Source organism: Promicromonospora sp. CA-289599 (assembly GCF_050936155.1).
Lineage (GTDB): Bacteria > Actinomycetota > Actinomycetes > Actinomycetales > Cellulomonadaceae > Promicromonospora.
On the sequence record NZ_JBNJNI010000001.1, the window covers coordinates 3305391 to 3418719 of the forward strand.

Annotated in this window: 99 protein-coding genes, 4 tRNA genes and 1 riboswitch (2 of these 104 only partly in view); of the genes, 60 read left to right on the forward strand and 43 right to left on the reverse strand. The window is 70.9% G+C overall.

What is annotated here, in order from left to right; translation table 11 throughout:
- The 10 genes in view from nuoF to ACQEVI_RS14695 are tightly spaced (at most 49 nt apart) and all read left to right on the forward strand, a layout consistent with a single transcriptional unit that may run on beyond the window.
- Positions 1-385: the 3' portion of an NADH-quinone oxidoreductase subunit NuoF gene (gene nuoF / locus ACQEVI_RS14650; protein WP_432905948.1), read on the forward strand. The gene continues 965 nt to the left of window position 1, outside the view; only the last 385 of its 1350 coding nucleotides appear in the window; its start codon lies off the left edge, out of view; it ends in the stop codon at positions 383-385.
- Positions 382-3009, forward strand: a complete 2628-nt coding sequence (locus tag ACQEVI_RS14655) for an NADH-quinone oxidoreductase subunit G (RefSeq protein WP_432900108.1) — start codon at positions 382-384, stop codon at positions 3007-3009. Before nuoF ends, ACQEVI_RS14655 begins: the two co-directional genes overlap by 4 nt.
- Positions 3006-4310: an NADH-quinone oxidoreductase subunit NuoH gene (gene nuoH, locus ACQEVI_RS14660; protein ID WP_432900110.1), complete on the forward strand. Its 1305-nt coding sequence runs from the start codon at positions 3006-3008 to the stop codon at positions 4308-4310. The genes ACQEVI_RS14655 and nuoH overlap by 4 nt, the downstream gene beginning before the upstream one ends.
- Positions 4311-4359: 49 nt before the next feature.
- Positions 4360-5103, forward strand: a complete 744-nt coding sequence (gene nuoI / locus ACQEVI_RS14665) for an NADH-quinone oxidoreductase subunit NuoI (protein ID WP_432905950.1) — start codon at positions 4360-4362, stop codon at positions 5101-5103.
- Positions 5100-5864, forward strand: a complete 765-nt coding sequence (locus ACQEVI_RS14670; RefSeq protein ID WP_432900113.1) for an NADH-quinone oxidoreductase subunit J — start codon at positions 5100-5102, stop codon at positions 5862-5864. Before nuoI ends, ACQEVI_RS14670 begins: the two co-directional genes overlap by 4 nt.
- Positions 5864-6163, forward strand: a complete 300-nt coding sequence (gene nuoK / locus ACQEVI_RS14675; RefSeq protein WP_377135668.1) for an NADH-quinone oxidoreductase subunit NuoK — start codon at positions 5864-5866, stop codon at positions 6161-6163. The genes ACQEVI_RS14670 and nuoK overlap by 1 nt, the downstream gene beginning before the upstream one ends.
- Before the next feature lie 20 nt (positions 6164-6183).
- The gene (gene nuoL / locus ACQEVI_RS14680) at positions 6184-8130 is read left to right on the forward strand and encodes an NADH-quinone oxidoreductase subunit L (RefSeq protein ID WP_432905953.1); all 1947 of its coding nucleotides are present in this window, start codon (positions 6184-6186) and stop codon (positions 8128-8130) included.
- An 11-nt stretch (positions 8131-8141) separates the two neighbouring features.
- Positions 8142-9725, forward strand: a complete 1584-nt coding sequence (locus tag ACQEVI_RS14685) for an NADH-quinone oxidoreductase subunit M (RefSeq protein WP_432900117.1) — start codon at positions 8142-8144, stop codon at positions 9723-9725.
- On the forward strand, positions 9722-11509 hold the full coding sequence (gene nuoN, locus ACQEVI_RS14690) for an NADH-quinone oxidoreductase subunit NuoN (protein ID WP_432900119.1): 1788 nt from the start codon (positions 9722-9724) through the stop codon (positions 11507-11509). Before ACQEVI_RS14685 ends, nuoN begins: the two co-directional genes overlap by 4 nt.
- Positions 11506-12594, forward strand: coding sequence for a polyprenyl synthetase family protein (locus ACQEVI_RS14695; protein WP_432900120.1), 1089 nt, complete (start codon positions 11506-11508; stop codon positions 12592-12594). The genes nuoN and ACQEVI_RS14695 overlap by 4 nt, the downstream gene beginning before the upstream one ends.
- A gap of 18 nt (positions 12595-12612) precedes the next feature.
- Here ACQEVI_RS14695 and ACQEVI_RS14700 read toward each other — a convergent pair whose 3' ends face one another.
- The 3 genes from ACQEVI_RS14700 to ACQEVI_RS14710 form a co-directional block, all read right to left on the reverse strand.
- Positions 12613-12882: a HepT-like ribonuclease domain-containing protein gene (locus ACQEVI_RS14700; protein ID WP_432900122.1), complete on the reverse strand. Its 270-nt coding sequence runs from the start codon at positions 12880-12882 to the stop codon at positions 12613-12615.
- A gap of 203 nt (positions 12883-13085) precedes the next feature.
- On the reverse strand, positions 13086-13544 hold the full coding sequence (locus tag ACQEVI_RS14705; protein WP_432900124.1) for a nucleotidyltransferase domain-containing protein: 459 nt from the start codon (positions 13542-13544) through the stop codon (positions 13086-13088).
- Positions 13545-13595: 51 nt separating this feature from the next.
- The gene (locus ACQEVI_RS14710; protein ID WP_432905956.1) at positions 13596-14615 is read right to left on the reverse strand and encodes a thiamine ABC transporter substrate-binding protein; all 1020 of its coding nucleotides are present in this window, start codon (positions 14613-14615) and stop codon (positions 13596-13598) included.
- Between the two features lie 164 nt (positions 14616-14779).
- Here ACQEVI_RS14710 and ACQEVI_RS14715 point away from each other — a divergent pair, with 164 nt between their 5' ends.
- Positions 14780-17269, forward strand: coding sequence for a hypothetical protein (locus tag ACQEVI_RS14715; protein ID WP_432900126.1), 2490 nt, complete (start codon positions 14780-14782; stop codon positions 17267-17269).
- A gap of 74 nt (positions 17270-17343) precedes the next feature.
- On the opposite strand, the gene ACQEVI_RS14720 is transcribed toward ACQEVI_RS14715, so the two are convergent.
- From ACQEVI_RS14720 to ACQEVI_RS14775, 12 genes are all read right to left on the reverse strand, one after another.
- A complete protein-coding gene (locus ACQEVI_RS14720) occupies positions 17344-18195 on the reverse strand; it encodes a pilus assembly protein TadG-related protein (protein WP_432900128.1) in 852 nt (283 codons plus the stop codon).
- Positions 18196-18254: 59 nt separating this feature from the next.
- Complete coding sequence (locus tag ACQEVI_RS14725; RefSeq protein ID WP_432900130.1) at positions 18255-19790, reverse strand: OmpA family protein; 1536 nt, start codon at positions 19788-19790, stop codon at positions 18255-18257.
- Positions 19791-19819: 29 nt separating this feature from the next.
- Positions 19820-20059 (reverse strand): Flp family type IVb pilin, encoded by a 240-nt coding sequence (locus tag ACQEVI_RS14730; RefSeq protein ID WP_432900132.1) that lies wholly within the window; start codon positions 20057-20059, stop codon positions 19820-19822.
- 64 nt (positions 20060-20123) lie between these two features.
- Positions 20124-20813 carry a response regulator transcription factor gene (locus tag ACQEVI_RS14735; protein ID WP_432900134.1) on the reverse strand — a complete coding sequence of 230 codons (690 nt, stop codon included), beginning with the start codon at positions 20811-20813 and terminating at the stop codon, positions 20124-20126.
- Positions 20813-22018 (reverse strand): sensor histidine kinase, encoded by a 1206-nt coding sequence (locus ACQEVI_RS14740; RefSeq protein WP_432900135.1) that lies wholly within the window; start codon positions 22016-22018, stop codon positions 20813-20815. The genes ACQEVI_RS14735 and ACQEVI_RS14740 overlap by 1 nt, the downstream gene beginning before the upstream one ends.
- Before the next feature lie 31 nt (positions 22019-22049).
- Positions 22050-22931: a type II secretion system F family protein gene (locus ACQEVI_RS14745; protein WP_432900137.1), complete on the reverse strand. Its 882-nt coding sequence runs from the start codon at positions 22929-22931 to the stop codon at positions 22050-22052.
- Position 22932: 1 nt separating this feature from the next.
- A complete protein-coding gene (locus tag ACQEVI_RS14750) occupies positions 22933-23856 on the reverse strand; it encodes a type II secretion system F family protein (protein ID WP_432900138.1) in 924 nt (307 codons plus the stop codon).
- Positions 23853-25211, reverse strand: a complete 1359-nt coding sequence (locus ACQEVI_RS14755) for a CpaF family protein (protein WP_432900139.1) — start codon at positions 25209-25211, stop codon at positions 23853-23855. Before ACQEVI_RS14755 ends, ACQEVI_RS14750 begins: the two co-directional genes overlap by 4 nt.
- Position 25212: 1 nt before the next feature.
- A complete protein-coding gene (locus ACQEVI_RS14760; RefSeq protein ID WP_432900140.1) occupies positions 25213-25590 on the reverse strand; it encodes a TadE/TadG family type IV pilus assembly protein in 378 nt (125 codons plus the stop codon).
- 1 nt (position 25591) lies between these two features.
- Positions 25592-27235, reverse strand: a complete 1644-nt coding sequence (locus ACQEVI_RS14765; protein ID WP_432900142.1) for a hypothetical protein — start codon at positions 27233-27235, stop codon at positions 25592-25594.
- Between the two features lie 2 nt (positions 27236-27237).
- Positions 27238-27933 (reverse strand): Flp pilus assembly protein CpaB, encoded by a 696-nt coding sequence (gene cpaB / locus ACQEVI_RS14770; RefSeq protein ID WP_432900144.1) that lies wholly within the window; start codon positions 27931-27933, stop codon positions 27238-27240.
- 20 nt (positions 27934-27953) lie between these two features.
- Complete coding sequence (locus tag ACQEVI_RS14775) at positions 27954-28760, reverse strand: hypothetical protein (protein WP_432900146.1); 807 nt, start codon at positions 28758-28760, stop codon at positions 27954-27956.
- Between the two features lie 279 nt (positions 28761-29039).
- Between ACQEVI_RS14775 and ACQEVI_RS14780 the strand changes: the two genes are divergently transcribed.
- The 17 genes from ACQEVI_RS14780 to htpX all read left to right on the forward strand — a co-directional run bounded on the left by ACQEVI_RS14780 (position 29040) and on the right by htpX (position 57475).
- The gene (locus ACQEVI_RS14780) at positions 29040-29399 is read left to right on the forward strand and encodes a DUF192 domain-containing protein (RefSeq protein WP_432900148.1); all 360 of its coding nucleotides are present in this window, start codon (positions 29040-29042) and stop codon (positions 29397-29399) included.
- 156 nt (positions 29400-29555) lie between these two features.
- Positions 29556-35582: an Ig-like domain-containing protein gene (locus tag ACQEVI_RS14785; protein ID WP_432900150.1), complete on the forward strand. Its 6027-nt coding sequence runs from the start codon at positions 29556-29558 to the stop codon at positions 35580-35582.
- A 115-nt stretch (positions 35583-35697) separates the two neighbouring features.
- The gene (locus ACQEVI_RS14790) at positions 35698-36672 is read left to right on the forward strand and encodes an AAA family ATPase (protein ID WP_432900152.1); all 975 of its coding nucleotides are present in this window, start codon (positions 35698-35700) and stop codon (positions 36670-36672) included.
- Positions 36669-37991 (forward strand): DUF58 domain-containing protein, encoded by a 1323-nt coding sequence (locus tag ACQEVI_RS14795; protein ID WP_432900154.1) that lies wholly within the window; start codon positions 36669-36671, stop codon positions 37989-37991. Before ACQEVI_RS14790 ends, ACQEVI_RS14795 begins: the two co-directional genes overlap by 4 nt.
- Positions 37988-40444, forward strand: coding sequence for a transglutaminaseTgpA domain-containing protein (locus tag ACQEVI_RS14800; protein ID WP_432900156.1), 2457 nt, complete (start codon positions 37988-37990; stop codon positions 40442-40444). The genes ACQEVI_RS14795 and ACQEVI_RS14800 overlap by 4 nt, the downstream gene beginning before the upstream one ends.
- Positions 40444-42183 carry an RDD family protein gene (locus tag ACQEVI_RS14805; RefSeq protein ID WP_432900158.1) on the forward strand — a complete coding sequence of 580 codons (1740 nt, stop codon included), beginning with the start codon at positions 40444-40446 and terminating at the stop codon, positions 42181-42183. The genes ACQEVI_RS14800 and ACQEVI_RS14805 overlap by 1 nt, the downstream gene beginning before the upstream one ends.
- Entirely contained in the window at positions 42180-43019 is an 840-nt protein-coding gene (locus ACQEVI_RS14810) for a PP2C family protein-serine/threonine phosphatase (protein WP_432900160.1), read from the forward strand. The genes ACQEVI_RS14805 and ACQEVI_RS14810 overlap by 4 nt, the downstream gene beginning before the upstream one ends.
- 1 nt (position 43020) lies before the next feature.
- The gene (locus ACQEVI_RS14815; RefSeq protein ID WP_432900161.1) at positions 43021-44703 is read left to right on the forward strand and encodes an FHA domain-containing protein; all 1683 of its coding nucleotides are present in this window, start codon (positions 43021-43023) and stop codon (positions 44701-44703) included.
- A gap of 70 nt (positions 44704-44773) precedes the next feature.
- Complete coding sequence (locus ACQEVI_RS14820; protein WP_432900163.1) at positions 44774-46411, forward strand: serine/threonine protein kinase; 1638 nt, start codon at positions 44774-44776, stop codon at positions 46409-46411.
- Between the two features lie 60 nt (positions 46412-46471).
- Positions 46472-47170 carry a hypothetical protein gene (locus ACQEVI_RS14825; protein WP_116673533.1) on the forward strand — a complete coding sequence of 233 codons (699 nt, stop codon included), beginning with the start codon at positions 46472-46474 and terminating at the stop codon, positions 47168-47170.
- Position 47171: 1 nt separating this feature from the next.
- Entirely contained in the window at positions 47172-51647 is a 4476-nt protein-coding gene (locus tag ACQEVI_RS14830) for an FtsK/SpoIIIE domain-containing protein (RefSeq protein WP_432900165.1), read from the forward strand.
- Positions 51648-51761: 114 nt separating this feature from the next.
- Positions 51762-52046 carry a WXG100 family type VII secretion target gene (locus ACQEVI_RS14835; RefSeq protein WP_432900167.1) on the forward strand — a complete coding sequence of 95 codons (285 nt, stop codon included), beginning with the start codon at positions 51762-51764 and terminating at the stop codon, positions 52044-52046.
- Positions 52047-52219: 173 nt separating this feature from the next.
- Complete coding sequence (locus tag ACQEVI_RS14840; RefSeq protein ID WP_432900169.1) at positions 52220-53299, forward strand: hypothetical protein; 1080 nt, start codon at positions 52220-52222, stop codon at positions 53297-53299.
- Complete coding sequence (locus ACQEVI_RS14845) at positions 53296-54084, forward strand: hypothetical protein (RefSeq protein WP_432900170.1); 789 nt, start codon at positions 53296-53298, stop codon at positions 54082-54084. Before ACQEVI_RS14840 ends, ACQEVI_RS14845 begins: the two co-directional genes overlap by 4 nt.
- Positions 54081-54830 carry a hypothetical protein gene (locus tag ACQEVI_RS14850; RefSeq protein ID WP_432900172.1) on the forward strand — a complete coding sequence of 250 codons (750 nt, stop codon included), beginning with the start codon at positions 54081-54083 and terminating at the stop codon, positions 54828-54830. Before ACQEVI_RS14845 ends, ACQEVI_RS14850 begins: the two co-directional genes overlap by 4 nt.
- Positions 54831-54998: 168 nt before the next feature.
- The gene (locus tag ACQEVI_RS14855) at positions 54999-56402 is read left to right on the forward strand and encodes an FAD-dependent oxidoreductase (RefSeq protein WP_432900174.1); all 1404 of its coding nucleotides are present in this window, start codon (positions 54999-55001) and stop codon (positions 56400-56402) included.
- Between the two features lie 140 nt (positions 56403-56542).
- Positions 56543-57475: a zinc metalloprotease HtpX gene (htpX, locus tag ACQEVI_RS14860; protein ID WP_432900176.1), complete on the forward strand. Its 933-nt coding sequence runs from the start codon at positions 56543-56545 to the stop codon at positions 57473-57475.
- Between the two features lie 9 nt (positions 57476-57484).
- Here htpX and ACQEVI_RS14865 read toward each other — a convergent pair whose 3' ends face one another.
- Positions 57485-58234 carry a potassium channel family protein gene (locus ACQEVI_RS14865; RefSeq protein ID WP_432900177.1) on the reverse strand — a complete coding sequence of 250 codons (750 nt, stop codon included), beginning with the start codon at positions 58232-58234 and terminating at the stop codon, positions 57485-57487.
- A 153-nt stretch (positions 58235-58387) separates the two neighbouring features.
- Here ACQEVI_RS14865 and ACQEVI_RS14870 point away from each other — a divergent pair, with 153 nt between their 5' ends.
- Positions 58388-58882 (forward strand): YajQ family cyclic di-GMP-binding protein, encoded by a 495-nt coding sequence (locus tag ACQEVI_RS14870; protein WP_432900179.1) that lies wholly within the window; start codon positions 58388-58390, stop codon positions 58880-58882.
- Between the two features lie 69 nt (positions 58883-58951).
- Here the strand turns inward: ACQEVI_RS14870 and ACQEVI_RS14875 are convergent, their stop codons facing one another.
- Both ACQEVI_RS14875 and ACQEVI_RS14880 read right to left on the reverse strand, forming a co-directional pair.
- Positions 58952-59404: a carboxymuconolactone decarboxylase family protein gene (locus ACQEVI_RS14875; RefSeq protein ID WP_432900181.1), complete on the reverse strand. Its 453-nt coding sequence runs from the start codon at positions 59402-59404 to the stop codon at positions 58952-58954.
- Between the two features lie 181 nt (positions 59405-59585).
- Positions 59586-60386 (reverse strand): S-methyl-5'-thioadenosine phosphorylase, encoded by an 801-nt coding sequence (locus ACQEVI_RS14880; RefSeq protein ID WP_432900183.1) that lies wholly within the window; start codon positions 60384-60386, stop codon positions 59586-59588.
- Between the two features lie 131 nt (positions 60387-60517).
- On the opposite strand from ACQEVI_RS14880, the gene ACQEVI_RS14885 reads away from it, so the two are divergent.
- A complete protein-coding gene (locus tag ACQEVI_RS14885; protein WP_432900185.1) occupies positions 60518-61528 on the forward strand; it encodes an NAD-dependent epimerase/dehydratase family protein in 1011 nt (336 codons plus the stop codon).
- A gap of 65 nt (positions 61529-61593) precedes the next feature.
- Here the strand turns inward: ACQEVI_RS14885 and ACQEVI_RS14890 are convergent, their stop codons facing one another.
- Together ACQEVI_RS14890 and ACQEVI_RS14895 are read right to left on the reverse strand one after the other, a co-directional pair.
- The gene (locus ACQEVI_RS14890) at positions 61594-62715 is read right to left on the reverse strand and encodes a sensor histidine kinase (protein WP_432900186.1); all 1122 of its coding nucleotides are present in this window, start codon (positions 62713-62715) and stop codon (positions 61594-61596) included.
- The gene (locus ACQEVI_RS14895) at positions 62712-63449 is read right to left on the reverse strand and encodes a response regulator transcription factor (RefSeq protein ID WP_432900188.1); all 738 of its coding nucleotides are present in this window, start codon (positions 63447-63449) and stop codon (positions 62712-62714) included. Before ACQEVI_RS14895 ends, ACQEVI_RS14890 begins: the two co-directional genes overlap by 4 nt.
- A 146-nt stretch (positions 63450-63595) precedes the next feature.
- On the opposite strand from ACQEVI_RS14895, the gene ACQEVI_RS14900 reads away from it, so the two are divergent.
- Genes ACQEVI_RS14900 through ACQEVI_RS14910 form a run of 3 tightly spaced genes read left to right on the forward strand, consistent with a single transcriptional unit; the run spans position 63596 to position 65630 of the window.
- The gene (locus tag ACQEVI_RS14900; RefSeq protein ID WP_432900190.1) at positions 63596-64249 is read left to right on the forward strand and encodes a glycosyltransferase family 2 protein; all 654 of its coding nucleotides are present in this window, start codon (positions 63596-63598) and stop codon (positions 64247-64249) included.
- Positions 64246-64968, forward strand: coding sequence for a TIGR04282 family arsenosugar biosynthesis glycosyltransferase (locus ACQEVI_RS14905; protein WP_432900191.1), 723 nt, complete (start codon positions 64246-64248; stop codon positions 64966-64968). The genes ACQEVI_RS14900 and ACQEVI_RS14905 overlap by 4 nt, the downstream gene beginning before the upstream one ends.
- Positions 64965-65630, forward strand: coding sequence for a class I SAM-dependent methyltransferase (locus tag ACQEVI_RS14910; RefSeq protein WP_432900193.1), 666 nt, complete (start codon positions 64965-64967; stop codon positions 65628-65630). The genes ACQEVI_RS14905 and ACQEVI_RS14910 overlap by 4 nt, the downstream gene beginning before the upstream one ends.
- A 54-nt stretch (positions 65631-65684) precedes the next feature.
- Here the strand turns inward: ACQEVI_RS14910 and ACQEVI_RS14915 are convergent, their stop codons facing one another.
- From ACQEVI_RS14915 to ACQEVI_RS14935, 5 genes are all read right to left on the reverse strand, one after another.
- Positions 65685-66038, reverse strand: coding sequence for a hypothetical protein (locus tag ACQEVI_RS14915; protein ID WP_432900194.1), 354 nt, complete (start codon positions 66036-66038; stop codon positions 65685-65687).
- A complete protein-coding gene (locus ACQEVI_RS14920; RefSeq protein WP_432900196.1) occupies positions 66035-67300 on the reverse strand; it encodes a molybdopterin-dependent oxidoreductase in 1266 nt (421 codons plus the stop codon). The genes ACQEVI_RS14915 and ACQEVI_RS14920 overlap by 4 nt, the downstream gene beginning before the upstream one ends.
- On the reverse strand, positions 67294-68763 hold the full coding sequence (locus ACQEVI_RS14925) for a hypothetical protein (RefSeq protein WP_432900198.1): 1470 nt from the start codon (positions 68761-68763) through the stop codon (positions 67294-67296). The genes ACQEVI_RS14920 and ACQEVI_RS14925 overlap by 7 nt, the downstream gene beginning before the upstream one ends.
- A 103-nt stretch (positions 68764-68866) precedes the next feature.
- Positions 68867-69814: a MerR family transcriptional regulator gene (locus ACQEVI_RS14930; RefSeq protein WP_432900200.1), complete on the reverse strand. Its 948-nt coding sequence runs from the start codon at positions 69812-69814 to the stop codon at positions 68867-68869.
- A gap of 76 nt (positions 69815-69890) precedes the next feature.
- Positions 69891-71393, reverse strand: a complete 1503-nt coding sequence (locus ACQEVI_RS14935; protein WP_432900202.1) for an MFS transporter — start codon at positions 71391-71393, stop codon at positions 69891-69893.
- 99 nt (positions 71394-71492) lie between these two features.
- Between ACQEVI_RS14935 and ACQEVI_RS14940 the strand changes: the two genes are divergently transcribed.
- The 3 genes from ACQEVI_RS14940 (at position 71493) to ACQEVI_RS14950 (ending at position 74048) form a co-directional block, all read left to right on the forward strand.
- A complete protein-coding gene (locus ACQEVI_RS14940; protein WP_432900204.1) occupies positions 71493-72113 on the forward strand; it encodes a TetR/AcrR family transcriptional regulator in 621 nt (206 codons plus the stop codon).
- 148 nt (positions 72114-72261) lie between these two features.
- Positions 72262-72885 (forward strand): TetR/AcrR family transcriptional regulator, encoded by a 624-nt coding sequence (locus tag ACQEVI_RS14945; RefSeq protein ID WP_432900206.1) that lies wholly within the window; start codon positions 72262-72264, stop codon positions 72883-72885.
- A complete protein-coding gene (locus tag ACQEVI_RS14950; protein ID WP_432900208.1) occupies positions 72882-74048 on the forward strand; it encodes an FAD-dependent monooxygenase in 1167 nt (388 codons plus the stop codon). Before ACQEVI_RS14945 ends, ACQEVI_RS14950 begins: the two co-directional genes overlap by 4 nt.
- A 21-nt stretch (positions 74049-74069) precedes the next feature.
- On the opposite strand, the gene ACQEVI_RS14955 is transcribed toward ACQEVI_RS14950, so the two are convergent.
- Together ACQEVI_RS14955 and ACQEVI_RS14960 are read right to left on the reverse strand one after the other, a co-directional pair.
- Positions 74070-75251: a DUF418 domain-containing protein gene (locus tag ACQEVI_RS14955; protein ID WP_432900210.1), complete on the reverse strand. Its 1182-nt coding sequence runs from the start codon at positions 75249-75251 to the stop codon at positions 74070-74072.
- Between the two features lie 4 nt (positions 75252-75255).
- Positions 75256-75531, reverse strand: coding sequence for an AbrB/MazE/SpoVT family DNA-binding domain-containing protein (locus ACQEVI_RS14960; protein WP_432900212.1), 276 nt, complete (start codon positions 75529-75531; stop codon positions 75256-75258).
- A 276-nt stretch (positions 75532-75807) separates the two neighbouring features.
- On the opposite strand from ACQEVI_RS14960, the gene ACQEVI_RS14965 reads away from it, so the two are divergent.
- On the forward strand, positions 75808-76689 hold the full coding sequence (locus tag ACQEVI_RS14965; RefSeq protein ID WP_432900214.1) for an HAD family hydrolase: 882 nt from the start codon (positions 75808-75810) through the stop codon (positions 76687-76689).
- Between the two features lie 7 nt (positions 76690-76696).
- Here the strand turns inward: ACQEVI_RS14965 and ACQEVI_RS14970 are convergent, their stop codons facing one another.
- The 3 genes from ACQEVI_RS14970 to ACQEVI_RS14980 are packed head-to-tail and all read right to left on the reverse strand — an operon-like array spanning position 76697 to position 78027.
- Positions 76697-77065, reverse strand: coding sequence for an ArsR/SmtB family transcription factor (locus ACQEVI_RS14970; protein ID WP_432900216.1), 369 nt, complete (start codon positions 77063-77065; stop codon positions 76697-76699).
- Positions 77062-77523, reverse strand: coding sequence for an SRPBCC domain-containing protein (locus tag ACQEVI_RS14975; RefSeq protein WP_432900217.1), 462 nt, complete (start codon positions 77521-77523; stop codon positions 77062-77064). The genes ACQEVI_RS14970 and ACQEVI_RS14975 overlap by 4 nt, the downstream gene beginning before the upstream one ends.
- Positions 77524-77568: 45 nt before the next feature.
- Positions 77569-78027 carry an SRPBCC family protein gene (locus ACQEVI_RS14980; protein WP_432900219.1) on the reverse strand — a complete coding sequence of 153 codons (459 nt, stop codon included), beginning with the start codon at positions 78025-78027 and terminating at the stop codon, positions 77569-77571.
- A 202-nt stretch (positions 78028-78229) separates the two neighbouring features.
- On the opposite strand from ACQEVI_RS14980, the gene ACQEVI_RS14985 reads away from it, so the two are divergent.
- Positions 78230-79720, forward strand: coding sequence for a glycoside hydrolase family 43 protein (locus tag ACQEVI_RS14985; RefSeq protein WP_432900221.1), 1491 nt, complete (start codon positions 78230-78232; stop codon positions 79718-79720).
- 90 nt (positions 79721-79810) lie between these two features.
- Here ACQEVI_RS14985 and ACQEVI_RS14990 read toward each other — a convergent pair whose 3' ends face one another.
- The gene (locus tag ACQEVI_RS14990; RefSeq protein ID WP_432900223.1) at positions 79811-80746 is read right to left on the reverse strand and encodes a sigma-70 family RNA polymerase sigma factor; all 936 of its coding nucleotides are present in this window, start codon (positions 80744-80746) and stop codon (positions 79811-79813) included.
- Positions 80747-80839: 93 nt separating this feature from the next.
- Between ACQEVI_RS14990 and ACQEVI_RS14995 the strand changes: the two genes are divergently transcribed.
- On the forward strand, positions 80840-81364 hold the full coding sequence (locus ACQEVI_RS14995) for a carboxymuconolactone decarboxylase family protein (protein ID WP_432900225.1): 525 nt from the start codon (positions 80840-80842) through the stop codon (positions 81362-81364).
- 30 nt (positions 81365-81394) lie between these two features.
- Here ACQEVI_RS14995 and ACQEVI_RS15000 read toward each other — a convergent pair whose 3' ends face one another.
- Genes ACQEVI_RS15000 through ACQEVI_RS15010 form a run of 3 tightly spaced genes read right to left on the reverse strand, consistent with a single transcriptional unit; the run spans position 81395 to position 84068 of the window.
- Positions 81395-81889 (reverse strand): hypothetical protein, encoded by a 495-nt coding sequence (locus tag ACQEVI_RS15000; protein ID WP_432900227.1) that lies wholly within the window; start codon positions 81887-81889, stop codon positions 81395-81397.
- Positions 81876-83378: an ATP-binding protein gene (locus ACQEVI_RS15005; protein WP_432900229.1), complete on the reverse strand. Its 1503-nt coding sequence runs from the start codon at positions 83376-83378 to the stop codon at positions 81876-81878. The genes ACQEVI_RS15000 and ACQEVI_RS15005 overlap by 14 nt, the downstream gene beginning before the upstream one ends.
- A gap of 9 nt (positions 83379-83387) precedes the next feature.
- Positions 83388-84068 (reverse strand): response regulator, encoded by a 681-nt coding sequence (locus tag ACQEVI_RS15010; protein WP_432900231.1) that lies wholly within the window; start codon positions 84066-84068, stop codon positions 83388-83390.
- A gap of 112 nt (positions 84069-84180) precedes the next feature.
- On the opposite strand from ACQEVI_RS15010, the gene ACQEVI_RS15015 reads away from it, so the two are divergent.
- Both ACQEVI_RS15015 and ACQEVI_RS15020 read left to right on the forward strand, forming a co-directional pair.
- Positions 84181-84870: a polysaccharide deacetylase family protein gene (locus tag ACQEVI_RS15015; protein WP_432900233.1), complete on the forward strand. Its 690-nt coding sequence runs from the start codon at positions 84181-84183 to the stop codon at positions 84868-84870.
- A gap of 2 nt (positions 84871-84872) precedes the next feature.
- Complete coding sequence (locus ACQEVI_RS15020; RefSeq protein ID WP_432900235.1) at positions 84873-86717, forward strand: acyltransferase family protein; 1845 nt, start codon at positions 84873-84875, stop codon at positions 86715-86717.
- 67 nt (positions 86718-86784) lie between these two features.
- Here the strand turns inward: ACQEVI_RS15020 and rarD are convergent, their stop codons facing one another.
- Positions 86785-87687 (reverse strand): EamA family transporter RarD, encoded by a 903-nt coding sequence (gene rarD, locus ACQEVI_RS15025; RefSeq protein WP_432900237.1) that lies wholly within the window; start codon positions 87685-87687, stop codon positions 86785-86787.
- A 127-nt stretch (positions 87688-87814) separates the two neighbouring features.
- On the opposite strand from rarD, the gene ACQEVI_RS15030 reads away from it, so the two are divergent.
- The 7 genes from ACQEVI_RS15030 (at position 87815) to ACQEVI_RS15060 (ending at position 91829) form a co-directional block, all read left to right on the forward strand.
- Positions 87815-87896, forward strand: a tRNA-Tyr gene (locus tag ACQEVI_RS15030).
- A 180-nt stretch (positions 87897-88076) separates the two neighbouring features.
- Positions 88077-88149: transfer RNA gene (locus ACQEVI_RS15035), tRNA-Thr, on the forward strand.
- A gap of 85 nt (positions 88150-88234) precedes the next feature.
- Positions 88235-88311, forward strand: a tRNA-Met gene (locus tag ACQEVI_RS15040).
- An 84-nt stretch (positions 88312-88395) separates the two neighbouring features.
- Positions 88396-88566 (forward strand): 50S ribosomal protein L33, encoded by a 171-nt coding sequence (rpmG, locus tag ACQEVI_RS15045; protein WP_013837798.1) that lies wholly within the window; start codon positions 88396-88398, stop codon positions 88564-88566.
- A 21-nt stretch (positions 88567-88587) separates the two neighbouring features.
- Positions 88588-89073: an FAS1-like dehydratase domain-containing protein gene (locus tag ACQEVI_RS15050; RefSeq protein WP_432900239.1), complete on the forward strand. Its 486-nt coding sequence runs from the start codon at positions 88588-88590 to the stop codon at positions 89071-89073.
- Complete coding sequence (locus ACQEVI_RS15055; RefSeq protein WP_432900241.1) at positions 89070-89492, forward strand: MaoC/PaaZ C-terminal domain-containing protein; 423 nt, start codon at positions 89070-89072, stop codon at positions 89490-89492. The genes ACQEVI_RS15050 and ACQEVI_RS15055 overlap by 4 nt, the downstream gene beginning before the upstream one ends.
- Before the next feature lie 93 nt (positions 89493-89585).
- The gene (locus ACQEVI_RS15060; RefSeq protein WP_432900243.1) at positions 89586-91829 is read left to right on the forward strand and encodes an N-acetylmuramoyl-L-alanine amidase; all 2244 of its coding nucleotides are present in this window, start codon (positions 89586-89588) and stop codon (positions 91827-91829) included.
- Positions 91830-91872: 43 nt separating this feature from the next.
- Here the strand turns inward: ACQEVI_RS15060 and ACQEVI_RS15065 are convergent, their stop codons facing one another.
- Positions 91873-93210: a C39 family peptidase gene (locus ACQEVI_RS15065; protein ID WP_432900245.1), complete on the reverse strand. Its 1338-nt coding sequence runs from the start codon at positions 93208-93210 to the stop codon at positions 91873-91875.
- A gap of 130 nt (positions 93211-93340) precedes the next feature.
- A riboswitch (TPP riboswitch) is annotated at positions 93341-93446 on the forward strand.
- Between ACQEVI_RS15065 and thiC the strand changes: the two genes are divergently transcribed.
- Positions 93441-95246: a phosphomethylpyrimidine synthase ThiC gene (gene thiC / locus ACQEVI_RS15070; RefSeq protein ID WP_432900247.1), complete on the forward strand. Its 1806-nt coding sequence runs from the start codon at positions 93441-93443 to the stop codon at positions 95244-95246. (Overlaps the previous riboswitch by 6 nt.)
- Before the next feature lie 75 nt (positions 95247-95321).
- Here the strand turns inward: thiC and ACQEVI_RS15075 are convergent, their stop codons facing one another.
- Positions 95322-96443 (reverse strand): LacI family DNA-binding transcriptional regulator, encoded by a 1122-nt coding sequence (locus ACQEVI_RS15075; protein WP_432900249.1) that lies wholly within the window; start codon positions 96441-96443, stop codon positions 95322-95324.
- Between the two features lie 112 nt (positions 96444-96555).
- On the opposite strand from ACQEVI_RS15075, the gene ACQEVI_RS15080 reads away from it, so the two are divergent.
- Both ACQEVI_RS15080 and ACQEVI_RS15085 read left to right on the forward strand, forming a co-directional pair.
- The gene (locus tag ACQEVI_RS15080; RefSeq protein ID WP_432900251.1) at positions 96556-97800 is read left to right on the forward strand and encodes an MFS transporter; all 1245 of its coding nucleotides are present in this window, start codon (positions 96556-96558) and stop codon (positions 97798-97800) included.
- Positions 97801-97958: 158 nt separating this feature from the next.
- Positions 97959-99152, forward strand: a complete 1194-nt coding sequence (locus ACQEVI_RS15085) for a UDP-N-acetylmuramate dehydrogenase (RefSeq protein ID WP_432900253.1) — start codon at positions 97959-97961, stop codon at positions 99150-99152.
- Positions 99153-99174: 22 nt separating this feature from the next.
- Here the strand turns inward: ACQEVI_RS15085 and ACQEVI_RS15090 are convergent, their stop codons facing one another.
- Both ACQEVI_RS15090 and ACQEVI_RS15095 read right to left on the reverse strand, forming a co-directional pair.
- Entirely contained in the window at positions 99175-100167 is a 993-nt protein-coding gene (locus ACQEVI_RS15090) for a L,D-transpeptidase family protein (RefSeq protein WP_432900255.1), read from the reverse strand.
- Between the two features lie 219 nt (positions 100168-100386).
- Positions 100387-101460 carry an adenosine deaminase gene (locus ACQEVI_RS15095; protein WP_432900257.1) on the reverse strand — a complete coding sequence of 358 codons (1074 nt, stop codon included), beginning with the start codon at positions 101458-101460 and terminating at the stop codon, positions 100387-100389.
- A 184-nt stretch (positions 101461-101644) separates the two neighbouring features.
- Here ACQEVI_RS15095 and ACQEVI_RS15100 point away from each other — a divergent pair, with 184 nt between their 5' ends.
- Positions 101645-103591, forward strand: coding sequence for a protein kinase domain-containing protein (locus ACQEVI_RS15100; protein WP_432900259.1), 1947 nt, complete (start codon positions 101645-101647; stop codon positions 103589-103591).
- A gap of 33 nt (positions 103592-103624) precedes the next feature.
- Here the strand turns inward: ACQEVI_RS15100 and ACQEVI_RS15105 are convergent, their stop codons facing one another.
- The 4 genes from ACQEVI_RS15105 to ACQEVI_RS15120 are packed head-to-tail and all read right to left on the reverse strand — an operon-like array spanning position 103625 to position 107355.
- A complete protein-coding gene (locus ACQEVI_RS15105) occupies positions 103625-104236 on the reverse strand; it encodes a response regulator (protein WP_432900261.1) in 612 nt (203 codons plus the stop codon).
- A complete protein-coding gene (locus ACQEVI_RS15110) occupies positions 104233-105546 on the reverse strand; it encodes a sensor histidine kinase (RefSeq protein ID WP_432900263.1) in 1314 nt (437 codons plus the stop codon). Before ACQEVI_RS15110 ends, ACQEVI_RS15105 begins: the two co-directional genes overlap by 4 nt.
- Positions 105536-106438 carry an ABC transporter permease gene (locus ACQEVI_RS15115; protein WP_432900265.1) on the reverse strand — a complete coding sequence of 301 codons (903 nt, stop codon included), beginning with the start codon at positions 106436-106438 and terminating at the stop codon, positions 105536-105538. The genes ACQEVI_RS15110 and ACQEVI_RS15115 overlap by 11 nt, the downstream gene beginning before the upstream one ends.
- On the reverse strand, positions 106438-107355 hold the full coding sequence (locus ACQEVI_RS15120) for an ABC transporter ATP-binding protein (protein ID WP_432900267.1): 918 nt from the start codon (positions 107353-107355) through the stop codon (positions 106438-106440). Before ACQEVI_RS15120 ends, ACQEVI_RS15115 begins: the two co-directional genes overlap by 1 nt.
- 269 nt (positions 107356-107624) lie before the next feature.
- Here ACQEVI_RS15120 and ACQEVI_RS15125 point away from each other — a divergent pair.
- The 8 genes from ACQEVI_RS15125 to ACQEVI_RS15160 all read left to right on the forward strand — a co-directional run.
- Positions 107625-107700, forward strand: a tRNA-Trp gene (locus ACQEVI_RS15125).
- Between the two features lie 101 nt (positions 107701-107801).
- Positions 107802-108047: a preprotein translocase subunit SecE gene (gene secE / locus ACQEVI_RS15130; RefSeq protein ID WP_432900269.1), complete on the forward strand. Its 246-nt coding sequence runs from the start codon at positions 107802-107804 to the stop codon at positions 108045-108047.
- Positions 108048-108293: 246 nt separating this feature from the next.
- A complete protein-coding gene (gene nusG / locus ACQEVI_RS15135; RefSeq protein ID WP_432900271.1) occupies positions 108294-109121 on the forward strand; it encodes a transcription termination/antitermination protein NusG in 828 nt (275 codons plus the stop codon).
- A gap of 74 nt (positions 109122-109195) precedes the next feature.
- Positions 109196-109627, forward strand: coding sequence for a 50S ribosomal protein L11 (rplK, locus tag ACQEVI_RS15140; RefSeq protein WP_357443993.1), 432 nt, complete (start codon positions 109196-109198; stop codon positions 109625-109627).
- Positions 109628-109737: 110 nt separating this feature from the next.
- Positions 109738-110454, forward strand: coding sequence for a 50S ribosomal protein L1 (gene rplA / locus ACQEVI_RS15145; RefSeq protein WP_357510363.1), 717 nt, complete (start codon positions 109738-109740; stop codon positions 110452-110454).
- A gap of 290 nt (positions 110455-110744) precedes the next feature.
- Positions 110745-111377: an RNA polymerase sigma factor gene (locus ACQEVI_RS15150; protein ID WP_432900274.1), complete on the forward strand. Its 633-nt coding sequence runs from the start codon at positions 110745-110747 to the stop codon at positions 111375-111377.
- The gene (locus ACQEVI_RS15155) at positions 111368-111928 is read left to right on the forward strand and encodes a hypothetical protein (protein WP_432900275.1); all 561 of its coding nucleotides are present in this window, start codon (positions 111368-111370) and stop codon (positions 111926-111928) included. Before ACQEVI_RS15150 ends, ACQEVI_RS15155 begins: the two co-directional genes overlap by 10 nt.
- Before the next feature lie 356 nt (positions 111929-112284).
- On the forward strand, positions 112285-113329 hold the 5' portion of the coding sequence (locus tag ACQEVI_RS15160) for a S8 family peptidase (protein WP_432900277.1). The gene runs 206 nt beyond the window's last position; only the first 1045 of its 1251 coding nucleotides appear in the window; its start codon is at positions 112285-112287; its stop codon lies off the right edge, out of view.

The following is a 113329-nucleotide window of genomic DNA, read 5'->3' on the forward strand; positions in this document are numbered from 1 at the left end:
GACGGTGTGCGTGGTCCGGGCGACGAGCCGGTGGACCGACTTCTACGCGCACGAGTCGTGCGGCAAGTGCACCCCGTGCCGTGAGGGCACCTACTGGCTCAAGCAGGTGCTGCACCGCATCGAGGCCGGCGAGGGCCAGGACGGCGACCTCGAGCTGCTGCTCGACCTGTGCGACAACATCCTGGGCAAGGCGTTCTGCGCGCTGGGCGACGGCGCCGTCTCGCCGATCACCTCCAGCATCAAGCTGTTCCGCGAGGAGTACCAGGCGCACATCGACGGCCACGGCTGCCCGTTCGACCCGAGCAAGTCGGCACTCTTCCCCTACACCCCCAAGACACGGACACCGACGGCCCTCGCGGGCGCCGGCGCCGGAGGTCACCGATGACCGTCACCACGAACAACCCGAAGACCGAGGCAGCACCGGTCGAGCTGGTCACCTTCACCATCGACGGCACCGAGATCAGCGTCCCCAAGGGCACGCTGATCATCCGGGCCGCCGAGCAGGCCGGGATCCAGATCCCGCGGTTCTGCGACCACCCGCTCCTGGCGCCCGCGGGCGCCTGCCGGCAGTGCCTCGTCGAGGTCGCCATGCCGGACCGCGAGGGCAACGTGCGGCCCATGCCGAAGCCCCAGGCCTCGTGCACCATGACCGTCGTGCCCGGCATGGTCGTCAAGACGCAGCACACCTCCGCCGCCGCTGACAAGGCGCAGCAGGGGGTCATGGAGCTGCTGCTCATGAACCACCCGCTGGACTGCCCGGTCTGCGACAAGGGCGGCGAGTGCCCCCTGCAGAACCAGGCGATGTCGAACGGCCGCGCCGAGACGCGGTTCGTCGACATCAAGCGCACGTTCCCCAAGCCCATCGCGCTGTCCACGCAGATCCTGCTGGACCGTGAGCGCTGCGTGCTGTGCCAGCGCTGCACCCGGTTCAGCGAGGAGATCGCGGGCGACGCGTTCATCGCCCTCCAGGACCGTGGGGCGCACCAGCAGATCGGCCGGTTCGACGAGGACGTGCTCGGGTTCGCCGGGGCCGAGTCGAGCACCGGCCCCGTGGACCGCCCGATCGGGGAGGCCACCACCGACACCTCCGGGCGGCCGTTCTCCTCCTACTACTCCGGCAACACCGTGCAGATCTGCCCGGTGGGCGCGCTGACCGGGGCGGGCTACCGCTTCCGGTCGCGCCCGTTCGACCTGGTCAGCACGGAGAGCATCGCGGAGCACGACTCCTGCGGCTCGGCGATCCGCATCGACCACCGCCGCGGCCAGGTGCTGCGCCGGCTGTCCGGTGAGGACCCGGTGGTCAACGAGGAGTGGATCACCGACAAGGACCGCTTCGCGTTCACCTGGCAGTCGGCCGCGGACCGCATCACCACGCCGCTCGTGCGCGAGAACGGCGAGCTGCGCCCCGCTTCCTGGGTGGAGGCCCTGGAGATCGCGGCCGCCGGCCTGGCCGCGGCGCGCGAGAACGGCGGCGTCGGCGTGCTGCCGGGCGGCCGGCTCACCGTCGAGGACGCCTTCGCCTGGTCGCGCTTCGCGCGGACGGCGCTCGGCACCAACGACGTCGACCAGCGTGCGCGCGTGCACTCCGCCGAGGAGGCAGCGTTCCTGGCGCACGTCGTCGCCGGGTCGGGGGTGGGCGTCACGTTCGGTGACCTCGAGCAGGCGCCCGCGGTACTGCTCGTCGGCCTGGAGGCCGAGGAGGAAGCAGGCATCACGTTCCTCCGGCTGCGCAAGGGTGCTCTCGGGAAGGCCAGGACCAGGGTCTTCTCCGTGGCCCCCTACGCCACGCGCGGCCTGACCCGCCTGAACGGCACTCTCCTGCCTGCCGCACCCGGCACCGAGGCCGAGTGGCTGACCAGCCTGACCACCAGCCTGGGCGGCGGCCTGTCCCCGGCGGACGCACCGACGTCCGACATCGACACCAGCGCACTGGCCCAGCCGGGCGCCGTGATCCTCGTGGGCGAGCGCCTCGCGGGCTCGCCCGGCGCGTACTCGGCGGCTCTCGAGCTCGCCGAGGCCACCGGCGCGCGGCTCGCGTGGATCCCGCGCCGTGCGGGCGAGCGAGGCGGCGTCGAGGCCGGTCTGCTGCCCGACCTCCTGCCGGGCGGACGCCCGGTCACGGACGCCGCGGCTCGCGCCCAGATCGCCCGGGCCTGGGGCGCCGAGGTCCCGGAGACCTCGGGCCGCGACACCGCGGGCATCCTCGCGGCGCTGGCCGACGGCGCGCTGGGCGGCGCGATCGTCGGCGGCGTCGAGCCCGCCGACCTGCCCGACCCGGCTGCCGCCCGCGCTGCGCTCGACGCAGCCGGGTTCGTCGTGAGCCTCGAGGTACGTGCCTCGGAGGTGACCGAGCGCGCCGACGTCGTGCTGCCCGTCGCGCCGCCCGTGGAGCGTGCGGGCTCGTACTGGAACTGGGAGGGCCGTGTGCGGTCCTTCGGTGCCGCGCTCGAGTCGAGCGCCCTGCCCGACCACCGCGTGCTGCACGTGCTGGCCCAGCACCTGGGGGTGGACCTGCAGGCGGCCTCACCGGCCGAGGCCCACCTCTCCATCGCCATGACGCAGCACAGCGCCTGGACCGGCGACCGCCTGACGGTCCAGGGCGGTGCACCGGCCGCGCCGCCCGCCGTCGGCTTCGGCCAGGCGGTGCTCGCCACCTGGCGGCTCCAGCTCGACGTGGGTCGCGGCCAGGACGGCGAGCAGTTCCTCGCCGGCACGGCCAAGCAGGCAGTCGCCCGCATGTCCGCCGCCACCGCGGCGGGCTTCGGTGTGGCCGACGGCGACCGGGTCGCCGTCAGCACGAAGCGCGGCGCCGTCGAGGTGCCCGCCGTGGTCACCGACGGGATGGTCGACGGCGTCGTGTGGCTGCCGCTCAACAGCGCCGGCAGCCGCGTGCACGACACGCTCGGCGCGTCGGCCGGCGACCTCGTCACCGTCACCCCCCACGTGTCAGAAACACAGGTCACCCCGGTGACCCACACGTCTGACAACTCTGAAAGGGGTGGGCGATGAGCCCCCTTGTTGCCGCCGCACCCGGCGTCGCCGCCGACTTCTCGCAGGAGACCATCTGGGCCTCCATCGTGAAGGCCGTGCTGATCGTGGTGTTCCTGCTGACCAGCGTGCTCTTCGCCATCTGGTTCGAGCGCAAGGTCGTGGCGCGCATGCAGGTGCGTCCCGGACCCAACTGGCACGGGCCGTTCGGCCTGCTGCAGTCGCTCGCGGACGCCATGAAGCTCCTCCTCAAGGAGGACCTGACGGTCACCCGGGCCGACCGGTTCGTGTACCTGCTGGCGCCGATGATCTCGGTGTTCTGCTCGCTGCTGGTGTTCGCCGTCATCCCGTTCGGGCCGAGCGTGTCGTTCTTCTGGACCGACTGGACCACCCCGGCGCAGCTCACCGACTTCCCCGTCGCGGTGCTGTACGTGCTTGCCGCCGCGTCGCTCGGCGTCTACGGCATCGTGCTGGGCGGCTGGGCCTCCGGCTCCACCTACCCGCTGCTCGGGTCGGTGCGGTCCACGGCGCAGGTGATCAGCTACGAGCTCGCGATGGGCCTGTCGCTGGTGAGCGTGTTCATCATGGCGGGGTCGATGTCGACGTCGCAGATCGTGTCCAGCCAGGCGCAGATCTGGTGGTTCATCCCGCTGGCGCCCGCGTTCGTGATCTACGTGATCTCGATGATCGGCGAGACCAACCGCCTGCCGTTCGACCTCCCCGAGGCCGAGGGCGAGCTGGTCTCGGGCTACATGACCGAGTACTCGTCGATGAAGTTCGCCTGGTTCTTCCTGGCGGAGTACATCAACATGCTCAACGTCTCGGCGGTCTGCGTCACGCTCTTCCTGGGCGGCTGGCGCGCGCCGGTGCCCGACGGGTTCCTCGGCGGCGCCCTGAACGAGGGCTGGCTGCCCATCCTCTGGTTCCTCGCGAAGCTCTGGGCGGTCATGTTCTTCTTCGTGTGGGTGCGCGGCACGCTGCTGCGCCTGCGCTACGACCAGTTCATGGTCTTCGGCTGGAAGGTCCTCATCCCGGTCGCGCTCGGCTGGGTCGTCGTGCTCGCCGTCGTGCAGTGGCTGCAGCGCATCCAGGGCGTCACCTACCAGCAGTTCATCCCCGTGATCGTCGGAGGCGCCATCGTCTTCATCGCGGTCATGTGGTTCTGGCCCGAGAAGAAGGAAGCGCCACCGGGCGCTGACGCTGGTGACGGCGCCGAGACGGAAACTGTCGACGCCTTCGCCGGCGGGTTCCCGGTGCCGCCGCTGCCCGGCGAGAAGCTGCCCCCGTCCAAGCGGTTCGGAAAGGAGGTCCACGGTGAGTGAGCAACAGGACTATCAGCCCCTGCGCCCCCAGCCGGGGCCCATCGGGGAGATGTTCGCCCCGGTCGCGGGCTTCGGCGTGACGCTGTCGTCGATGTTCAAGCCCACGGTCACTGAGCAGTACCCGCGCGAGAAGGTGGCGCCTCAGCGCCGGTTCCACGGCCGGCACCAGCTCAACCGGTACGCCGACGGGCTGGAGAAGTGCATCGGCTGCGAGCTGTGCGCGTGGGCGTGCCCGGCGGACGCGATCTACGTGGAGGGCGCGTCCAACGCGGCCCTGCCGCAGAACGCGGGCCTGGACGTCAACGCGGACGACTCCCACGGGGCCCACATGAGCCCCGGCGAGCGGTACGGATCCGTCTACCAGATCAACTACCTGCGCTGTATCTTCTGCGGGCTGTGCATCGAGGCCTGCCCCACACGCGCGCTGACGATGACCAACGACTTCGAGCTGGCGGGCAAGACACGTGCCGGCATGATCTTCGAGAAGCAGGACCTCCTGGCCCCGCTCTCCGAGGGCATGCTGGCGGCGCCGCACCCGATGGTCGAGGGCACCACCGACACGAACTACTACAGCGGTGACGTCCTGGGCCCGACGGCGGCTCAGGTCGACTGGGTCCGCGAGCAGCGGCCGGACGACCCGACGTTGGACGCGGCAGAGGCAGCGGCCTCGGGCAAGGCCCCTGCGCCCACGCCGAGGCAGCACGAGCTGCGCCCGGACGAGGGTCCCGGCGTGGCCGAGAAGTCGGCAGGTGCGGCCGCCCTCGGTTCCGTGCGGAACGGGGTGACCGCGTGATCCCCACCGTCCTCGAGATCTCGGGCGGCGAGACCGTCCTCTTCTGGGCGATCGCGCCCCTCATGGTCCTCGCCGCGCTCGGCCTGCTGTTCGTGAAGCGGGCGGTGCACGCGGCGATGTGCCTCGTGTTCGTCATGGTCAGCATGGCGATCCTGTACATCGCGCAGGAGGCGCCGTTCCTCGGCGTCGTCCAGGTGGTGGTGTACACGGGCGCCGTGATGATGCTGTTCCTGTTCGTGCTGATGCTGGTCGGTGTCGACGCGTCCGACTCGCTCACCGAGACCATCAGGGGCCAGCGCTGGATCGGCCTGCTCATCGGCATCGGCCTCGCGGCGATCCTCGGCGGCGTCGTGGCGAACGCGGCCTTCCCGCCCGCCCGCGGCCTGAACGGCGGCGACCCGGAGGGCGTCGCCAACCCGCAGGCGCTGGCGCGCGTGCTGTTCGGCGACTACGTGCTGGCCATGGAGGCGGTGGGCGTCCTGCTCGTGACCGCCGCGGTCGGCGCGCTGGTGCTGACGCACCGGCGCCGGCTCACGCCGAAGCAGACGCAGGCGTCGGTGGCGGACGCGCGGATCAAGGCGCTGCCCGACGGCGTGGTCCTCACCCCGCTGCCGCCGCCCGGCGTCTACGCCCGGTCGAACGCCATGGACACGCCGGCGCTCGGCCCGGACGGCGAGCAGGTGCCGCAGTCGGTGTCGCGCGTGCTGCGGATCCGCGGGCAGGAGCGGCCGGCGCCGCACACACCGGAGGTCGAGGCCTGATGGACATCACCAACTACGTGGTCCTGGCCGCCGTGCTCTTCGCCATCGGGGCGACGACCGTGCTGCTGCGCCGCAACGCGATAGTCGTGTTCATGGGCGTCGAGCTCATGCTCAACGCGACGAACCTCGCCTTCGTCACCTTCGCCAGGATCCACGGCGACGTGACGGGCCAGGTGCTCGCCTTCTTCGTCATGGTCGTGGCCGCCGCCGAGGTCGTCGTCGGCCTCGCCATCATCGTGACGATATTCCGCACCCGCCGCTCGGCCTCGGTCGACGACGTCAACCTGCTCAAGGGCTGAAGGGTAGAGACGTGAACGACGTGATCGGGCTCGCCCCCTGGCTGGTCGGCTTTCCGCTGATCGGCGCAGCGATCCTGCTGCTGGGTGGCAAGGCCACCGACCGCTGGGGCCACTGGCTCGGGGTGCTGGCCTCGGCCGCCTCCGCCGCCGTGGGCTTCATCCTGATGTTCCGCATGATCGGCACGGTGCCTGAGGATCGCTCCGTCGACCACCACCTGTGGACGTGGTTGTCCGCGGGAGGCCTGGACGTGGACCTCGGCATCCGGCTGGACCCGCTGTCCATGACCTTCGTGATGCTCGTGACCTTCGTGGGCACGCTCATCCACGTGTACTCCGTGGCGTACATGGACCACGACCCGCACCGGCGCCGGTTCTTCGGCTACCTGAACCTGTTCGTCGCGGCGATGCTGACGCTGGTCCTCGCCGACTCCTACCTCCTGCTCTTCGTGGGCTGGGAGGGTGTGGGCCTCGCGTCCTACCTGCTCATCGGGTTCTGGGACACGGGGCGGCCCTCCGCCCGGGAGAACGCCGTGGCGGCGAAGAAGGCGTTCGTCATGAACCGGATCGGCGACATGGGGCTCATCGCGGCCATGGCGCTGATGTTCTCGACCGTGGGCAGCGTCAGTTTCGCGGACGTGCTGCCTGCTGCGGCCGGGGACGGCGCCGGCTCGGCCACGGCGCTGATCTCCCCGGCCGTCGCCACCGCCATCGGCCTGTGCCTCCTGCTCGCCGCCTGCGGCAAGTCGGCGCAGTTCCCGCTGCAGGCCTGGCTGGGTGACGCGATGGCCGGCCCGACGCCGGTGTCCGCGCTCATCCACGCCGCCACGATGGTGACCGCCGGCGTGTACCTCATGGTGCGGTCCGGCCCGATCCTCGAGGCCGCCCCGACGGCGCAGCTCGTCGTGGTGATCGTCGGTGCGGTGACCCTGCTGTTCGGTGCGGTGGTCGGTACCGCGAAGGACGACATCAAGAAGGCCCTCGCGGCCTCCACGATGTCCCAGATCGGCTACATGATGCTCGCCGCGGGCCTCGGCCCGGCCGGGTACGCGTTCGCGATCTTCCACCTGCTGACGCACGGCTTCTTCAAGGCCGGGCTGTTCCTCGGTGCCGGCTCCGTGATGCACGCCATGGACGACCAGACCGACATGCGGCGCTTCGGCGGGCTGTCGCGGTTCCTGCCCATCACGTGGATCACGATGGGGCTCGGCTGGCTGGCGATCCTCGGTATCCCGCCGTTCTCCGGCTTCTGGTCGAAAGACGGGATCATTGAGGCGGCCTTCATGCCCGTCGAGGGCCAGCCGTGGCGGGCCTGGGTGTTCGGCACCGTCGCGGTGCTCGGCGCCGCGATCACCGCGTTCTACATGACCCGCCTGTTCTTCATGACGTTCGGCGGACGCCGTCCGCGCTGGACCGAGAACCAGCACCCGCACGAGGGATCGCCGCTGATGTGGTGGCCCCTGGTGTTCCTCGGTGTCGGCTCGGCTGCGCTGGGCCTGGTGCTCGGCGTGGGCGGCACGTTCGTCACCTGGCTGGAGCCGGTGGTCGGCCATGCCGAGCACCACGAGCCGGTGCTCCCGGTGCCCGTGATCATCGGGGCCACCTTGACGGTAGTGGTGCTCGGGGCGCTGCTGGCGTTCCGGATGTACGCGATGAGCCTCGTGCCGGAGGAGGCGCCGCGCGGCTCCGTCCTGACCCGGGCGGCCCGCAGGGACCTGTACCAGGACGCCGCCAACGAGACGCTGGTGCTGAAGCCGGCGCACGGGGTGGCCCGCCTGGTCCAGGTGGGCGACCGTGACGTCGTCGACCGCGGCTGGAGCCTCCTGCCCCAGACCGTGTCGTGGTTCGGCGCGATGTTCCGGAAGGTGCAGAGCGGCTACGTCCGCTCCTACGCGGCGGGCATGGCGGGCGGCGTCCTCGTGATCGCCGCAGTCGTCTGGCTCGTGTCCGGCCTCGGTGGTGCCCAGTGATCGGAGGAGAGATGTTTCCCTGGCTGACCGCGCTCATCGCGTGGCCGCTGGTCGGCGCGGCCCTGGTGGGTCTCAGCGCGCTCGGCCGCTCCCGCACGGGCCCGGCGAGCGCGGGGGTGGGCCTCGCCCGGCCGATCGCGCTCGTGTTCTCGCTGGTCGAGGTGGCCCTGCTCGTCGGTACGTTCGTCGCGTTCGACCCGGGCGCCGCCGCCGAGCACCAGCTCGGCGCGACCTACGCCTGGATCCCGCAGATCGGCGTCTCGTACGCCGTGGCCGTCGACGGTGTCGGCCTGCTGCTCGTCGCGCTGGCCGTGGTGCTCGTGCCGCTGGTGCTGCTCGCCGCCTGGAAGGAGCAGGGGCGCGACGAGGTGCGCCTGCGCCGGTTCGTCGGCCTCGTGCTGCTGCTCGAGGCGTTCATGGTCGCGGTGTTCTGCGCCCGTGACGTGTTCCTGTTCTACGTGCTGTTCGAGGCCATGCTGATCCCCGCCTACTTCCTGATCGGCGGGTTCGGGCAGGGTGCCGGACGGCGCAAGGCGGCCGTCAAGTTCCTGATGTTCAGCCTGGGCGGCGGGCTCATCATGCTCGCAGCGGTGATCGCGCTGTACTTCCTCGCGATCGGCGCAGGTGTCGACCCGAGCCGGGCGTTCCTCGTGGACGAGCTGGTCGCGGTCGACCTGGGCACCGTCGCCGAGCGGCTGATGTTCGTCGGGTTCTTCATCGCGTTCGCGATCAAGGCCCCGATGGTCCCGGTGCACAGCTGGCTGCCCGACGTCGCGGGGAACGCCACCCCCGGCACGTCGACCCTCCTGATCTGTGTCCTGGACAAGGTCGGAACCTTCGGCATGCTGACCCTGTGCCTGCCGCTGTTCCCGGAGGCGTCCCGCTGGGCCGCGCCGCTGGTGATCGCGCTCGCCGTGATCTCGGTGCTCTACGGCGCGATCATGGCGATCATGCAGACCGACCTGCTGCGGCTGGTCGGCTGGACGTCGGTGAGCCACTTCGGGTTCATCATCCTGGGCATCTTCACCTTCACGCCGCTGGGCACCGCCGGGTCGAGCTTCATGATGCTCAACCACGGCCTGGCCACCGGCGCGCTGTTCCTGGTGGCCGGGTTCCTCGTGTCCCGGCACCCGGAGAAGTCGCAGAAGATCGCCGACTACAGCGGCCTGCGGTCGGTCACCCCGGTGCTCGCCGGGACGTTCCTGGTGGCAGGGCTCGCGACGCTGTCGCTGCCCGGCCTGGCCACGTTCGTCAGCGAGATCATGGTGCTGATCGGCGCATTCGGCGGCTCGCCCGCCGGCTCGGCGGCCTGGGCGATCGCGGCCGTCCCCGGCGTCGTGCTGGCGGCGGTCTACGTGCTGCTGACGTACCAGAAGATCTTCACCGGAGCGCCGGCCGCGGGGCTCGAAGCCCTGCCCGACCTCCACGTCCGTGAGCGCATCGTCGCGGCACCGCTCGTCGTCGGACTCCTGGTGCTCGGCCTTGTACCGGGCCTGGCCCTGACCTACGTGAACGCGCCGGCCGAGCAGTCGGTGGCCCTCACGACGGTCGACGAACCGGCGGATGCCGCCACGCAGATGGGGAGCGACCAGTGATCGAGTCCGAGTTCGTGGCACCCGAGATCGACTGGCTCGCCCTCGCACCGCTCCTGGTGGTGCTGGGTGCGGGCGTGGTCGGCGTGCTCATCGAGGCGTTCGTGCCTGCGAAGGCTCGCCGCGTGACCCAGATAGTGCTGACCCTCGCGGCGCTGGCCGGCGGGTTCGTGTTCATCGCGATTCTCTGGCCGCAGATAGCGGTCCAGCCCGTCCAGGTGGTCGGGGGCAGCCTGACCCTCACGCCCTTCGCGCTCGGCGCGCAGGGCATCATCGCCGTGCTGGCCTTCCTCGGTGTGCTCGTGGTGGCCGACCGCACGGCCACCGGACAGGACGCGTTCGCGCCCGCGGCCTCGGCAGTGCCCGGGACCTCGTACGAGGACCTGGCCCGCCGCTCCGGCCTCGAGCAGACGGAGATCTACCCGCTCCTGCTGTTCGCGACGGGCGGCATGATGCTCTTCGCCTCCACCGACGACCTGATCGTCATGTTCATCGCGCTGGAGGTGCTGTCGCTCCCGCTGTACGTCCTGTGCGCGACGGCGCGCCGGCGCCGGCTGCTGTCGCAGGAGGCTGCGGCCAAGTACTTCCTGCTGGGCGCGTTCGCCTCGGCGCTGTTCATCTTCGGCGTCGCGCTGATCTACGGGTTCGCCGGCACGGTGCGGCTCCTGGAGATCCGCGAGATGGTGCGGCAGGGCGCCCTGCCGCTCGAAGGTATGAGCGTGCTGCTGGTCGCCGGCGTGCTGCTTGTCGTGGTCGGCCTGCTGTTCAAGGTCGGCGCCGTGCCGTTCCACGCGTGGACGCCCGACGTCTACACCGGTGCGCCCACCCCGATCACCGGCTTCATGGCCGCGTGCACCAAGGTGGCGGCCGTCGCGGCGCTCGTCGAGGTGCTGTACCGCGTCACGATCGGTGTGCAGGCGGTGGACCCGCAGATCATGCGGCAGCTGCAGATCGTGATCGTCGTGGTCGCCGTCCTGACGATGGCCGTCGGCACGGTCATCGGGTCCGTCCAGACCGACGTGAAGCGCCTGCTGGCCTACTCGTCGATCGCGCACGCGGGCTTCCTGCTCGTGGGCATCGCGGGCTTCAACCCGCAGGTGCAGTCGTCCACGCTCTTCTACCTCCTCGCCTACGGCATCGCCACGATCGGCGCGTTCGGCGTGGTCACGCTGGTGCGGGAGCGCCGGATCACGCCGAGTTCCGGCGAGGACAACGGTCCGGTGGACGACGACGGCGTGGTGCTCGGCGAGGCGACGGAGATCGCGCAGTGGGCCGGGCTGGGCCGCAAGGCCCCGTGGCTCACGGCCGCCTTCGCGCTGTTCCTGCTGTCGATGGCGGGCATCCCGCTCACCGCCGGGTTCATCGCCAAGTTCGGTGCGTTCACCGGGGCGACGACCGGCGGCCTGTGGTGGCTCGCGGTCCTGGGTGTGCTCGCGTCCGTGGTCGCCGTGGCGTTCTACCTGCGGCTCCTGGTCGTCATGGTGTTCCAGCGTGCGGAGGACGAGCCCGCGGAGTCGCAGGTCGCGCTCGTCGAGACCGCGCCAGGTACCGAGCCCGGCGAGGCCGAGGTCTCGGCCGGCGGTGGCGCGGTGACCGGCGGAACCGCGGCGGCCACCCTCACCAAGGTCCAGGTCACGACCGCGCAGCGCGTCGTGGTGACGGTGGTCCGGTCCCGTGGGCCGGCCGCCGTCGCCATCGCCGTGTGCGCGATCGCGACTGTGATTCTCGGTGTTTTCCCCTCTCCGGTTCTCTCTCTGGTCGAACAGGCAAGTAAGTTCGTGCCGTGACCTCCGCACCGCTGCCGCCCCAGACGACGACGGGTACCTCCGCGTCGGCTTCTCCGGCCGCCCCGTCGAACCTGCCCGATCCGACCGCGCTCGGCCTGCCGATCTCCGACCCGGAGCTCGCGTCCCGCCTCGCGGACCGGTTGACGGGGGTCGACGAGGCGCTCCTGGAGGCCGTCGCCAGCGCGGACAAGCTGGCCGACGGCGCCTCGCGGCACCTCATCGACGCGGGCGGCAAGCGGTTCCGTCCCCTGCTCACCCTGCTGACGGGTGAGCTGGGTGACGGCGGCGCGGCCGGCGTCGTCGACGCGGCGGTCGTGGTCGAGCTGACGCAGGTCGCCTCGCTGTACCACGACGACGTCATGGACTCCGCGCCGATGCGGCGCGGGGCGCCGTCGGCCCACATGGTGTGGGGCAACTCGGTGGCGATCCTGGTGGGCGACATGCTGTTCGCGCGGGCGTCCGCGCGCGTCGCGGAGCTGGGCCCCGAGGCGGTGATCCTGCAGTCCAGGACGTTCGAGCGGATGTGCCTGGGCCAGCTCCACGAGACCATGGGGCCGGACGACGGCGAGGACCAGGTGGCCCACTACCTCCAGGTGCTGTCGGACAAGACGGCGTCGCTGCTGTCGGCGTCGGCCCGCCTGGGCGCGATGATCGCCGGGGCGCCGAAGGAGCAGATCGAGGCCGTGGGCGCGTACGGCGAGAAGGTGGGCGTCGCCTTCCAGCTCGCCGACGACGTGCTCGACGTCGCCTCGTCCGGTGAGACCTCCGGCAAGACGCCGGGGACCGACCTGCGCGAGCACGTGCCGACCATGCCCGTGCTGCTGCTGCGCCAGCACGTCGCGTCGGACGCCGCCACCGACGAGGACCGGGACCTGCTCGCCACGCTCGACGGCGACCTGTCCTCCGACGAGGCGCTGACCGCCGCGCTCGAACGCCTGCGCGCGCACGCCGTCCTGGCGGAGACGCGAGACCTCGCGGTGCAGTGGGCGCGTGCCGCCTCGGCCGAGCTGGCACCGCTGCCGGAGGGGCCGGTCAAGGAGTCCCTGGAGCAGTTCGCCCGGGTACTGGCGGACCGGGCGGTCTGAGCGCTCGCCGGTGGTCGTTCACGCCGTGTCGAGGCCGGGCGGTAGCACTATCGGGTCGCCAGGTCTCTCCGGCAGACCCAGATCACGCACGAGCTGCGGGATGAAGACCGCGAGCACGTCCCAGACGACCTCGTCGTTCACCTCGTCGTACGCGTGGGCCGCGATGTTCCGCATCCCGGCGATGCGGCGCCAGGGCACCTCGGGGAAGTGATTCCGGACCCGGCCGTGCAGCTTTTCGCAGACGGTCGCGACCTCGATGATCAGGTAGGTCGCGGCCGCGCGCGTCATCCAAGCACTCTCGGCGCGAAAGGCTGCGTGGCTGCCGGCCACGATCTCAGCTGCCTGGGCGGCGAATCTTGTGAGGTCGGAGAGCCTGCGTCGGGTCTGCTCCGGGTCGTACGGCCGTCGGGTCTGGTCTGCCCTGGAGCTGGTGCCGGACGGCGTTCTCACCACCCGTTCGAACCGGGGCGGCTTGTCCGGGCTCGGGCCAGTCACAGTGCAAGCGCCTCGCGTCGCGCCTGCTCGGCTGCTCGTCCGGTCGACGCGTCGTCGACGACGTCCACCGCGACGGTCAGGAGGTCTTCCAGGTCCTGGACGAGGTCGAAGTAGGCGAGTCGCGCCGCCGTGTCGGGAAACGTGACGAGCAGGTCGACGTCGGACCAGACCGTGTCCGTCCCTCGCGCGATCGACCCGAAGACCCGAGGGTTTCTCGCGCCGTGCCGTTCGACGAGGGCGACCACCTCGTCGCGGAGACCGGCGAGCAGGTCGCCGGGTCGCGTCTGCAGCGCTGCGGTGAGCTTGCGGCGGACCGGTTCGGTCGCGCTGCGGTGTCCCTTCTCGATGGCGGCGATGGTCGGCTGGTGGACATCGGCGATCGCAGCAAGGCGTGCCTGGGAGAGTCCGAGCGCCGTCCGTCGGATGTGCACCCACGTGCCGAACTCAAGATCCATGGATCGACGATAACAGGCCTGTTATCGCGCGGCCAGAGGTCCTGCCCGCACTCAACCGAACGTGATCGCGGTCCACGCCTCGACCCACGCCTCGCGGCTCTCCGCGATCTCCTCCGGGTCGAGCTCATACGGATCCTCTGCGCGTGGCGCGTGCTTGACCCAGTCGGCGGGCAGCTTCGTGCCGTCGTCCGCCGGATACAGGGACATCGACGCCGGAACGTCCTGCTGGACCGCGTCCGACAGGAGGAAGCTCAGGAGGTCCTTGCCACCACCCCGGTTCCTGGCCCCGGCCAGCAGGCCGGCGTACTCCTCGTGCCGGAAGCAGGTCTCCAGCAGTGCGGCGGTGGTGGGCTTGCCGTCGTCCCCCACCGTGCCCGCCGGCGATGTCGAGTAGGACACGACCAGCGGGCGGTCGCCGGTGCCTCCCGCGCCGGTGAAGTCGCCGTGGTAGGCGTCCTCCCAGGACCCGGCGCCCTTGACGCCGTTCTCCTCGAGAGCGGCCCAGTAGCCGCCGCCCCCGGTGTCGCCGTACTCGTCGACCGCGGCCAGCAGGAACGCGAGGCCGAGCGACGACGTCGCAGGGTCCGGGACTACGAGCAGGCCCCGGTACCGAGGATCGATCAGGTCGTCCAGGTCCTGTGGCACCGGAAGGCCCCGATCGGCGAACCATGTCTTGTCCGCGTTGACGCAGACATCCGCCTCGCCGACCTGCCGCAGGTAGTTGACCTCCGTCACGCCCTCGTCGGTGACTCGCGACATGAAGGTGTTGTCAACACCGAACACGACATCCCCGAGGGGTGCGTCCTTCGTCGATACAAGCTCGTTCGCGAGAGTACCGGCGTCGCCCACGACGTTCACCTCGACCGTGAGCCCGGACTCCTTCTCGAATCGTTCGAGAAGGCCATCGCTCAGTGCAAAGGAGTCCTGCGTGACGAGGGTGACCGTGTTCGAGGTCGGCGACGGGTCGGCGTCCCGCGTGTCGGGGTCCCGCGTGTGGTCGGGCTCGCCCGTGCAACCGGCGAGCAGGAGCGCGACGGCGGTCACCGCAGTTGTCGCGGTGCGGTAGGACATGGACACGTACCCCAACGTACGGAGCGGGGCGGTGCCGTGGCAACAAGCCAGAGACCCATCGTGACCTGGGCCCATGGCCTCTCGGCCCGTGGGCCCTCGGGCCCAGCCCGGGTTTGGGCCGCCGGGCCGTCGTAAGCAGGCGGGATGCTCTCTAGGTTGGACGGGTGACCAGCCCCGACACCGTGCGCACCGGCCGCGCTACGCATCCGTACGGACCGCGCCGACGCCGGTTCGCCGACGAGAGCGGTCAGGCGATCCCGGAGTACCTGGGCGTCATCGGGGTCGTTCTCCTCGTCGTCGCGGTGGTGTTCGTCGCGGTGCAGCCGGTCGGTGTGACGGTGGGCGAAAAGCTGATCTGCGCGGTGAACTCGATCCTCCCGGAGGACGGCGACGAGTGCGTCGCCGGCGCTCCCGGAGGGTTCGGCGCCCCCGGCGGCTCGCCGTCGGGCGATCCCAGCGGAGATCCGGAGGACCTGCCGTGCGCGGAGAAGATCACGGTGGTCGATGTGACCGTGGAGGGGAAAAAACGCCCCCGGCCGGTGATCCAGATCGACTGTGTCTGGTATCCGGTTCCCACCTCCTGCCAAGAGGGCGACCGTCCCGAGATCATCGACATCGGCAGCGAGGAGCGCAGCTACGACCCCGAGGATGTCCGGGAGATCGCCGACTGTGTCATCGACGGGTGGGGCGACACGAGCGACGACCCGGACGACGAGAACTGCAACAAGACGATGCCCACCAGCGAGGAGATCAGTCTCCACCCGCCGAGGGTGCGGTCCGGCTGCAAGTGGCTTCCCGTCCCGGAGACCGTGTGCGACAAGGAGTGGGAGGCGTACAAGGACGCCGCGCCCGGCAAGGAGCGTGCGGCCAGAGCGGAGGACCTGGACACGTGCGTCACTGACGCGTACGACGCTATGGAGACGAACTGCGTCGTCGCCGCCGCCACCCACATCGAGGAGCAGCAGACGGCGTTCCTCTTCTTCCGGTTCAGCGACTCCGAGGCCGTGGTGGTGGAGGATCTCGGCGACGGCCGGGTCCGCGTACACATCGTCAAGGGCTCCGGATTCGGCGCCGGCTTGTCTGCCGACGAGATCTTCGGCTCGCCGGTCTCCTTCGGTGTGGCCGCGCTCAAGGGAGTCACGAGCGACACGACGTACGAGTTCGTGAACATGCAGGACGCCCAGGAGTGGATCGACTGGAAGCAGGAGTACGACGAGGTCTTTAACAGCACCGGCCAGGAGAGCTGCGTCACCGACCGTGGGCAGTACTGCCCGGGCCACGACAAGCGTAAGGAGCGCCTGGAGGAGCTGGCCCCGCAGGAACCTGACCACCACATCTACCAGGAGATCGACATCAAGACGAAGAAGGTGAAGTTCAACGGGGGGATCTCCGGTGGGGCTGGTGGCTTGGAGGGCGGCGTCGAGGGTGGCTACGAGGGTGAGGTGACGATCGAGGACCGCATGAACGACGACGGCACCTACGAGATGAGCTACAGCTCGACCGACATCGGTGGATTCCTCATCGGCGGAGCGCTCGGTGGCGGCAAGTCCTTCGGCGGCAAGGGCGGCAAGGGTGACAAGGGAAAGGGCGACAAGGGCGACGACGGTCGCGAGACCGGCGGTTCCGGCAGCGCCGGTGCCGGGGGCGAGTGGAAGGGGTCGACAAGGACGACGGTGACCTTCGGCCCTGACGGGCTGCTGGCCCAGCTGTACATCACCATCGACGACCAGGCGTTGCAGACCCTTTACTCGGCCGGGATCGACGTCGAGGCGGAGCTGCCGTACGGGTTCACGGTCGGCGGCGGCGGGAGCAGGACCGAACAGGAAGGCACGTCGTCGGCCCAGGAGTTCATCATCAGCTTCGAGCAGTACCCCGACCTGCGGGACAAGTTCCTTCCGATGGTCGACAAGCTGTTCCCGCGTGCTCCCAACGGGAAGCTGAAGAAGGACGACATCGAGATCGACCAGTCCGATCAGGACGACGGCGGTGACCTGCGCGACGAGCTGGAGGATCACGGCAATGTCCGCGAGCTCACCTACGACGACACGAAGACCACCACGTCCGGCGAGTTCGGCGTCGGCTGGGAGGGCATCGACCTGTTCAAGAACGAGTGGATCACCGCCGACGAGGAGCGGACGCTCAAGGAGTCCACGCTCGAGCTGACCGATGCCGACGGCAACACGGTCACGGTCGATCCGGCTCCCTCGTGCAAGCACGAGGCGTTCGAGCCGGACGACGACTACTACACCAACGGCAAGGACAAGACGGGAGCCGGCGGCTCCTGGGGCAACCCGCGGTACAACGAGGACGACGACGGCGGCCCCTACCCGGGCACCGACTTCAACGGTGACGTCCCCGGCAACCGGAGCGAGAAGTCCAAGTCCCTGGTCGTGGAGTACCGCAAGGCGTTCCCCGACAAGAACATCATCGTCATACACGAGGACATCGGCCTCGACTTCGGTCCGGACGTCAAGGGGAAGGAACACCTCGCGAAGGTGGGCGACTTCTACGTGATCGGTGTCGACTCCGGCACCGTCAGACGTGAGGGCGACGGCGGTTTCCTCAACTGGTCCTTTGACCCGACCAACGCCGAGAGGCCAGGCGACGAGGACGTCGTGAAGTTCACGTCGAAGAACCCCGAGGAAGAGGAGTGACGGCAGCAGAAAGGCCGTCGGCCTGGGCACCCAGCCCAGGCCGACGGCCTGCCCGCCACATATCACGCTACATATCAGTCGATCAGGATGATCTCGCTGCTGAACTCGGCCAGCTCCGGGAGCTCGACGTCCTCGTCGCGGCGCGGCTCGAACCTCACCACGTTGTCGTCTCTCTCGAAGCTGCCGTAGAAGGCCCAGTTGATGTAGCCACCGTCGCCGTGACGAGTGACCGTTCCCTGGTCGAGACCGAAGACGTCGAAGTCGCCCTCCGTCGCGAGGCGCACCAGCCCTCTCACGTCGGGGCCGAAGCTGACGGCGATGTCCTCGTGTACGACGACGATGTTCTTGTCCGGGAACTCCTTGGCGTACTTCGCGGCGAGGAACTGGCTCATCTCCCCGCGGTCGTCGGGAACGTCCCCGTCGTCGGGGGCGACGTCCTCGACGTCCGGCTCGTCGGTCACGCACTCGCCGTCGACCCGCCATCCCAGACCATCGTCGCCCAGACAGAGCCCGCCGGTCAGCCTGACCTGCGCCGTCGCGGACGCCTCGGAGCGGACCCCCGCGACGGGGACCTCGTCCTTGTTCCGCACCTCGGCGGTCACCTGGAGGAGGGACGGGTCGATCCTGAGCTCGGTCAGCTCCCCGCCGTTGCGCTCGGCGTACTCCTCGGCCGCCGCGTAGATCTCCGCCCGGGCGTCATCGGTGAGTGCGGGCTCGTCGAGGATGCCCCAGAACGCCGCGAGGCCTGGCACCCCGAGGTGTAGTGCGTTCAGGACTCCCAGATGCTCGTCCCACTCCTGGGCCGCGGCGAGGGCCGCGGCGTCCGCGGCGGTGCCCACCTCGCGTCGGTCGCTCGTCGCCGAGCCGACCATGGTGATCACCAGGACGGCGGCGGACAGCATGCCGACGGTGATCGGGATCGTCATCACGTGCATCGAGCCGCGTTCGTCGTCGTCGGGGGTCGGTCGTTTCCTGCACGCCATGGTCAGTCTCCCGTCGGGGTGCCGGTCACCGGCACATCGGTGATCCGGAAGCGGTCCGGTGCGTCGATGGTCACGGTGTCCTGGCCCGTGTCGGGCCAGACGGCGGTGATCAGGGTCGACTCGCCCAGCTCGAGCGGCTTGACCTCCTCGTCGCCGAGCAGTCGCCGGAGGGCGAACCCGCCGGACATCCGCTCATGCGAGTAGTCGAACGGCAGCACCCGCTCCTGCGGTACGAGCAGCGAGAGGTTGTGCGGGCCGGCGAGCTCGGCCAGTGCCCCGAACTCCCGGCTGCCGATCTGATCCAGATAGGCCGGGAGGAACCAGGCGGGGTCGAGCGAGGTGCCCTTCGTGCGCTCCGCGACGAGCGTGCCCACCAGGGCGCCGTCCCGGCGCACCATCGACTCCACCTCTACCGCGTACTCGCCGAGGTCCGTGGAGATGGTGACCGCGTCGTTCTCCGCCGTCGGGGCGTCGGTCTCGGGGATGTCGCTCTCCGTGTCGGTCTCGACCACCAGGTGGCCCTGGAACTGGATCTCGACGCGTCGGTTCGCAGCACGGGCCTCGGGGCTCGTTCCCTCGGCGACCGGCTCCGCCTCGCCGCGTCCCTCCTCGGTCACCGTGAAGTCACCGCCGAGCTTCGAGCTCAGGCGGTCGGCGACGGACGCGGCACGTCGTTCGGACAGCGCCTGGTTGTAGGCGGCGGTGTCGACGTCGTCGGTGTGCCCCACCACGCGCACCTCGCCGGCGTCCGCCTGCCTCGTGATCGACGCCGCGGCACGGTCCAGCACTCCGCGCGCCTTCTGCGACAGCGTGTGCTCGTCCGAGGCGAAGAGGATGTCGGACGCCAAGGTGACCGTGAGGTCGTCGTCCTCGGCGGACGTCGCCGACTCGGAGTCGTAGGTATGGGTGAAGGCGCGGAGCTTCTTGGTCTCGGCGTCGGCGACGCCGCCGACCTCGTCGATCGCGTCCTGGAAGTCGTCACCCGCCGCGACGACGGGCACGGTCACCGTCCCGAGGCCGGGGAGCAGCACGTCTACCGATTCGTTCACGGGCGCGGCGAAGACGACGACGGCCGAGCCCTTCAGGTCGCCGTCCTCCACCCAGTCGAGCGTCGCGGCGGGGACTCCGTCAGGCGACTGCGCCGCGGGGTAGGCGAGACCCGCACCCGTGTCGAAGAGCCGTATGCCGCTGCCGTCGTTGACAGAGCCGCCGGGACCGCCGAGGTTCAGCACGATGGTCCAGAGCTCGGGCGGATCCGACCGGTCGGCCGGCGTGGCCCTGAGGTCGTACCGCAGGACCGCGAGCTCGCCGTCCACCTCGATGGGGTGCACGTCGAAGCGCACTCTCGCCCCGTGCCACTCCCGGTCGACGGACACGACCTCGTCCGGAGGCGGGGAGCCTCCGGACGAGGTGGGGGATGTCGACTCACCGGGCGACGACTCGGTCACCGGATCGGGCCCGTCGGGCCCGATGAGCCCGCAACCGGTCGCCAGGCACACAAGACCGACCGCGAGCGCGGCGAACGTGGCCCGGCGCATCGACACCTCCATTTTCGTCTTCGGCTGGATCAGGCGGTGCTGCCGATCTTGTTGACGGCTGCCGTGAGCTTGGTGACGATCGCGCTGCCCACGCCCGTGACACCCGCCGTGAGGATGGCGGCAACGATCGCGACGACGACCAGGATGATGCCGATGTACTCGACGCTGCCCTGTCCGCGCTCGTCGCCCTGGAACCGGTCCATCGCGCGCGCGGTGCGGAACCGCAGCATCGTGTGAGCGTCGATCGCCTTCTGGTGCAGCTTCTTCATGGTGCCCTCCATAGCTCGGTATCCGGTCTCGGCTACGGATCCGGCCGTAACCACACCAGCGAACCTACGGAGCCGCGAACCGCGCGCCCAGGGTGCTCGGTCCCACGGCTGGTCCCGTTCTCCCTGGGCCCAGGGTCCTACCCGTATCCGGGTCCCGCTGCAGCCAGCGCACGATGGCCTGGCTCCGGGTCGTGACGCCGAGCTTCGCGAACAGGCTGTTCAGGTGGTTCTTCACGGTCTTGCCTGAGATGAACAGCCGGGCGGCGATCTCTTGGTTGGACAGGCCGTCGGACACCAGGTCCATCACCTCCGCCTCTCGCGGGGACAGCAGGCTCCGTACGGCCGGGGGCGCCGAGGTGCGTGCCGCGGCCCGGACCGTCGAGGCCCCGGAGACCACCTGGCTCCCGTTCCGGCACAGCCGGATCGCGTCCAGCATCGCCGCGGGCTCCAGCGCACCGTGCACGAGGTACCCGGCGGCCCCGGCATCGATCGCCTCGGACACGGCGGAGGCGTCGTCGGTATGGGTCAGCATCACCACCGTCGCCCCGGACAGGCGCGGTAGGAGCTCCAGCCCGCTCATCCGGGGCATCCGCACGTCCAGCAGCACGACGTCGACCTGTCCGGCCGCGACGAGGCCCACGGCCTCCTCGGGGTCGCCGGTGTCGAGCACGGACGTCACGCCGTCGGCTCCCTCCAGCAGCGTACGCAGGCCCAACCGGATGATCGGGTTGTCGTCCACGGTGAGGATCCGCATCAGGCCACCTCCGTCGTCATCGTGTAGCTCGGCACCGTGCTCGTCGTCTCGGGGACGCTGTCCGGCAGCACGGCCGGCGCGTCGGCGGGTTCGTCCGGGAGCAGCACCCGCACGGTGGTCCCGCCGTCCGGCCCCGGTGCCCAGGTGGCGTCGCCGCCGCAGAGCGCGGCCCGCTCCCGTACGCCGCGCATCCCGTACCCGCCGCTCCGGTCCGTCAAGATCCCGGAGCCGTCGTCCGACACCAGCACCGCGACCGTCCCGTCGGTCGCGGACACGGCGATCTCGACCCGGGACGCGTCCGCGTGCTTGCGCACGTTCTCCAGCAGCTCGGTCAGCAGCGCACGGACGTGCTGGGCGCGTCCGGTGCCCACGACGTCGTCCACGTCCGGGCCGACGGACTGCCGGGCGGGGATCCCGGTGCGTTCCGTCCAGTGCCGGGCGATGTCGGCCACGGAGCCGGACACGCCGGCGCGCTCGTCACGAAGCTCGCCGAGGGCCGCTCTCGTGTGCCGGTGCGCCACCCCGACGGCGTCGCTGACCTCACGCGCCAGCACGACGGTGCCCGGTGGGGCACCCTCCCGGTCGAGCCGGTCGGCCAGCCCACGTGTCGCCAGGGCGAGCCCGGCGAGGTCCCCTGCCACGGTGTCGTGCAGGTCCCGGGCCAGGCGCAGCCGCTCAGCCAGGACGACCTCTTGCTCGCGTACGGTCGCCAGCTCCACCGACATGAGCGCCTGCCGCCGCAGCCGCCGTCCCAGGAGGGTCCCGGTCCAGGTCATCACGACCACGAGGGCCGAACCGGCGATCCCCGTGACCAGGCCGCGCGAGCCGTCCCCGTACACCGTGAGCTGGTGCAGGGCCAGCGGCACCGCCATGATCACGCCGAGCAGCAGACCGGCCAGGAGGCCCCACAGCGCTGCGGTCGCCGCGGCATAGATGGCCATCAGCGGCGACCCGGCGATCGGCAGGAGCGTCACGACGGCGACGACGACGTCCCCGGCCAGCAGGATCCCGTTGCGCGCGTAGACCTGTCCGCGGGCGTTCCAGTTGAGGGCGGGTACGAACGAGAAGGGCGCGGCGAGCACCACGAGGAACACGCCGAGCCAGCCCGCGCCGTCGAGCAGGGCGAGCACCAGGGCGAACGCCAGCACCACGAGCCGCACCTGGCACAGCAGGCGCACTGTGGAGCCGATCGCGCGCTGGGTCATCGCGTCCATCGCGTGCGGGGGACCCAGCCGGTCAGAAAATCCCACCGAGGACCCCCGCGTTCGCGATGAGCACCGAGGACACGATCAGGATCAGGGCCCCGGGCAGGATCGTCAGGGTCACGACGAGCGACACCATGGGTGCGGCCCGTGCCGCCTTCCGGCGTACGTTCTCGGCACGCTCGCGGCGCACGTCCGAGGCGATGTCCGTGAGGGCTTCCGCCAGCGGCACACCGAGCTCCTCCGCCTGCAGCAGCGCGGTCACGAACGTGCCGATGGCCGCGGACCTGTTGCGCTCGCGCAGTGCCACGAACGCCTGACGCCGGGACGTGCCCACGTTCATCTCCTGCAGCGCGGTACGCATCTCGGCGGCCAGCGCGCCGTCGTGGAGCTCGCACACCCGCTCCAGCGCCTGCCTGAAGCCCAGGCCGGCGGTCACCGTCACGCTGAGCACGTCCAGGAAGTCGGGCAGCTCGCTGTCGACCTGCTGCTGCCGCGCGCTCCCCGCGAGGAACAGCCACAGGCGCATCCAGAGAACCAGCACCAGCGCCAGCGGCACGCCGACCATCCACAGGCCCTGGAGCGTGAACACGAGCCCGAAGAAGACGGCGAGCACCAGGAAGGCCGCCTCGCGGCGCACGAACATCGTCAGCGTCACGCCGTCGGGACGGCCGGCCCGACGGATCATGGTGTCCAGCTGCTGCAGCCGGGCTCGGCCGTGCAGCCGCACGGCCCTGGGGAGGAGCGGCCCGCCGATCAGGTCCAGCACGGCGACGAACCCGCGCGGCCGCTGCTCCTCGCTCGGCGCGTACTCGGCCTCGATGTCTTCCAGGCCGGTGCTGGTCACCAGCCGGAACCCGGTCATGCCCAGCACCACCAGCCCGGCGGCCGCGGTCGCGATCAGCAGCTCCAGCACGTCACACCTCCACCTTCGCGATACGGCGAACCACCACGTAACCGATGGCGAACAGTCCGATCGCGACCAGCAGCACCACCTGGCCGGCGAGGTTGGTGATCATCACGTCCATCACGCCGGGACTGAACGCGTTCATCATCAGCACCGCGCCGAAGCCCAGGAAGATCACCGTGTACCCCGAGAACTGGGCGCCGACCGTGGCGGTGACGACCTCGCGCCGCAGGCGTCGTCGCTCCTCCAGCGTGGCTCCGATACCCGAGAGAGCGGTGACCAGTGCGCCGCCGGTCCGGCCCTGGATGGTCAGCGTCTGCACCAGCACGTTCAGCTCCCGGGACGGGAGCCGCTCGTTCAGCCCCGCGAGCGCGTCCCGCAAGGACCTGCCGAGCGCCATCTCCGCGCTGACCTGCGCCACCTCCGACGCCGCGGGCTCGGCGATCTCGTCGGCCGCGAGCTCCAGCGAGCGGCGTACCGCGAGCCCGGCCGACGCACCGTTCGCCAGGAGGCGAGCCAGCTCGGGGAGCTGCGCCACGAACCGCTCCACGCGTTGCTTGCGCCGCCGGTCCAGCCAGCTCCGCACACCCACCACGACGAGCACGGTCGCCAGCCCCGCCGTCGCCCAGCCGTAGAGAGGCAGAACGACCGCGCCTACGGTGACTGCTCCCGCCGCCGACCCCGAAAGCAGCATGGACGGCGACCAGGTCGACAGGCCCGAGCCTGCGAGCAGGGCGATCAGTGCCTGCCCCCGGCGCGTCTTCTGCAGCCGCTCGTCCAGGCGGTCGAAGAGGCGGGGCCTGGACGCCGAGTCGAGATCGGCCGACTCCACCATGCGACGTTCGGTCTCGGCGTTGTCCACCAGCGTCGCAGTCGTCGCGGCCGCCAGCAGAAGAGTGACGAACAGGCCCCCGGCGATGAGCAAGACGATCATCGGGCCTCGCCACCCCAGACCGGCCCAGGCCCGGCCGGCCCAGGCCCGGCCGGCCCAGGCCCGGCCGGCTCAGGTTCGGCCACCGGCACCGCCTCGCCTGCCCGCTGGAGGCGTTCCCGCAGCTCGTCCGGCTCAGGCGACGCGACGAACGTGCCGGTCACGGTGCGGTCCGGCCCGATGGGGTCCTTGATGAAGCGCACCAGCGGTGTCAGCGCGAACTCCTCGCGCCGCTGCGAGGTCACGGCCTGCACCTCGACCACCCGGCGATACCCGTCCTCCGCCCGTTCCAGGTGCACGATCAGGTCGACGGCCGAGTTGATCTGGTCCCGCAGGGTCGCGGCAGGGAGCTCGATCTCGCTCATGGAGGCGAGCGTCTCCAGCCGGCCCAGCGCGTCGCGCGCCGTGTTCGCGTGCACGGTCGCCACGGAGCCGTCGTGGCCGGTGTTCATCGCCTGGAGCATGTCCAGGGTCTCGCCGCCACGCACCTCACCGACGATGATCCGGTCGGGACGCATGCGCAGCGCGTTGCGGACCAGCTCGCGGATGGTCACCGCACCGCGGCCCTCCACGTTCGCCGGACGGGACTCGAGCCGCACCACGTGACCCTGCTGGAGGGACAGCTCGGCTGCGTCCTCGATGGTCACGATCCGCTCGTGGTCCGGGATCATGCCGGACAGCGCGTTCAGGAACGTCGTCTTGCCCGAGCCGGTACCCCCGGAGACGACGATGTTCAGCCGGGCCCGCACGCACGCGCCCAGCAGGCCGGCCGTGCGCCGGTCCAGAGTTCCCTTGTCGACCAGCTCGCCCATCCGGAACGGCGTCGGGAACCGGCGGATGGTCAGCGTCGGGCCGTCGAGCGCCAGCGGCGGGATGATCACGTTCACCCGCTCGCCGGTAGGCAGCCGCGCGTCCACCATGGGCGACGACTCGTCCACCCGGCGGTTCACCTGCGACACGATGCGGTCGATCGTCTGGTAGAGCTGCTCCGACGACGCGAAGCGCGTCGGTACCCGCTCCACCTTGCCGTACCGCTCCACGAACACGTCCCGCGGCCCGTTCACCATGATCTCGGTGACTGACTCGTCCGCCAGCAGCGGCTCCAGCACCCCCAGGCCGAGCGCCTCGTCGGCGATCTGCTGCACCAGCGCGCTGCGCTCGCGGGCGGACAGCACCGGCCCGTCAGCGGACAGGATGCGGGACAGGACGCGCTCCAGGCGCACCCGCCGCTGGGACGGTGAGAGCCGGGCGAGCTCGTCGACGTCCACCTCTTCGAGCAGTCGTTCGCGGTACGTCTTGGCGAGGTCGTTGTCGTCGTCCCGCCGGTCGTCGACGGCGAGCCGGTCGCGCAGGCCCATATCAGTCCCCAGTCCTTCGTCGTTGTTCCACGGGGAAGTCGGCGGTCCGGGTCACGGAGACATCGGTGATGTCCATGCCTGCCAGCCCGAGCGGTGCGGAGACGGTCACGCTCACGCTGGCGGTGTTCCCGTCGAGGTCGGGCTCTGCGGACCTCAGGACGAGCCCGTCGGGCACCTGACGTTCCACCACGGCCCGCCAGTTCTGCCCCTGGCTGAGGGCGCGCGCACCGTTCCGCGCGGCCTCCTGGGTGATCGACGCCGCTTGCGCCACGGTGATGCCCTGGATGGCCAGGAGCGCCACCAGCACGATGGCGAAGACGACGCCGACGAGCTCGACCGTCGCCTGGCCGCTCTCGTCCGCTCCTCGGCCCCGGCTCATGTCAGCGCTCCCGGTAGACGACGGCCGACGACGACGCGGAGAGGTCCGCCCCGGGCACGATCGTCGACACGGTGACCCGGACGCTCACGCTGTCGGCCAGGACCTCGATGTCCGAGTCGTCGACCGAGTCCATCCAGCCCGGCAGCTTGTCGCGTACGTCCTCCCGGACACGCTCGATGACCTCGTCGCGGGGGTTACCGCTTGCGTCGTAGTACCCCTCGACGCCGACGGTCCGCGCGCCCTCCTGCGCCGCGGCCCGTGCCGCCAGGAGGCTCGTGGCCCACCCGATGCCCTGAGCGCACAGCAGGAACACCGTCAGAGTGATCAGGATGACGACCGGCAGCTCCACCGTGGACTGGCCGGCTTCCGGGTCCGCGCGCTTCTCGCCCCGCTTCGGGCGGGCCGCTCGCTTCTGCTCGGAACCGGAACGCCCCTTCCGGTGTGCGGAGCTCGCGACCAGTGCCGTCACCTCCGCCGGGTCCTCCGACAGCGTCGCGGCTGCCCCGCTGATCGCCGCGATACCGACCTCGGCGACGGCGGCGTGCACCGAGGTGGGCGTCTCCAGCAGGGTCGCGGTGTTGACGGCCCCGGCGAACGCGACACCGCCGTCGGGCACCGTGAACGCGATCGGTCGCTCCACGATGCGTTCGGCGAGCTGCGGTGTCACCTCGTCCCGTGGGTTGCGCCGGTTGAGCACCAGCTCCACCGCGGCGGGGCGCCGGATCGCCAGCCGGTCCCACTGCGCGATCACCCGTCGGGCGGCCCGCAGCGCGGGCAGGTCCGGGGTGGTGACCAGCAGCACCCGGTCCGCGAACTCGATGGCGGTCGCCCGCGGTTCGTCCAGGTGGGCGCCGACGTCGAGCACCGCGAGGTGGGACTCGAACCGGAGGGCGCTCACGATGGAGCGGGCCGCGGCGGGCGTCATCTCCTCGCCGCGCTCGCCGTCGTTCGGCGCGGTCAGCAGGCGCAGACCGCCGCCGACCTCGTACGTCGTCTCGCGGAGCATACGTGCCGTCACCTCGCCCTCGACGCCGGCGAGGTCGACCACCGAGCGCCGGGTGCGCACCCCGGCGTACGCGGCGAGGTCGCCCGCACCCAGGTCGAAGTCCACGAGCGTGGTGTCACCGGTTCGGCCTGCCCGGGCCAGCAGCAGGGCCAGCACCGACGCGCCGACGCCGCCCTTGGCCCCGGCCACGACCACGACCTGGCCGCCGCGGCCCCCGTTCCGTTCCGCGTCGATCGCGGCACGTGCCACGGTCGACCACGAAGCCACCGCCTCGAACCGGGTCAGCACCTCTTCGAGACCGGCGTTCCGGGAGATCACGGAGCGGGCACCGACCTCCATCGCCAGGGCCATGGCGGTGTTCATCTCGGTCGGGCCGTGTGCGTCCACGACCATCACGATGCCGATCAGCGGTGCGGCCAGGCCGACGGTGCGGGCCAGGGCGTGACCGTGGCCGTCCTCGGCAGCCTCGTCGACCACCACGATCCCGACGTCGGGGTATCGGTCGAGGGCCGTCAGCACTCCAGCGCCGTCGGCCACGGACGCGGCGAGCTCGAACTGGTCGGACTCGGCGAACACGTGCCCCAGGTGGTCCCGGACCTCGTGCGACGCCGTCGCGAGCAGCACCTTGGTGACCACCATGGTCAGCCCTTCGCCTTCGCCGGGGGCTTCGGAGCGGTGCCGTCGTAGACGCGCTCCTCGGTCGGAAGCTGCTCCTCGTCGCCCGCGCCGCGCAGGGCGAGGCGCATCTTCACCGAGAAGGACTCGACGTACGCGAGCGTCAGCGCGTCGTCGGTGGTCAGCGCGAACGTCACCGGGAGCCCCGTGGTGGTCTCGGAGAGGTCGTCGGGGTCCTCGAGGGTGCGGGGGAGGCCGACCTCCAGGACCAGCACGTTCGACACCCAGACCCGAGAGACCGGCTTCACGGTCTCGCTGCCCGCCATCGTCGCGATGATGTCCACGTGGTCGCCGGGCTCCACCTTGCCCGCCACGCCGGTCTCGGAGTCGACGAGGATCGCTACCTCGCGAAACCCTGGCTGTACGCCCGGCCGGTCGATCAGCATGCCCGACTGCACCACCGATCCTTCTTTGTAGTCGGTGGCCGCGACCAGGTTGTCCACCTCTTCCAGACTGTGCACGGCGGTCGCGGGAGCCCAGCGCTCCGGGATCTCGACCTCCTCCAGCATGGCCGGCTCGATCGGTTCCAGAGCCTCGACCGCGCGGTTGAGCTGGAGCACCGTGGTCATCGGTCCCACCTGGGTGCTGACCGTGCGCACGTAGTAGAGGACGCCACCGAAGACGGCGACGGCGAGGACCGAGGTGACGACGAGAAGGAACACCCCTCGGCGTTGACGCGGATTCAACTGATGACTCCCTGGTGCTCGGGCTGGCGCTGATCGGGAAGGTCCGCGTGCGGGGGCAGCCCCGTGCGGGCGGGACGTACCGCGATGTCGCAGAAGATGCAGGTACCGGTCGCTGCCCGTCCGCAGACCTCGCAGGCCGACCAGTGGTGCGACGCCGAGGCGGCGCTCGCGACCGCCCAGCTGAGCGGGCCGTCGATGGTCGAGGCCTCGAACCACCGCGCCGCGTGCCACCCCGGTTCCGCGCCCACGAGCTCGGCGTCGGCGGGGCGGGGGAGGAGGTCGGCGGCGCCGGGCACCACGGGCTTGGCCGAGCCGGCCACGACGAGCATGTCCCCACCGCTCGGGATGCCCAGCTTCTCGTGGAACCGCCCCACGGTGCCGCGTCCGGGGTCGACCACGAACGCGGTGCGGGGCAGCAGGCTGCCGGCGTGCTGGCGGAACGTGGGGGTGGGGCTCTCCAGGGACGCGACGCTGGACACGAGTGCTCTCGTGGTGACGCGGGCGAGGACCACGTCGGCCACGGCACGGGCGGACGAGGCGGTCAGGCCACCGGTCACGAGTCCCGCGAGCACCACCGCCCATGCCGTGACGTGCGTGTCGATGTGGAGCAGCCCGAGCCGTTCCGGGCCGATGGCCAGGCGGGCCGCGCGGGCGACTCTGCGGGCGTGCTCGTCACGGGTGGCGAGCACGACGTCGCCGGCGGGCAGGCCTGCCAGGGTGGCGACCACCGCCGCCAGCGTGGGACCTGACCGGCGAACAGCCGGGTGCGTGCCGTCCGGTGCACCGATCGCTACGACGAGCATGGCGCCCCATTCGTCCAAGGTCCCGACACAAACACAGCCCTCACCACGCTTCGGTCCATCCCTATGTTCTGTACGCAAAAGGCGGGCGCCGAATCCTGATGTGTAGGTTGGGCGAAGTCCGCATCACGGACTGTACGGATGTGGACACAAAACGTACATAGTTTGGGGCGCATCAACCGTCATTTTGAGCGAAATTACGTACGTGCGGTGCTCAGATGAGCGCCGGGGGTCGGTGCCTGGCGCGGTGCCGCCCACTCAGGTCTCGTCGAGGAGGACAACATGACGCAGGCAGATCTCGTGGTGAACGGCAGATCCGTCGCGGAGGTTCTCGTCGCCGACACCGTTCCGGCCAGGATGCGGGGGATGCTGTTCCGCCGCGTGCTGCCGGAGGCGCTCCTGCTGCGCCCGTGCTCGTCGGTCCACGGCGCGTGGATGCGCGTACCGCTCGACGTCGCGCTGCTGTCTCACGACATGCGGGTGCTGCACGTCCAGGTGCTGCGGCCCTGGGGGATGACGCTGCCGCGCCGGGGTGTCGTGCAGGTGCTCGAGGCGCCGGCCGGAAGCTTCGAGCGTTGGGGCCTCGAGGTGAACAGCAGGTTGGGGCTGCTTGCGCCTGAGCGCAATATTGCTGACACGTAGCAGACAGACTCGTACAATCTGGGCGGGCCGCATGGGTAGTCCTGCCCACCGAAAATCAACGCCGATTCACCCACCACCCCGGTAGGGTGCTTGCGTTGTGCCTGTGTGATATCCGGGCGGACAAGACTTCGCTGGAGTGATGAAAGAGGAGGACGCATGAGCTTTGTCTCACGCGTGTACGAAAACCGCAGGTCAGCCGCGTCGGTCGGCGTGGTCACCCTCTTCGCCGGAGGGCTCCTCGGCTTCGCACTCCTCTACGACGGCGAGGCGACGGCCGACGTCCAGCTCAACGACTCCGGCGTCTGGGTGACCCAGACCTCGTCCGGCCAGCTCGGCCGGTTCAACTACGACGCGAAGGCTCTGGACGGCGTCCTGCTGGCCAACGCGGCGAGCTTCGACGTCGAGCAGGACGCGCAGCGGGTGCTCCTGGACAGCTCCAGCGACTCGTCCGCCAGCCCTGTGAACCCGGCCCAGCTCATCCTGGACGGCTCGATGGAGCTGCCGGCCGGCGCACAGGTCGCCTCTGGCGGCGCCACCACGGCGGTGTACGACGAGGACGAGGGCCGGCTCTGGGTCCTGCCGTTCGACGGCGCCGTCGGGTACGACGAGAAGAAGCTCAAGCCGACGCTCAAGGTAGGCAAGGGCGGCAAGCTCGCCGTGGGCAAGGAGGGCACCGTGTTCCTCGCGGTGCCCGCCGACGCCAAGCTCTACACGGTCCCCACCAGCGGGCAGGGCGTACCCGGGGAGAGCGAGGAGTCCAGCCTCCCCGTGGGGCGGGACGCCAAGGTGGAGGTCTCCGCCGTCGGCGACGAGCCGGTGGTGCTCGACCAGTCGAGCGGAAATCTCGTGCTGCCGGGCGGCGAGACGGTCAAGGTCGAGAACGGCGCCGAGGGCAGGCTCCAGCAGCCCTCCGCGAAGATCGACGACGTGGTGCTGGCCACCCCGGACGGCCTCGTCACGCAGCCGCTCGGCGGCGGGGACGCGACCACGCGCGCGGCGCAGGGTGTGCCGTCGGCGCCCGTGCAGCTCGAGGGATGCACCTACGGCGCCTGGGACTCCGGCCAGGTCATCCGGGACTGCGCAGGCACCGACAACGACGTCGACCAGGTGCTGGCGGGTGTGGCCGTCGGCACCAGCCTGGTCTACCGCGTGAACCGCGACGTCATCGTGCTGAACGACATCGCGGGTGGCTCGCTGTGGATGGCCGCTGACCTGTTCGAGAAGGTCAACGACTGGGACATCGTCATGCCCGAGGACGGCGAGGGCAAGAAGACGGAGTCCGAGGAGGCCACGCCGCAGCTGGTCGACAACTTCGTCGCCGACCGGAAGCAGGAGAACCGGCCGCCCAGGGCCAAGGACGACTCGATCGGCGTGCGACCCGGCCGTACCACTGTGCTCAACGTGCTGGGCAACGACTCGGACCCCGACGGCGACGTGATGACGGTGCGGATCCTGGGCGAGCCGGACGGCGCCGTCGGCGTCGACCGCGTGCTCGACGGCGCGGCGCTGCAGGCCGACGTGCCCGCGAACGCGTCAGGGACCACGACCTTCAAGTACGAGGTCGACGACGGGCGCGGCGGCAAGGCCGAGGCGTCGGTGGACGTCAGGGTGGTGCCGCTGGAGGAGAACAACCCGCCGGAGCAGATGGGCGAGCCCGTGCTCACGGTGGGTCAGGACGGCCTGGCGAGCATCAAGGTGCTGCCCTACTTCAAGGACCCGGACGGCGACGACCTGTTCCTGTCCAGCGCAGCCACCGCCGACCCCCTGGACGAGGTGCGGTCCCGCCCGGACGGCACCGTCGAGTTTCGCGACGGCGGTGCCGCGACCGGCCGCAAGGTCGTGGACATCACGGTGTCGGACTCGGGCGGCCAGCCCTTCCAGGGCAAGCTGCTCATCCAGGTCGTCGCGAGCAACGTGCCGCCGATTCCGGTGCAGGACCACGTGACGGTGCTCACCGGTGAGCCCGTCACGGTGGAGCCGCTGAAGAACGACAGCGACCCGAACGGCGACAAGCTGCGCCTGACGAACGTCTCCGAGACCAAGGGCGCGACGATCACGCCCAACTACGCGGCCGGCGTGTTCCGCTTCGAGAGCGACGAGCCCGGTTCGTACGACGTGACCTACCAGATCACCGACGGTCCCGAGCCCGTGATGGGGCTGGTCCGCGTCGACGTCGAGGACCCGCCGGAGGACGAGCGTGCGCCCGTGGCGGTCACGGACCAGGTGCTGCTCCCGACCGGCGGTACGGCGCTCGTCGACGTGCTCGCCAACGACACCGACCCCGCCGGCGGGGTGCTCGTGGTGCAGGGGGTCGACGTGCCGGACGACGCCCCGGTCAAGGTCGCGGTGCTCAACCACCAGATCCTGAAGATCTCCGAGATCAAGCGGCTCGACAGCCCGCAGACGTTCGACTACACCGTCGCGAACGGGTCGGGGACCACCACGGGCCAGGTGCGTGTGGTGCCCATCCCGGCGCCCGACCAGCTCCGGCCGCCGGAGGCGGGCCCGGACGACGCGACCGTGCAGGCGGGCGACGTGGTCACCATCCCGGTGCTGAAGAACGACACCCACCCGGACGGCCTGGAGCTGACGCTCGCCGACGAGCTGAAGGAGGCGCCGCCGGCGTCCGCGGGTGAGGCGTTCGCCTCCGAGGATGCAGTGAGGTTCCGGGCCGGCCAGGAGGCGGGCACCTATCACGCCGTCTACGAGGTGGTGGACTCGAACGGGCAGAAGGACTCGGCGCAGGTCACCATCGTGGTGCTGGACAAGCCCGAGAACGCCGCCCCGCAGCTGCCCGACATCACGGCGCGCGTGCTCAGCGGTGGCACCACCCGTATCCCGCTGCAGCTGGACGGCAGCGACCCCGACGGCGACTACGTCACGCTGAGCTCCATCTCCGCCGCGGGAAGCAAGGGCACGGCGCGGATCGTCGACGGGTTCATCGACTACACGGCGGCGGAGGATGCCACCGGGCTGGACACCTTCAGCTACGAGGTCACCGATACCCGTGGCGCGGTCGGCAAGGGTCTGGTGCGCGTCGGCATCGTGCCGAAGCCCGCGACCAACCAGCCGCCGCAGGCCGCGGACGACGAGACCACCGTGCGGCCGGGACGTACCGTCGCGGTCCGGGCGCTCGAGAACGACACCGATCCTGACGGTGACGAGATCGGCCTCCTGGCCAAGGGCTTCGAGAGCACCGGCGACCTGGAGCCCAAGGCGGTGGAGGACGACATCGTGGTCACCGCGCCCGACGAGGAGGGTACCCACGCCTTCTACTACGCCATCCAGGACACCTTCAAGGCGAAGGCGGGCAGTTCCGTCACGGTGAACGTGAACAGCGAGGCGCCGCTGTTGCGTCCGATCGCTCACGACGACGTGGTGACCTCCGACGACGTGAAGGGCAACGCGAGCGTGACCGTGGACGTGCGGGCGAACGACGTGGACCCGGACGGCGTCGGGGCGGACCTGGACGTGACGGTCGACGAGTCCCTGGAGGGCGTGCGAGTCACCGAGGAGGGCGCGATCGAGGTGCAGCTCACCCAGAGCGCCCAGGTGATCACCTACACCGTGACCGACATGGACGGCCTGGACGCCAAGGCGTTCGTGCGGGTACCCGGCGACCAGCTGCGACCGCACCTCAAGCCGGGCCTGGAGCCGCTGAAGGCCACGAGCGGCGAGCCCCTCACGATCGACCTCGCCGACTACGTGGTGGTCCGGGACGACCACGAGCCGCGGATCACCGAGGAGAAGAACGTCAAGGCGCTGGAGGGCAAGGCCCAGGTCTCCGACAAGGACACGATCGTGTACACGTCGACCAAGGACTACGCGGGCGCGGCGTCGGTCAGCTTCGAGGTCACCGACGGCAAGGGGCCGGACGATGCCGAGGGCCTGGTCGCCGTGCTGACCCTGCCGATCGACGTGACGCCCTCGACCAACATGCCGCCGAAGATCACCGGCCGGCCGGTGCTCCAGGTCGCGGCCGGCGAGGAGAGCTCTGTCGACCTGTCGCGGTACGTGAAGGACCCGGACAAGGACCCGCTGACCTTCAAGGTCACCGGTAGCAACGGGATCTCGCCGTCGGTGTCGGGCAGCGCGGTCTCGGCCCAGGTCGACCCGTCGGTGTCGAAGGGCACCGCGCAAGAGCTCCCCATGACGGTCTCGGACGGCAAGAACCCGCCGGTGAAGGCAGTGCTCACCGTCGAGGTCGTGGCCTCGACCCGCCAGCTGGTGCAGACGACGCAGGACGTCGTGGAGGACGCCCACCAGGGCAAGCAGACGACCGTCCCGGTGCTGGCGAACGACACCAACCCGTTCCCCGACAAGGAGCTCACCCTGTCGGGCGTGCCGATCGTCGAGGTCGGGGACGGCACCGCGGCCTACAGCGGCGACCAGCTGACGGTCACCCCGGGTGAGGACTTCACCGGGGTCATGACCGTGCGCTACCGCGTCCAGGACGCCACGAAGGATCCGGACCGCGAGGTCGACGGGATCGCGAAGCTGACGGTGCTCGGCCGGCCCGAGGCGCCCCGGGCGCCGCGGGTCGAGGAGGTGCGCTCCGAGACGGTGGTGCTGAGCTGGGACCAGCCAAACAACAACGGTGCCGACATCACGGGGTACACCGTGACCGCCAACGGCAGCCAGGAGCACCAGTGCGCCACCACGACGTGCACGTTCGACGGGCTGAAGAACAACGTGAAGTACACCTTCACGGTCACCGCCACCAACGAGGTGGGGGAGTCCGACCCGTCTCCCGCCTCGCGTGAGGCGCGCCCGGACGAGAAGCCGGACAAGCCCGAGCCGCCGTCGCTGGAGTTCGGCGACAGCTCGCTCGTCGTGACCTGGCAGAACCGGTCCTACACCGACCGGTCCCCGATCGACTGCGTGAACCTGGAGATCAGCCCGGCCCCGGCCGACGGCGTGACGCAGAAGTCCTGCCAACCCGGCGGCGAGGTCACCTGGGCAGGACTGCAGAACGGCACCGCCTACACGGTCAGGGTCCAGGCCAAGAACGACGCTCCCGACCCGTCCGAGTGGTCCGAGCCGTCCGCGCCCGAGACCCCGGCCAAGGCTCCGGAGGCCCCCACCGCGCCACACGCGGAGCGGGTGAGCACCGCCGCCGGCGGCCAGATCAGGGTGACCTGGACGGCTCCCGCCAACAACGGTGACGCGATCGACATGTACTGGCTGGGGGTCTACTCGGGCGGCCAGCTCGTCAAGTCGATCGAGACCACCGATACGGCGCAGACCGTCGAGGAGCTCTCTACCGGTTCCTCGTACACCTTCAGGGTTCGTGCGACCAACAAGGCCGGTGATGGTGACCTGAGCCCGTCCTCGAACGAGGAGGTGCCGTACGGCACCCCGGACGTTCCCGGTCGGCCCAACGCCGCGCTGGGCTCGAACACGAGCGGCCAGGCGAACGTCAGCTGGGGCGCTATCGGCGACTTCCGGGGCACAGGCCCGAGGTACGAGGTGCGGGCCAGCAACGGCGCCACGTTGAACGCGGGCAACGCGACGTCCGCGACGTTCCGCGGCCTGAACAACGGAACGGAATACACCTTCCAGGTGCAGGCCTGCAACGCCTACACCTGTTCGGCCTGGTCGGCCGCGTCCAACGGGGTCGTCCCGTACGGTGCGCCGCCGAAGCCGAACATCAGCGCCGCTGGTGGGGACCGGAGGGTGAACTTCGACTGGAACGCAAACGGCACCAACGGCCGCCCCACGACCGTGCGAGTCACTGGCGCGTTCACGAGCGAGGCCCGGACCGGCAGCCAGTCGGTGGCCACGGGGCCCGACCGGCTCGAGCGGGCCTGTGTCACTGTCACCGACTCCGAGGGACAGACGGCGCAGACCTGCGCAGAGGCTCGGTCGGACGCCCTCGACCCGAGGGCCTGGGTCACGCCTGGCTCGGGTGTCAACAACGGCCAGTGCAACCATTCGTCGTGCGCCTACTTCGTCGTCAACTGGGAGGACTTCCCCACTGGCACCCACTCCGTGGAGTGCATGTCGGGCACGAACCCGGACGAGTCCGGCTGGCACAACATCCTGACGCCCGACCGCGCTTACACCGTGAACTTCGGGTCGTCGAGTGGGCGCTACCAGCTCGGCTGCTTCTACGGATACCCGAACACCGACGTCGGCGTCCGGATCAACGGTAAGTCGTACGAGGTCCGGACCTGGCGGTAGGCCGCACCGTGACCGGCCGCCGCACAGGCGGCGGCCGGTCACGTGATGATCGATTAAATTTCACCCAGCGAAATCACCCAGCGAACCAGCAGCAACGAGCAGTAGGGAACATGAGATGACCACGATGACCCCCGAGCAGGCGGCCTGGTTCGCCCAGACCTTCGAGCGGCTCGTCGGCAACGTAGGCCAGGCCGTCCTGGGCAAGGCACCGGTGGTGCGTCTGGCACTGACCTGCATGCTCGCCGAGGGCCACCTCCTGCTGGAGGACGCACCCGGTACCGGCAAGACCATGCTCGCCCGCTCGATCGCGGCGTCGGTGCAGGGCACGCACAACCGCATCCAGTTCACGCCGGACCTGCTGCCTTCGGACGTCACCGGTGTGACGATCTACGACCAGAACACCCACAAGTTCGACTTCCACCCCGGTCCGATCTTCGCCTCGATCGTCCTGGCGGACGAGATCAACCGTGCCTCGCCGAAGACTCAGTCCGCGCTCCTGGAGGTCATGGAGGAGGGCCGGGTCACCGTCGACGGCGTCGCGCACGGAACCGGCCGTCCGTTCATGGTGCTCGCCACCCAGAACCCGATCGAGCAGGCCGGTACCTACCGCCTGCCCGAGGCCCAGCTCGACCGCTTCCTCATGAAGACCTCGGTGGGCTACCCGGACCACGCCTCCACGGTGGAGATCCTGTCGGGTGCCGCGCTGAAGGACCGCAGCACCGCGCTGCAGCCCATCATCACCACCAAGGCCGTCACGGAGATGGCCGACCTGGCCGCGAACGTGCACACCGACACCGCGGTGCTCGAGTACGTGTCCCGCCTCGCCGAGGAGACGCGCAACGCGCACGAGGTCCGCGTCGGCGTCTCCGTCCGTGGCGCGCTGGCCCTGGTGCGCTGCGCCAAGGTGTGGGCCGCCGCGCACGGTCGCAACTACGTGCTGCCCGACGACATCAAGGAGCTGGCCCAGCCGGTCTGGTGCCACCGTTTCGTGCTCGACCCGGAGGCCGAGTTCGCGGGCGCACGCCCCGACGCCGTGCTCTCCCGGATCATGGCCGACGTCGCGGCACCGCAGGAGCGGGCCTCGGCATGAGCGCTACCGGCATCTCACCAGGCCCCGCGTACGGGAAGCGGCAGGACACCCCGCGCGGTCTGCTCGCCGCCGGCCGCGCCCAGGTGCGGCGTGGCCGGCGTGGCTGGGTGACCTTCGCCGCCGCCGCCCGTTCCCGGGCGGCGGCGGTGGGACGAGTGGTCGCTCCCGTCCGCCGTACGTTCAGCACGTTCGGGATAGCGGTGACCCTCGTGACGGTCGCGGCATGGATCACAGGCCTCACGCTCGGCTGGGTCGAGCTGGTGGTCGCCGCGGTGCTGCTGAGCGTGACGCTCGTGTGCGCGATCGTGTTCGTGCTCGGCCGGTTCAAGTACGACGTGGTGCTCGACCTCGCGCAGGCCCGGGTGACGGTCGGTGACCGCGCCGTCGGACGCCTCGACGTGCGCAACGCGTCGAACCGCTCGCTGCTGCCCTCCGTCATGGAGCTGCCGGTGGGCACCGGAACCGCGGCGTTCCCGGTGCCCCGCCTGCGGGGCGGTGGCACGCACGAGGAGATCTTCACGATCCCGACCCGGCGCCGCAGCGTGATCACCGTGGGACCGGTCAAGTCCGTGCGGGCCGACCCGCTCGGTCTGCTGCGCCGCGAGATGACGTGGACCGACGAGCAGGAGGTCTTCGTGCACCCGCGCGTCAAGAACCTCACGGGCTCCTCGACGGGTTTCCTCAAGGACCTCGAGGGCCGGGTCACCAACGACATCACGAGCTCGGACGTGAACTTCCACGCCCTGCGCGACTACGTGGCCGGCGACGACCGACGGCACATCCACTGGAAGACGACGGCACGCACCGGCCAGCTCATGGTCCGGGTCTTCGAGGAGACCCGGCGCTCGCACCTCGCCGTGCTGCTGTCCACGCGCGCCGAGGACTACGCGCACGAGGACGAGTTCGAGCTCGCCGTGAGCGTCTGCGGCTCCCTGGGCCTGCAGGCCATCAAGGAGGACCGCGGCGTGACGGTGCTCGTCAACGAGGCGACGCTGCACGGGGACCACCGCACGCGGCTCATGGACGACCTGTCCCGCATCGAGCTCGAGTCCCGCAAGACCAAGCTGGTGGACCTTGCCCGTTCCGCCGGGATGGCCGCCACCGACTTCTCGGTGATCGCGTTCATCGTCGGCAGCATGGTGACACCGACCGAGCTGCGCGCGGCCTCGGCACGTGTCCCCGCCGGGGTGCAGGTCATGGCGATCCAGTGCGTACCTGGCGCGTCCCTCGGCCGGCACTCCATCGCCGAGATGGGCGTGCTCACGCTGGGCCGCCTCGCCGACCTACCCCTTGCGCTGAAGAAGATGAGCGACGGATGAGCAACGAGAACACCCGCGGGAACGCCCCGGTCGGCGCAGGCGCCGACCGGGGCCGATCGCCGTACAACACCGGTACCGGATTCCGGACGGGCACGGGCCGCGGCACCACGCGCCGCAAGGAGGCGGACCGCCCACGCGCGCTGACCGTGCTCGCCCTGGTCGACCTCGCGGCACTGAGCCTGATGTTCGGTGCCGTCATCATCGGGTTCGGGCCCGTCTGGGGCTCGCTCGGTTACCTGCTGCCCGCCATCGGCGGTGCCTTCGTCGGGCTCGCGGTGGCCTGGGTGGGCGCCTGGCGCCGCTTCCCCGCCGTGGTGGTGACCGCTCTCGCGGTGGTCGGCTACTTCCTGTTCGGCGCCGCCTTCGCGGTGCCGCACACCGCCATCGCCGGCGTGGTCCCGTCCCTGGACTCCCTGCGTGAGCTGATGCTCGGCTCCGTGGAGGGCTGGAAGCGGTTCATCACCACCGCGCCGCCCATGCAGTCGTTCCCCGACCTCGGGGTCATCCCCTTCCTGCTCATGCTGCTCGTCGCGCTGATCGCCGGCACCATCGCCTGGCGGGCGAAGCATGCGGTGTGGGCGGTGGTTCCGGTGATCGCCGGCCTGGTCGGCGTGATCCTGCTGGGCACGGTCGACGTCGCGCTGCCGGTGGTGCAGGGCCTCCTGATCACCATCGTGGCTCTCCTCTGGGGCGCGGTGCGCGTCATGGAGGCACGGGTCGGCACGCACTCGATCTCCACGGAGTCCAGCCAGGAGGCCACGCGCAGGCTGCGCTGGTACCGGGTCCGTACGGGCGCCACGATCCTGGCCGTCGCGGCACTCGCCGCCGGCTTCACCGGGCCGATCCTCATGCCGGACCAGCCCCGCACGGTGCTCCGTGAGACCGTGGAGCCGCCGTTCGACATCCACGAGTACACGAGCCCCCTCGTCGGCTTCCGGCACTACAAGAAGGAGGTTCGCGACGAGGAGATGTTCACGATCAGCGAGCTTCCCAAGAACGGCCGCATCACGATCGCCACGCTCGACCGGTACGACGGCGTCGTCTACGACGCGTCCGGCGACGGCGGCGAGACCGGCTTCTACACGCGCGTCGGTGACGAGATCGCCACCCAGGCGAAGGGCAAGCCGATGTCGATAGACATCACCGTCACCGGGTATCGCGGCGTCTGGGTCCCGGAGGTCGGCAGCCTCACCGGCGTCAGCTGGAAGGGCGCCGACGCGGAGGCCCAGACGGAGGGCTCCTACTACAACGAGAAGACCCACACGGCGATCACCACCGCGGGTATCCGGCCGGGCGACTCCTACACCCTGAACACGCTGGTGACCGAGGAGCCGAGCGAGGAGACGCTGAAGAAGAGCAAGATCGACCTCGACCCGGAGCTGCCGGAGACCGACTCGGGCGGGACGCCGCAGGAGCTGCCGGCGAAGACCGCCCAGTTCACGGGCGTGGAGACCGACGCGGCCACCAAGCTGTTCCGGATCCGTGACGGTCTGCAGGCGGACGGGTTCCTGTCCAGCGGGCTCGAGGGCGAGCCGCTCTCCCGTCCCGGTCACTCCGCGGAGCGCCTCAACACGCTCCTCGCGGAAGAGGAGATGGTGGGCGACGACGAGCAGTTCGCCGTGGCGCTCGCCCTCATGGCGCAGAATGCAGGCATCCCGGCCCGCGTCGTCATGGGCTTCTACCCGGACAAGCAGAGCGAGTACGAGGAGGGCAAGCCCTGGTCCGTGCTCGGCAGCGACGTGCACGCCTGGATCGAGGTGCCGTTCGAGGAGTACGGCTGGGTGCCGATCGACGCGGTCCCTGAGGAGAAGCCGCAGATGCAGCCTCAGCCCGAGAGCAAGGAGGAGCCCAAGCCGCCGGTGCTCCAGGATCCGGAGCCGCCGGAGGAGCCGGAGCACGCGAAGGCCGGAAGCGTCGAGGACGATGACAAGGAAGAGGCCGAGAACGAGGGCTTCGACTGGGGTCTGCTCGGCATGATCCTGCTGGCCGTCGGCATCCCGCTCCTGGTGATCGCGGGCCCGATCGTGGCGATCCTCGCCTACAAGGCCCGGCGTCGGACCGCGCGGCGCAACGCCGAGCAGCCTGCCGACCGGATCAGTGGTGGCTGGTACGAGGTGGTCGACGTCGTCACCGACCTCGGGACGTCCGTGCCGCGTGGGGCGACCAGGCGGGAGAGCGCCGGCCTGATCGCCGGGGCACACGCCGTCCCGTCGACCCTCGTGCTCGCGCACCGCGCGGACGAGACGGTGTTCGGGATCAACGAGCCCACGCCCGCCGAGGTCGAGGCGTTCTGGGCCGGGGTCGACGAGCTTGTCGGCGGGCTACGCTCCACCGTGAGCACCCGACAGCGGGTGCGAGCGGCCCTGTCGCTACGCTCCGTCTGGGGAGGTGTCGCCGAACGACGTCGGGCCCAGGCGGTGGCCCGGGCGACCGGCACGACGAAGGAGAAATGATGACGGCCGTGGTCTGTGCCGGGTGCGGGGTAAGCCAGCAGGAGGGCGCGCCCTTCTGTGCCGCGTGCGGGCGGGCGTTCCCCCGCACCGGCCTGCCCGTGATGGAGCCGCAGCAGACTCCCCGCGGGCAGGTGCAGCAGGCCGCCGCGGCCGCGCAGGCCCGGCAGGGCAGCGCTTCGGGAGGGGTGCCGCTCGTGTCGAGCCGGCCGCCGATCACCACGGAGGTCGAGGTGTACACGGCCACCCAGATCCCGAGCGCGGGCATGGCACCGCCGCAGCAGCTCGAGGCGCCCTACGCGCGGGTCGGCAAGCGGTTCCTCGCCTTGCTGATCGACGGCGCGATCGCCGGTGTGCTCGGGGGGATCGTCGCCGGCATCGGTCTGCTGACCATCGAGCGGCCGGACCCCCTGGTGGTGATGTCCCAGGAGCAGACGGCAGAGATGCTCGCCCAGGTCATGCGGCTCTACCTCATCGCCGGAGCGGTGTCGTTCGCGTTCATGCTCTCCATGTGGATCTGGGAGTCGCGGACCGGCCGTACCGTGGGCAACTCCGCGCTGGGCCTGCGCACGGTCTCCGCCGACGACCGGGGGCCGCTCGGGTTCGGCCGCGAGCTGATCCGGGTGCTCATGCTCGGTGTCATCTCGCTGATCCCGCTGGCGGGTCCGGTCATCGTGCACCTGACCCCCCTGTGGGACAAGGGCGACAAGGTCCAGGGCTGGCACGACAAGGTGGCCCGGTCCGTGGTGCTCGACCTTCGTGCGCCGAAGATCGCGGTGACGACGGGGCTCGCCCCGGTCGGCCCCGGCCCCCGCGCGCCGGGCCGGCCCGCGCTGCGGACGGCCACGCCGTCGGCACCGGTCCAGCAGACCTCCCGGCAGATGTCTCCGCAGGCACCGGCGGCACCGCAGCACCCGGGCACACCGCCCGTCGCGGCTCCGGACCCGTGGTCGTTCCCGCAGTCGCCTGCCGCGCCGCCGGCCGGCGGCGGCATCATCACAGGTATACCCGGAAGTGCGCCCGGCGCGCCCCCGGCGCAGCCGCAGCAGCCCAGGCAGCCGGTCCAGCAGCCCCAGCCGCAGCAGCCCCAGCCGCAGCAGCCGGTCCAGCAGCAGTACCCGGTCCAGTCCCAGCCCGTCCAGCAGGTCCAGCCGCAGCCGCCGGAGTCCGCCTGGCCGTCCAAGACCTGGCCGGCCGCCCAGCCCGAGCCCGCCGCACCGCCCGTGCAGCAGCCGGTCGCGCCTCCGGTCCGGCACGAGCTCCCGCCCCAGCAGCACCCGGAGTCCCGCCCCACCGGCCCCGTCAGCTTCCCCGGGGACGGCGCGGCCCAGCCGCCCGCCCAGGCCGAGGAGTCGTGGGAGGCCACCCGGATGCAGGCGCCGAGCCTGGTGCCCGCGGCGGTCGTGACGGTGGTCCTGGAGCTCGAGTCCGGGGCGCGGCACGTGATCGACGGACCCGCGCTGGTGGGCCGTAACCCGCAGGCCGCCGACGGTTCGCCGACGATCCTCGTGCGGGTCGACGACCCGACGCGGTCGGTGTCGAAGAACCATGCCGAGCTGGGTGTCGACCCCGCGGGGCTCTGGCTGACCGACCGCGGCTCCACGAACGGCACCGTCGTGTCGGCCCCCGGCCGCTCACCGCAGGTCGCGGAGCCCGGCGCGCGCGTGCGCGTGCCGATGGGTTCGACCATCCACGTAGGTGACCGCCGGATCGTCGTCCACCCCGACGAGTCGAAGGCATGACGCAGCACGATCAGGGGCTGACGACGGTCTGGGGCGCTGCCTCGCACCAGGGACGTCGCCGGACCCTGAACGAGGACGGATACCTGGCCACGGGCCGCGTGTTCTTCGTCGCCGACGGCATGGGCGGCCACGAGGCGGGGGAGGTGGCGAGCGCCGAGGCGCTGGCCGCCCTCAGCGCGCTCGCCGAGGTGGACCAGGTGGAGCCTGCGCTCGTCGAGGCGTACCTCGAGCTGGCGCACGAGCGCATCCGCGCGATCGAGACCGACTCGGGCAACGCCCCGGGCACCACGCTCACCGGTGTCCTCGTCGACGAGCGCGAGGACGTGCCGTACTGGCTGTTCGTGAACGTCGGGGACTCCCGCACGTACATGCTGTCCGGTGGTGTGCTCGCGCAGGTCAGCGTCGACCACTCCGAGGTGCAGGAACTCGTCGACGCGGGCACGATCACGATGGACGAGGCCCGCCGCCACCCGCGGCGGAACGTGATCACCCGGGCGCTCGGTGCCCAGGACGGGGTGCGAGCGGACTTCCGGTACATCCCGGTGGCGCTGCACGACCGGGTGCTGGTCTGCTCGGACGGGCTCACGGGGGAGCTGACGGACGACCAGATCACTACGATCCTGCTGGAGCAGCCAGATCCGGAGCGTGCCGCCGCGTTCCTGGTGGACGCCGCGATCCAGGCAGGGGGCCGGGACAACATCACGGTGGTCGTGATCGACGTGACCGGCGTGGACCACGAGACCTTGGGGTCCTCGACAGCACCACGGCCGGGGACAGAGCCCGACGAGGACACCCTGCCGCGGGAAGAGCACGAAGCAAGAAGCCAGGGGGTCTGACATGACGGTGCACTACAGCGAGGGTTCCGCGCGGGCAGTGGTCCGGAACAGCACGGTGGTCGTGCTGCCCGGCCCGGCGTCCGCCGACGTCGTCGACGCTCTCTGGACCGCTCTCGAGCACGCGGACGGCGGCGTCGCCGCCACCCTCGGCGTGCTCGCCGCGGGCGGCCTGGCGGAGACGCCCCCGTTCGCCGTGGTCTCGCTCTCGGGCAGCGACCCGGCGACGGCGGCGCACGTCGCCGTGCGCGGGACCGGCGTGAAGGTGGTCGTGACCGCGGAGGGCGGCGGCGCGCCCGTCGAGGTGACGGGCGCGGGCGTCGTGACCTGGTCGGAGCGCGTCGTGGATGCCCCGATGTCGTTCGCGATCACCACCGACGAGCCGCCGGCGGACACGGAGTACCCGGTGCAGGCGGCGGTGGTGCGCGCGAGCGCGCTGCGCCGCACGCTCGTGGACGCCCCGGCGGCCCCCGACGCGCTGGTCGCTCCTGCCGCGGAGGAGCAGCCGGGAGCCGTCACGTTCCCGGGCTTCTCGAACCCCGCAGGCAGCCCGCCCGTCCACACCGAGCGACAGGTGTCCGGCGAGACCATCGTGCCGGGAGCGCTGGACATCCCGGTGATCGGCGCCGGGTCCGTGCCCTCGTCCCCGAGCTCTTCGGCCGAGCCCGTCGAGCAGGAACCCGCGCCGGTGCTGGAGTCGGTCCCGATGCTCGGGCTCGGTGTCGTCCCCGGCCCTGATGCGCCTGCCGCCGCCCGCGGCGAGGTCGACGAGTCCACGCAGTTCGGTGGGGACGACGACTACGGGCACCTCTTCGGTGACACGGTGATGCGCCGGGTCGAGGACGCGGCGGTGCGACAGGGCGAGGACGACGACGAGCACGAGGAGGAGCAGGCGCCGGCACCTGTGCCGCCGCCGCTCGCGCCCGCCGAACCGGAACCGGTGGCGCCGGAGCCGGCCGATCCGGGCGACGGGCTGATCTCCGGCGTGCCCGGCAGCTGGACTCCGCCGGTGCTCGCGCCGGAGCCGCCTGCGGGCGTGACCCCCGGTGCCGCGCAGCGGGCCGCCTCGGTGGGGGAGCCGGCGGCGGAGGCCCCTGGTGAGGTCACCGACCACGACGGCGAGACCATGATGTCCGTGGACATCGCCGCGCTCCGCAAGGACGCGAGCCCGGTCCCGAAGTTTGCCGCCGCCGTCCTGCCGGGCGCCCAGCAGATCCTCGGGCTGCCGTGCCCGCAGGGGCACCCCAACCCGCCCACCGCCGACCGCTGCCGCACCTGCGACGCGGACCTGGACGGCGACGCACAGCTGGTGCCCCGTCCCGCGCTCGGGCAGATGATCGTGACGGGTGGTGTGCAGCAGACCCCCGGACGTCCGCAGGTGGTCGAGCTGGACCGCCCGGTGATCGTCGGGCGCCGTCCGCGCACCAACAACGCGTCGGCGGACCGCACACCGCGCCTGGTCACCGTGGCGAGCCCCGACCAGGACATCTCGCGGTCGCACGTCGAGATCACCCTCGAGGAGTGGCACGTCCTGGTCGCGGACCTCGCGACGACGAACGGCACGACCCTGCTGCGGGCGGGGCAGGCGCCCCGGCGGTTGCACCCGAACGAGAAGGTGATCGTGGTCGAGGGCGACGTGGTGGACCTCGGCGACGGCGCCACCCTGACCTTCGAGGGCATCTGGTGACAGTTCCGCACGCCGTACAGGTTTCGCACGCAGCCGAGCTGGTGACCGTGCCACATCCAGAGGGAGACAAGTGAGTAGCAAGCGCGCCCCGTCGGCGCCGCCCCACATCGCGGGGTTCGAGTACAAGAAGCTGATCGGTTCCGGTGGCTTCTCGGACGTGTTCCTGTACGAGCAGCAGCGCCCGAAGCGCCTGGTCGCCGTCAAGGTGCTCCTCAAGGAGCACGCGAGCGACGCCCAGCGGGTGGCGTTCGACTCCGAGGCCGACCTGATGGCGGTCCTGGGCAACCACCCCTCGATCGTGACGATGTACGAGGCGAGCGTCGCCGACGACGGCCGCCCCTACCTGGCCATGGAGAACTGCTCGCGCCCCAACCTGGGCGCGCGGTACCGCTCGGAACGCTTCTCGCTGGCCGAGGCGCTGCGTACCACCATCCAGATCGCCGGTGCGGTCGAGACCGCGCACCGGCTCGGGATCCTGCACCGTGACCTGAAGCCGGCCAACATCCTGGTGACGCAGTTCGGGCACCCGGTGCTGACGGACTTCGGCATCTCCTCCACCCTGGAGCAGGCCTCGGCCGCCGAGGGCATGTCGATCCCGTGGTCGCCGCCGGAGTCGTTCGGCGACCCGCCGGTCGCCGGGAAGACGACGGACGTGTGGGCCCTGGCGGCCACCTGCTACACGCTGCTGGCCGGCCGGACGCCGTTCGAGGTGCCCGGCGGGTCCAACACGTCGGCGGACCTGGTGGCGCGCATCGAGCAGGCACCGTTGCCCCCGATCGGGCGCAACGACGTGCCGCCGTCGCTGGAGCAGGTGCTGCGCATCGCCATGGCGAAGCAGCCCTCCTCGCGGTACCCGTCGATGCTCGCGTTCGCGCGGGCGCTGCAGCAGGTCCAGGTGGGTCTGGCGCGCGACATGACGCCCATCGACCTCCTGGACGAGACCGGTGCGGTCGCCGAGGAGGAAGCGGACGACGACGGTACGCGGCTGAAGAACGTCACGGCCATCGACCCCGGGCAGCGGCCGGAACCGGCGACGCCGTCGGTCGGTGGCGTCCGTACGGCGTCGGGCACCTTCGCTCCGCCCGCGCGCGAGACCTCCGGGTGGGGTCCGCAGCAGGGTGGCACCGAGAGCCGGCGGACGACGGTCCCGGCGGCCTTCGACGTGCCGGTGGCGACTCCGGGATGGGAGGCCCCGCCCGTCGAGGAGACCGTCCACCGCACGCGGCTGCCCGAGGCGCAGGCCACCCAGGAGCCCGAGACCGAGCCGGAGGATCCGCCGTCGCGCTCGGGGTTGATCTGGTTGGCCATCGGTGCGGTGGTCCTGGTGGCGGCGATCGTCGTCGGCTGGATAGTGCTGAACAACACCGCCGAAGAGCCTGACCCGGAGGACACGGCGACGGTCGAGGCCGGCAACGACCCGCCGCCCGACGCCCTGCTCGGTTACGTGCCCCCGGTCCAGGACCTGAAGGGCGAGGTTGTGGGCGACGAGGTCGTCTTCACCTGGAAGGCGCCGGAGGACCTCGTCGAGGGCGACAAGTACGGGTACCGCGTGCTGTCGCTCACGGAGACGAACCCGCCCCAGCCCGTCGAGACGGGCACCTCGGTGACCGTCCCCCGTGCCGAGGGCGAGCCCACGTGCGTCGAGGTGTTCGTCGACCGCGCTGGAAAGTCGGGGAAGTCCGAGCCGGTCTGCGTCCCCGCAGGCTGAGAGAAGTTCCGGCCGGCCGGCTGACCGGCCGGCCAACCAACCAGGAGGAGAGGGGGAGACGTGGGCGACCTCATGCTGGAGTTCTGCGGCGAGTGGTTCGATCCCGCGCAGGCGGAGAACGGCTTCGACATCGGCCGCGAGGGTGAGCTCGCGATCGACGACAACCCTTACCTCCACCGGCGCTTCCTACGTGTGACGCACGAGGACGGGATCTGGTGGCTCTCCAACGTGGGGTCACTGATCTCGGCGACCGTGTGCGACTCGGGCGGCGGCGTGCAGTCGTGGCTGCCGCCCGGGCATCGCCTGCCCCTGGTCTTTCCCACCACCTCCATCGTCTTCACGGCCGGCCCGACCACCTACGAGGTGACGGCCCAGCTCACGGACGCGCCGTACCACGAGGTTCGTTCGGAGGACCCCGACAGCGGCGCCACGACCATCGGCGCCATCAGCTTCACCACCAGCCAGAAGCAGCTCATCGTGGTGCTCGCCGAGCCCATGCTGCGGCGCGAGGGCACCGGCCTGAGCGAGATCCCGTCCAGCGCGGACGCGGCCCGCCGTCTGGGCTGGGCCACCACACGCTTCAACCGCAAGCTCGACAACGTCTGCGAGAAGCTCGACCGGATCGGCGTGAAGGGGCTCCGTGGTGGCCCCGGGCTGCTCGCCACCAACCGCCGCGCGCGGCTCGTGGAGTACGCGGTCGCCTCCCGCCTTGTCACCCCCGCAGACCTACCCCTCCTTGACCTGAAGGACGACGCCTGACGTGCGCATCAAGCTGACGTTGAACAGACCCGACGAGTCCGCGGTAAACGTCGCGGTCACCGCCGACGCCACCGCCACCGTGCGGGACGTGGCCGAGGCCCTCTTCTCCGGCGACCCCACCCGGGGCGGTGCTGCGGCACCCGAGAACCTCACCCTGCAGATCGTCGGCGACGGCTCGACCAGCTTCACGAGCGGCCGGGTGCTGAGCCCGACGAACGACCTGGTCCAGGCCGGCCTGCGGTCGGGCTCCGTGGTGTCGATAGTCCGGGTCTCCGAGCAGTTCGTGAACCCTGGGCAGGACCGCGGTACGGCGGTGGCACAGCTGCGCGTCATGGAGGGGCCCGACGCCGGACGAGAGTTCCCGCTGCCGGTCGGTACCTCGTACATCGGCCGCGACCGGGGCATGGACATCCGGCTCTCGGACGGGCAGGTCTCCAAGCGGCACGCCCGCATCATCGTCGGCGAGTCGATCGAGGTGCACGACCTCGCCTCCGCCAACGGCCTCGTCATGGGCGGCAAGCGGATGACGCGGGCCGTGCTGACGTCGTCGGACACCGTGACCCTCGGCGAGACGACGCTGTCCGTGGTGGCCCTGCACCGCTCCACGAGCATCGCGCCGACCAGCCCCGTGGTCGAGTTCAACCGGTCCCCGCGCGTGGTCACCCGTTTCGGCGAGATCAAGATCAAGGCGCCCAAGCCGCCGCGACCGCCGCAGCCGCAGCGCCTGCCGTGGCTCATGATGCTCGCGCCGATGGCGATGGGCGCGGTCATGTTCTCGGTCACCCGCAACCCGCTCTCCCTCATGTTCATGTTCCTGAGCCCGGTCATGATGGTCGGCATGTACTTCGACCGGAAGGTCAACGCGCGCAAGCAGTTCGAGAAGGCGTCCGAGCAGTTCGAGGAGCAGGTGGTCGCCACGGCGGACCGCATCGACCGCACGCACGCCGTCGAACGGGCCGTCCGGCTCGCCGAGGCGCCGTCGCTCGCCGAGGCGCTCGACGCCGTCCGCCGCCTCGGCGGGCTCATGTGGACGCACCGCCCGGAGCACAAGGGGTTCCTCACCGTGCGGTTCGGGCTCGGGTCGGCGCCCGCGCGCACCGGGTTCGACGAACCCCGCGAGAACGACGCGATCCCCGAGCACTGGGAGAAGGTGCTGCAGCTCCAGGACCGGTGCGCGACCATCCACGACGTCCCCATGGGTGCCGGGTTCCGGTTCGGCGGCAACGTCGGTATCGCCGGGCCCAGCGGTGTGGTGGAGCCCGTCGGCCGTTCGGTCCTGCTCCAGCTCGTCGCGCTCCACTCACCCTCCGAGGTGGTCGTCACCGCGCTCACGTCCGCCCGCTCGCGCCAGGACTGGGAGTGGCTCGAGTGGCTGCCCCACACCGGCTCACCGCACAGCCCTCTCGGGGCGTCCGACCACCTGGCGGACGACCCCGCCGCCGGCATCTCCCTGCTGACGCGGCTCGAGGAGCTCGTCGAGGCGCGTGGGGTCAGCCTCGACGGCCCCGCACCCCTGGTGGGCGAGCGGGACGCGGACAAGGACCGCACGGACGATCCGCCCAAGCCCGTCCTGCCGTCCGTCGTCGTGCTCGTGGAGGACGACGCGCCGGTGGAGCGCTCCCGGCTGGTGCGCCTCGTCGAGCACGGCGCCGCGGCGGGCGTGCACGTGGTGTGGATCGCGCCCACCGTCGAGCAGCTTCCCGCCGCCTGCCGCACCTTCGTGCTGCTGGACTCCACCGCCCAGGAGAACGGGGCCATGACCGGCGAGGTGCACTACGGCCAGCTGGCCTACCCGGTGCGCTGCGACGTCGCCGATCTGCACACCGCCCGTGAGGTGGCCAGGATCCTGTCCCCGGTGGTCGACGTCGGCGCACCGACCGACGACGAGTCCGACCTGCCCCGCGCCGTCTCCTACCTGGCGCTCGCGGGCACCGAGCTCGGCCGGGACTCGAACGGCGTGATCGAGCGGTGGAAGGAGAATCTCTCGCTCACCCCGCGCGACGGGTCCCCGCCGGTGCGCCGCAAGACGCCCACCAACCTGCGCGCCCTCATCGGGCACAACGGCGTCGAGCCGTTCCACCTGGACCTGCGCACCCAGGGCCCGCACGCCCTCGTGGGTGGTACCACCGGTGCCGGAAAGTCGGAGTTCCTGCAGTCCTGGGTGCTCGGCATGGCCGCTGCGCACAGCCCTGACCGGGTCACCTTCCTGTTCGTGGACTACAAGGGTGGCGCCGCGTTCGCGGACTGCGTCCACCTGCCGCACACGGTCGGCCTGGTGACGGACCTGTCGCCGCACCTCGTGCGGCGCGCGCTGTCCTCGCTCCGCGCCGAGCTGCACTACCGCGAGCACCTGCTGAACCGGAAGAAGGCCAAGGACCTCGCGTCCCTGGAGCGCACGGGCGACCCCGAGGCGCCGCCGAGCCTGATCATCGTGGTCGACGAGTTCGCCGCGCTGGTCGGCGAGGTCCCGGAGTTCGTGGACGGCGTCGTCGATGTCGCCCAGCGTGGCCGGTCGCTCGGCCTGCACCTGATCCTCGCGACCCAGCGTCCCGCCGGTGTCATCAAGGACAACCTGCGCGCCAACACCAACCTGCGCATCGCCCTGCGCATGGCCGACGAGCACGACTCCAAGGACGTGCTCGGGGACGAGATGGCGGCGCACTTCTCGCCGTCGATCCCCGGCCGCGGCGCCGCGAAGACCGGCCCGGGCCGGCTCACCACGTTCCAGACCGGTTACGCCGGTGGGTGGACCACCGACGAGCCGGAGCGGTCCTCGCTCGACGTCGAGGAGATGGACTTCGGCACCGGCCGGCGCTGGGAGCTGCCCGCTCCCGAGGTGGTCGACGAGCAGGACCCGGGCCCCAACGACATCGCGCGGGTGGTCTCGACGATCCGCCGCGCGGCGTCCGAGGCAGGTGTCCCGACGCCCCGCAAGCCCTGGCTGGAGGAGCTGGCGGCCACGTACGACCTGGCGCTGCTGCCGAACCGGCGCACGGACTCCCAGCTGGTCCTCGGCGTGCTGGACAACCCGCCGCAGCAGGCCCAGCCGACCGTGCACTACGAGCCCGACACCGACGGCAACCTCGCGATCTACGGCACCGGTGGCACCGGCAAGAGCACGACGATGCGCACCATCGCGGTGTCCGCGGGCCTGACGCACCGGGGCGGCCCGGTGCAGGTCTACGGGATCGACTGCGGTTCGGGTGGTCTGCAGATGCTGGAGAACCTGCCCCATGTCGGCGCGATCATCGCCGGCGACGACGAGGAGCGGGTGACCCGCCTGCTGCGCCGGCTGCGTGACACGCTGGACCAGCGCGCCGACCGCTACGCCGCCGTGCGCGCGTCGACCATCGACGAGTACCGGCGCCTGGCGAACAAGCCCGACGAGCCCCGCATCATCGTGCTCGTCGACGGTATCGGAGCGTTCCGCGAGGCCTACGAGACGATCAGCGCGCGTGGTTTCTCGGTCTTCGGGACCTTCACCCAGCTCGCGACCGACGGCCGGCCCGTCGGCATCCACCTCGTCATGAGCGGCGACCGTGCGGTGTCCGTGCCGCCGTCGCTGGCCTCCACCGTGCAGAAGCGGATCATCCACCGGATGGCGAAGGAGGACGACTACGTGATGCTCAACGCACCGAAGGACGTCCTGACGGCGGCGTCGGCACCCGGCCGGGCGATCATGTACGGCCAGGAGGCGCAGGTCGCCGTGCTCGGTGGTGACTCCAACGCGGCCGTGCAGTCGCGCGAGCTCGCCCGGCTGGAGCAGACCATGCGCACGGTCGGCGGTGTGCCGCAGGCACCCGGCGTCGAGCGGCTGCCCGACACGTTCACGCTCGACCAGCTGCCGCAGCGCACCGGGGACCTGGCCACGATCGGCCTGCGGGACCTCGACATCGCTCCGGTCGGCCTGCCCATGCGCGGCCCGTTCATGCTGGCCGGCCCGCCCGGGGCCGGACGCACGACCGCGTTCGTGTCGCTGGCGACCGCGCTGCGCCGGAACGGCGGCACGCGTCTGGTCTACCTGTCGTCGCGGCGCTCGAGCCTGTCCGCGCTCGACCTGTGGGACGTGACCGCGTCGAACCCGGAGGACATCGTGGAGTCGCTCAAGGACCTCACCACGGCCCTCGAGAGCGATCGGCTCGCCCCGGGTACTCTCACCGTGATGATCGAGAACTACACCGAGCTCACGGGTACGCCCGCGGAGAAGCCGATGGAGGCCTTCGTCAAGCTCGCGACCCGCAAGGAGCAGCTGGTCATCGGTGAGTCGGAGTCGTCCACCTGGAGCAAGGCGTTCACGCTGGCCGGGGCCTTCAAGTCCGGTCGCAACGGCCTGCTCCTCACGCCCGGAGACACCGACGGCGAGACGCTCATGAACACGCCGCTGGGCCGGATCCGTCGCAAGGACTTCCCGCCGGGCCGCGGCTTCCTCGTCACGGCAGGCCGGGCAACCAAGATCCACGTCGCCCTGCCGGGGTGACGAGGGGCATGGGGAGTACTCCCCATTCCACGGCGTCGCCGAGCGTGGAATAGTTCGTGACGTCGCAGAAACGGAGGCTGTCCGAGGGGACAGCCACAGAAAAAGGAGCATGACATGGTTGCAGAGGGTGGCAACGTCTTCGGTCTTGACGTAGAGGCAGTACGGAGCCTGGCCAACACGCTCCGTACGCAGGCCGAGGGCGTGCGTCAGGTCGTCACGACGATCACGAGCCAGATGTCCCAGACTCAGTGGAACGGCCAGGACGCCACGCAGTTCCAGGAGGAGTGGGACGGCACCCACGCCGCCAAGCTGAACGAGATCGCCGCTGCGCTCGAGCAGTACGGCACCACGGCGGACAACAACGCCAACACCCAGGAGAGCACCTCGGCCTCGCTCTGACCGAGCCCGAGCTCTTCCAGGCAGGAGGGTTCCCGTACACACGGGGGCCGACGATCAAGGGATGTGGGACCGTACCGGTCCCGCATCCCTTGATCAGTAGGGGATCAGTGCGGGATCAGTAGGGGCTGAGCGGCCATCCGAACCGGTCGGTGGCGGAACACGAGGAGGACCACGTGAGCGGGAGCATGTTCGGCGCCGATATCGAGGCGCTGCGTCTCCTTGCCGACAAGTTCGACGAGGGGAGCGAGACGCTCGACACCGTCGCCACAGCCGTCGAGGCCGCGACTCCGCAGCAGGACGGCTGGAGCGGTCCCGACGCGGACGGCTTCCGGCAGGAGTGGACCGGCAGCCACCTGATGAAGCTCAGGGACGCGGCCGCCGCGCTCAGCGATGCGGCCGTCACGGTGCGCTCCAACGCCGACGCGCAGGAGACCACGTCGAACGAGTACAACGGTGGCACGGGTCCTGGTGGCGGCACGAACGGCAGCGGGGTGCCAGGGGCGTCCGACAGCGGCTTCAACTGGGCCGGGCTGGGCCTGGCCGGGATGCTCGGCGCCAAGGGGATCGGGTTCGGGCTGGCCGCCATGAAGGCGATCAAGACCGCCCCGGCACTCGCGGGGCTGCTGTCGGCCACTCGCCTCGGCGACGCGGCCCGGATCGCCGACGCGACGACGGATGTCTTCCGTGGTGCGGGTGGTCTCGTGGGACGGACCGCGGCGGGCATCGGCATCGCCGAGGACTTCGGGATCATCGGCAAGCTCGGCGACAAGCTAGGCATGGCCGCCAGCACCGTTGGCACCCTCGGGCGTGTGGTGGGCACCGCCGGTGGCGTGTTCGGTGTCGTCGGCGGCCTCAACCAGATGTTCAACACCCAGTACGACGGCGTCCGGGGTGGCGTCGACCGGGTCATGGGTGGTCTGTCGGTCATCGGCGGCGCGGGTGGTATGGCGATGGCGCTCGGTGGTGCGGCGATGCTCGGACCGGTGGGTGTCGGCATCGTCGTCGGCGCCGGTGTCGTCGCCGGTGCCTGGGCGCTGGGCAACCTGGTGTACGACAACTGGGACTCGATCTCGGGCGCTGTTGGTGACGCCGCGGGCTGGGTGGCCGACGGGGCGAGCACCGCCTGGAACGCGACTACCGAAGGGATCGGTAACATGGCCGATGCGGCGGGAGAAGCCGTATCCGACGTCGGTGACGCGGTCGGTGACGGCTTGGAAGCCGCCGGTGACTTCGTAGGAGGGCTGTTCAGTTGAGCGAGCAGACGATGAACTTCACCAAGGCAGACTACGAGGCGGCCATCGCCGTGCTCGGGCGGTCCGAGGCTGGAAAGCCGGTCGGGATCGTGAATCTGACCGACGAGCAGGTCATGGCACTCGACGGTGTCCAGGCGGTCCAGCCGACGCCGATGCCGTGGCTGGACGCGCAGGGTGACGTCGACAAGGAACTGGTGGTGAAGGTAGCTCTGCGAGCTCTTCTCAGCCAGGGTCTCGTGGTGCCCGCCAGCCGGGGCGAGGGCAAGGACGTGGGGATCGACGCGATCCCCGACCTCACCGGCACGCTCGTCCTGCGCCGAACCGCGCAGGCGATCCTCTCGGCGGAGCGTGTCACGACTCTCGGACGGCACTGGGTGTACTGCTACGTGCACGAGGGCTACGGGATCCTGGAGGAGGAGGTCGCGACCAGCGGCCACCACACCTTCTCGGTCTACCCCGAGGCATACCTCGGTGAGCGGCTGGAGCAGTTCCTCGACCCCACGTCCGCCGCGATCATGGCCGGCAAGCCGCGCACGTTCACGGTGCAGGAGTTCGAGGCCACCGCGCCGAACCTCCCCGAGCTGAACGAGGCGCTGACCGTCACCGTGCTTTCGGTCGCCAAGGCCGGCGCCGAGCTGATCCGCAACGTGACCGTGTACTCGGGCCCGCGCGGGGTGTTCACCGTGCAGGGCGACCTGCGGGACGGCGTGGACGACCACTTGGTGCTCACCGAGGTCGGCGGCGCTGTCGTTCGTGGTCTCCCGGGGAAGCTGCTCGCTGCATGAGTGCTGCGGGCACGACCCAGGGCACCGGGGACCGCGTTCCCCGTAAGGCACGCAGGATCGCCGCCGAGCTCCCGGAGCTGGGCGGCATCCGTCATGTCGAGGCCAACCCGCCGTCGCCCACGGCGTGGTGGGTGGCGATCGGGACCGTCCTTCTCTTCACGGTCGTCATCTCCCTCGGAACGGGTGGGATCGTAGGTGCACTGGTCCTGATCCCGGCGTGGGCGGTGATCGGCTGGATCATCCTCGGATACCTGGGGGCGGAGAAGGTCGTAGTGCTCGACCGGGGGCTGCTCATCGGATCCTTCGCTCCGTTCCTGCGTCCCCGGGTGGTGCCGTTCGACCGGTTCGAGGTCAGCTCGATCACGGCCGTGCGGCCGGGATGGAAGCTCGCCGGCATGCTCCGCGGGCGGACTCGGCTCACCACGGGACGCACGGCGGTCTGGGCCTGGAACGGTGTGTCCTTCGTCGCCGCGATGGGACCTGTCGCGCAGCGAAGCTACGTCGACGCCGCCGGGACGTTTCGCGCGGAGGAGCCCGAGCGGCGAGAGCGTGTCGTCTGGTGGTTCGGTACCTGGCGGCAGCCCGACCGCCTGGTGGGTGCGCTGGAGTCGGCCCTGGTGGACCTGGGGCACCCGGTCGCCGGGCTCCCCCAGCATGTGCTCCCGATGGTACGGATCAGCGGCAACGCGGCCGATGCGACCACCCAGTTGCCCCGGCTCGTCGCGGCGCTCGAACGTAGGTCGTGAGCGATCTCGGGAAGTGGAACAGGGGCGCTGAGCCCCCTCACGCGAGGATTCTCACAGGAACGCCACCGTCCACCCCCTGAGCGGGGGTGAGGCGCGCCTTACTCAATCGGTAGAATCGTCAGCGGCCTTCGCTTCCTCTCCTGACCTCGACCGGAAGGCGCCCCTTTCGTGAGCACCACCCGACCCCTGCGCGTCGCCGTCGTCGGCGCCGGCCCTGCCGGCATCTACGCGAGCGACATCCTGTCCAAGACCGACCTCGACGTGAGCATCGACCTGTTCGAGCGCCTTCCCGCGCCGTTCGGTCTGGTGCGGTACGGCGTGGCGCCGGACCACCCGCGCATCAAGCAGATCATCGTCGCGCTCCACAAGGTGCTGAGCCGTGGAGACGTGCGCCTGATCGCCAACGTGGACTACGGCGTGGACGTGAAGCTCGAGGACCTGCGCCAGTTCTATGACGCCGTCATCTTCTCCACCGGCTCCATCAAGGACGCCGACCTGAACATCCCGGGTATCGACCTCGACGGCTCCTACGGTGCCGCCGACTTCGTGTCCTGGTACGACGGCCACCCCGACGTGCCGCGCACCTGGCCGCTGGAGGCGGAGCAGGTGGCGGTGATCGGCGCCGGCAACGTCGCCCTGGACGTGGCGCGCATCCTGGCGAAGCACGCGGACGACCTGCTGCCGACCGAGATCCCGGCCAACGTGCACGAGATCCTCAAATCCTCGCCGGTCACCGACGTGCACGTGTTCGCGCGCCGCGGCCCGGCCCAGGTCAAGTTCTCGCCGCTCGAGCTGCGCGAGCTCGGCCACGTGCCCGACGTCGACATCGTCGTGTACCCGGAGGACTTCGACTTCGACGAGGGCTCCGAGGCCGCCATCAACTCGTCGAACCAGACCAAGCAGGTCGTCAAGACCCTGGTCGACTGGACGCTCAAGGACCCGGCGCAGAACACGGCGTCGCGCCGGCTGCACCTGCACTTCCTGCACGCTCCCGCCGAGGTGCTCGGCGAGAACGGCAAGGTCGTCGGGTTCCGCACCGAGCGCACCGCGCTGCAGGGTGACGGCACCGTCAAGGGCACCGGCGAGTTCATCGACTGGCCCGTCCAGGCCGTCTACCGCGCCGTCGGCTACTTCGGCTCGTCCCTGCCGGAGATCCCGTACGACGACGTCAAGGGCGTCATCACCAACCGTGAGGGCCGGGTCGTCGACATCGACGGCAACCAGGTTCCCGGCGTGTACGCCACGGGCTGGATCAAGCGCGGCCCGGTGGGTCTCATCGGCCACACCAAGTCCGACGCGTCGGAGACCATCCGCCACCTCGTCGAGGACGTCACCGGTGTGGCCGACGGCGAGGCGCCCGGCGACCTGGACGGCGGCCGGACCGCGCCGCAGGGCGCGCCGGAGGCAGTGCTGGAGTTCCTCGCCGGCAAGGGTGTCGAGTACGTCGAGTGGGCGGGCTGGGAGCTCCTGGACGCGCACGAGCGCTCCCTCGGCGAGGCCGCGGGTCGCGAGCGCGTCAAGGTCGTCCCCCGCGAGGAGATGGTGACGATCGCCAGGGCCCTGTCGAAGTAGAACCAGGGCCAGACAGAACTGGGGCGGAGCAGACCACTTGGTCGCTCCGCCCCAGTTCTATCCAGCCCCAGGTCCCCTTCAACGGCATTGTGGGAACCGCCGCCCGGCGCGGCACGTTCGGCTGGGAGGAAAGGAGTGCGATGCACAAGCACTACAACGGGCTGAAGACCGCCGCGCTGTTCGGTGGCATGTGGGCCGTGATCCTCGGTCTCTGGGCGCTCTTCGGGCGCGGCTCCAGCGGCATGCTGTGGATCTTCGTGCTCATCGGGCTGGGCACCACGGCGTACGGCTACTGGAACTCCGACAAGCTGGCGATCCGCGCGATGCGCGCCTACCCGGTCACGGAGCTGCAGGCGCCGGAGATGCACCGCATAGTGCGCGAGCTCTCCACGGCGGCACGCCAGCCGATGCCCCGGCTCTACATCTCGCCCACCAAGGCCCCCAACGCGTTCGCCACGGGGCGCAACCCGCAGAACGCCGCGGTCTGCTGCACGGAGGGCATCCTCCAGCTGCTGAACGAGCGTGAGCTGCGCGGTGTCCTGGGGCACGAGCTCATGCACGTCTACAACCGCGACATCCTCACGGCGTCGGTCGCGTCCGCGCTGGCCGGGCTCATCACGGCACTGGCGCAGTTCCTGCTGTTCTTCGGCGGCGGCGACCGCCGCGAGGGCGGCAACCCGCTCGCGGCACTGGCGATGGCGATACTCGCCCCGATCGCCGCGATGCTCATCCAGATGGCGATCTCCCGCACGCGTGAGTACGACGCCGACGAGGACGGCGCCCGGCTCACGGGCGACCCCCTCGCACTGGCCTCGGCGCTGGCCAAGCTCGAACAGGGCACTCAGCGTGCGCCGCTGCCGCAGGACCGCGAGCTCACCAACGTGTCCCACGTGATGATCGCCAACCCCTTCCGGGGCGCGGGGATCGGCCGCCTGTTCGCCACGCACCCGCCGATGGCGGACCGGATCCGTCGCCTCGAGGCCATGGCCGGCGGCCCGTCGGGCGGTTACGGCCAGGGTGGTATCGGGGGTCCGACGTCGGGCCCGGACTGGGGCACCCCGCCGGGGTACTGAGCCGCGCGGCTACCGCGGGTCGCTGCCCGCCCGGGCCTGTCCGGCCTCACGGGTCCGGGCGAGCTCGGCGCGCAGCGCCCGCACCTCGGCTGCTAGATCCTTGACCTGGGCACGGGTAGCGGTGGCCTCGTCCTCGGCGGCCTCCTCGACGGTCTGCACCATCCAGGATGCCAGGGTGGCTGTGACCACACCGAGCAGAGCGATGCCGCCGACCATGAGGCCGGCGGCGATGAACCGGCCGGCCGTCGTGACGGGGAACTGGTCGCCGTAGCCCACGGTGGTCATCGTGGTGATGGCCCACCAGAAGCCGTCGCCCAGGCCCTCGATGGTGGCGCCGGGCGCGCCACGCTCGGTGTCCGTGATGGCGAGGGCGCTGGTGAGGATCAGCAGGGCCGTACCGCCCGTCGCGTACGTGACGACGCGGCCGCGCAGCCGCTGCACACCTGTCCGGCTGAACCGCTGCAGTACCTTGACGAGGAGCAGCAGGCGCAGCGGGCGCAGCAGAGGGAGCGCGACGACGAGCAGGTCGAGCCAGTACTGCCGGACGAACCGCAACTTGTCGTCCGAGAGGCTGAGCCGCACGACGTAGTCGATCGCGAACACGAACCAGGCCACTGTCATCAGGGTGCTGGAAAGCACGTCGGCCCAGCGCGGCAGACCGGGTAGCGCGATGGGCAGGCCGTAGGCAATGAGGAAGATCACGGCCACCCCGATCAGCGGCCACTCGGTGCGTTGTCTCCAGAGATCGAGTCGCGACATGGTCCAGCAGCCTATCGGGGTCGCGGGGAGCAGGTCGTGTCGCTTGGCGCCCCCGTCATCCGTTCGCCCCCGCAAGGTCGCGCCGGATACGGTGGTCCGAATCCCCACCGGACGTGCAGGGGCGTCCGGTCGTTACACAGAAGGAGCACGCCAATGGCCGACTCGTCGTTCGACATCGTCAGCAAGGTCGACCGCCAGGAGGTCGACAACGCGCTGAACCAGGCGGGCAAAGAGATCTCGCAGCGGTACGACTTCAAGAACGTCGGCGCCTCGATCGCCTGGAGCGGCGAGAGCATAGTGATCGTCGCCAACTCGTCGGAGCGCGTGCTCGCGGCCCTGGACGTCTTCGAGATCAAGCTGATCAAGCGCGGCATCTCGCTCAAGGCGCTCGACGTCGGCGAGCGGGAACCCAAGCCGTCGGGCAAGGAGTACCGCCTCGCGGCCACCCTCAAGGAGGGGCTGGCGGGGGAGTCCGCGAAGAAGGTCACCAAGATCATCCGCGAAGAAGGCCCCAAGGGCGTGAAGACGCAGATCACGGGTGACGAGGTGCGCGTGACCAGCAAGTCGCGCGACGACCTGCAGGAGGTCATGGCCCTGCTGAAGGGTTCGGACCTGGACTTCGCGCTGCAGTTCACGAACTACCGCTGAGCACGGGCTGACGGGCGGTTGCCGGGATTCCGGTGGCCGCCCGTCCGGTCTCGACGGTGCCGTGTGATGTCAGGGCGCCACGGGGAAGTGGCTCGTGACGGCGATCCGGTTCCAGCCGTTGAACTCGATGGCGAGCCACGTCACCGCCGCGATCTGCTCCGGGGTGAGCACCCCCTCGACGTCCGTCTGCGGATCCGGGGACGTGTGCTGGTGCTCGATCCGGGTGACCTGCTCGGCAAGCGTCAGTGCGGCCCGTTCCTGCTCAGTGAAGTACTGCGACTCCCACCAGGCAGGCAGCACCGCGAGGCGGTCCGCCGTCTCGCCTGCTGCGATGGCGGCCCGAGTGTGATCACGCAGGCAGAACGCACAACCGTTCAGCTGCGACACACGGATCTTGACCAGCTCGCAGAGGATGGTCGAGAGGCCGGCGGAACGTGCCGCCGCCGTCGTCTCCCTGCTGAATGCCACGTAGGCCTCGTACGGGCCGGAATGCTGCTTGATGATGTTGACGTTCGGGAACATGTGCACTTCCGTTCTCGGGAGACCGAGCCGAATGGACTCGGCGGCGTGACCTCGACCGTGCTGACGACGTCCACGAATCTGGACACGGCTGAGGCCCAGCACGGGATGTCTTTCAACAACGTGCGCGGCAGAAGGTCTCGCCGGGCAGGGCCCATGGCTCGCGTGCGGTCGCGCCGCCGGCTCACGGCAGGTCGAACGGCAGCTTCTGCCCGTCGAGGACGTGCTGGCAGTCGCACTCGTCGTCCGGCAGGGCGGCCACCGTGGCCTCCAGGACGCCGGAGAGCTTGGACACGTTGCGGGCGAACAGCTCGAACACCGCTTCCTGCGTGACGTGCTCACCGCCCTCGACGCCCGCGTCCGCGTCGGTGACGAGCGCGAGCGTGGTGCAGCACAGGGCCAGCTCGCGGGCCAATGCGGTCTCGGGCATCGCGGTCATGTTCACCAGGGTCCCGCCGTCCTGGGCGTTGCGCCGCGACTCCGCGCGCGACGAGAACCGCGGGCCCTGGATCACCACCATCGTGCCGCCGTCGACCGCGGGCAGGGGGCCGGCCTGCGCCGCGGCCACCGCTGCCCTCCGGCCGCGCGGGCAGTACGGGTCGGCGAACGGAAGGTGCACCACCGGACCCTCGCCGTCGTAGTACGTGTGCTCGCGCCCCCACGTACGGTCGATCACCTGGTCCGGTACGACGACGGTCCCCGCGCTCAGCTCCGGCACGAGCCCGCCCACCGCGCACGAGGTCACGAGCTGCCGGACCCCCAGCGCGCGCAGCGCCCAGAGGTTCGCGCGGTAGGGGACCCGGTGGGGCGCGAAGCGGTGGTCGGCCCCGTGCCGCGGCAGGAACACGACCTCGCGACCACCGAGCAGACCGCGGGCGGGGGCCTCGGACGGCGGACCGTAAGGAGTGTCGACGGCTACCGGCTCCGCGTCCGTGAGCAGTCGGTACATGCCTGATCCGCCGATGACTCCGATGGGTGCGTTCATGCTCCCCAGGCTATGGCGGACGGCGTTCCCGGGCCGCGCCGTGGTCCGGACGTCAGCAGACCGTCAGGTACGGGCGCTCGCGTCGCACGTGCAGGAACGGTTGACTCAAGACCGAGCGAAAGGTGGCCGACATGCGCGTGCTGGTGACAGGTGGGGCCGGGTTCATCGGCCGGGAGGTGGTCCGGGCGCTGACCCGGCGTGGTGACGACGTGGTGGTGCTCGACTCGTTGCGCGAGGACGTGCACGGCCCGGGGGCCGTCGCCGACGAGCGCACGATCGTGGGTGACGTGCGCGACGCCGACGTGGTGGAGCGGGCGCTGTCCGGGTGCGACGCCGTGGTCCATCTGGCCGCGAAGGTCGGTCTCGGCGTCTCGCTGGCCGACATCGACGACTACGTGTCCACCAACGACCTCGGGACCGCCGTCCTGCTGCGTGCCGCCGAGGTCCCGCACATCGTGTACGCCAGCTCGATGGTGGTGTACGGCGAGGGCAGGTACGACTGCCCGGAGCACGGCCAGGTGGCGCCGCCCCCGCGCCGGGCGGAGGACCTGGACGCGGGCTGGTTCGAGCCGCGGTGCCCGGTCTGCGCCGCCGCCCTGCGACCGGGCCTGGTCGCGGAGGACGCGCGGCTCGACCCGCGCAACGTCTATGCCGCGACGAAGGCACACGGCGAGGCGCTGCTCGCCGCCTGGGCGCGGCAGACCGGCGGCAGCGCTACCGCGCTGCGCTTCCACAACGTCTACGGGCCGGGAATGCCGCGAGACACCCCGTACGCGGGGGTGGCGGCGATCTTCCGCGCCGCGGTGGAGCGCGGCGAGGCACCGACCGTCCTCGAGGACGGGCAGCAGCGCCGTGACTTCGTCCACGTGACCGACGTCGCGCAGGCGGTGGCCGCTGCCGTCGCCGTACCGCAGACGACGGGGAGCGTGACACCCCTGAACGTCGGGTCCGGCATCGTGACCACCGTCGGCGAGATGGCTCAGGTCACCGCCAAGCTCCTCGGGGGACGGGACCCCGTGGTGACCGGCGGTTACCGGCTCGGCGACGTACGGCACGTCACCGCGTCGAGCGAGGCGGCGGCTGCCGCACTCGGCTGGCGGGCGAGCGTGGAGCTGGCCGAAGGGTTGGCGACGCTGACCTGAGGCAGCTCGACGTGTCAGACGCACAGGTCACCCGGGTGACCTGTGCGTCTGACACGTCCCGGGCGTCAGTCGGCGACGGGCAGGCTGACCTCGACGTCGCAACCCGCCGTCGTGCTGCGTACGGCCACCCGCCCGCCGTGCTCCTCGACCACCCGGTCGACGAAGGCGAGACCCAACCCCGAGCTACCGGCCTTGTCGCCCTGGAAGCCCGCGCGGAACATGTGCGGCACCTGGTCCTCGGGGATGCCGCCGCACGTGTCGCGCACGGTGAGGCGGGCGAAGCCCTCCAGGCTCGTCACCCCGACGAGCACCCGTCCGCCGGGGCCGCTGGACCGGACCGCGTTCGACACCAGGTTGTCCAGGACCCGGCCCAGGTCGTCCCGGTCGCCCTGCACCCGCACGTCGCCCTCGATGTGCTCGTCGAGGTCGACGCCGTGCTCCGCGGCCGCGGGGCGGGCGTGGGCGAGGACGCCACGCAGCACCGCTGCCATGTCCACCGGACCGAGCTCGGCCCGGCGCGGCGGCTCGTCCGACCGGGACAGCTCACCCAGGTCCCCGATCATCCGGGACATCCGGTCGACCGCCGCCGCTATGCCGTCCAGCGCCGTCGCCGGTTCGGGGAAGACACCGCTGCGCAGACCGTCGGTGGCCGCACGGATACCGGACAGCGGGGAGACCAGGTCGTGGCTCACGAACCCGATGACCTGGCGGCGAGCCTCTTGGGCCGCCTGCTCGGCCGCGCGGGACGCCGCGAGCCGGTCTCGCGTCGTCTCCAGCTCGGCCATCACCGCGGCCAGCTCGGCGGTCGCCGGGGTAGGCGTGCGAGAGACGGGCGCCGTCGCCTCGTCGTCGGCCACCGGGACCTGGCCCAGCCGACGGGCGCCGTCGACGACGAGCCGGACCTCCCGCGCGACCAGCCGACCGAGTGCCAGCGCGAGCAGCACCTCGAGCACGGACGCCGTGCCCAGGACGAGCCGGACCACGAAGGCGTCGTGCGGGGAGATGAACATCGCCGACACGTTGACGGCAAGCGCCGCCACCACCGCGGCGACGGGGGTCAGCGCGGCGACCAGCAGAGCGAGCATGATCGACACCCGGCGGGCCAGCCGGAGCGCGACGAAGCCCACGGCGCCCACCACCAGCGAGCACGCGATGGTGACGAGCACCATGAACTGGACGTCGGTCACGGCGTCTCCTGGGACTCCGGCACGAGCCGCGTACCGACGGCCTCCGTGGTGCCGTCCGGCACCAGCACGTACCCGGACCCGCGGAGGTTGACGATCAGCTCCGGATCAGCGGGATCCACCTCGAGCTTCTTGCGCAGCCGCCGGATGTGGACCATCACCGTGGAGTCGTCGCCGAACGTCCAGCCCCAGACCCGGCGCAGGAGCTCCCGGCGGCCGAACGGGTGCCCAGGACGCTGGGCGAGAAAGCTCAGCAGCGCGAACTCACGAGGCGTGAGCTCCTCGACCCGGCCCCGGTACGTGGCGGTACGCGCTACCTCGTCGAGCACGAGGCCGCCCACCTCGACCCGGACCGGAGCATGGTTCACGTCGAACGGCCCGCGGCGCAGCAGCGCCTCGACCCGAAGCACCAGCTCGCGCGCGTCGAACGGCTTGGTCACGTAGTCGTCCGCGCCGTGCTCCAGACCGACCACCCGGTCGTCCACGCCCGACAGGCCCGACAGCATGAGCACCGGCGTGGCATCGCCGTCGCGCCGCCGACGGGTCAGCAGCTCCAGGCCGGACCCTCCCGGCAGCAGCACGTCGAGCACCACGGCGTCCGGCTGCCACGTGCGCCAGATGTGCTCGCTCTCGACCGCGTCGCCGGCGGACCGCAGATCGTGGCCGGCCGCTGTGAGGTGGGCGGCCACGCTCGAGGCGACCAGCGCGTCGTCGTCCACAACGAGAACCTTGGTCATGGTGAAACCATAGCCATGGCCGGTCGCCGCGGCGCCCGCTCGGCCGACAAGGCGGCGGCGCCGCAGCGCCGGGGGACCAGAGCGTCAGGTACCTGTCAGGTCGGTCGCCGTACCTCGGCGCCAGGTCCGCGCATAGCGTCGAGACCATGTTGCCAACTGTGGACGTGGTACTGCCCTGCCTCGACGAGGCGGAGGGCCTCGCCTGGCTGCTTCCCCGGCTCCCGGACGGGATGCGAGCCGTCGTCGTGGACAACGGGTCCTCCGACGGGTCCGTCGAGATCGCGCGTGACCACGGCGCCCTCGTCGTCCGGGCCGAGCAGCGCGGGTACGGCGCCGCCTGCGCGGCCGGGCTCGAGGCGGCGACAGCCCGCGTCGTCGCGTTCTGCGACGCCGACGCCAGCCTCGACCCGAAGGACCTGCCCCGGGTCACCGAGCCCGTGGTCACCGGGCAGGCCGACCTCGTGCTGGGGCGCCGGCGCCCGGAGCCGGGCGCATGGCCGTGGCACCTCCGCCTGGCGAACGCGGAGCTGGCCCGCCGGGTGCGTCGCCGGACCGGGGTGAGCGTCCGGGACATCGGGCCGATGCGTGCCGCGCTGCGGGAGCCGCTGCTGGCCCTCGATCTGCAGGACCGACGCAGCGGCTACCCCCTGGAGACGCTGGTCGCGGCGGCCGAGGCAGGCTGGCTCGTCGCGGAGGTCGACGTCCCCTATCGCAGGCGGCGCGGCCGGTCGAAGGTGACCGGGACACCGCTCGGCGCGTGGCACGCGGTCCAGGACATGTCGAAGGTCCTGGCGTCATGACCGGCAGGACACCGCCCCGGACCGTCGTGGTGCTGGCGAAGGAGCCCGTCCCCGGCAAGGTCAAGACCCGCCTGATCGGTGAGCTCACCGCGGCCGAGGCGGCCGGGCTGGCGCGGGCGGCGCTGGTGGACACCCTGGAGGCGGTCGACGATCTACCCGGGGTGCACCGGGTGCTCGCGCTGGACGGCCGGGCCGGGCCCTGGGTGCCCGCAGGCTTTGCGGTGATCCCGCAGGCCACCGGCGGCCTGGACCGCCGGATCGCCGCGGCCTTCGATCATGTGCTCGGCGCGGACGGGCATCCGGGCCCCGCACTGCTGGTCGGGATGGACACCCCGCAGCTCGGCCCGCTCCTGCCCGCGGTGGACTTCGAGGGGTACGACGCGGTGCTGGGGCTCGCGGACGACGGCGGGTACTGGGCCGTGGGGCTGCGGCGGCCGGATCCCGCGTTGTTCCACGGTGTGCCGATGTCCGAGGCGGTGACCGGGCGGGCGCAGCTCGAGCGGCTGCGCGGAGCGGGGCTCCGGGTCCGGCTCCTGCCACCGCTGCGCGACGTGGACACCGTGTCCGACGCGGCTGCCGTGGCCAGTGCGGCACCCGGCACGCGGTTCGCCCGGGCGTGGTCGAAGGTATCGCACCGGGTGACGTCTGCGGCCGACGTCGGAGCGGCCCCAGACATCGCCGCGGACCTCGCCGGAGACGTCGTCGGAGGTCAGGCGTGACTGCTGCTGCACCGGGTCCGGTGAGTCCGCTGATCCTGTTCGAGGCGGCACTCGGGGGTTCCGCGGTGACCGCGATGCACATGTCCGACCCCGTGCCGGTGGACGTCGCCGCCTGGACCGCGGAACAGGACGCCGTCGACGAGGCGATCGTCGCGCTGTGCGAGGGGCCGGTGCTGGACGTGGGGTGCGGTCCGGGCCGGTTCGCCGCGGCGCTCGCGGCACGCGGCGTGCCCGCCCTCGGGATCGACGTCTCGCGCGCGGCGGTGCTCCGAGCGCGGGCTCGCGGCGCGGTGGCGCTGCGGCGCGCCGTGGAGGGGCCGCTGCCGGGGGAGGGGCGCTGGGGCACCGTGCTGCTGGCGGACGGCAACATCGGCATCGGCGGGAACGCGCGCACGCTCTTGAAGCGGTGCCGCGACCTGGCCAGGCCAGGTGGGCTGCTGCTTGTCGAGGCCGACCCAGACCCCGACACGGACGTGTCGGGGCCGCTGGTCCTGCGTGCCGCGGACGGCCGGAGCTCGCGCCCGATGCCGTGGGCGCGTGCGGGGAGCCGGGTGCTGCGGACGATCGGTGCCGAGCTCGGGCTGGTCGTCTCGCAGGAGTGGGAGCTGGCCGGCCGCGTGATGATCTCGCTGCGGACGCCACAGATCGCCGCGCAGCACTGAGGGGCACGTCCGGACGGCTGTGACAGCCGTCCGGACGTGCCCCTTTCAGCGGGCTCAGCGGCTCGTGCTCCAGAGGGCCACGAGCCACACCAGCAGGAGCGTGCCGAGCACCATGACGGCGCCGCGCAGGACGACACCCGTCCAGACGTTCCTCAGGCCGCTCGCGACGACCTGCCCCTGGGGCCGCCTGCGTGCGAGCGCGGGCAGGCGGACGAGCACCAGCCAGCCGAGCACGATCACCAGCGGCGCGAGGACGGCGTCGTGCAGCGCCACGGATCCGGCCAGCCAGACGCCCCACGGCAGCCACCACTGGGGCGGGATCGAGGTGAGGGCCAGCCAGACCCACCAGCCCATGCCGGCCAGGCCGGCCACGACGAGCACCCGGCGGGACCACATCGCGGCGTTCATGCGGCGCTCCCTGCGACGCTGCCGACGACGAGGCGGGAGACCCACTTGGTCTGCAGCACCCCCGGCCGGTTCGGCGCGATGATGCGCGCGGGGAAGCCGTGGTCCAGGTCGAGGTCCTCACCGGCCAGGGTGAGGGCCAGGAGGGTGTCGTCATGGGCGACGTAGGAGCCGGGCAGGTCGGAGGTCGAGTAGAAGGTCCCGGCCTCTTGCAGGCTCACTACGTGGACGGGGTCGTCACGTCGCCCGCCGGACAGGATCGCGAGGTCCCGGATCCGGACGCCGGTCCAGCGTGCCGAGGCGCTCCAGCCCTCGACGCAGGCGATCGGCAGTACCGCCTCGTGCTGGTCCATCGCGAGCAGGTCGGCCCGGCTCAGGTGCGCGGTGCCGCCGGGCCCGACCAGCTCCAGCGCCCAGTCCGGGTCGGTCGCCAGCTCCTCGACCCGCGCGCCCTTCGCCGTCTTGTTGACGGCCAGGCCCTGCGGGCCGTCGAGCGGGTCACGGGGTGCGAGCAGGGCGATAGCGCGCAGCGGGGTCACGGTCTGTCCCACCGTCAGCGCCGTGAGGAGGAGAGCGGCTACGGCCACGGACCCGAGGAACCCACGCCGGGTCGTGCCGTCCCCGCGCGTGCCGTCCGTCGCGTCCCCGTCCGTCACATCGCTCGTCAGCAGGTTGTCGCCCGGTCCCTCTGGGCCGGGAGTGCCGGAGTCGAGGTTGCGCGCGCCGGCCGCGAGGGCCCGGATCACCACCGGGAGCTTGATGCCCACGTGCACCAGGGCCGCGCCGAACGCGAGCCAGGCCGTGGCGTAGTGGACCGACGTGAAGCTGAACCCGAAGACGTACAGCTTGAAGACGTTGAGGATCCCCGTCACGACCTGGAAGACCATCGAGGCGACCAGGATGCCGACCGAGCCGCGCTCCAGCGCGTGCTTCCAGCCGGTGACCGGCGGCCGGACGAAGAACTGCGGGTAGACCGTGTACAGCTTGGCCAGGACGAGCGGCAGGCTGGCGAAGCCGACCGCCACGTGCAGGCCCTGGTTGACACGGTAGGCCCAGGCCGGTTCGGGCCCGAAGGGCAGCCATGGCACGGGGTGCTGGTGCAGGTGCGAGACCAGGCCGGTGACGAAGAGGATCAGGATCGCCGCACCGAGGAACATGCCCAGGCGGGCCACCACCCGCTCGTCGTGCACCGGCGAACGAAAGTCGCTCGGTTCGGGTATTCGCAGCCACGCCGGCCGGATCGCGGACAGCTGACGTCTCACCATGGTGACTCCAGGATCGTGTTGAGCAGGATGGCCAGGCCTCCCTGGGCCCACAGCCAGGACGCGGGCAGGGCTCTCGGCCCGACGGCGCCGTCGTCGGCGGGAAGACCCACCGAGTGGTGGCGCGAGGTTCGGAGGGCGACCACCGCCGGGACCACCCAGTACGCGACGGGGAGCCAGATGCGCTCCACCTCGCCGCGTTCGAAGCCGAGCAGCGCGCCGGACAGGGCGGCGGCCAGCGCGAGGCCGACCACCACCCGGACGACGGGGTCGGTCCGGCGCAGCCCGGCGAGGCCGCCGACCGCCGCGGGGCCGACGATCGCGCCGAGGGCGGCGAGGTCCACGAGGAGGAAGTAGAGGTAGGGCCGCATGTTCCCGACCGGGGCCCAGACCTCGTGCGTGGCCGCCACGCCGTCCCACACCCAGAAGCCGGCCAGGCCGAACGCGACGACCACGCCGACCGCTACGACACCCGCCACGGCCGTGGCCGCGACCCGGCGGGACAGGATCAGCGGTGCGAGAGCGATCAGGCCCATGTGGAGCAGGCCGTACGACAGGATCGGGCAGGCACCGAGGAGGAGCCCGGCGGCGACCGCGTACGTCCAGCGCGCGATGCCACGCCGTCCAGGGTCCGAGGCGAGTGCCAGGAGCGCGACGCCCCAGGCGAGCACCCCGGCGAAGAACGCGTCGGCGGAGGTCGCCACCCACAGGGCAGCAGGGGCCAGGACGAGCGCGGGGACGACGACGCGAGCGGTGCGCTCAGCGGTGACGCCCTGCGACGGTCCGGCCGCGCGCACCATGCCGAGCGTCCGTAGCGTGATCAGCACCGCTGGCACGGCCGACGCACCGGCCAGGATGAAGAGGGCAGCTGCCCAGCCGGCGCCACCCAGTCCCACCCGGTCCAGCAGAGCCAGCAGCAGCACGAGGCCCGGGGGGTGGCCCCTGACGTGGATGGGATAGCCGGGCAGGTCGTCAGCGAAACCCGCGAGAAAGGCGCCGGGGTCTGCCGCGGCGATCGGCACGGCCGGGAGGTACTCGTGCTCCCCCCGGACCGGCGCCGCGAGGTCGTCCCACGACGTGAGCGCCGCCAGCGCCACCGCCCACGCCGTGGTGGCGACCCAGGAGACCAGCACCAGCACCCGCCAGGGCAGGCGGGCCGCAAGGCCCGGCCCGAACCGGACGACGGCGACCAGCAGCGCGAGCGCCGCGAGGAGGCCCGGCCCCGTGCGCACCACCCAGTGGCCGACGAAGGGCTCGGCCCCGGTGAGCAGCGGCACGTCGCCCCCGTACCGCAGCACGACACCGCCGAGCCAGAGCAAGGGGATCGACACCGCCCAGACGGACACCGTCGCCGCGGGTCCGTGCCTCTGCCACCAGGTCTCGCCCGCACCGGGCGACGGGTTGAGGGCGGGGCGTTGCCCGGCCCATCGGGTCGGTACGGGCCCTTGTCCCGTTGTTTCGGCCACCGTTCCATCCTCGGGGGCGACCGACCCCGACGGGGCGCCGGGCGACCTGACGAACGGCTGACGGTGGATCTGGCTGCTGGGTATCGCCGGAGGGTTCGGTCTGTCAGGAAGCTGCTGCGAGCTCTCCGGCCAGCTGGATGCAGCGCAGGCGGGCAGGGGAGAAGTCGTAGGGCATCTTTCCGGTGGCCTCGAACGCGCTCATGGACCCCGGTTCCCTGTCGGAGCTCCGGTCGGCCTCGCCCTCGTCAGCGGCAGGAGGGTGCAGGGCATCCCAGGCGTCGAAGAGCGCATCGTCCTCCGCCGCCAGGCCGGAGTCCTCGATGACCGCTTCCAGCGCCTTCTCGAAGGCGTGCCGTTCGGCGGCTACCTGAGCGACGCGGGGGTCGTCGACGGCGACCGTGTCGTCGAGTGCCTCCTCGGCGGCATCGACGCGGTCGGACTCCTCCCGCAGCTCCGGATGGGTGGCCAGGGCGATGTAACGAGTGGCGTTGACGGCCGCACCCAGCGGGCCGAAGATCCGCTCGATGACCAGCATGTTGTCCAGGTCCGCCTGGCGCAGGGAGCCCTCGGGCAGGTTCTTGAGTCGGCTGGTGACGAAGTCGGAGAGCAGGCCCATCCTGCTGCCCTCGGTGCGCATGCGCTGCACGGCGGTCCGCTGCCGCCGCAGCTCTGCTTCCTGGGCGACGAGCGTCTCCTCCAGCCGTTCCAGGATGCCCGCGATGCCGTGGTCGCCGTCGGCACCTGCCGGGGCCGAGGCAGGAGCGGCACCGGCAGGGGCCGTGTCGGCGAAGGCGGCACGGATGTCGTCCAGCGCGATCCCGGCGTCGGCCATCTTGCGGATCCACAGCAGCCGGATCATGTCCTCGTAGCCGTACCGGCGGCGGTCGTCACCGCCCCGCTCGGGCTCGGGAAGGAGACCGATCTCGTGGTAGTGCCGGATCGCCCGCGGTGTGGTGCCGACGAAGGCCGCCGCGTCGCCGATCTTGACCTGGCGCGGCGGGATGAAGGACGAGTACATGAGTGTGGAGCCTTCCTCGGTGGGGCGGGACATGAGTCCACGGGACCACATGCCGCTACGGAAGATGCAACTCCGGGCCTACGCGAGGGCACTCGATGACGCTTCGGTGTCAGGCGACCGGTAGCGGGTCGGGCACGCGCTCGGCCGGGGCAGCGGCTGGCGGCTGGGCGAGCGACAGACCGTCGCCCCGGCGACGGAACAGCAGCGCCGACAGCACCGCACCCACGGCGAAGAACCCGGCACCCCACCAGTACGCGGTCGAGTAGCTGGTGATCGCCGCCTGTACGCCGACCGCCTCGGTGACCGGCGCGTGGGCCGCGAGGTAGTCGGCCGCGGCGGTTGCGGCCAGGGTGTTGAGCAGCGCCGTGCCGATCGAGCCACCCACCTGCTGGCTCGTGTTCACCATCGCGGACGCGACACCGGCGAACTGCCGGTCCACCCCGAGCGTGGCGGTCTGCATCGACGCGGGCATGATCGTGCCCATGGCGAAGCCGATGATCATCAGCGGCACCAGGACGTGCGGCGCGTAGGTGCTCGAGGCGTCCAGGAACGTCAGGTAGAACATGCCGATCGCGCCGAGCGTCATGCCGGTCGGCACCATGAGCTTGGGCCCGAACCGGGGCACGAACAGGTTGGTGCCGAGCTGTGCGGCGAGCACGAGCATCCCGATCATGGGCAGGAACGACAGGCCCGTCTGGATCGGTGAGTACCCGAGCGTGAGCTGCAGGTAGTAGGTGACGAAGAGGAAGATGCCGAACATCCCCGCGCCCGCGATCAGCACCGAGAGGTACGCGGCGCCCCGGTTCCGGTCGAGGACTATCGAGAGCGGCAGCAGCGGGTGGGCCGCCCGCGCCTGCCAGACGACGAACGCCGTCAGTAGCACGGCAGCGCCCGCCAGCATGCCCCAGGTCAGGGGAGCGTCCCAGCCGCCGGTCTCGGCGTTGGAGAAGCCGTAGACGAGGCCGAAGAGCGCGCCCGACACGAGCAGCGTCCCCGGGACGTCCAGCCTAGGCCGCGGGCCGGTCCGCGTGACGCGGGGTATGAAGACAAAGGCGCCGACGAGGGCGATCGCGGCGATGAAGACGTTGATGTAGAGGTTCCAGCGCCAGTCGAGAGCCTCCGTCAGGACACCGCCGAGCAGCAGCCCGACGGCGCCACCGGCCCCGGCGATCGCGCCGAAGACGCCGAAGGCGCGGGCGCGTTCCCTCGGGACGGTGAAGGTGGTCGTCAGCACGGCGAGCGCGGTGGGGGCGAGCAGCGCGCCGAACACGCCCTGCAGCGCGCGGGCGGCGACCAGCAGCTCGAACGAGCCTGCCGCACCGCCGAGGGCCGAGGCGACGGCGAAGCCGATGAGGCCGATGACGAAGGTGCGCTTGCGGCCGATGAGGTCGGAGAGGCGCCCGCCGAGCAGCAGCAGGCTGGCGAAGGCGAGGGAGTAGGCGGTGATGACCCACTGGCGCTGACCGTCCGAGAAGCTGAGGTCGGCCTGGGCCGACGGGAGCGCGATGTTCACGACTGTCGCATCGAGCACGACCATGAGCTGTGCGAGCCCGACCACGACGAGCGTGATCCAGCGCCGACGGTCGGTCGCGGGTGTTGAGGTATCGGACATGCCTGCCACCATATACGGTACTGAGTAGTTCCGGATATGGCTGGTTCAATAATTAACCCAACGGTAAGGTCGAGTCCGACAGAGAGGAGGGCGGCTGCGATGGCGCAGATCGAGCAGGCCGAGGTGAAGCCCCGGCTCGGGCGCAAGCGGGACCACACCCGCGACCCCGAGATCCTGGACGTCGCGCTCGACGTCCTGGCGGAGACCGGCTACGACGGGATGACCATCGACATGGTCGCGACGCGCGCCAAGGCGGGCAAGGCGACGCTCTACCGCCGGTGGCCGTCCAAGTCCGACCTGGTCCTCGACGCGGTCGCCTGCATGAAGGGCAGGGACCTCGACCTCGACAGCCTGCCCGACACCGGGACGCTGCGCGGTGACCTGGTGGCGATGATCAAGCCGCCGAGCATCCGCGACAGCGAACGCAAGCTCAAGGTGATGGCCGGGATCGTCTCCATGATCGCCCGCAACCCCGAGATGGCCGACGCCGCGCACGAGGCGCTGGTCGAGCCGCGTGCCGCCGTCAACCGCATCCTCTTCCGACGGGCGATCGACCGGGGCGAGATCCCGGCGGACGTCGACGTCGAGAAGCTCTGCATGATCGGCCCGGCGCTGGTCGCGTACCGGGTGCTCATGCTGCGCACGCCCGTCGACCGGGAGTTCCTGGTCGCGAACATCGACGAGGTGATCCTGCCCGCCGCCGGACTGCGAGCCGCCTGAGCCGGTGCACCTGGACGGCGGGATCCTCCTCGGCGCCCTCTTCGGGCTGATCTTCGTGAGCGCGATCCTCCGATCCAACCCGTATGCATAGGCGCAGGTAGCGGATATGGTTGGTCAATCGTCCAAGACGATCGACCAAGGAGCGTGGATGTCGGGGCAGACCAACGCCGAACGCGGACGTGAGGTGCGCGGCCGGCTGCTGACCGCCGCGCGGGAGCTCATCGCCGAGGTGGGCTGGAGCGGCGTGAGCACACGGGTGCTGGCCGAGCGTGCGGGCGTGCGATACGGGCTCGTCCACTACCACTTCGAGTCGCTCCAGGCCTTGCTGCGTCAGGCCACCCTGGAGGCGATGGCCGGCATGCTCGACGGCACGGCCGCCCAGCTGAGCGAGGCCGTGAGCCCGGCCGACGGCGTCGACGCGATGCTGACGGAGCTCGACCGCTACAACGGCTCCGACCCCGCTTCGCTGCTCTTCGTCGAGGGCTACCTCGCCGCCACGCGGGACGACGAGCTGCACGCACGCATGGGCGAGCTCGTGGCGAGGTTCCGGACCGCACTCACCACAGCCTTTGCCGACGCCGGGCATCCGTCCCCGGACGCGGCGGCGCGGCTGGTCATGGCCGTCTTCGACGGGTTCATCCTGCACAAGGGGCTGGATCCGGAGCTGACGGGCGCCCGGATCGCGCCCCTCCTGCGCACGCTGACCGGCCCGGCACCGGCGGCGCTCCCGACAGCCGCGACATCCGCCGAACCGAACGGAGCGCAACGATGAGAGCAGTGATCAGCGGCGCCGGCATCGCAGGCCTCGCACTGGCCAACCGACTGCACCACCACGGCTGGGTGGTGCACGTCGTCGATCGCGCGCCCGGCCCACGTGCTCAGGGCTACATGATCGACTTCTTCGGCCCGGGGTTCGAGGCGATCACCGCGATGGGCCTGGAGCCGAGGCTGCGTGAGCTCGCGAGCCCCGTCCAGGAGTTCAGCTATATCGACGCCCGCGGCCGCACCACGGTGAGCGTCGACTACGCCCTCTTCGCCAAGGCGGTCGACGGCGGCATGGTCAGCATCATGCGGCCGGCGCTCGAGCGGCTGCTCCGCGAATCGACGGCGGGCGCGATCGACCTGCGCTACGGCACCACTGTCGACCGGATCGCCGACGGCACCGTAGAGCTCTCCGACACCACGACCCTGGAGGCTGACCTGATCGTCGGGGCCGACGGCGTCCACTCCGGCGTCCGCTCGCTGACCTTCGGCGCCGAACGTGACGACCTCCGCTACCTCGGCATGCAGACCGGTGCGTTCGTGTTCACCGATCCGACGGTGTTCGAGCAGGTCCGCGGCAGGTTCGTGCTCACCGAGACGCTCAACCGCCAGCTGGGCTTCTATGGGCTCGACGGCGGCCGTGTCGCCGTCTTCACGGTGTTCCGCACCGACGACCGCGCACTGCCCGACGATCCGCGCGCAGCGCTCCGCCGCACCTTCAGCGGCATGGGTGACCTGGCAGAACGGGCCCTCGCGCAGTGCCCGCCGTCCGACGAGATCTACTACGACCAGGTGGCCCAGATCGACACGCCGCGCTGGACCGACGGGCGGGTGGCGCTCGTGGGTGACGCCGCCCACGCGGTCTCGCTGGTCGCCGGCCAGGGCGCGTCCCTCGGCGTCGCGGGCGCGTACGTGCTGGCTGAACGTCTGCAGGCCGCGTCGTCCGTGCCCGAAGGGCTTGCCGACTACGAACGGCGCTGGCGCCCGGTCGTCACCGACGTCCAGGAGGCAGCTCGGGACCGCGTCACCGAGTGGTTCGTGCCGACCCGGATGGCAACTCTCCTGCTGCGCCGGTGGGGGTTCCGTGCCATGCGGCTGCCGGGCCTCGACCGCATCCTCGTCGGACCGCTGTTCCCCAAGGGTCGCCGATCGGTGGTCGAGCTCAGCAGGTGATCGGCCCGGACTGTTCCTGGCTCACCGGGCAGCGGGCCTCGCCTGCGGGTATGACAGCCGGCGCAGCATGATCTCCGCAGGCCCGCGGTACCCGGCCCTGCGCATCAGCTCGGCGACGATCACCGAGACCACCCAGGTGGCGATCGCGATGACGGTGGCGCCCGCGAGCCCCGTCCGGTCCTCCAGCCCCATGCCGAAGGGCGCGAAGACCGCGACCCACACCACGGTCTGGAACAGGTACATGCTCATCGACCGCTGGCCGAGTGCCTGAACGGCGGTCGTCAGCCGGCCGGGGCGGTCGGCCACCGCGAGTGCGACCAGTGCGATGAACCCGGCCAGCGCGATTCCGCCCGCATAGCCGGTGAGCGGCTGAGCTGTGGCGGCGGTCAGCACGACGACCGGGTTCTCGTTCGACCACGCCCCGAGCTCGAGCAGCACGGCAGGGAGCGCGCCGAGGACCGACGCCACCGTGGCGGCTACCGAGAATCGCCAGAGGAGCGCGCGGTGGTTCTCCGGTTCGTCCAGGACTCGGCGTCGCGCCACCCACATCCCGAACACGACCCCGGGAATGACCAGCAGGACGCCGATGACCAGCCCGTACGGCCAGCCCGCCATCCGGTCGCCGAGAGCCTCGACCCAGTCACGGTCGCCGATGGCCATGCTGCCCACGGTGTAGCTCGAGACGCCCTGCGACAGCGGGAGCCACATGCCGAGGGCAGCCGCCGCCGTCGCCGGGATCATCGTCACCCCGGTCATCCAGAGCAGGGTGGAGTCCTTGGCACGCAGCAGCCCGACGAGCAGCAGCCCGGCGATCCCGTACGGAGCCAGGATGTCGAGCGGCGTGAAGAGCAGCACGTGGGTAGAACCGATGGCGACGAGCCACCACCCTCGGCGCCGCACCAGCGTGCGGACGTCGGTCCAGCTCGCGCCGCGGGCCTGCTGCCGGTTCATCAGCTGGACGAGGGCATAACCGAAGAGGAACGCGAACAGCGGCCGCGCGTGGTTGTGCACGAAGAGCAGATGGAAGACCTTCGTGACCTCGTTGACCACCTCGGGCCCACGGTCGATCGCGGACACGAACAGCGGGGCGTGCGCGAACGCGATGAGCAGCAGCATGCCGCCCCGAGCCAGGTCCGGTGCCAGCGCCCTGCGGGCTGTCCGTGCGACCGTGACCGACGGTGGTGACGTGCTCGGGTTTTCCATGTGGCTACTCCGCCTCGTCCGTGCCGTCGTTGGCGTGCTGCTGGATCATCTCGAGCAGCGTGGACGAGCCCTGCAGGGTGCGCATCAGCGTGTCGACGGTCATCAGGGCGAGACCCTGCTCGGGGTCGGCAAGCACCAGCAGCTTGTCGCCCGCTTCGATCCCCAGGTCGCGCCGGGCCTGGGCCGGGATCGCGATCTGCCCCCGCTCGCTCACCGTCACCGAACCGTAGAAGCCGCGGCCTCCAGGACCGTACTTCGCTGGACTCTTGTCGCCGGCCACCGCATGCCTCCCACGCTCGAGTGCCTGTCCTCAGTCTGCGGTACACGTTACAACATGTAAATCATGTAGAACGTGTCGGGCGACCTCCTTGTTGCGCCGCGCGCCGCGTCTAGGGTGTGCGTACGTACCTGGACCGGAGGAGGCCGAGATGGGCGTCGTCACGTCGCGCGCGCTGAGACACGAGGTGAGCACGGTCAGACGGGTTGCCCACCTGATGCGGAACATGGCGAACCTCCAGCCGATGAGCGTTCCGCTCACGAACCCATGGGCCGAGCGGTGACCCGCCTTCCCCGCGTCGTCGCCACCGACCTGGACGGCACGCTGCTCGACAGTCGCGGCCAGGTCTCGGACCGCACGCGGAACGTCCTCGCCGACCTGGACGCGGCAGGTGTCGAGGTGGTCTTCGTGACCGCTCGTCCGCCGCGCTGGCTCACCCACCTCGCCGACACCGTGGGTGGCCACGGTCGGGTCATCTGCATCGGCGGTGCCTGCGTGCTGGACCTCGCCTCCGGCGAGACGCTCGACACCTGCGGGTTCGACGACGACGCCGTGCGCGCCGTGGTGACCGGGATCCGGGCCGCACTGCCGCACGCGGCGCTCGCCTTCGAGCGGCCCGACGGTGTCGTGTTCGATCCGCACTACCCGAACCGGGAGCCGGCGCTCGACCCCGGCCTGTGGTCCGTGCCGGTCGAGGACACGCTCGGTGTCCTCGGAACGCCCGGGCCGGTGTCGAAGATCCTCGCGCTCGACCCCGCCTACATCCCGCCGCCCGGCATCCTCCTCGACCCACCGGACGAGATCCGGCTCGCGCAGGAGCAGTTCTTCGCCGCGGTCCGGGGCGCCGTGGGGCCGCACGCGCAGCTCGCGTACTCGGGCGCCGTCGGCCTGGCCGAGCTGATGCCGCCCGGCGTCGACAAGGCCGCTGCTCTGGCCCGCTGGTGCACGCGGCTCGGCGTCGACGCCTCCGACGTCTGGGCCTTCGGCGACATGCCCAACGACCTGCCGATGCTCACCTGGGCGGGCCGCGGCATCGCCGTCGCGAACGCCCACCGTGACGTACTGGCGAGCGCGGACGCCGTCGTCGGGCACCATGACGCCGACGGCGTGGCCGAAGAGCTGGCGACCGTGCTGGACGGAGCTCTCCGGCCGCGTCGGTGAACGTGGCTCAGGGGGACGGTTCCCTGCCGGCCCGGGCCGCACCGGTGGCCTCGCGCTGGATGCGTTCGGCGATCCGGCGGATGCGGCCGAGGCGGCCGTCCCAGGCCGTGCCGACCTCCATGAGCTGCCCCACGGCCCGGGCGAGCTGCGCCTGGTCGACGCGGTACAGCTTCTCCCGGCCCGCCGTGGTGCCGTGCACCAGGCCGGCCTCGTTCAGCACGCCGAGGTGTTTCGCCACGGCCTGCCGGGTCACGGGCAGCCGCTCGCTGAGGCTCGTCGCCGTCCCGTGCCCGTCGCTCAGCAGCAGGTCGATCAGGCGCCGACGGGTCGGGTCCCCGATCGCCGACCAGAGGTCGTCGTCCACCGCCAGGCTCATGTGCTCGCGCCCACCGTCGCGGCGTACGTGCTGAGCTTCGGCAGGAAGTGGTCCCAGCCGGTGCTGTGGTCGGCGTGCTGGGCGGCGGCCTTCGCCTCGTCCCAGCCGCGTTCACGGAAGCCGCTCTCGGTGAACTTCAGGAGCGTGCCGCCGCCCGAGGGCGCCAGCTCGAAGACGACCAGGTTCGAGTTCCCCTCGCCGGCCACCTCCCCCTCCTCGTGGGTCCAGCGGAACGAGAAGTGCGTGTACGGCACCGCGTCGGCGACCGTGAGCTGAGCCTTGTGGCCGTCCTGGGCGAGGTCCCCGAAGCCGACCCAGCCCGGTTTCCCGGGCTCGGGGCCGAACTCTGCCTCGTCGGACCACCACTCCCGCACGTGCTCGGGATTGCTCACCACGTCGAAGACGACCTCGGGTGAGGCCTCGATGTAGATCTCTCGCTCGATCGTGCCGTACTCCATCGCCGACCAACCTTTCGCTGTGTCCGGGTGCAAGAAGACCATGTGTCAGTGCCAGTTGCTGATCTGCACGTCGTGCGGCGACGGCTCGCCCGTGCCGGTCTCGACGAACTGCTTGAGGCTCATCAGGAAGGTGGCCCATTTGGTGCTGCAGTGGTTCATGAACTCCACCGGCTCCTTCCAGCCGGTGTGGCCGAACAGCACGATCGTGAACCCGTCCTCCTTCTTGAGGTCGAAGTGGATGTGCGTGCCGATCCACTCGTCGGGCCCACCGGTGACCAGCCAGTCCACCGACCCGGCCGGGTCGAGCTCCGTGATCTCGAGCTCGAAGGCCCCGAGCCGCTTCCCGGCGGCGTCGGCGAAGGTCGTCGTGAGCGTGCTGCCGACCGTGCCTTCGCCCGTCGTGTCCTTCGTCCACCAGCTTGCGACGCCGTGTGGTGTCGCGATTGCGTCGTAGACCTTCTCCAGCGGCGCCAGCGCGCCGACCCGGTGCAGGATGTCCACCATCTCGGTTCCTCCAACGTCATGTAGTGCAACCTTTGGTTGCGGGTGACTCTACGACGCCGAATCGCATCGCGCAACCTTCGGTTGCACAAGCGACGAGGGGCGGTTTTGGCGAGGCTCGTGTGAGCGCTAACATCAGCCAGTTCGCGTACGACGCCGGGTGATGACGCCCGTCTGCCACACAAGGTCCTCGAAGGAGAGAACCATGAGAAGCTCACCACTGACCGCGCTCGCCGTCGCACTCCCGCGGCGCACGATGAGGACGACCATCGCGATGCTCGTCGCCGTGGCGCTGCTGACCAGCACCTGGGCGATTGCCACCGCCCAGCGTGCGGCCGCCCTCGACCCGTTCACCGGCTATCTGATGGCCCACTTCACCGGCGAGTCCACCAGCGGTGAGCAGATCTACCTCGCCCACAGCACCGACGGCCTGAACTGGAGTGACCTGAACAACGGCGCACCGGTGGTGGAGTCGACGGTCGGTACCCGCGGTGTCCGGGACCCCGCGATCGTCCGCTCACCGCAGGGCGACAGGTACTGGATCATCGCGACGGACCTGCGCATCGCGAGCGGGACGTCCTGGTCGGACGCCGCCAACCGGGGCAGCAGGTCGCTCGTCGTCTGGGAGTCCACCAACCTCGTGGACTGGTCCGAGCCCCGCCTCGTCGACGTCGCGAGCGGCATCCCGGGCGCGGGCAACGCGTGGGCGCCCGAGGCGATCTACGACCCCGCCACCGGCGACTACGTCGTCTACTGGGCGACGAACGCGCCCCGCGACGGCGTCACCAAGCACCGCATCTACTACTCGCGCACCAGCGACTTCCGGACCTTCAGCACCGCGCAGCTCTACATCGACCGCCCCAGCAGCACGCAGGGCATCATCGACACCCAGATCGTGGAGTCCCCGACGAGTGTCGGCGGCTACCGGTACTACCGCGCCTCCGCCGACGGCCACATCACCATCGAGGGCAGCAACTCGATCCTCGGCACGTGGACCACCATCGGGAACCTGTCCCACATGGGCATCTCCAACGGCACCGGCGGCGGGAACGTCGTCGAGGGGCCGATGTGGATGCCGTTCAACAACGGCACCTCCTGGGGGCTCTGGCTCGACCAGTACGCCACCGGCCGCGGCTACATGCCCATCCGATCGACCAACCTCGGCAGCACCCAGAACTTCCAGACGGTGAGCTCCTACGACCTGGGCGACACGCGGAAGCGGCACGGATCGATCCTGCAGATCACCGGGGCCGAGCAGAGCCGGGTCCTCGGCCGCTGGGCGAGCACGGCGATTACCCGCGTCCAGTCGTACAACTTCCAGGACCGGTACCTGCGCCACGCCAACTACGACGTGCGTATCGACCCCAACGTGTCACCTGCCCAGGACGGCCAGTGGCGGATCGTCCCGGGCCTGGCCGGCAGCGGCACCGTCTCGTTCCAGTCCGTGAACCACCCCGACCACTACCTGCGGCACTGGGACTACGACCTCAGGCTGGAGCGCTATGACGGCACGTCGACCTTCCGGTCGGACGCCAGCTTCAAGGCAGTCCCTGGCCTGGCCTCGTCCTCCTGGACGTCCTACCAGTCGTACAACTTCCCTGACCGGTACCTCAGGCACTACGGCTATGTGCTCCGGCTCGACACGATCACCGACTCGAACGGGCGCGCGGACGCAACCTTCCGCGCGGTGAGCTGACCCCCTGACCCTTGCTGTGAGCGCGACCGTTGCGCCTACGCGCCCGTCCTGGCCGCAACGGTCGCGCTCACAACGAGGGCCGGTTGTTCCTCAGCCCAGCAGCTCCACACCCAGCACGGCGATGGCGGCCGGGTCGCCGACGAGGTCGACGGAGGCGATACGCCCGTCGTGCACGACCACCGCGAACACGGCGCGCGGCGTGCCGCCCGGCGCCCACGTGAACCCGACGGACCCACCGACGAGCGCGGGCACGGCGCCTCCCGCCCGACCCCGGAACGACTCCGCGACCGCCGCGGCCCCGCGCACCTCGCGCGCCAGCAGGGGAGCGCCCTTGTCGGCGGACGCCGCCGCCGTCTCGACGGCGGACTGGTCGGCCCGCAGGACCACGTCCGGTGCGAGCACCGCCAGCAGGCCCGCGAGGTCACCCGTGCGGGACGCCGTGAGGAACGCCTCGACCACCTGCCGGTCGGTCCGGGTCTCGGCGTTGGTCCGGGAGCCGACTCCGGCGGCGTCCTGAGCCGCCGCACCGGACTGCACCCGCCGCCGGCCGCGGCTCGCGAGCTGACGGGACGCGGCGACCGAGCGGCCCAGCACCGGCGCGATCTGCTCGTACGGGACGGCGAACAGGTCGTGCAGCACGAACGCCAGGCGTTCGGCCGGGTCGAGGCTCTGCAGCACTATCTGCATGGCCAGCCCGACGACGTCGGCCAGCTCGGCCTCCCGTGCGGGGTCTGGGGCGTCGTCGTGCGGAAGCTCGGGCCCGGGGTCATCGGGCAGGCCCGTCGGCAGCGGGGCCTCGCGACGGGTCGACCGGGAGCGGAGCATGTCCAGGCAGATCCGGCCGGTGACGGTGGTCAGCCAGGCGGCGAGGTTGTCGATCCCGGCGTCGCCGGTGCGGCTCAGCCGCAGCCAGGCCTCCTGCAGCGCGTCGTCCGCGTCGTCGGGATTGCCGAGCATGCGGTACGCGACCGCACGCAGGCGGGGTCGGTGCCGCTCGAAGGCGGTGGCCAGCTCGTCGGGGTTCATCCGTCACATCCTCGTTCTCGGGGTCGTCAGGAGTGTGACGGCGCGCAGGGCGCCGATGTGACCGGCCGGCACCCCGGCCATGACGAGAGGGCCATGATGACCACCGAGACCACCACGCACGACTTCGCCCCCGAGGCGTCCACGACCCCGCACCTGCGGACGCTGACCTCCCGGATGGCGAGCCCGGCACTGCTCGTGCCGGGCGCGATGAAGCACCTGGCCGCGCTGGGGCAGCTGGTCCACGGGCAGGGTGTCCCGGCGACCACGCTCGAGCTGGTGCACCTCCGCGCCAGCCAGATCAACGGCTGCGGCTGGTGCATCGACTACGGGATGCGGCAGGCGCGCAAGGCCGGCGAGTCGGAGGACCGCCTCGCCTCGGTCTCCGCCTGGCGCGAGTCGCCCTACCTGTCCGACGCCGAGTGCGCGGCGCTCGAGCTCGCCGAGGCCGTGACGCGGCTCGCCGACAGCCCGGACCCGGTGCCCGACGCCGTCTGGGCGCGTGCGTCGGAGCACTACGACGAGCAGGGGCTCGCCGCGCTGGTGCTCCACGTCGGGGTGACCAACCTCTACAACCGTCTGAACGTGACGACCCGCCAGGTCACCGGCACCGGCTACTGATCAGCGGCGGATCGACCGATGGCAGCCTTCTCACCCGATGACCGGGCACGGACGCGTGACGACGTCACCGTGGGTCGGCCGGACCGATATCGCCACGTCGTCGACGTCCCGGCCCGAGGCTGCGACCACGGCGGCGGCGGTGCAGATGACCTGGTCGACGCCGACATCGCTGATCTCGGTGCTGCTCAGCGGTAGGTAGATCGTCACGTAGTCCCCGGCGTCCTCGACCATCGTCCTGGTGCTGGTCGGCGGGATCTCGCTGTGCAGACCCTCCTCCGTCGGGTCGGCGTCAGCCATCAGCAGCTGGATCGCACTCACCACGGTTCCCAGGCGGCCGGTCTCCCGCACGTCCGGCCGGAGCCCGCCGTCGTCGTCGACGAAGTAGAGGGTAGGGCCTACCGCCAGGCCGGTGGGCGCCTCGCCGCCGTCCTCGACACCGCTCGTTCCGACGCCGCAGCCGCTGGTCACGAGCGCGGCCGCCAGGACGACAGCCGCTGCGCCGCGGGTGGTCCTATGCGTGCTCATCATTCTCCTCCTGCCGTTCGGCGGGCCCGGCACCTGATCCCGTGTCGAGCTGCCGCGGCAGCCGGAGGACGAACCGGGCCCCCGCCCCCTCGCTGTTGCCGGCGGACACACTGCCGCCGTGCAGCTGGGCGTTGACCAGGGTGATCGCCAGGCCGAGCCCGCTGCCGTCCGAACGGGACCGGGACGAGTCGGCCTTGTAGAAGCGCGTGAAGAGCTGGTCGGTATCGATGTCGGTGGGCAGGCCCGGACCGTGGTCGGTCACGATCACCAGCACGTCGTCCGACTCGCTCAGCACGTCGACGACGACCGGCCGACTGCCGTGTCGCAGGGCGTTGCCCACGAGGTTGGCCACCGAGATGTCCAGCCTGCGCACGTCGACGCGGGCGAGCACCGGCCCGGCCGGCACGAGGTCGACGTCGTCGCCCCAGCCGCGAGTGCGAACGGTGTCGGCGACGACGTGCGCGACGTCGACCAGCTCCAGCCGGAGCGCGACGGCGCCGGCGTCGAGCCGAGAGAGCTCCAGGAGGTCCTCCGCCAGGCGGGCCAGCTTCCGGGTGCGGTCGACGGCCATCGCCGCCATCTCCCGCTCCTCGGGCGGCCGGTCCCTGGCGTCGGCCTCCAGGATCTCCATGATCGAGGTGAGGGCCATGATCGGCGTCCGCAGCTCGTGGGAGACCTCGGCGACGAACCGCCGGGCCTCCGCCTCCCGGTGCCGCAGCTCGCCGACGGACCGTTCGAGCGCGGCCGCCGTGTGGTTGAACGTGGTCGCGAGATCGGCCAGCTCGTCTCTGCCGGACGGCGTGAGCCGGGTGCTGAGGTTCCCCTCCGCGAGCTGGTTGGCGGAGTGTGCGAGCCGCTGGATCGGGCGCAGCACGCTGCGGGAGACCAGGAGTGCGAGCACCACGGCCAGCGGGAGAGCGGCGCCGATGGTCAGCAGGACGATCCTGGTCCACCGGTCGAGCTGTTCCTGGGTCTGGGCCAGGTCCTGCACCACGTAGACCCGGATACCCGAGTCGTGCCGGCTGCCGTCGACGTCGGTGCGGACGATCGGGGTGCCCAGCACCAGCTGGGGGCCTGAGTCGTCGACCACCCGCTGCACGGTGAACCGGTCGCTGTCCGCGACGGCGGCGCGCATCTCGTCGCCGATCACGCCCAGAGAGCTGCCGGAGGCGGCGGTCAGGTCCTCGTAGGTGACCATCGATTCCTCGCCGAGCGAGGTCCGCAGCCGGTCGAGCGCCCGCTGATCGGGCGGGTACTCCACCTCCGGGGCCAGGCGGGTGATCTGGTCGCGGACGGAGTCGACGGCGCGCCGCTGAGTCTCCTCCACGAGCGAGGCACGGGCGGCCACGTACCCCGCGGCGGACGCAGCGGCGGCCGCACCCATCGCCACCAGCACGAACGCGACGACGACCCGTGCTCGCAGGCTTCGCGGCCACCAGCTTCGGGACTGCCGGCGCCACGGCCACCACGGGAGACCGCTGCCGCGCATCCGGGGCACCTACAGCGGGCCGAACCGGTAGCCGAAGCCCCGGACGGTCTGGATGAACACGGGCGCCGCGGCGTCGGGCTCGATCTTGGCACGCAGCCGCTGCACACCGTTGTCCACCAGTCGGGAGTCGCCGAGATAGCTGTGCTCCCACACGGACTCCAGCAGCTGCTGCCTGCTCAGCACCTGCCCGGGGGAGCCGGAGAGCTCCAGCAGCAGCCGCAGCTCCGTCGGCGTCATCGCCACCTCGTCGCCGGCGCGGGTCACGGTCATCGACGCCCGGTCGATGGCCAGGTCGCCGTGGACCGACGTCGACGGGCCGGGCCGGGCCGTCGCCCCGCGGCGGAGCACCGCCCGGATCCTGGCGTCGATGACGCGAGGCTCGACGGGCTTGACCACGTAGTCGTCGGCACCCGCCTCCAGGCCGCTGACCACGTCGATGTCGTCGCCGCGGGCGGTCAGCATGACTATCGGGACGGTCCCCCCTGCGCGGATCCGGCGGCACACCTCGAAACCGTCCATCCCCGGCAGCATGAGGTCGAGCACCACCAGCTCGAGGGAGTGCTCCCGGAACAGCTCGAGCCCGTCCTCGCCGGAGGGCGCGGAGGCGACGTCGTGCCCGTACCTGCCGAGCGCCTTGGCGAGGCTGATCCGGACCGAGTGGTCGTCCTCGATCAACAGGATGCGGGACATGGTTCAAGTATCGAGGAGGCCTTGTCGTCCGGCCACGCCGTCGGACGGTCTGCGACACGGCTGCGACATTCCGGGGACGGGACCGGGACGTCGCGCCGGGAACGTCTGATGCATGAACCGAACTCGACGACTCCTGACCGCCGGGGCCGCCCTTGTGCTGGCCTCCGCCGGCTACACGGCGTACAGCGCCCTCGGCCCGACCATCGCCGCCGGCAGCGACGGACCCGCCGACGGCGCAGGGAGTGCCGGCAAGGTGCTCTACCTGACGTTCGACGACGGCCCAGGTGACGAGACCATGGAGGTCCTGGACGTGCTGCGCGAGCACGACGCCAAGGCCGTGTTCTTCGCGCTGGGCCAGAACCTGGCGGCCAACACCGACCTGGGGCGCCGGATAGTGGCCGAGGGCCACGTCCTCGCGAACCACACCTGGACCCACGAGGACCTCACCGGCCTCGACGCGAACGGCCGCGAGCACGAGCTCGGGCATACCTCCGACCTGCTCGACAGCCTGGGCTCCGACAGCCCGTGCGTGCGCCCGCCGTACGGCTCGACCGACGACGACGTGGCGCGCGACCTCACCGCGCGCGGCATGTCACAGGTGCTGTGGAACATCGACACCGAGGACTGGACCCGGCCCGGTGCCGCCGTCATCGCCGACCGGCTGATGCAGGCCGGGAGCGGGGACGTCGTCCTCATGCACGACGGCGGCAGCGACCGGACGCAGACCGTCGAGGCGCTCCGCCAGGCCCTCCCACGGCTGGCCGCCGAGGGCTACTCGTTCGACGTCGTCCCGGGGTGCTGAACATGGACCGCAGCGTGCCGCACCTGCCCGCCCTGGACGGCCTGCGCGGAGTGGCGATCCTCGGCGTCCTGCTGTTCCACGCGGGTCACCTCGGTGGCGGGTTTCTCGGCGTCGACCTGTTCTTCGCCCTGTCCGGCTATCTGATCACCGACCTGCTCCTGCGCGAGATCAGGGTCACCGGCACGGTGTCGCTCACAGCGTTCTGGGGACGCCGCGTCCGCCGTCTGCTACCCGCGCTGGCGGTCCTCCTGGTCGGCGCCACCGGCCTCGTCTGGGCGCTCGGCGACGCCGACCTGTGGCGCACCGCGCTGACGGACGGGCCGTGGGTACAGGCGAACCTGGTCAACTGGCACCTGCTCGGGCAGTCCGCCGGCTACTGGGAAGGGCTCGGCGAGGGCCGGCTCTTCGGGCATCTGTGGAGCATCGCCGTCGAGGAGCAGTTCTACCTGGTCTGGCCGGTGGTGATCCTCCTCCTCGCCCGCCGGTCACGGCGGGTGGAGACGTGGGTGGCCTGGACGGCCGTCGTCGTGTCGGTAGCCTCCCTGCTCCTCATGCTCGTGCTGGTGGAGCCTGCTGACACGACCCGCGTCTACACCGGCACCGACACCCGGGCCTTCTCCCTGATGCTGGGTGCCCTCGTCGCGACCGGCCCGGTACGGCAGCTGCTGGAGCGCGCGGCCGGCAGGTGGGCCGGCGTCGTGCTGGGGCTGCTGGTCGCCGTCCTCGCGGTCCTCTGGTGGGCGGCCGACGGCGAGGCGACGCCGTGGCTGTTCCAGGGCGGGCTGTTCGCGCACTCGCTGGTCGCCGCGCTGGTGGTCGCGCTGTGCGTCCGGGCGCCGGGCAGCTTGCTCGCGCGGGGGTTCGGGTGGCGGCCGCTCCGCGGGCTGGGCCTCATCTCCTACAGCCTGTACCTGTGGCACTGGCCGGTCTTCCTGCTGCTTTCCGAACAACGCCTCGGGATGACCGGGTGGACCCGCACGGCGATCGTCTGCGCGGTTTCCATCGCGCTGGCGACACTGTCCACCGCCCTTGTCGAGAACCCCGTCCGGTTCCGGGCCGGCTGGGCTCATGGACGGTCGGGGCTGGTGGCTTGCGTCGCGGTGATGACCGCGCTCGCCCTGTTCTGGGTGGTGGTTCCCCGTCCGCCGGTGGCCGAGGTCGACGCGGGTGCTGTGGGCTCCGACGTCGGCCCGGGCTCCGGGGCAGAGCTGTCCACGGTCCTGTTCATGGGCGACTCGATCGCAGCAGGGGAGGCGCTGCCCCTGGACGCCGCGATGACGGCCGGAGGACTCACCCTGGAGTCGATCGCCGCCGACGGTGGTGGGGGCGTTGTCGGGCCGCTCGCCGATTCGACGTGGGCCGAGCTGCCCGGCGTGATCGCGTCCGTCGAGCCCGACGTGATCGTCTACCAGATCACCACCTACGACTGGGGTACCCCGCAGGAACAGCGCGACGGCTACGAGCGCCTGGCGACGACCGCCGCGGACGCCGGGGCCGATCTCGTGCTCGTCCCGTTCCCGCCGATCCGGCCGGACGACTTCTACGCGCCGCACATGGCGGAGCTCGACCGGACGGACGACATCGCCCGGGAGGTCGCGGCGGGTTCGGGCGGGCAGGCGGTGCTGCTCGACAGCACCGCCGTGTGGGGCGACACCTACCAGCAGTACCGCGACGGCGAGCCCGATCGGAGCGACGACGGCATCCACACCTGCCAGCAGGGCGCGGCCCGGTTCGCCGGCTGGCTGCTGGGCGAGCTGGCGCAGCGGTACTCCGGTTTCGTCCCTGCGCACCCGCGGGAGTGGGTCGACGCCGGCTGGGCGGCTGACGACCGCTTCAAGGGCTGCTGAGAGCCCCGTCGGTCGAGCTTGGCCTCCACCGGTCGAGCTTGTCGAGACCCGGCAAGCTCGACCGGCCTCACCCCAGCCCTGGCCGCGGCGCCCGCCGAGCCTGCCGGATCCCGTCCACGGTGAGCAGCACCAGCGCCACCCACACCAGCACGAACCCGGCCCAGCGCGCGGCGGGCATGTGCTCCCCGAAGACGAGCAGCCCCACCAGGAACTGGATGGCGGGAGCCAGGTACTGCAGCATGCCGACGACGGACAGGGGCAGACGCCGCGCCGCCGCGCCGAACAGGAGCAGAGGCAGGGCCGTCACGATGCCGGCCGACATGAGCAGCAGCGCGTGCCCGGTGCCGTGCCCGACGAACGTCCCGGAGCTGCCGAGCCAGAGGAGGTAGGCGAGCGCGAGCGGGGTCGCGACCGCCGTCTCGACGGCCAGACCGGGCAGCGCCGCGACGGTGCGGCCCACGCGGTTCTTCACGAGCCCGTACAGGCCGAACGACAGAGCGAGGCACAACGAGATCCAGGGCAGGCCGCCCAGCCCGGTGGACAGCACGACCACCGACGCTGCGCCGAAGGCGATCGCGATCCACTGCGCTGGCCGCAGCCGTTCCCGTAGCACCAGCACGCCGAGCAGCACGGTGACGATCGGGTTGATGAAGTAGCCAAGGGCGGCGTCGAGCACGCGGTCGCTGAGCACGGCGTACACGTAGACGACCCAGTTGACGACGATCAGCGCTGCCGCGACGACGAACGTGCCAAGGATGCGCGGCGAACGCAGGGCGGTGCGGAAGTCGCCCAGCTGGCGCAGCGCGGCGAGCGCGATCAGGCAGAAGAGCAGGCTCCACACGATGCGGTGGGCCACGATCTCCAGGGCACCCGCCGGCTGCAGCAGCGGGAAGAACAGCGGCATCCCGCCCCAGAGCAGGTAGGCCCCGATGCCGAGGGGCAGCCCCCAGCGATCTTGTTGTTGTGTCACGCCGTCACGATAGGTCCCCGCCCGTCGGCCCGGATCACGGCGAGCCCTGTGGGGCGCGTCACCAGGCCGAGGCCTCTTTTCGATTTCTCGCGGGGGCCGGTTGGGGGCTATGGTTGGGTCCGTTCGCGGCGGATTACCCGAGCGGCCAAAGGGGGCTGACTGTAAATCAGCTGGCACAGCCTACGGGGGTTCGAATCCCTCATCCGCCACCGCGACGAACAGGGCGTCATCCTCAGGGATGGCGCCCTGTTCTCGTTCCCGGCCGAGTTCGGCGCAACCGTCCAGGGCGGTCCACGGCGCGCTCCACCAGGGCTCCTGGGCGACGCGGCACAACTCACACCCGATTCGATTTCACGCCAGGCCGGAGGGCATGTAGAGTCTTCCTCGCCGCCCCGATAGCTCAGTCGGCAGAGCGTCTCCATGGTAAGGAGAAGGTCAAGGGTTCGATTCCCTTTCGGGGCTCTGTGATCGACGCGGGGTCGTCCGTTTCTCTCCAGTGATACTGGGGAGGGAACAACGGCGGACGGCCTCGCGTTCAGTCACGCGCGGCGGGGTAGCTCAGCTGGTCAGAGCGCACGACTCATAATCGTGAGGTCGCGGGTTCGAGCCCCGCCCTCGCTACCAAGCAAGTACATCCGTTCGGCGTCCCTATGTCGGACGACGAGAAGACACATGGCGCCTCCCTCTCGAGGCGCGGAGGTGAGAGCCATGGCAAGCAAGAGTGCGGATGTCCGCCCGAAGATCACGCTCGCGTGCGTGGACTGCAAGGAGCGGAACTACATCACCAAGAAGAACCGTCGTAACGACCCCGACCGCCTGGAGCTGGCGAAGTTCTGCCCGCGCTGTGGCAAGCACACGTCGCACCGCGAGACTCGCTGAGTCTCGGTAGCTCACACCGACGTGGCGAACGCTGACTTCGAGGGCCGGGTCTACCCGGCCAACGCTCCCTACTCCGTAGGCCGCGAGAAGATCCGCGAGTTCGCCAGTGCTGTCGGTGCCACGCACCCCGCGCACCACGATCTCGTGGCGGCGCGGGGTTCTGGCTATCAGGACCTGGTCGCCCCGCCGACGTTCGCCGTCGTCGTCGCGCAGCGTGCCGAGTCGCAGTACATCAGCGACCCCGAGGCCGACATCGACTTCTCCCGTGTGGTGCACGCGGACGAACGCTTCACGCACCACCGCCCGATCGTCGCAGGCGACGAGCTGACGACGGTGCTGCACGTGGACCGGATCGTCTCCCGCGGGGCCATCAGCATGGTGACCACCCGCTGCGAGATCTACGCGGTACCGGAGAACATCGAGGTGCCGTCTCCCGAGGCCGACAGCCTCGGCGAGCCCGTCGCCACCGTCACGTCCACCCTGGCGATCCGAGGTGCTGACGCATGAGCCGCCCCGATATCGCCGACCTCGCAGTGGGCGACGTGATCGGCACGCGCACGGTCACCTTCGACCGCGCGGCCCTCGTCCGCTATGCGGGTGCGAGCGGTGACCTCAACCCGATCCACTGGAACGACAAGTTCGCAGTGGGTGCGGGCCTGCCCGGCGTGATCGCGCACGGCATGCTCACCATGGGCACCGTCGTCGGCCTGGTCTCGGACTGGGCGGGCGATCCGGGGGTCGTCGTCGACTACCAGACACGGTTCACCAAGCCCGTCGAGGTGCCCAACCCGGGCAGCGCGTCGATCGACGTCACGGGCACCATCGGTGTGATCGACACCGAGGCCGGCACCGTCCGCGTGGACATCGCCGTCACCGTCGACGGGGCAAAGGTCCTGGGTCGCACCCAGGCGATCGTCCGCCTCTGACGCTCCGGGTTTTTAGCCCGCAGGTCTTCTCATGCGCCCCCGGATCGGGTGTGATTCTCTCGTCCCCATGTACGCCGACGAGAGGATCTCCGCGTGACGTCACGACGGCGCAGCACAGCCCTGGCCGCGGCGGCCGGACTGCTTCTTCCACTGATACCGCTCTCCGCGGCCGACGCGGCCCCGACGGCCGCGCCCGACGGCGGTGCGGTCGCGTGCGCCGCGGTCCTCGCCGCGGGCTCGCTCGACGAGGCGTTCTCGGCGGCGGCCGAGGCCACCGGAGTCCCGGTGGACCTGCTCAAGGCCGTGTCCTACCTGGAGTCGCGCTGGGACCAGCACGCCGGTCAGGCCAGCGCCGACGGCGGCTACGGCGTGTTCAACCTCGCGGGTGACCACGGGCCCGGTCATGCGCACGGCGACGGTCTTCCGCTGTCGGACGTCAACGACAAGGCGGGCCCGGTGCGCGAGGGCACTCCCGAGCTCGCCCAGGCGGCCAGACTCACCGGCCTCAGCGAGGAGACCCTGAAGTCCGAGTCACAGGCCAATGTCTGCGGTGGTGCGGCTCTACTCGCGTCGTACCAGGCGCAGGCGATACGCGACGATGCCGTCGAGGCCGGGACGGCGTCGGACAGCCTGGGGGAGTGGGAGAACGCAGTGTCCCGCATGAGTGATGTCCAGGGTTTCGCTACACGGGTGTACACAATCCTCAGGGAGGGTGCGGGCGTGACCACCCCCGCCGACGGCGCGGTGATCCTCACGGGCAACCGGGACGTCGTCGTGCCGCGGGCGTCCGGCACGAGCGACCCGGAGACCGACTGCCCCGAGACGCTCGGCTGCGAGTGGCTGCCCGCGCCCTACGAGAAGGCCTCCCCGGACCTGCCCGACGACACCGGTGACTACGGCAACCACGATCAGGCCGACCGCACCGGCGCGGGCGGCCCGTCGCTCGACTACATCCTGATCCACGACACCGAGACCGCCTACCAGCCCACGGTCAACCTGGTCCAGGACCCGTCCTACCTGGCGTGGAACTACACGCTGCGGTCCTCGGACGGGCACGTCGCGAACCACCTCGACCCGGCCGACGTCGGCTGGCACGCGGGCAACTGGTTCATGAACATGCACTCGATAGGCCTGGAGCACGAGGGCTGGGCCGGTACGGGTGCCTGGTACACGGAGGCGATGTACCAGGCGTCGGCGGACCTGGTCCGGCACCTGGCGGCGGAGCACGACATCCCGCTCGACCGGGCGCACGTCATCGGGCACGACCAGGTGCCGGGCATCCTGCCCGGGTCCACCAGGAACGTGCACTGGGACCCGGGCCCCTACTGGGACTGGGACCACTACTTCGAGCTGCTCGGTGCCCCCATCGGCGGTGACCTGGAGGCGACGACGAACGTCGCACCGGGCGACGTGGTCGAGGTGCGCACCGGGTACGCCGACAACCCGAACACCGTGACGGGCTGTGAGCAGGCGTCTCCGGGCTCGGGCGCGTGCGTAGCCGGCGCGGGGACGAACTTCCGGTACCTGCACCAGTCGCCGTCGGCCGACGCGCCGCTGGCGAAGGACCCGGGCTGGAAGCCGGACGGGTCGGACGGAACCACGTACGCGAGCGACGTGAGCGCGCGCGTCCAGTCGGGGCACAAGCTCGTCGTCGACCAGGTAGAGGGCGACTGGCTGGGCGTGTGGTGGGCCGGTTCGCTGGCCTGGCTGCACAACCCGGCCGAGCGCCCGGTGGTGGTGCCGGCGACGGCGAAGACGGTCACGGTCGCGGGCGACGCCCCGGCGCCGGTCTTCGGCAGGGCCTACCCGGAGGCAGCAGCGTACGAGGAGCACCCGGGCGTCCCGGTGCAGCCGGTCACGCCGATCGAGTACCGCGTGGGCGTGGACCAGACGTACGCGGTGGCCGACGACCACGTCGCGTCCGACTACTACCGGGCCACCACGTTCGACGGCACGGGACCGGGCGACCGCACGGTGGTGCGCGGCAACGACGTGTACTACCAGGTGTGGCTGGCGCACCGGCACGTCTTCGTCAACGCGTCCGACGTCGAGCTGCACGACCCGGTGGTGGCCGATGTGTCCGGGCCGAGCATCGAGGGCAGGGCCAAGCCGGGGAAGGTCCTGCGCGCGGACGCCGGCACGTACCTCCCGAACGACGTCCGCGTCCGCTACCAGTGGCTGCGCGACGGCGAGCCGGTGTCCCGGGCGATCGGCAGCAGGTACCTCGTGACGGGCCGCGACCAGGGCGCCGAGCTCACGGTCCGGGTGACGGTCTCGGCGAAGGGCCACGCCTCGGCGGCGTACACGTCGGAACCGCGGGGTGTCCCGGGCCGCTAGGCGGCCGCGGGGGTGACGGACACTCCGCGGCCGACAGGCCGGATCACCAGTTCGGCGTGACACCCGGCAGGTTGCGCGGCAGCCTCACGTTCTTCGGGTGGTAGACGTACGTGATGCCGTCGGTCGAGGTCTGCCACACACGCTCGAAGTTTTCCCGCGTGTAGACGGAACGCACGGCCTCGTTGCTCGCCTTGTTCGGGTCGTTGATGATCGGGTCGCCTGCTGCGGTGAACCCGACCAGCGTCACGAGGTGCCCGTTGGTGCCGTACCCGGCCTCAGGCATCTCCTCCTCCTCGAAGCTGATCGAGAAGATGAGCGGGATGCCCGCCTTGATGAACTTCTCGGCCTCCGCGAGGGACCGCAGCCGGGTCACGAACGAGTCCAGCCCGAACGTGCTGGCGTACGCGGCGTTGAACGGCCAGTTGCCCGCGCCCTCGTACGTGTAGTCCCAGGTCCGCATGGCGGCGTAATCGACCTGCGGGTCACCGTTCGGGGCCTCGATGCCCTCGAGCTCGGCCTCCGGCACCTCGCGCCCGTAGTAGTACAGCACCATGGACGACGACGTCGGCGAGCACCACACCTGGCCGCCGCCCCCGAACTCGGGGTACTCGCCGCGGTGGATGTTCTGGCTGAACTGCGGCACGTCGAGCGACACCGCACGACCGAGCGTGAAGTCGCTGGTGCCCGTGTAGTGCGAGTCGGGCAGGTACTCGTTGGTCATGGTGCTCACCGAGTCCAGCCGCGGCGATACCCGGGTGCCCTCGGGCCGGTACAGCGTGGCCCGCGTCTGGAACGCGTCGGGCTCGTTGCCCGACTTCGCGACGAAGGTGTCCGTGAACAGGTACGCGTCCGCGTCGGTCTGCCCGTTCACGGAGGTGCGGTGGATGTCGCCGACGCTGCCGTCGGCGGGTGCGAACTCGGCGCCCGACGCCCAGCGGCTCATCACGAACCACTTGGTCCACGTCCCGTCGGCCTTGCGGCCCCGGAACTCGATCTCCACCCACGTGCCGGTGGGCGTGTGCGCGTTCCACGAGCTCACGGACTCGTCGATCAGGTACCCGGCCGCGACGACCGGCGACGTCCACCGGCCCGTCTCGTAGGTGACGGGAGTGCCGTCGCCGAACGGGTCGGTGTACTCGACGGTGTCGCCGCCGTGCTTCAGCACGAGCCCGCCCTTGGCGTTCGGCCGCAGGTTCGAGGTCTCGCCCGCACGTAGCTCGCGTACCCCGTCCCAGGAGGTCAGCGTGATCTGGTTGTCCGACGCCGCCGGACCCGGCCCGTCCGCAGCCGCCGCACCCGCCACGATTCCTGCTTGCACTACGAGCGCTCCCGTCGCCATCAGCGCGAACACCCTCGTTCGCAGCTTTCCTCGAACTGACATGTGTGCCTCCACGTCGGGGCCCGCCGCTGGGTGAAGCGAGCCATGAGGTCTCTCTATCAGAGCGGAAGAGCTTTGGCCCCGAAAGAGAGACCCCGGTGAGCACAGACGGCTCGGGGTGCTAACGTCGGCGGCGATCCCACGGGTGCCTCACGCAGGGGCTGAGATCGGGCTGTTCGGCCCGGGACCGTTGAACCTGTCCGGTTAACACCGGCGTAGGAAGCAGGAGTCTCATGATGGAGAAGTCCCAGTCCCGCACGCTCGCTTACCAGTACGAGCGCGACCACGAGCACGACGGCGGGTACAGCACACCGCAGGACGGCACGGGTCTCCGGGTGCCGGTCACGGAGATCACGCTGGCCCCGTCGCCCGACGGCGCCCCCAACGAGCCGGTCCGGGTCTATCGCACGCAAGGCCCCGGTTCCGACCCGGTCCGTGGCCTCGCTCCCGCCCGCGAACCCTGGGTCGTGGCACGCGGAGACACGGAGGAGTACGACGGCCGCGATCGGGCACTGGCCGACGACGGGCGCGGCGCGCTGCGCCGCGGTGCCGCCAGCCAGGAGTGGCAGGGTGAACGACGCCGGCCCCGCCGGGCGCTCCCCGGCCGGACCGTCACCCAGATGCACTACGCACGCCAGGGCGTGATCACGCCCGAGATGCGGTTCGTCGCGGTGCGCGAGAACTGCGACGTCGAGCTCGTGCGCAGCGAGGTGGCCGCTGGCCGGGCGATCATCCCGAACAACGTGAACCACCCGGAGTCGGAGCCGATGATCATCGGCAGGGCGTTCCTGGTGAAGGTCAACGCGAACATCGGCAACTCCGCCGTCCACAGCTCCATCGCGGAGGAGGTGGAAAAGCTCGAGTGGGCCACCAAGTGGGGTGCCGACACGGTCATGGACCTGTCCACGGGCGACGACATCCACACCACGCGCGAATGGCTCATGCGGAACTCGCCGGTGCCCATCGGCACCGTGCCGATCTACCAGGCCCTGGAGAAGGTGAACGGCGACGCCAGCGCGCTGACCTGGGAGATCTACCGCGACACGGTGATCGAGCAGTGCGAGCAGGGCGTCGACTACATGACCGTGCACGCCGGCGTGCTCCTGCGGTACGTGCCGCTCACCGCCGACCGAGTCACGGGCATCGTCTCGCGCGGCGGGTCGATCCTCGCGGGCTGGTGCCTGGCGCACCACCAGGAGAACTTCCTCTACACGCACTTCGACGAGCTCTGCGAGATCTTCGCCCGGTACGACGTCGCCTTCTCCCTCGGCGACGGCCTGCGGCCGGGCTCGCTCGCCGACGCGAACGACGCCGCGCAGTTCGCCGAGCTCGACACCCTCGCCGAGCTGACGAAACGGGCCTGGGCCCACGACGTCCAGGTCATGGTCGAGGGGCCCGGACACGTCCCGTTCCACCTGGTGCGCGAGAACGTGGAGCGGCAGCAGGAGCTCTGCGACGGCGCCCCGTTCTACACGCTCGGCCCGCTCGTGACCGACATCGCGCCCGGGTACGACCACATCACCTCAGCGATCGGCGCCACCGAGATCGCCCGGTACGGCACCGCGATGCTCTGCTATGTCACGCCCAAGGAGCACCTCGGCCTGCCGAACCGCGACGACGTGCGCACCGGCGTGGTGACCTACAAGATCGCCGCGCACGCCGCCGACGTCGCCAAGGGGCACCCCGGCGCCCGCGACCGGGACGACGCCCTGTCCAAGGCCCGCTTCGAGTTCCGCTGGCGGGACCAGTTCAACCTGTCGCTCGACCCGGAGCTCGCGGAGTCGTACCACGACGAGACGCTTCCGGCCGAGGCCGCGAAGACCGCGCACTTCTGCTCGATGTGCGGGCCGAAGTTCTGCTCGATGCGGATCTCGCAGGACATCCGCGACGAGTTCGGCGGGGCGCAGCACCAGGCGGCGCTCGCGGACGCGGCGTCGGCGTCGGCGTCCGCTCAAGCGGAGGGCATGGCCCAGAAGTCCGCGGAGTTCCGCGAGTCGGGCGGCGAGGTCTACCTCCCGGCCCCGACCCTCCGCCCCTGACCATTCGTTGAGTGCTGGCTATTTGCGGGCCGGAGCGTGCTGAGCCCGCAAATAGCCAGCACTCAACGAGGACGGTCAGGGTAGGTCCGGGACCGGGCCCGTCGTCGTGCCCTCGACCAGGGTCACCGGCAGCACCACCGACCGGGGCTCCTCGCCGGCCAGCAGCGCGATGACGGCCAGGCCGAGCGCCCGGCCCTTCTCCACGAGCGGCTGGTGCACGCTGGTGAGCACGTCGGGGGAGAGCCACGGCAGGTCGAGCCCGTCGAACCCGGCCACCGACACGTCCTCGGGCACCCGCAGCCCGAGCTCGCGGGCGGCGATCACCGCACCGGCGGCGAGCAGGTCGGAGTGCGCGACGATCGCCGTCGGACGGTCCCGGGCGGGCGCCCACTCGGACAGGATCTCGGTGGCGGCGTCGCGCCCGTGCTCCACGAGCGACGCGGGCGTCTCCCACGAGATGACGGGCTCGATGACGTCCCGTACGCCGGCCAGCCGGTTGCGGGTCGGCGTGCGCTCGGCGGACGCGAGCCGGTCGGCGTCGACCAGCCCGGACCGCTCGTCCCGCCCGAACGGCAGCGTGATCTCCGCGATCCGCGTGTGCCCGAGCTCGACGAGGTGACGCACCGCCTCGGCGGCGCCCAGGCGGTCGTCGACGCTCACCACGGGGACGCCGGACACCTCGTGTCCCTCACCGATCACGACGGGCACCCCCCTGCGCTGCAGCGCGGCGAGGTTCGGGTCGTCCTTCAGGGTGCCCCAGACGAGCACCGCGACGTCCATCGCGGCGGCCTCGACCAGCGGGTCGACGGCGGGCGGCAGCCCCGCCTCGGCGGCGAGCCCCATGGACTGCGTGGTGGTGCCCTGCGGCATACCCGGCACGAGCAGCACGCCGAGGCCCTGCTCACCGATCGCGGAGACGAGGCCGTGCAGCACCTGGGTGGAGACGGGGTCGCGGAACGACCTGCCGAGCTGGTCACCGATCACCACACCGACGATCCCCGACCGTCCTGACCGGAGCTGCCGCCCCAGGGGGTTGGGGCCGGAGTACTCGAGCTCGCGCGCGGCGGCCAGCACCTTCTCCCGGGTCTCGGGGGTGATCGGTCCCGCGCCGGAGAACGCGAGCGACGCGGTGGAGACGGAGACACCGGCCAGCTCGGCGACCTTCGCGAGGGTCGGTCGTACGGTCTGGCGGCTCATCGCGGGTTCCTTCTCTCTCACCTCGGCACCAGTGGTGCGGGCCCAGGAATCTGCTGGGCTGATCCCAGATTGTGGCTTACGGTCGGGAGATTCAATCGCACCAAGGAGTTCAGTGCCTACTGCACACGCCGCCGCTCGTGCGGTCTTCGTCGTCTTCGCGGCCAGCGGGTTCGCGTTCGCGAGCTGGGCAGCACGCCTCCCGGCCGTCCGGGACGGACTCTCCTTCTCCGAGCAGGAGATGGGTCTGCTGCTGCTGACAGGGTCCATCGGCTCCGTCGCGGCCATCCCGCTCTCGGGACTCGTCGCCGAGCGGTTCGGTACCGCGCGGACCGTCCTGGGCTTCGCGAGCCTGGTGGTGGTGGGCCTCGCCGTGGCGGGCTACGGCGTCGCCACGGGTGAGCACCTCGCGGTGCGGCTCGGCCTGATCCTGTTCGGCGTGGGCACCGGCGTCTGGGACGCCGCGATGAACCTTGAGGGCGCGGCCGTCGAGCAGCGGCTCGGCCGCGCGATCATGCCGGTGTTCCACGCCGGGTTCTCGTTCGGCACGGTGGTCGGCGCCGGTGTCGGCATCGTGGTGGCCAGCGTGGGCGTCCCGGTCCTCTGGCACGTCGTGGCCGCGGGGGCGATCGCTCTGCTGTCGGTGGTGATCGCGGTCCGCTTCTTCTCGCCGAGCGTCGTTGCAGCGGCGCTGCCCGACGGCGTGGCGATGGCCAGGGCGGGCAGCGCGGACGGCGCCGACCCGGGAGAGGTGACGCCACCGGCGTCGGGCATCACGGGACTGCTCTCTGCCTGGCGGGAGTCGCGCACGCTGGCGATCGGGCTCGTGGTGCTCGCCGCCGCCCTGACCGAGGGCGTAGCCAACGACTGGGTGGGCCTCGCGGTGGTGGACGGGTTCGGCACGTCCGACGGGATGGGTGCCGCCGGCCTCGCCGTCTTCCTCACCGCCATGACGGCGGCCCGGCTCGCCGGGACGCGGGCCATCGACCGGTTCGGCCGCGTGCCGGTGCTGGTGGTCTCCGCGGTGCTCGCTTTTGTCGGCGTGCTGACGTTCGCGCTGGTCCCGGTCCTGTGGCTGGCGCTGGTCGGCGTCGGCCTGTGGGGTCTCGGCGCGGCGATGGGCTTCCCGATGGGGATGAGCGCGGCGTCCGACGAACCGCGGCGAGCGGCCATGCGGGTGGCAGCGGTCTCGACCATCGGGTACACCGCGTTCTTCGTGGGGCCGCCCCTGATCGGCCTGGTCGCGCACACGACGGGCTACCGCCTGGCGGTCCTCGTGCTCCTGATCCCGATGGTGCTCGCGCTGGTCCTGGCGCGCTCGGTGCGTCCGCTGCCGTCGGCCGCCGGTGTGAAGAGGTAGTGCAGGGAGCGGAGCATCCCGACCGGCGGGGGCACGCCTGCGAGAGCGAGCATTGAACACGTCTGCCGACACGAAAAGGTTCCAGAATTGGCAGACATCACCCACGGCATGTCGAAGATGTGCACAAATCCAACGCGACAGGTAGATAGGCTTGCACGGTGAGCCCATACCCGGCAGACACCGTCCAGGCGCAAGCGGTGGCCCCAAGCCTCGCCGACCTCACCACACTCCGCGTGGGTGGCCCGGCAGCCTCGTTCGTCGAGGCCGAGGAAGAGGCTGCTCTGATCGAGGCGGTGCGCACCGCCGACGACGACGGTGTGCCGCTGCTGGTCGTGGGTGGCGGCTCCAACCTGCTGGTGGCTGACGAAGGTTTTGACGGTCTCGTCGTGCGCGACACGCGCAGCGGCATCTCCGTCGAGTCGGACGACTCCTGCGGCGGCGCCGTGGTGAGCGCCCCGGCCGGCCAGAACTGGGACGAGCTCGTGGAGCGCGCCGTCACCGAGGGCTGGGTGGGCGTCGAGTCCCTGTCGGGCATTCCCGGGACGGTGGGCGCGGCCCCGGTGCAGAACATCGGTGCGTACGGTCAGGAGCTCTCCGGCGTGGTCTCGCTGGTCCGCACGTGGGACCGGGGCGAGCGGCGGGTGCGCACCTTCTCCGTCGGGCAGCTGGACTTCGGGTACCGCACGTCGCTGCTCAAGCGTTCGATGCACAGCGTGGCCCGGGACGAGGACCCGCGTGCCCCCTGGTACCCGTCGCCGCGCTACGTGGTGCTGGACGTGCAGTTCCAGTTCCGCCTCGGCAGCCTGTCGGCGCCCGTGGGCTACGGCGAGCTCGCCCGTCGTCTGGGCGTCGAGGTGGGGCAGCGCGCCCCGATGAGGGAGGTCCGCGACACCGTGCTGGGACTGCGCGGGGGCAAGGGCATGCTGCTCGATCGCCCGCCGTTCGGCGCGGAGCCGGACCACGACCGCTGGAACTCCGGATCGTTCTTCACCAATCCGGTGATCCCCGTCGAGCACCTCGCGCACCTGCCCGAGGACGCCCCTCGCTACCCGGTCCGTTCGTCGACGCCGGAGACCAGCACCGGTCCGAGCCTCGGTGCGATCGACCCGACGCTCGTCAAGACCAGTGCCGCCTGGCTCATCGAGCGGGCCGGCTTCGGCAAGGGTTTCGGCCTGGCGGGGGAGCACAGCCCGGCGCGGCTGTCGACCAAGCACACGCTCGCGATGACGAACCGTGGCGGTGCCCGGGCCGAGGACGTCGTGGCCCTGGCCCGGGCCGTGCGCGACGGGGTCCGCGACCGGTTCGGCGTGACCCTGGTCCCGGAGACCGTCCTGGTGGGCGTCTCCCTCTGACCGTTCTACTTCGACAGAACGGTCAGTAGACGACTACCGGGGTGCCCGACGGCGCTCCCCAGGTGTCCCAGATCCAGTCCATCGCGCTGTTCGACACGCGCACGCATCCGTGCGACGCAGGGAACGCGGGCACCGAGGCCGAGCCGTGCACCGCGATGCCGCCCGTGAAGAACTTGGGCCGCCACATGTCGCCCAGCTCGAGCGTCGACGAGTGCATCCCGTTGACCTCGCGGAACACGGCGAACGACCCGCGCGGCGTGTACGCGGTGTACGTGGCGCCCTTCGCCTCGTAGGTCTCCCCGTTGCCGGACGACGCGTTGATGACCTTGACGACCTTGCCGTCCTCGACGGCCAGCACGAGCTGCCGGTCGACGTCTATCTCGAGCACCTTGCCCGACGACGTGTGGGCCTTGGGCACGACGCCGTCGTCCGCCGCGTTCTGCGTGGCGTCGCCCACCACGCCGTCGCGGTACAGGCCGCCGGCCTTCTGCAGGGCGAAGATCGCCTGCTGCGTCTCGCCGCCGTACGCCTTGTCGACAGAGGTCATGAAGTAGCCGAGGTCCTTCAGCCGCTGCTGAAGCTTGCCCACCCGGTTGCTGACCTCGCCGTACTCGATGTAGTCGGGCTCCTCGGGCTCCTCCTCCTTCGGGTCCTTGTCGCCGTCCTTGTCCGGCTTCCCCTCACCCTGCGACGCGCCGTCGCCCTCGTCCTCGCCGGGCTCCGCGGTTCCGTCACCGGAGTCGTCGCCCTCGTCGGTGCCGTCGCCGCTGGGCTCGGACGACGGCCCGCTCGCCGAAGCCTCCGGCTCCTGTTCGTCAGCGCTCGGCTCCGGGCTCGGGGTGCTCTCCTCCGGGCTGGGCGAGCTCGTCGCCGCCGAGTCCGCAGGTGGCTCCTCGCCGCCGTCGCAGGCCGACAGCAGGCCCGCCGTCAGCGCGACCGCGCCCAGCGTGCCAAGGACCCTCTTACCGACTGTCGCGCCCACACCATGGGCAGGCCTGCCGTGCATTACCCGCATCGTGACTCCTCCTCGACTGCACCTTCTGGGGTGGTGGTGCAGTACCGCACTCGCGAGACGACGTCGTCCCCTCGCGAGTGTCCTGTATCTCCCACTGACGCGCGGGCGTCCAAGATGGTTGCGTCGGTCGATCGTCACCCAATCGTGATCGTCACCCAATCGTGATCGTCACCCAATCGTGATCGTCACCCAATCGTGATCGTCACCCGATGGTGATCGTCACCCGATGGTCACAGTGCCGCCCGCGGGGAGTGTCTCCAGCGTGTCAGCGGGATCAGGAGCTAGCAACCACGCGTCGACGCCGGCCAGGAGCCGGGCCTTGGTGCTCGACGACGCCCGGCTCGCCCGGATCGACGACGCCGCGAGCCCGGCGAGCTCCCGGTCGGAGAAGCCGTGCGCGCTCCGCACGATCTCGTACTGGTCGACGAGCCGTGTCCCGAACAAGAGCGGGTCGTCGGCACCGAGCGCCACCGTCGCACCGGCATCCACCAGGGCGCGCAGCGGCACCTCGTTCGCCTCGCTGTACACGCCGAGGCCGATGTTCGAGCCCGGGTTCACCTCGAGGGCCACACCACGCTCCACGATCTCGCCGAGGAGCCGCTCGTCCTCGGCGGCGCGCACGCCGTGCCCTATCCGGTCGGGAACCAGCTCCCGCATGACCTCGCTGATGTGGTCGGGCCCCAGCAGCTCGCCACCGTGCGGCACTGCCGCGAGGCCGGCTCGGCGCGCGATGTCGAAAGCGTGCCCGAACTGCGACGTGTCGCCGCGGCGCTCGTCGTTCGAGAGCCCGAAGCCCACCACCTCGCCCACGCCGTCTCCCGCGTACCGGGCGGCGAGCCGGGCGAGCGTGCGCGCGTCGAGCGGATGCCTCATGCGCGACGCCGCGATGATCACGCCCACCTCGATGCCGTGCGTGGCGCTCGCGGCCTGGGCGGCGTCGATGACTATCTCGACGGCGGGGGTGATGCCACCCACGAACGGGGCATAGGAGGTCGGGTCCACCTGGATCTCGAGCCGGCCGGAGCCCTCGGCGGCGTCGTCGGCCGCGGCCTCGTCGACCAGGCGGCGCATGTCGGCCTCCGAGCGCACGCAGGCGCGGGCGGCGTCGTACAGACGCTGGAAACGGAACCAGCCGCGCTCGGTGGCGGGCAGCCGCAGGGGGTCGTTGTCGATGAGCGCTTCGGGGAGACGCACCTGGTATGCGGCTGCCATGTCGACGAGCGTCGGCACCCGCATGGATCCGGTGAAGTGGAGGTGGAGGTGCGCCTTGGGGAGGAGTGCGAGGTCGCGCATCTGCGTAGTCTGGCAAAGCGGTGCTCCGGTGGCAGCCGGGAACGTGATACTCCGCACTACTCACACATCCCGCCGCCCCATCTTTGGTGCGTGCGCGCTCCGCTCCGTATCCTGAGAAGAACATGCCCCAGATAGCCGAAATGACTGATTTACTCGATGCGCAACCACGGACACCGGTGAACCAGTGAACGAAGAGACCACTAACGAGGACAACGCCGCAGACCTTCCGGTGCACGTCGTCCTCGGCGGTAAGTACGAGCTGGTCGACGTTCTCGGCACTGGTGCAACGTTCACGGTCTACGAGGCCCAGCGTGTCGCAACCCCCGCGGTTCCGGAGCCGGCAGCGAGCGACGCCGGCACCGACGGAGGGTCCGGCACCGCCGATGTCGACACCGACAAGGCGGACGCCGACGAGACCGACGCCGACGAGACCGGCACGGACGAGACTGACGCGAGCACGAGCGAGGACGAGTCCGGCGAGGCGTCCGACGGCGAGACGTCCGGCGCCGACACCACGGCTGCCGACAGCGCGGACGCCGATACCGCGGACGCAGACACGGCGACGGCCGCCGACGCCGCCGACCCGGTCGAGCCCGAGGTCGACCTCGACCAGCCGCTCGTGGTCAAGGTGCTGCACCCCCACCTCGTCGACGACCAGAACGCCCGCGACTCCCTGCGGCGCGAGGTCGAGGCCTCGGCGCTGATGGACCACCCGGGCGTCGTGAAGGTGCTGGACTCGGGCGAGGACGACGTCGCCGGCGCGAACGTCCCCTGGACGGTCATGAACCGGATGGCGGGCGTCTCCCTGTCCGATCTCGCGGGCGACCACGGCCTGCCCTGGCGCGACGCGCTGGCGATCGTCGACGGCCTGCTGGAGGCGCTCGGGGCCGTGCACGCGGCAGGCCTCGTGCACCGCGACGTCGCGCCCCGCAACGTGATGGTCGACAAGCAGGCCGACGGCACGTTCGTCGTCGGGCTGCTGGACCTCGGGCTCACCCGGCCCGCGGGCGGCGAAGGCGACGGCGCGACGGTGGCCGGCTCGGTCATCGGGATGTCGCCGGAGCAGGCCCGGGGCAAGCCGCTCGACGCGCGCAGCGACATCTACGCCGTCGGTGCGCTCGCGTACTACACGCTCACCGGGCACGCGCCCTACGAGCGGGCGCAGGCGGAGGACGTTCTGCGGGCGCACGTGAACGCGCCGGTACCGGCCGCCTCCGCGCGCCGTGCGGCCGTCCCGGCGTCCGTGGACCGCCTCGTGTCGCGCGCGATGGCCAAGGATCCGGGTCGGCGGTTCCCCACCGCCGAGGCGATGCGCGGGACCGTGACGATCCTGCTCGGCGGGCCCGCGGGCCGGCTGGGTACCAGCGGCGAGACCATGCAGCTCGGCGTGGGTGCCGGTGGTACCGAGGTGATCGACCCGGTCCTGGGCGCGGGGGCCGGCTCGGGCACCATGAAGCTGGGCCAGGTCGACGAGGGCGCCGACCGCACCATGATGGTCGGCGCTGTGGGCGCCGCGGCCGTCGGAGCGGGCGTCGCCGGAGCGGCAACCGCGGCTGCGGCCGAAGGTGCGTCCGGTGCGGCGCCGACCGTGGTGTCCACGCCGCCGTCGGTAGGGCGGCCGCCGATCGGTCCGTACCCGGCGGTGCCCGAGGAGGAGCGGAAGTGGTGGCACGCCCTGACGACCGGGCGCGGCCGCGTGATCACGATCATCGTGTTCGCGCTGCTCGTGTTCGGCGGTGCGGGCCTGGTGATCGCGAACATCATCAACAGCCAGGGCACGGCGACGCCCACACCGAGCGTCAGCACGACCCAGGACGATCCGACGCCGACGCCGTCGTCGTCGCCCGTCCCGAGTCAGTCGGACAACACCGACGACGACTTCACGCCGACGCCGACTCCTACGCCGACTCCCACGCCGACGCCGACCCCCACGCCGACGCCGACGCCTACTCCCACCCCGACCCCCACGCCGACGCCGACCCCCACCCCGACGCCGACCCCGTCGGCGATTCCGACGCCCACCCCGGACGCCACGCCTACGGACGATCCGGTCGAGCCGACGGATGAGCCGACCGGCGGGGGAGAGGCGGGCGGCGACCCGTCGGCGCCCGCCGACGCCGACGGTCGCTAGACCGCTCCCGGGGAGCGGTCCGGCGACCGTCGGTCAGGCGATCCAGCCCCGCTCCCTGGCCACGGTCACCGCTGCCGTCCGGTCGGCGACGCCGAGCTTGGCGAACGCCCGGAAGAGATGCGTCTTGACCGTCGCCTCCGTGATGCACAGCTCACGCCCGACCTGGGCGTTCGACCGCCCGAGCGCCACGAGCGCGAGCACCTCGGCCTCGCGGGCGGAGGGCCGTTCCGCAGTGCTGCGTACCGAGCTGACCAGGCGTGTCGCCACGCTGGGGGCCAGCACGGTCTCGCCCCGGGCAGCCGCGCGGACCCCGGCGACCAGCTCGGCGCGGGGCGTGTCCTTGAGCAGGTAGCCGGTGGCGCCGGCCTCGACCGCGCGCAGGATGTCGGCGTCCGTGTCGTAGGTGGTCAGCACCACCACGCGGGGTCCAGTCCCTACGATCCCGGCGGTCGCGGCCACGCCGTCGAGCACCGGCATCCGCAGGTCCATGAGCACGACGTCGGGCCGCAGTGACGCCGCGAGAGCCACTGCCTCCTGCCCGTCGGCGGCCTCGCCCACCACTTCGAGGTCGTCCTCCACGCTGAGCATGCCCGCGAGCCCTGACCGCACCACCGGATGGTCGTCCACCACCAGCACCCGGATCATCCCGCCACCCCCTGTGTCCTCTCGTGTTCCCCGGTAGCGGCGCGTGCCGCCGTATCCGGCCCGGTGCCTACCCGGCCGGCGAGCGCCGGGCCGACCTGCCCGTCGACCGGTACACGGGCGCACAGCGTGGTGCCGCCCTCGTCCCCCGGCCCGACCGCCAGCGTGCCGCCCGCCGACCGTAGGCGCTCCCGCATCCCCGCCAGCCCGAACCCGTCGACAGCTTCCACGTCGAACCCGCGCCCGTCGTCGGACACCGTGAGCGTCACCTCTCCCTCCGCCTGGCCCAGCCGCACGACGACGGAGCGTGCCCGCGCATGCCGTCGCACGTTCGCGAACGCCTCCTGTGCGGCCCGCAGCAGCACCACCTCGACCGTCGGCGACAGCGCCCCGACCTGATCCGTCTCCACGGCCACCGCCAGGCCGGTCTCCTCGGCGAACCGGCTGCCGAGCCGGCCGAGCGCCTGGGAGAGCGACCCGTCCTGCAGCGCCACCGGCGCGAACGCCGCCACCAGGGCGCGGGCCTCGGCGAGGTTGTCACGTGCCGTGTCCTCCACGACGTGCAGCCGCTCACGCACGGCGACGTCGTCCCCGAGGTCGAGGGCCGCCGTCGCGGCCTGCGCCTGCATCACCACGCTCGTGAACCCCTGGGCGAGCGTGTCGTGGATCTCGCGGGCCAGGCGCTCACGCTCGGCCAGGACCCCCGCCTCGTGGCTGGTCAGCGCCAGCTGCTTCTGCGTGGCGTGCAGCTGGCCGAGCAGCCGCACCTGCTCCTCCGCCCGGCGCATCGCCACGTGGAACCACAACCCGAGCCCGATCGCGAACACGAGAGTGACCAGCATCTGCGGCACGACCTCGCCCATGACCGCGACGTCGAAGGCGTACTGCGACGAGATGCCGACCGACACCGCGACCGTCAGGGCGACACAGCCGATCACACCCTGCCGCATCGACTCCAGCAGCATCCACACCTGCGCGAACGCGATGAACAGCAACAGTGACGCCACACCGCCCTGCGACACCGTCACGCCGGTGCCGATCACGAGCACCGTCAGGTACAGCACGGCCAGCCGCTGGTCCCGGGTCCTCGCCGCCTGTGCACCCCACAGCAGGTAGGCCAGCACGATCACGCCCATCGCCGAGTACGCGACGGCGAGCTGCGTCCCCCGCGTCCCGTCCAGCACCAGGGCGACGGCGGTCAGCGCGATGATCACGCCGAACCCGGCGTCCCACCACCGCACCTGGTGCTCCCACCCGGCGTACAGGCGCTCCAGGTCCTGGTCGCGGTCAGCCGTCGTCCTGTCAGCCGTCATCGTGCCGCCGCCACCGGAACGTCCGCGTGCCGATCACGAGCCCCACTACCAGCCATGCCGCCAGTACAGCAGCCGTCGCGCCGGACTGCCAGGCCCCGGACGGCTCCGCCGCGGCGAAGGCGTCCGGCAGGAACACCGACCGCATGCCCTGCGCGATCCACTTGAGCGGGAACAGGGACGACAGGTCGATCATCCAGCCGGGCAGCTGGCTGACCGAGAAGAAGACCCCGGACGTGAACTGAAGGACCAGGAGCGGCGTCACCACCACGGCGCTCGCGGACCGTCCGGAACGGGGCACCGACGAGTACGCGACCCCGCACACCGCACCAGCCGCCGTGCCCAGCACGAAGACCCAGGCGAACGTGGCCCAGCGTCCAGCGGAGTCGGGCAGCGGGACGTCGAAGACGAGCGCCGCGACCGCGAGCAGCAGCGCCGTCTGCGCGAGCACCGTGACCAGCGACAGGAACACCTTGCCGAGGAAGTACGACGTCGCGGGCAGCGGCGTGGCACGCAGACGCTTCAGCGTCCCGTCGTCCCGCTCGACGGCTATCGACATGGCGAGCGTCTGGTACGTCGAGAGCATGACGCCCGTCGCGACCATGCCGGGCAGGAAGTACTGCGCGAAGCTGACCGTGACGCCGCCGGCGACGATCGGGTCGTCGTCGCCGAACACCGTCGCGAAGATCGCGAGCATGACTATCGGATAGGCGAACCCGAAGACCACCGAGTCGCGCTCGCGGACGAACTGCAGCAGCTCGACGCCGCCGCGCACCAGCCCCAGGCGGAGCACGCCGGGCAGCCCCCTCGTCCGTTGGTCGAGCCTGTCGAGACCTCTCGCAGGCTCCTCCCGCCGGTCGAGCCCGTCGAGACCCGCCCCCTTCGTCGCGCCCATCACGCCGCCTCCCTGCCCTGGTTGTCGATACTGATGCCGTCCACCGGCGTCTCGCCGATCAGCGAGAGGTACACGTCCTCGAGCGTCGGCCGGGTCACGGCCAGGCCGGGGACCTCACCGTCAGGTCCGGCGCTCGCGATCAGCCGGGCGACGGCGGCCGTGGGCCGGTCCGTCCGCTCGGTGCGCCGCACGCCGCCGTCGTCCCATGCGACGACGGGTGTGCGGGCCTCGGGGCCGCCAAGCGTCTCGGGCGTCCCCGAGGCGACCAGCACGCCGTCCCGCACGACGACCACCCGGTCGGCCAGCTGGGCTGCCTCGTCGAGATAGTGGGTCGTCAGGAGGATCGTGGTGCCGTCGTCGCGCAGGCTCGTCACGAGGTCCCAGAAGGACCGGCGGGCCTGAGGGTCGAACCCGGTGGTGGGCTCGTCGAGGAACAGCAGCTCGGGGCGGCCCACGATGCCGAGCGCCACGTCGAGCCGGCGCCGCTGCCCGCCGGACAGCCCACGGGTCCGCGCCCGGGCTTTCTCCGCGAGCCCTACTGCGGCGATGACCTCGGCGGGGTCGCGCGGGTCGGGGTAGGACGCCGCGGCGGCCCGCACCTTCTCCAGGACGGTGAGCTCGCTCATGTCCCGCGAGTCCTGCATGACGACGCCGATCCGGGCCCGCCAGGCGCGTCCGGCGTGCCGGGGGTCCTCGCCGAGCACCGACACCTCGCCGTGGTCACGGTCGCGGAAGCCCTCGAGGATCTCGACGGTCGTGGTCTTGCCCGCGCCGTTGGGGCCGAGGACAGCCACGATCTCGCCGGTGGCGACGTCGAGGTCGAGACCGGCGACGGCGTCCTTGTAGCCGGCGCGTGCGTTGCCATAGCGCTTGCGGAGGCCGCGCACGCGCACGGCCAGGGGGTCGGATGTCTGCATACCGTCGAGCATGCTCTCGTCGACGTCCCTGGCGGGACGCCCGTTCGGCTGCACCTGCTGTCCACCGTTCGACGGACACCGCCTCGGCACGTCGTCGTTGGTCGAGCCCTCGTTGGTCGAGCTTGTCGAGACCCCCAAGGGCCCGTCAGGAACGAGTTCGACCTACAGCGTTGGGTACCGTACAGTTGTGCCTCGGTGATCGATCCTCACCTCAAGTGGCGTGCCTCTCCGGGGGTCCGTGCGAACGCTTGACAAGGGATCGAACGCAGAGGGTAGTGGCGCAATTGGTAGCGCAGCGGTCTCCAAAACCGCAGGTTGCAGGTTCGAGTCCTGTCTACCCTGCCAGCGTGAACCCCAGCGGGGCCGCGCGCAGCGGGCCCACGTGAGTGGACCTGGCAAGCCAGTCCGCGCCAGCCGGCGCGCCGGGCCACAGGAGTGGGGTAGCAGTGAGCGACACCGAGGTGATCCAGAGCGCCGCGGAGCGTCCGAGCAAGGGCGGCGGCAATATCTTCGCCCGAATCGCGCTCTTCGTGCGCCAGGTGGTGGCCGAGCTCAAGAAGGTCGTCTCGCCGACGCGCTCCGAGCTCATGACGTACACGACAGTGGTGCTGGTCTTCCTGGTCGTGGTCATGTTCTTCGTGGTGGTGCTGGACTACGGGTTCGGCATGCTCGCCGGCTGGGTCTTCGGCTGATTCGGTTCTCCGCGACGGCACGTTGACGCAGTCGTAGACGACCTCGATCACGGTCGACGTCGGTCCGGGTGCGCCGGACAAGCAGATGGGGCACGCTGCGCAGTACTTCGCTGTGACCGTTCTCGCCTGTTGCTGATTGTCGCTTCGCGGCACTTTCGCGCGACAATGGGCGAACACAGCTCGTAGAGGTACGCACACACGTGCCGGGCGTAGCCCCGGCGCACGAAGAGAAAGCAGGTTCGTTTCGTGTCCCAGGACTCTCTGGACCAGACGGAGAACGTCTCGCCGTCCGACGGCGACGATGCGGCCGTCGACGCGCCCCTGGACGCCGAGAACGCCGACGTGCCTGCGGACGCCGAGACTCCGGCCGACACCGACGCCGAGACCACGGACGAGAGCGACGTCGAGGGCGGAGCCACCGACGAGCGCACCGTCGACGCCGATGGTGACGTCATCGTGGACGAGGTCGAGGAGTTCAAGCGAACCCTCCGCGGACAGTCCGGCGACTGGTACGTCATCCACTCGTACGCGGGTTACGAGAAGCGCGTGAAGACCAACCTCGAGAACCGCATCCAGAGCCTGAACATGGAGGACTACATCTTCCAGGTCGAGGTTCCGATGGAAGAGGTCGCCGAGATCAAGAACGCGCAGAAGAAGATCGTGAGCCGGGTGCGGATCCCCGGTTACGTCCTCGTGCGCATGGACCTGACCGACGAGTCGTGGGGCGCCGTGCGGCACACCCCGGGCGTCACGGGCTTCGTCGGGCACACGCACCAGCCGGTGCCGCTGAACCTCGACGAGATCTACTCGATGCTCGCGCCCTCGATGCTGCAGCAGCCGGCGCAGGCAGGCCAGGCGGCAGCCGGCGGTGGCGCGTCCACCGGTGGCAAGGCCCCGGTCCACGTGGACTTCGAGGTCGGCGAGTCGGTGACCGTTACCGACGGTCCGTTCGACACGCTGCCCGCCTCGATCTCCGAGATCAACGTCGAGGCCCAGAAGCTCAAGGTCCTCGTCTCCATCTTCGGCCGGGAGACCCCGGTCGAGCTGGGGTTCAACCAGGTCGCCAAGATCTGATCGTTCGTCCCTCAGCATTTGCAACCGGGTCATCGCCCACGGCGTCGGCCCAACCGAACAGAAGGTAGAAACGCATGCCCCCGAAGAAGAAGGTCTCCGGCCTCATCAAGCTGCAGATCAACGCTGGTGCGGCGACGCCGGCTCCGCCGATCGGCCCCGCGCTGGGTCAGCACGGCGTGAACATCATGGAGTTCTGCAAGGCGTACAACGCCGCGACCGAGTCGCAGCGCGGCAACGTCGTCCCGGTCGAGATCACGGTGTACGAGGACCGCTCGTTCACGTTCATCACCAAGACCCCGCCGGCCGCTGAGCTGATCAAGAAGGCCGCCGGTGTGCCCAAGGGCTCGCCCACGCCGCACACGGTCAAGGTCGCGACGATCACGAAGGCTCAGGTCCGCGAGATCGCGACGACCAAGCTGGCGGACCTGAACGCGAACGACCTCGACGCCGCGTCGCTGATCATCGCGGGCACCGCCCGCTCCATGGGCATCACCGTCTCTGAGTGATTCCCCCGGGGCTGCTTCCAGCCCCGGACCGCACGAGGTGACCGGCGGACGTCGTCGGGCACCAGCAGTGGCAGGGCCTACCGGCCCGCTACGACCACAAGGAGAGAAACATGGCAAAGCGCAGCAAGGCGTACCTCGCCGCAGCGGAGAAGATCGACAGCGAGAACCTGTACTCGCCGCTCGAGGCCATCCGCCTCGCCAAGGAGACCGCCACCGTCAAGTACGACGCGACCGTCGAGGTCGCGTTCCGGCTGAGCGTCGACCCGCGCAAGGCGGACCAGATGGTCCGTGGCACGGTCAACCTGCCGAACGGCACGGGTAAGACCGCCAAGGTCATCGTGTTCGCCAACGCCGCCAAGGCGGAGGAGGCCCGCGCGGCCGGTGCCGACGAGGTCGGTGGCGACGAGCTGATCGAGAAGGTGGCCGCCGGCTACACCGACTTCGACGCGGCTGTCGCCACGCCGGACCTCATGGGCAAGGTCGGTCGCCTCGGTAAGGTGCTCGGCCCCCGCGGCCTCATGCCGAACCCGAAGACCGGCACCGTGACGATGGACGTGACCAAGGCTGTCACCGACATCAAGGGCGGCAAGATCGAGTTCCGCGTCGACAAGCACGCGAACCTGCACTTCATCATCGGCAAGTCCTCCTTCACGGAGGCGCAGCTGCTGGAGAACTACGCGGCCGCGCTCGACGAGGTCCTCCGCCTCAAGCCGTCGTCGTCGAAGGGTCGCTACATCAGCAAGGCGACCATGGCCACGACGATGGGCCCCGGCATCCCGCTGGACCAGAGCAAGACCACCAAGCTCCTGGAGGAGCTCTCGGCCTGAGCCGAGCTCCCCTGAGCGCAAGAAGGCCCGCATCCCGCAAGGGGTGCGGGCCTTCTTGATCTTGGTTCAGCACGATGTATCGAACGCGCCGCTCCCCCCTCTTGTCTGATGAACGGCATCGAGCCGACGCGCGTCGAGGAGAGGGGGAGTGCCTGATGGGAACGGTGTTTTTCCTCTCCGGGTTATACCTCCCCGGATCCGGAACCCCCGCCGTACACTCGGTTGGTCCAAGTGATCCACGTCCGGCATCGGACGTGGAAACATCCGCCAGCAGAGAATCCCGTGGTGCAATGACAGGATCAAGGGAGGCCCTGCCCGACGTCGACGGGCCCGGGCTCACGCTCGGCGATCGCGCTGCGATCGCCTTGACCGAGTACCGCGAGGGCAACCACCAGGCACTCGGCGACCTGGTCCGCGAGGCGACACCGCTGCTGTGGCACACGGTCCGCGCACAGGGCGTCGAGCACGACGCCGCCGAGGACGTGGTGCAGAGCACCTGGGTGGCCCTCGTGCGTCACGCCGACTCGATAGCCGAGCCGAAGGCCGTGCTGAAGTGGCTCCTGGTGACGGCGAAGCGCGCCGCCTGGGAGGCCGTACGCAAGCACCGTGACGACGAGAAGCGCCGCACCGAGCTCCCGGACGACAGTCCCGAGCACCCGATGGCCCTTCCCGCGAAGGATCCGCTGCCGGACGACGAGGTCCTGCGCGAGGAACGCGACCGCATCCTGTGGATGTCGCTCCAACAACTACCCGGACGCTGCCAAGAGCTGCTGCGTCTGGTCTCGCTCGCCGACCGGCCGGACTACCGGCACATCTCGGCGGCGATCGGAATGCCGATGGGCTCCATCGGCTCGACTCGTGGACGCTGCTTGGCGAAGCTGCGGACCATCCTCGACGAGCAGGGGGACTTCTCGTGGATCTGACGCCGGAACCGAACAAGGACGAAGAGGCCGTGGGGGACCTCTCGTACGACCCGAAGGGCCTGCTCGACGCCGACGACGGGGCCGTGCTGACCCGTCTTGCCGAGCTGGTCGACGCGGTTGACCCGGTGCCGAGCGACCTCGTGGAGCGCTCACTGTTCGCGATCACGCTGGCCGGCCTGGAGGCCGACCTCATGGAGGCCGTCTATCTCGACGCACCGCTCGCCGGCGTCCGGGGGGCCGCCGCAGCAGCCCGTGCCGACGACACCGCGCCCGCCGAGGCCAAGACAATTACCTTCACGCACGACTCGCTGACCGTCATGATCAGTCTGTCCCCGGCTGCCGGGGGCAAGGTTCGGATCGACGGCTGGGCTGCTCCCGCGGCCGGGCTGGACGTGGAACTGCACCGACCGGGGGCCGACGTCATCACTGTCGCGTCCGACGAGGACGGCCGGTTCGCCTTCGACTCCGTCGAGCGTGGCCGCGCGAGCCTGGTGGTTCGCCGGACCGACGGTGGCGCTGGTGCAGTGAGCACGCCGGTCATCGAACTCTGAACTTCTGAATCGCTGAATATTTCTGACCCGGCTGTGGGGGCGCGGCGGGGTTAGCCGAGTGCGCCTATCGATGGAGAGGTACTGCTGTGAGTGAGCCGATGCCCGAGGGAATGCACGTCCGGGACCACGCCGGGGGGTGGCGGCCGGTTCGGGAGCTGGACCCCGCCACGGACCAGCTCCCCGGTGGGCGCATCGCGCCGACGCGTTATGTGCGAGACCGGGTGATCGTTCGCGGCGACTCCGAGGGCGGGCACAACGCGCTCCTCGAGATGATCACTGCCCGCGCCCGTGAGAACGGTGTCACCGTCACAACCGGAGACTTCCAGCAGGCGGCGTCGCGCGCAGGCGCCGACGTCGTGGGTGCCCGGCCCGACGTCGAGGTACGGCTCGACGACGTGCGGGACGACTGGGACGCGCTGGGGCTGCTGGCCGCGGTGGCGGAGGAAGCGGGGGAGAACCGCAGGCGGGTGTCGCTGGACCACGTGGTGACGGGGCACCGCAAAAATGGAGGATTCGGGGATCCGAACAAGCGGGTTCCTGCCGTGTATCCGGGAGGGGCTCCTGTTCGCGCAGCCGACGGAGTATCGCCCCTTGTTACGCGGGAAGGCATCGATCGGCCCGTGGTCGCGATCCTGGACACTGGGATCGGGCGACACCCGTGGTTCGATGAGCCCGGAACTACCGTGCTTCGCGACGTCCAGCTCGATGGCAGCCCCATCGGGACCTATCCTGAGGATGATGTCGATGCGGAGCGCGAGGGGCGCCGAGATGGTGTGGCGTCCCACCTGGACCCGTACGCCGGGCACGGTACCTTCATCGCCGGCGTGGTCCACCAGGTCTGCCCGGACGCGGCGCTGCTTCCAGTTCGCGTCTACGGTGGGGACGGAACGGCCTCCGAGTGGGACTTCGCTCGGTCGGTGGAGCGGCTCCTGGAATTCCATCTGCGCGGACTCGCAGGCGTACCCGGGCACTTCCCCGTCGACATCGTGGTGATCGCCAGCGGCTACTACCTGGAGCACCCCGAGGAGGACGACGACTATGAGGGTCTCTACCGCGGCAGGCTTCGTGACCTGCGCCGGGCAGGTGTTCTAGTGGTGGCATCGGCCGGGAACGACGGATCTACCCGCAAGACATTTCCCGCGGGCTGGGCGCCACCCGTGCGACGGGCGAGCGGCGGGGTGATCCCTGGTGACGTGCACGATCTCTGCCCGGACTACACGCCGTTGATCGGTGTGGCTGCCTCCAACCCCGATGGAACCTTGGCCGACTTCAGCAACGACGGTCCTTGGATCGCTGCGGTGCGGCCCGGCGTGAACGTCCTGAGCGCGATGCCTACGACGTTCGACGGTGCCAGCGAGGGTAAGCGATCGGCAGACGGCCTGCGTTATACGGTCGACCCGG

What these genes read in the sequence shown, in the direction of transcription:
- ACQEVI_RS14815 (WP_432900161.1), top strand. Translation starts at nt 43,021, where the DNA reads ATGACGGTGCACTACAGCGAGGGTTCCGCGCGGGCAGTGGTCCGGAAC.
- ACQEVI_RS14835 (WP_432900167.1), top strand. Translation starts at nt 51,762, where the DNA reads ATGGTTGCAGAGGGTGGCAACGTCTTCGGTCTTGACGTAGAGGCAGTA.
- ACQEVI_RS15090 (WP_432900255.1), bottom strand. Translation starts at nt 100,167, where the DNA reads ATGCGGGTAATGCACGGCAGGCCTGCCCATGGTGTGGGCGCGACAGTC.
- ACQEVI_RS15005 (WP_432900229.1), bottom strand. Translation starts at nt 83,378, where the DNA reads ATGCGCGGCAGCGGTCTCCCGTGGTGGCCGTGGCGCCGGCAGTCCCGA.
- ACQEVI_RS14700 (WP_432900122.1), bottom strand. Translation starts at nt 12,882, where the DNA reads ATGACGCGCGCGGCCGCGACCTACCTGATCATCGAGGTCGCGACCGTC.
- ACQEVI_RS14850 (WP_432900172.1), top strand. Translation starts at nt 54,081, where the DNA reads ATGAGTGCTGCGGGCACGACCCAGGGCACCGGGGACCGCGTTCCCCGT.
- thiC (WP_432900247.1), top strand. Translation starts at nt 93,441, where the DNA reads ATGATGGAGAAGTCCCAGTCCCGCACGCTCGCTTACCAGTACGAGCGC.
- ACQEVI_RS14900 (WP_432900190.1), top strand. Translation starts at nt 63,596, where the DNA reads ATGTTGCCAACTGTGGACGTGGTACTGCCCTGCCTCGACGAGGCGGAG.
- ACQEVI_RS15055 (WP_432900241.1), top strand. Translation starts at nt 89,070, where the DNA reads ATGAGCCGCCCCGATATCGCCGACCTCGCAGTGGGCGACGTGATCGGC.
- ACQEVI_RS14915 (WP_432900194.1), bottom strand. Translation starts at nt 66,038, where the DNA reads ATGAACGCCGCGATGTGGTCCCGCCGGGTGCTCGTCGTGGCCGGCCTG.
- ACQEVI_RS14765 (WP_432900142.1), bottom strand. Translation starts at nt 27,235, where the DNA reads ATGGTGGTCACCAAGGTGCTGCTCGCGACGGCGTCGCACGAGGTCCGG.
- ACQEVI_RS14880 (WP_432900183.1), bottom strand. Translation starts at nt 60,386, where the DNA reads ATGAACGCACCCATCGGAGTCATCGGCGGATCAGGCATGTACCGACTG.
- ACQEVI_RS14790 (WP_432900152.1), top strand. Translation starts at nt 35,698, where the DNA reads ATGACCACGATGACCCCCGAGCAGGCGGCCTGGTTCGCCCAGACCTTC.
- ACQEVI_RS15000 (WP_432900227.1), bottom strand. Translation starts at nt 81,889, where the DNA reads ATGAGCACGCATAGGACCACCCGCGGCGCAGCGGCTGTCGTCCTGGCG.
- ACQEVI_RS15105 (WP_432900261.1), bottom strand. Translation starts at nt 104,236, where the DNA reads ATGATCCGGGTGCTGGTGGTGGACGACCATCCGGTGGTGCGGTCAGGG.
- ACQEVI_RS14780 (WP_432900148.1), top strand. Translation starts at nt 29,040, where the DNA reads ATGACGCAGGCAGATCTCGTGGTGAACGGCAGATCCGTCGCGGAGGTT.
- ACQEVI_RS15095 (WP_432900257.1), bottom strand. Translation starts at nt 101,460, where the DNA reads ATGCGCGACCTCGCACTCCTCCCCAAGGCGCACCTCCACCTCCACTTC.
- ACQEVI_RS15010 (WP_432900231.1), bottom strand. Translation starts at nt 84,068, where the DNA reads ATGTCCCGCATCCTGTTGATCGAGGACGACCACTCGGTCCGGATCAGC.
- ACQEVI_RS14805 (WP_432900158.1), top strand. Translation starts at nt 40,444, where the DNA reads ATGACGGCCGTGGTCTGTGCCGGGTGCGGGGTAAGCCAGCAGGAGGGC.
- ACQEVI_RS14990 (WP_432900223.1), bottom strand. Translation starts at nt 80,746, where the DNA reads ATGAACCCCGACGAGCTGGCCACCGCCTTCGAGCGGCACCGACCCCGC.
- rplK (WP_357443993.1), top strand. Translation starts at nt 109,196, where the DNA reads ATGCCCCCGAAGAAGAAGGTCTCCGGCCTCATCAAGCTGCAGATCAAC.
- ACQEVI_RS15075 (WP_432900249.1), bottom strand. Translation starts at nt 96,443, where the DNA reads ATGAGCCGCCAGACCGTACGACCGACCCTCGCGAAGGTCGCCGAGCTG.
- ACQEVI_RS14905 (WP_432900191.1), top strand. Translation starts at nt 64,246, where the DNA reads ATGACCGGCAGGACACCGCCCCGGACCGTCGTGGTGCTGGCGAAGGAG.
- ACQEVI_RS14730 (WP_432900132.1), bottom strand. Translation starts at nt 20,059, where the DNA reads ATGAAGAAGCTGCACCAGAAGGCGATCGACGCTCACACGATGCTGCGG.
- nuoK (WP_377135668.1), top strand. Translation starts at nt 5,864, where the DNA reads ATGGACATCACCAACTACGTGGTCCTGGCCGCCGTGCTCTTCGCCATC.
- ACQEVI_RS15015 (WP_432900233.1), top strand. Translation starts at nt 84,181, where the DNA reads ATGAACCGAACTCGACGACTCCTGACCGCCGGGGCCGCCCTTGTGCTG.
- ACQEVI_RS14775 (WP_432900146.1), bottom strand. Translation starts at nt 28,760, where the DNA reads ATGCTCGTCGTAGCGATCGGTGCACCGGACGGCACGCACCCGGCTGTT.
- ACQEVI_RS14795 (WP_432900154.1), top strand. Translation starts at nt 36,669, where the DNA reads ATGAGCGCTACCGGCATCTCACCAGGCCCCGCGTACGGGAAGCGGCAG.
- ACQEVI_RS14895 (WP_432900188.1), bottom strand. Translation starts at nt 63,449, where the DNA reads ATGACCAAGGTTCTCGTTGTGGACGACGACGCGCTGGTCGCCTCGAGC.
- ACQEVI_RS14750 (WP_432900138.1), bottom strand. Translation starts at nt 23,856, where the DNA reads ATGATCGTCTTGCTCATCGCCGGGGGCCTGTTCGTCACTCTTCTGCTG.
- ACQEVI_RS14970 (WP_432900216.1), bottom strand. Translation starts at nt 77,065, where the DNA reads ATGAGCCTGGCGGTGGACGACGACCTCTGGTCGGCGATCGGGGACCCG.
- ACQEVI_RS14885 (WP_432900185.1), top strand. Translation starts at nt 60,518, where the DNA reads ATGCGCGTGCTGGTGACAGGTGGGGCCGGGTTCATCGGCCGGGAGGTG.
- ACQEVI_RS15110 (WP_432900263.1), bottom strand. Translation starts at nt 105,546, where the DNA reads ATGACGGCTGACAGGACGACGGCTGACCGCGACCAGGACCTGGAGCGC.
- ACQEVI_RS14930 (WP_432900200.1), bottom strand. Translation starts at nt 69,814, where the DNA reads ATGTCCCGCCCCACCGAGGAAGGCTCCACACTCATGTACTCGTCCTTC.
- ACQEVI_RS15115 (WP_432900265.1), bottom strand. Translation starts at nt 106,438, where the DNA reads ATGGGCGCGACGAAGGGGGCGGGTCTCGACGGGCTCGACCGGCGGGAG.
- ACQEVI_RS14810 (WP_432900160.1), top strand. Translation starts at nt 42,180, where the DNA reads ATGACGCAGCACGATCAGGGGCTGACGACGGTCTGGGGCGCTGCCTCG.
- ACQEVI_RS14720 (WP_432900128.1), bottom strand. Translation starts at nt 18,195, where the DNA reads ATGACGATCCCGATCACCGTCGGCATGCTGTCCGCCGCCGTCCTGGTG.
- ACQEVI_RS14705 (WP_432900124.1), bottom strand. Translation starts at nt 13,544, where the DNA reads ATGGATCTTGAGTTCGGCACGTGGGTGCACATCCGACGGACGGCGCTC.
- ACQEVI_RS14785 (WP_432900150.1), top strand. Translation starts at nt 29,556, where the DNA reads ATGAGCTTTGTCTCACGCGTGTACGAAAACCGCAGGTCAGCCGCGTCG.
- ACQEVI_RS14950 (WP_432900208.1), top strand. Translation starts at nt 72,882, where the DNA reads ATGAGAGCAGTGATCAGCGGCGCCGGCATCGCAGGCCTCGCACTGGCC.
- ACQEVI_RS14865 (WP_432900177.1), bottom strand. Translation starts at nt 58,234, where the DNA reads ATGTCGCGACTCGATCTCTGGAGACAACGCACCGAGTGGCCGCTGATC.
- ACQEVI_RS14940 (WP_432900204.1), top strand. Translation starts at nt 71,493, where the DNA reads ATGGCGCAGATCGAGCAGGCCGAGGTGAAGCCCCGGCTCGGGCGCAAG.
- nuoH (WP_432900110.1), top strand. Translation starts at nt 3,006, where the DNA reads ATGAGCCCCCTTGTTGCCGCCGCACCCGGCGTCGCCGCCGACTTCTCG.
- ACQEVI_RS14980 (WP_432900219.1), bottom strand. Translation starts at nt 78,027, where the DNA reads ATGGTGGACATCCTGCACCGGGTCGGCGCGCTGGCGCCGCTGGAGAAG.
- ACQEVI_RS14655 (WP_432900108.1), top strand. Translation starts at nt 382, where the DNA reads ATGACCGTCACCACGAACAACCCGAAGACCGAGGCAGCACCGGTCGAG.
- ACQEVI_RS14995 (WP_432900225.1), top strand. Translation starts at nt 80,840, where the DNA reads ATGATGACCACCGAGACCACCACGCACGACTTCGCCCCCGAGGCGTCC.
- ACQEVI_RS14735 (WP_432900134.1), bottom strand. Translation starts at nt 20,813, where the DNA reads ATGCGGATCCTCACCGTGGACGACAACCCGATCATCCGGTTGGGCCTG.
- ACQEVI_RS14955 (WP_432900210.1), bottom strand. Translation starts at nt 75,251, where the DNA reads ATGGAAAACCCGAGCACGTCACCACCGTCGGTCACGGTCGCACGGACA.
- ACQEVI_RS14710 (WP_432905956.1), bottom strand. Translation starts at nt 14,615, where the DNA reads ATGTCCTACCGCACCGCGACAACTGCGGTGACCGCCGTCGCGCTCCTG.
- ACQEVI_RS15120 (WP_432900267.1), bottom strand. Translation starts at nt 107,355, where the DNA reads ATGCAGACATCCGACCCCCTGGCCGTGCGCGTGCGCGGCCTCCGCAAG.
- ACQEVI_RS14920 (WP_432900196.1), bottom strand. Translation starts at nt 67,300, where the DNA reads ATGGTGAGACGTCAGCTGTCCGCGATCCGGCCGGCGTGGCTGCGAATA.
- ACQEVI_RS15020 (WP_432900235.1), top strand. Translation starts at nt 84,873, where the DNA reads ATGGACCGCAGCGTGCCGCACCTGCCCGCCCTGGACGGCCTGCGCGGA.
- ACQEVI_RS14760 (WP_432900140.1), bottom strand. Translation starts at nt 25,590, where the DNA reads ATGAGCCGGGGCCGAGGAGCGGACGAGAGCGGCCAGGCGACGGTCGAG.
- ACQEVI_RS14740 (WP_432900135.1), bottom strand. Translation starts at nt 22,018, where the DNA reads ATGACCCAGCGCGCGATCGGCTCCACAGTGCGCCTGCTGTGCCAGGTG.
- htpX (WP_432900176.1), top strand. Translation starts at nt 56,543, where the DNA reads ATGCACAAGCACTACAACGGGCTGAAGACCGCCGCGCTGTTCGGTGGC.
- ACQEVI_RS15065 (WP_432900245.1), bottom strand. Translation starts at nt 93,210, where the DNA reads ATGTCAGTTCGAGGAAAGCTGCGAACGAGGGTGTTCGCGCTGATGGCG.
- ACQEVI_RS14725 (WP_432900130.1), bottom strand. Translation starts at nt 19,790, where the DNA reads ATGCGCCGGGCCACGTTCGCCGCGCTCGCGGTCGGTCTTGTGTGCCTG.
- ACQEVI_RS14875 (WP_432900181.1), bottom strand. Translation starts at nt 59,404, where the DNA reads ATGTTCCCGAACGTCAACATCATCAAGCAGCATTCCGGCCCGTACGAG.
- ACQEVI_RS14685 (WP_432900117.1), top strand. Translation starts at nt 8,142, where the DNA reads ATGTTTCCCTGGCTGACCGCGCTCATCGCGTGGCCGCTGGTCGGCGCG.
- ACQEVI_RS14935 (WP_432900202.1), bottom strand. Translation starts at nt 71,393, where the DNA reads ATGTCCGATACCTCAACACCCGCGACCGACCGTCGGCGCTGGATCACG.
- rpmG (WP_013837798.1), top strand. Translation starts at nt 88,396, where the DNA reads ATGGCAAGCAAGAGTGCGGATGTCCGCCCGAAGATCACGCTCGCGTGC.
- ACQEVI_RS15150 (WP_432900274.1), top strand. Translation starts at nt 110,745, where the DNA reads ATGACAGGATCAAGGGAGGCCCTGCCCGACGTCGACGGGCCCGGGCTC.
- ACQEVI_RS14800 (WP_432900156.1), top strand. Translation starts at nt 37,988, where the DNA reads ATGAGCAACGAGAACACCCGCGGGAACGCCCCGGTCGGCGCAGGCGCC.
- ACQEVI_RS14755 (WP_432900139.1), bottom strand. Translation starts at nt 25,211, where the DNA reads ATGGGCCTGCGCGACCGGCTCGCCGTCGACGACCGGCGGGACGACGAC.
- rplA (WP_357510363.1), top strand. Translation starts at nt 109,738, where the DNA reads ATGGCAAAGCGCAGCAAGGCGTACCTCGCCGCAGCGGAGAAGATCGAC.
- ACQEVI_RS14985 (WP_432900221.1), top strand. Translation starts at nt 78,230, where the DNA reads ATGAGAAGCTCACCACTGACCGCGCTCGCCGTCGCACTCCCGCGGCGC.
- ACQEVI_RS14945 (WP_432900206.1), top strand. Translation starts at nt 72,262, where the DNA reads ATGTCGGGGCAGACCAACGCCGAACGCGGACGTGAGGTGCGCGGCCGG.
- ACQEVI_RS14975 (WP_432900217.1), bottom strand. Translation starts at nt 77,523, where the DNA reads ATGGAGTACGGCACGATCGAGCGAGAGATCTACATCGAGGCCTCACCC.
- nuoI (WP_432905950.1), top strand. Translation starts at nt 4,360, where the DNA reads ATGTTCGCCCCGGTCGCGGGCTTCGGCGTGACGCTGTCGTCGATGTTC.
- ACQEVI_RS14870 (WP_432900179.1), top strand. Translation starts at nt 58,388, where the DNA reads ATGGCCGACTCGTCGTTCGACATCGTCAGCAAGGTCGACCGCCAGGAG.